Genomic DNA, 112144 nt, shown 5'->3' on the forward strand with positions numbered 1-112144 from the left:
GGACTGTTCACGATCATCGTGCTCGGCGAGACCATCGCCGCGGCCACGGTGGCGGTGAAGTCCGGCATCGACGAGCACGACGCCCTGGGCGAGTTGCTGCCGATCGCGGTGGGCGGGCTGCTGATCGTGTTCTCCGCCTGGTGGATCTACTTCGTGGTCCCCATCCACGCCCATCTGCGCACCAGCAGGCAGGCGTTCATCTGGGGATACGGCCACTACCTGGTGTTCGCCTCGGCGGCGGCGATCGGCGCCGGCCTGGAGGTGGCGGTGGAACAGGCGGTCGGCAAGGCGCACATCTCCACGCTCTCGGCGTCCGCCGCCGTGACCCTGCCCTCGGCGCTGTACCTGATCGCGGTGTGGGCGCTGCACGCGCGGCACTTCAAGGTGGGCATCGCCCAGCAACTGGTGCTGCCGACCGCCGCGCTGCTGGTGATCTGCTGCACCTTCGTCGGCGGCATGGCGGTGCTCGCGGCGGGCCTCGTGCTGGCGGTGGCGGTGTCGACCGGGGTGGTGCTGACGGCACGCGCGGGTGAGCGGCGGACACTGGCGGCATGACAGTTGACGCGTTGACGGACGTCGCCGGGGTGCGGGTGGGCCATGCGACCCGCGCCGGCGGCGGGTGGCTCACGGGGACGACGGTGGTGCTCGCGCCGGAGGGCGGGGCCGTCGCCGCCGTGGACGTGCGCGGCGGTGGTCCCGGCACCAAGGAGACCGACGCGCTCGACCCGCGCAACCTGGTGCGGAAGGTCGAGGCGGTGGTGCTGACCGGCGGCAGCGCCTACGGGCTCGACGCCGCGTCCGGCGTGATGGCCTGGCTGGAGGAGCGGGGACGCGGGGTACGGGTCGGTCCGGACCCGGCGCACGTGGTGCCGGTGGTGCCGGCAGCCTGCGTCTTCGACCTGGGGCGCGGTGGCGACTTCCGGGCCAGGCCGGACGCGGCCACCGGGCGGGCGGCCGTCGAGGCGGCCCACGCGAGCGCGCCGGGTGCGCCGGTGGCGGAGGGAGGTGTCGGGGCCGGTACGGGCGCCGTGGTCGGGCTGCTGAAGGGCGGGGTCGGCACCGCCAGCACCGTGCTGGACTCGGGGATCACGGTGGCCGCGCTGGTGGTGGCCAACGCGGCCGGGTCGGCGCTGGATCCGGAGACGGGGGTGCTGTACGGGGAGTTGTTCCGCGGAGGGCGCGTGGCGTATCCGGCGGCGGACGTGCACGCGGCGGCGCGACGGCGTCTCGCACAGGTCGCCGCGAGGAACGCTCCGCCTCCGCTCAACACGACGCTCGCCGTGGTCGCCACGGACGCCGGGCTGTCCAAGGCGCAGGCGCAGAAGCTGGCCGGCACGGCGCACGACGGCATCGCCCGTGCCGTACGTCCGGTGCATCTGCTCAACGACGGGGACACGGTGTTCGCCCTGGCCACCGGGGAGCGGGCGTTGGACGCCGGGCAGCCGCTCGCGCTGAACGAGGTGCTGGCGGCGGGCGCGGACGCGGTGACCCGGGCGATCGTGCGCGCGGTACGGGCGGCCGGGCCCGTGGACGGACCGGGCGGGGCGTGGCCTTCGTACACGGAGTTGTTCGGTGAGCCGGAGGAGGGCGCCCCCGGGGCGTCGTAGCGGACGCGGCGCCCGGCGGGGGCGGGACGGGTGCGCGGGCGGGGGACGGAGCCCGTCCGCGGGGCAGGTGTCCGATGTGGGCAACTGTCGGGCATGGCAGGACGATTGTCGCGGTTCTGTCACTGAACGGCCTTTCCGGCGGTTGGCGGGAACCCCGCCCGGGGTCGCCCCGCTCTTCAGGGCTGAAGCGGATACGCACATCACCTGAACCTGGAGCAGCCCGTGACAACGCCGGACATATCAGCGCGTCGCGCCCTGGTGGCCTGTGCCGCCCTGGTGGTCGGTTCCCTGGCCCTCACCGCCTGCGGCGGCAGCGCCAACGCCGACGACAAGAGCGGCGGCGGAGACAGGGGCTCGGTCAAGACCTCCGTGGCGAAGCTCGTGATCTCCGCGAAGGACGGGTCGACCGGCGCGTCGATCAACGCGACCGGCGTGAAGGTCAGCAAGGGCAAGCTGACGGACGTGAGGATGACGGTGGCGGGCACCGGCACGGCCGTACCGGGCTCGGTGTCCGCGGACGGCACGAGCTGGAAGCCGAAGGAGCAGCTCGAGCGGGGCACGAAGTACCGGATCACCGCGACCGCCGAGGACGCGGACGGCCTGCCGGCCGCCGCCGACTCGACCTTCACCACCGTCTCCACGGCCAACAGCTTCATCGGCACGTACACCCCGGACGGGGGCAGCACGGTCGGCGTGGGCATGCCGGTGTCGTTCACGTTCGACAAGGAGATCGGCGACAAGAAGGCCGTGCAGTCGCACATCTCGGTCACCTCCAGCAGCGGGCAGGAGGTGGTCGGGCACTGGTTCGGCTCGCAGCGCCTCGACTTCCGGCCCGAGGAGTACTGGAAGGCCGGCTCCAAGGTCACGCTGAAGATCGACCTGGACGGCGTGGAGGGCGCGAACGGCGTCTTCGGCGTACAGAAGAAGACCGTCACCTTCACCGTGGGCCGTTCGCAGGTCTCCACGGTCGACGTCAACACGCAGACCATGACGGTCGTGCGCGACGGCGCGACGGTCAAGTCGATCCCGATCTCGGCGGGCAGCGCCGCGAACCCGACGTACAACGGGCGGATGGTGATCTCCGAGAAGTCCGAGCAGACCCGCATGGACGGCTCGACGGTCGGGTTCGGCGGCGAGTACGACATCCCGGACGTGCCGCACGCCATGCGGCTGAGCAACTCCGGCACCTTCATCCACGGCAACTACTGGTACGCGCAGGGCAACCCGCCGTTCGGCCGGCAGGGCACCAGCCACGGCTGCGTGGGACTGCGCGACGCCCGCGGCGGCCAGGGCGACACGCCCGGCAAGTGGTTCTTCGACAACTCGCTGATCGGGGACGTCGTGGTGGTCCAGAACTCCCCGGACAAGACGATCGCGCCCGACAACGGCCTCAACGGCTGGAACATGGCGTGGAGCGAGTGGACCGCCGGAAGCGCCGTCTGACAGGCTTGCGAGCAGCGGTTTTTGACGTACCGTCGGGTCGCGCGGGAACTCCTCGCGCGGCCGGCGCGTTTTTCGTTCGTACGTTTTCTCGGTTCCCGGACACGACGTCCGGCCGAGGGGCTACGGTATGCACCCACTAGGTGACATGCAGCAACGCCGGGAGAAACCTTGAGCGTTCCGTACGAGACGACAGCGTACGAACCACCCGAGTCGCCCGAGTCTCCGGAGGAGCACCTCATGCGACTGCTCGGCCGTGCCCTGAACTCGTTCGAACTGCCCGACGAGACCATACGCCGACTGGACTGCGCGCTGGCGCACGACGGTTCCCTGCACTCCGCGCACCACAGTGCGGGCCTGCACCGCGAGACGTACCGGCACACGTGGCTGCTCGCCGACGGCTCGGCGCTCACGCTCTGGGAGCTGGTCCACAACACCGCTCCGGGCGGCGAGGCGCAGCACGAGGTGTACGTCGACGAGGAGGAGCTGCGCGCCGCCACGGCCCGGCTGGCGCTGCCGCCGGACACACCGGAGTTCGAGCTGCCGGTGCCGGTACCGGTGCAGTTGTCGCCGATCCCCGCCCCGCGCCACGTCTACGCGCAGGGGGGTTCCGCGGACCACGCCCGCCGGCTGCTGCGCCGCGCGGAGAACGCGGACCGGCCCGGCGCGGAGACCGCCGCCCTGCTGGCCACGGCGACCGCGCACCAGATCACGCAGGCCTTCGGCGGCCCCGGCCGTTCGTGCCGCGCCGGGATCGGCTTCTCGCTGTACGAGCACGCCTTCCTGCTGCGCGACGGCGCCGAAATCTCCCTGTGGGAGGTCGAGCACACGGCCACGCCCGACGGACGGCACATGTGCGAGGTGTACGAGAGCGAGGACGCGGCCCGCGGGGCCATGGAGCGGCGGGCGACGCAGGTCTCCTGAGCCGTCGCGCAGCCACCGGCCCCGCGCGGGCCCGCCCGCGCGGCCGCGTCCCGTCCTCACGTCCCGCGTTCCCGCCTCCCGCTCACCGTCGCCGTCAGGCCGGCGTGGGCTCCTTCTCCCGCTCCGCCGCGGCCGTCTCCGGCTCGGCGGCGCCTTCCAGGTGCTGGGCCGGGCGCCGGGGCAGCGCGAACATCAGCAGGAAGATGAGGCCCAGCACCGCGGCGACCCAGCCCAGCGCGTTCTGGAACCCCTCGGCGTAGGCGGCGCCGAGGCCGGCCCCGGCCACGTGGTCGTCCACCACACCGAAGAAGACCACCGACACCAGGCCGAGACCGAGCGCGTTGCCCATCTGCTGCACGGTGTTGATGAGCCCGGAGGCCGCACCGGCGTGCTCACGCGGCACCTGGGACAGCACCGCGTCCGTCAGCGGGGCGACGATCAGGCCCATGCCCACGCCCATGACGGCGAGGGGCGGGACCATCTGCCAGGGCGTGATGGCGAGGCCGTACCGCTCGGCCTCCCAGATGTAGAGCAGCACCCCGGCCGCCATCACCAGCGCGCCCGCCTGGAGCACCTTGCGCCCGAAGCGCGGGACCAGCTTCTGCACCGAGATGCCCGCCGCCGTCGACACCGCGAGGGAGAACGGCACGCCCGTCAGGCCGGCCCGCAGCGGGGTCCACCCCAGGCCCTCCTGCATGTAGAGCGTCCACACCAGGAAGAAGACGCCGAGTCCGACGCCGAAGACCGTCTGGACGGCGATGCCCGCCGCGAAGCTCTTCACCTTGAACAGCGACAGTTCGACCAGCGGGGACCCGTCCCGAGCGCTCTTGCGCCGCTCGTACGCCACCAGCAGCGCGAGGACCACGAGCGCGCCGCCCATCGAGACGTGGCCCCACAGCGGCCAGCCCAGCTCGCGGCCCCGGGTGAGGGGGTAGATCAGCATCAGCAGGCCGAGGGTGACCAGCGCGACGCCCACCAGGTCCAGCTTGAGGGCGCGCGGGGCCTTGGACTCGGTGATGAAGCGGCTGCCGAGGATCAGTCCGGCGATGCCCACCGGCAGGTTGATGAGGAAGATGGGGCGCCATTCCAGCCCGAAGAGGTTCCACTCGGTGAGCAGGGCGCCCAGCAGCGGGCCGGAGACGGCTCCCAGGCCGACGATCGCGCCGAACAGCCCGAACACCTTGCCGCGTTCGTGTGCCGGGAAGGTCGCGTGCACGATCGACAGCACCTGCGGCACCATCAGCGCGGCCATGGCGCCCTGGAGGACGCGGGAGGCGACCAGCATCTCCGGGTTCACGGCGAATCCGCACAGCGCGGACGCGACCGTGAACCCGCCGATGCCCACGAGGAACAGCCGCTTGCGGCCGTGGATGTCGCCGAGCCGCCCGCCGGTGATCAGGCCGGCGGCGAAGGCGAGGGCGTACCCGGCGGTGATCCACTGGATCTGGCTGAAGGAGGCGCCCTCGTCCCGCCGGATCGACGGGACCGCGATGTTGACGATCGTGACGTCGACGAGGTCCATGAACGCCGCCGTCATCACGATGGCGAGGGCGAACCAGCGCCGGCGGTCACCGCCCTCGTCGGGGGCGGGCCGGGCCGTGGGCGTGTCCGGGGTGTGCGTGAAGGTCATACGAGCACACTAGGAACCCAGTAGGACAGATCATGTCCTAGATCTGCGGCATCCTCGACCCATGACGACGGACACCCCGGCCCGGCTCCTGACGCTCCTCTCCCTCCTCCAGACGCCCCGCGAATGGCCCGGCGGCGAGCTCGCCGAGCGGCTCGGCGTCTCCCGTCGCACGGTGCGGCGCGACATCGACCGGCTGCGTGAACTGGGCTACCCCGTGCAGGCGACCATGGGCGCCGACGGCGGGTACCGGCTGGTGTCGGGCAAGGCGATGCCCCCGCTCGTGCTCGACGACGAGGAGGCGGTGGCGATCGCGGTGGGGCTGCGCGCCGGCGCGGGCCACGCGCTGGAGGGCGTGGACGAGGCGTCGGTGCGGGCGCTGGCCAAGCTGGAGCAGGTGCTGCCGTCCCGGCTGCGGCACCGCGTGGCCACCCTCCAGGCCGCGACGACGCCGCTGACCAGCGGGGACGGACCGAGCATCGCTCCCGAGACCCTGACCGTGATGGCCTCGACGGTGGCGGCGCGGGAACGGCTGAGGTTCGCCTACCGCGCCAAGGACGGCGCCGCCTCGCGGCGCCTGACGGAGCCCTACCGGCTGGTCTCCACCGGCCGTCGCTGGTACCTCGTCGCCTACGACCTCGACCGCGAGGACTGGCGGACCTTCCGGGTGGACCGGGTGAGCGAGCCGTACGCGACGGGCGCGCGGTTCGCCCCGCGGGAGCTGCCGACGGGAAGCGCCGCGGAGTACCTGCGCCGCTCGGTGCGGCGGGGCTCCGACTCGTACGAGATCGTGGTCGCCTTCGCCGCGCCGGCGGAGCACGTCGCCGCCCGCCTGCCGAGTTGGTACGGGACGCCGGAGCCGGTGGACGACGGCGCGTCGTGCGTCCTGCGGGCCACCGTGTCGGACGCGGTGGACTGGACGGCGGTACGGCTGGCGATGCTGGGCGTGGAGTTCCGGGTCCAGGAACCGCCGGAACTGGCGCGGACCGCGAGGGAGTTGGCGGACCGGCTGAGCCGGGCGGCGGGGGAGGTCTGAGCGGGCCTCGCACGGGGCGGCCGCGTCGCCGGTGGCGGGCAGCGAGGGCGGCGCGGCCGGGCGGGGCGGCACCTCGTCGGCCCCGACCGGCCCGCAACGTCGTCGGGGGCGCCAACCGGCCCTCATCTCATCTTCGGCGCCAACCGGCCCCCACCTCATCGGCTCATCGGCGTCGAGCCGCGCCGCGCCCGCGAGCCGCCGCGCCTACTCGCCCAGTGCCTCGTCCCAGGCGAACCCCCTCAGCACCCGGAGGTTGTCGAGCGCCAGCTCCAGCGCCTGCGGCGACTCCTCGGCGGACGCGGCCCAGAACTCCACCGCCACGCGGACGGCCGCGCCCGCCGTCGCGGCGGCGAAGCGCAACCGGGGGCCGGGCGGCGGCGGTTCGGCAACGTTGTCGGAGCCCGCGGCGGAATCCGCGGCGCTACCCGCTCGCCGTCCGGAGGCGCCCCGCACCGCCAGGGCGTCCGCGAGTGCCTGCTCGGTCGTGTGGCAGACCTCCGCCCACACCTTCCGCAGGGCCGGGCTGGTCCCGGCCAGGCGGATCAGGGTCCGGGCCCATTCCCAGGAGGCGGCACAGACCCCGGCGCCGGGCGTCAGGGTCTGCCGTACGGCGTGTTCCAGGGCCTGCGGCGGGGACAGCGCGGCCGGGGCCTCGCGCACCGCGTCCACCCAGCGCTCGGCGCCCAGGGAGTAGAGGGGTGCGACGGCCTCCTCCTTCGTGGCGAAGTACCGGTAGAAGGTGCGGGGGGCGACGCCCGCGGCCCGGGCGATGTCCTCGGCGCGGGTGGCCCGGAGACCCTGGTGCACGAAGAGGCCGGCCGCCGCCCGGGCGATGTCCATCCGGGTCTGGGCCTTGCGCCGCTCGGTCAGGGAGATCGGTGGCCGAGCGCGGACGGGAAGGGCACTGCTCACTTCTGCAGGCTATGCCGCTGTGGCAGAATCTGCCATCCGGCGGGCCACCCCGGGGTTCAGGTTCGGGGTGACCCGCCTTCTTCCGCGCGGAGGGAGCCGGGCTGCGGCGCCCGGGGGGAGGGGCACCGAGCCCGGCTCGGGGAAGTCCCGGCGCCGGGGGGATGTGCGTCGGGACATGGTCCTCGGGGGCGGTAGAGAGTCCGCTCGTGCGGCGGGTCCGGCACTCGTGCGGCGGGTCCGGCGGAGGGCCGGGCCCGGATCGGCGGGCCCGGAGTTCTTGTTCCCGGGCCCCCGCCCCTTGAAGCAGCGTTACACAGCCATGTTTGCGCGGGGTTCGGCCACCGGCGTACGCCCCACGTGTCACACCACCACCCCGCCCGTCACATCACGCGCCGGCCGCACGCCCCCGGCGGCGGCCGCGCGCCGGTTCGCGCGGTGCCGACCGTGCGCCGGGGCGCCCGCGACGGCGGTGCGCCGACGGCGGCGCGGTCGTCCTACGCAGCCGCCTCGAAGCCGGTGTCGCGGGCCAGCTTCTTCAGCTCCAGCAGCGCGTGCTTCTCGATCTGCCGGATCCGCTCACGGGTCAGCCCGTGCTCCTTGCCGACCTCGGTCAGCGTGCGCTCGCGGCCGTCCTCGATGCCGTAGCGCATCTTGATGATGGAGGCCGTGCGCGGGTCGAGGCGGCCGATCAGGTCGTCCAGCTCCTCGCTGCGCAGCAGCGTCATCACGGACTGCTCGGGCGACACCGCGGAGGTGTCCTCCAGCAGGTCGCCGAACTGGGTCTCGCCCTCGTCGTCCACCGACATGTTCAGCGAGACCGGGTCGCGGGCCCAGTCGAGCACGTCGGTGACGCGCTCCGGCGTGGAACCGAGCTCGGCGGCGATCTCCGTGGGCTCCGGCTCACGGCCGTGCTCGCGGTTGAACTCGCGCTGCACGCGCCGGATCCGGCCCAGCTCCTCCACCAGGTGGACGGGCAGGCGGATGGTGCGCGACTGGTCGGCTATCGACCGCGTGATGGCCTGACGGATCCACCAGGTCGCGTACGTCGAGAACTTGAAGCCCTTGCGGTAGTCGAACTTCTCGACGGCGCGGACCAGGCCGGCGTTGCCCTCCTGGATCAGGTCGAGCAGCGGCAGACCGCTGCGCGGGTACCGGCGCGCGACCGCGACGACCAGGCGGAGGTTGGAGCGGATGAAGACGTCCTTCGCCCGCTCGCTCTCGTCGATCAGGGCCTGGAGCTCCTCCCGGGTGGCGTCCGCCCCGGTCTCCTCGTAGCCTTCGAGGACCTGCCGCGCGAACACACCCGCCTCGATGATCTGGGACAGCTCGACCTCCTTGGCGGCGTCGAGCAGCGGGGTCCGCGCGATCTCGTCGAGGTACATGCCGACCAGATCGCGGTCGGCGAGCTCGCCGCCGTTGGCGCGGACGCTGGTTGCCCTGTCGGCCGTCTCGCCGGTGGCGGACTTTCGACGGGCGACGGCGCGGGTTGCCATGCGTGCTCCCTTGCGATGAGTGGTTCAGCGGGCGGTCCTGCGGACGTCGGACACCGTGTGGGGTTGTCTGTGGTCTCGGTCTCCCGGAAGGCTCATCCGGGCCCTGGACTCTCTTGAGACTCTCCTCGGGTGCCCTGCATCCGATGGAAACAACGACTGGAATCCGGACAGAATTCCCAACCCGACCCCCGATTTTTCTGATCATGCAGTACCCTGTCCCGCCGCACGGGGTGCACCGCCTCCGTCGTGACCTACGGACGTCCAGGTCAGGCGGGGGATCGAGGACGCCCCCGAGCTCCTCGCGGAGCCCCGCGAACGTCGCGCGGTGAGACGCCCGTCACGTCCGGCACCGCCTCCTTCAGGCCGGGAGAGGCACCCTCTCCCACCCCTGAGGACGACATGCGGCGGCCGGGGGTTGCCACGGATGCCGCACGGCGGTCAGCCGAACTGCACCGACCGCTTGGCCAGCCCCATCCAGAACCCCTCGATCACCGACCTGCCCAGGTCCAGCTCGCCGGCCGCGTCGGCCGCGCCCATCGTCACGAACAGCGGGGCGAAGTGCTCGGTGCGCGGGTGGGCGAGGGCGCCCGCCGGGGACTTGCGGGCGAAGTCGAGCAGCGCGTCCACGTCACCGGCCTCCAGCGCGCGCCGGCCCCAGTCGTCGAACTCGGACGACCAGGCGGGGACGCCGGCCTGGCGCAGGGCGGCCAGGTTGTGGGTGAAGAAGCCGGAGCCGACGATCAGCACGCCCTCGTCGCGCAGGGGCGCCAGCCTGCGGCCGATCTCCATCAGCCGCTGCGGGTCGAGGGTGGGCATGGAGACCTGGAGGACCGGGATGTCGGCGCCCGGGAACATCTCCACGAGGGGGACGTAGGCGCCGTGGTCGAGGCCGCGGTCGGGGACGTCCTGCACGGGCGTGCCGGGAGCGCGCAGCAGCTTGCGCACGGACTCGGCGAGCGCGGGGGCGCCGGGGGCCTCGTAGCGCACCCGGTAGTAGTGCTCGGGGAAGCCCCAGAAGTCGTAGACGAGCGGCACGGTGCGCGTGGCGCCGAGGGCGAGCGGGGCCTCCTCCCAGTGGGCGGAGACGACGAGGATCGCCTTCGGGCGGGGCAGGCCGGCGGCCCAGGCGGCCAGCTCGCCGGGCCAGACCGGGTCGTCGGCGAGGGGCGGGGCGCCGTGGCTCAGGTAGAGGGCGGGCATGCGCTCTCGGACTTCGGCACCGTCGGCGGCCACGGTGACATCGGCGGACATGGCGACTCCCCATCAGGTGGTACGTGATCCGCCAGGTGGTGCCCGGCCTCACCGGACCACCCAGCATTACTTGAACTCTAAAGCTCTCACCGTCGAATGTACGCCGACTTTGTTTAATATTCAAGAAGTGATCTCGTAGAGTGGGTTGCATGACCACGGCACCCATCCCGGCCCCCGCCGACGAGCCCCGCTGGCTCACCGACGAGGAGCAGTTCGTCTGGCGCTCGTACATCGAGGCCGCGACCCTCCTTGAGGACCACCTCGACCGGCAGCTCCAGCGCGACGCCGGCATGCCGCACGTGTACTACGGCCTGCTGGTCAAGCTCGCCGAGTCCCCGAGGCGGCGCCTGCGGATGACGGAACTGGCCAAGTACGCGAAGATCACCCGCTCCCGCCTCTCGCACGCGGTCGCCCGCCTGGAGAAGAACGGCTGGGTCCGCCGCGAGGACTGCCCCTCAGACAAGCGGGGCCAGTTCGCCGTGCTGACCGACGAGGGGTACGAGGTGCTGCGGCAGACGGCGCCGGGGCATGTGCACGCCGTCCGCCAGGCCGTCTTCGACCGGCTCACCCCCGAACAGCAGAAGTCCCTCGGCGAGATCATGCGGATCGTCGCCGAGGGACTTCAGCCCGCCGAGGCGGGCGCGGACCTGCCCTGGCTGCGCTGAGCCGAACGCTCGCGCGGCCGGGGCGGGTCCGCCGGGAGCCGTGCGCACGGGGCGTCCCCTCCCCCCGCGCACGGGCGGTACTCGGAGCCCGAGGGGTATCACCGGGGGTGCGGGCCGGGCCGGACACCGGGGGTGCCGGGCTGACCCGGCCCGTGGACCGGGCCGGGTCAGTGGACGACGACCGGCACCGGCAGTTCGTCCTCGGCCCCGGCGCCGGAGCCGGACCCCGCGACGCTCGCGCCGCCCGGGCGGCCGGCGTTGACGAAGGTCAGGGCGATCAGACCGGCGGCGACCAGGATGCCGACGGCGAACCAGATGGCGCTGGTGTAGCCGTGCACCATGCCCTCGAGCTGCACGAGCTGCTGCTGGGACCGCCCGCCCGCACCGCCGATGTGGTCGGCGACGTACGACGTGGTGGCCGAGGCGGCGATCGTGTTCAGCAGCGCCGTACCGATGGCGCCGCCCACCTGCTGCGAGGTGTTGACCATCGCGGAGGCCACACCGGCGTCCCGCGGCTGCACGCCCTGGGTGGCCAGGGACATGGCCGGCATGAACGCCGTACCCATGCCGAGGCCGAGCAGCAGCATGCCGGGCAGCAGGACGGCCGCGTAGGAGGTGTCGACCTGGAGCTGCGTCAGCAGCAGCATGCCGACGGCGGCGACCAGGAAGCCGGGTCCCATCAGCAGACGGGGCGCGACGCGGGTCATCAGGCGGGCGCCGATCTGGGTGGAGCCGGCGATCATGCCCGCGACCATGGGCAGGAAGGCGAAGCCGGTCTTCACCGGCGAGTAGCCCTTCACGATCTGCAGGTAGTAGGTCAGGAACAGAAACAGGCCGAACATGCCGATGACGGCCAGGCCCAGCGAGAGGTAGATACCACCGCGGCTGCGGTCGGTGACCACGCGCAGCGGCAGCAGCGGGGCCTTGACCCGGCTCTCGACCAGCACGAAGGCGAGCAGCAGCACGGCCGAGGCGACAAACATGCCGATCGTCAGACCGTCGCTCCAGCCGGCCGACTCGGCGCGGGTGAAGCCGTACACGAGCGCGACCAGGCCCAGGGTGGACAGGATCACGCCGGGGACGTCGAGCGGGGAGCGGTTGCGGCTGCCCTCGGGCTCACGGATGACCAGGTACGCGCCGACGGCGGCGACGACCGCGAACGGGACGTTGACGAAGAAGGTCCAGCGCCAGTCCAGGTACTCGGTGAGGAAACCGCCGAGGATCAGACCGACGGCGGCACCGCCACCGGCGATCGCGCCGTAGATGCCGAACGCCTTGGCGCGCTCCTTGGCGTCCGTGAACATCACCGCGAGCAGCGAGAGCGCGGCGGGCGCGAGCAGCGCGCCGAAGGCGCCCTGGAGGGCACGCGAGCCGAACATCATCGCCTCGTTGGTGGCGGCACCGCCGAGCGCGGACGCGGCGGCGAAGCCGGCCAGACCGAGGACGAAGGTCCGCTTGCGACCCCACAGGTCGGCTATCCGGCCGCCGAACAGCAGCAGACCGCCGAAGGCGAGGGCGTAGGCCGTGACGACCCACTGCCGGTTGCCGTCGGAGATGCCGAGGTCCTGCTGCGCGGAGGGCAGCGCGATGTTCACGATGGTCGAGTCGAGGACGACCATGAGCTGGGCGAGCGCGATGAAGACGAGCGCCTTCCAGCGGCCGGCGTCCGGGACGCCGGGAGCCTTGACGGCTGTTTCGGACACGGGGATACCCACTTCGGGACGTGGTGACGGAAAAAAGGCGAGAAAAGGGGCGACGCGGCCACGGCCGTGGCCACGATCGCCGCGGTGCGGACGGACGCGCGTCGCGTGCGTCTTATGAGTCGGTGAGCCTTGTGAGCCCTGTGAGTCCTATGAGTTGGCCAGTGGTGTGCGTGGTACGAGTCGCGGGTCGCGCGTGATCCCGGTGCTAGCCGCAGGAGCGGCGCAGGTCCTCCAGGGTCACGGCGGTCCCCGGCAGGGCGGAGGCGGCGGGAGCCCGCAGCCCGTCCAGGAAGAGCTGAAGATGGCGGTGGACGAACCGGTCGGAGCTCAGGCACCCGGTTCCCGCCGGGGGCCGGCTGAGCTGGGCCACGGCGATCATCAGGTCGCCCACGCCCACGTCGGGACGGAGCTGCCCGGCCGCCACCGCCCGTGCCATGACCTCGGCGACGAGCCCCTCGACCCGGTCGCGCGCGGCCTCCAGGTCGGGGTGGTGCTGGTCGAACGTGCTGGACACCATCGGGCACAGGGCGCTGATCCGCTCCTCGGCGGCGGCGTGCACGAAGCGCTCCAGCGCCTCGAACGCGTCGCCGGTCTCCGCGAGCGCCACCTCGGCGGCCCGTGCCGTGCGGTCCATGACCGAGCAGACGACCTCGCGGACGAGGGCGTCACGGTCGGGGAAGTTGCGGTACACCGTGGCGTTGCCGACACCGGCCCGGCGGGCGACCTCGTCGAACGGCACGTCGGGGCCGTGCTCGACGAACATCTCCCGGGCGGCGGTGACGATCCGCTCCCGGTTGCGCAGGGCGTCGGCGCGGGGCCGGCCCGCCTTGCGCTGCACGGGGGTGGCGGTCTGCACGGCGTACTCCTCGGATGACTGGATGGCCGGTCGGCCGGTGAAGCCGCGATCCGGGGAAGGAGTCCCCGTTTCGCTCGGACACAGGGGTAAACGGGGAGACAGTCCCCGGTTATTTCCCGCATCGGCATCCTTTTCCAGTGAGCTGGGTCACATGCGCGGAGCCGCCCGCCGTACCCCTCGGAACGGACCTCAAGCCCCTGCTCAGGGGGCGTACGGGAACTACCCGCGAGAAACCCACGATCGGTCCGCTCCAGCGCGCGCCCGCACACCCCGCGGCACAGGGTGAGCGCAAGGGCGCAGCCGGTGACCAGCGGCTGCCGTGGTGCGGGGAGGTCTGCATGCAGCCGCTGGCGCAGCCGCCGAGGCGCCGGATACGCCCGCGCCGGCCGGCCGTGCTGGCGACCGTGGCCGTCCTGACCCTCGCGGTCAGCACCTCGGCGGGCTCGCGGCTCGCCCCCGGACCCTCGACGGCGGGCCCCGGCCCGGCCGTCCTCTCCCGCTCCTCCGCGCACGGCCCCTGCATGATCAGCGGCGGCTCCGAGACGCAGATGTCGGAGGGCGTCCCGACCGCGGCCGGGTACACCCGCTCCACCGGCACCGTCCGCGCCCTCAACCTCATGGTCGACTTCTCCGACGCCCCCGGCGAGGGCACGGCGATGGACCGCTACGCCGAGTTCTTCCCGCAGACCCGCGAGTGGTTCCGCACCAGTTCCTACGGCCGCCTCGACTACCGCCCCGAGACACCGGTCCGCGACTGGCTGAGGATGCCCAAGTCCTTCGCCGAGTACGGCATAGAGCGCGGCGCCCCCTTCGACCCCGGCTACCGGGAACTGGTCGAGGACCTGGTGTCGGTGGCCGACGCGAAGGTGGACTTCAAGGCGTACGACCTGCTGAACGTGCTGGTCACCCCGAACGCGGGCCCCTCCGCCCTGGACACGGTCCTGTCCGTGACCTTCGCCGGCAACGCCGAGGCCCCCGTCGCCGACGGAGTCCCGGTGGCCAACGCGTCCTTCGTCTACTCCCGCCAGGACGACGGCTCCGGCACCTACGACAGGACCGGCTACCGCGTCCTGCCCCACGAGAACGGCCACGTCTTCGGCCTGCCCGACCTCTACACCCAGGAGGGCGGGGGCGCGGTCGGCCACTGGGACATCATGAGCGAGGACTGGGGCGCCAACAACGACCTGCTCGGCTGGCACAAGTGGAAACTGGGCTGGCTGGACCCCTCCCAGGTGCACTGCGCGTCGCGGCCGGGCACGACCGAGTACACGCTGACGCCGCTGGCCCGCAAGGGCGGGGACAAGCTGGTCGTCGTACCGCTGGACGGGAAGTCCGGATACGCCGTAGAGCTGCGCACCCGCGAGGGCAACGACGAGGCCGTCTGCCGCGAGGGGGTGCTGATCTACAAGGTCGACGCGGACGTGGACACGGGGATGGGCCCGGTGAAGGTGTACGACTCCCGGGAGGACAGCGGCGGCTGCACCCGCAGCCCCAACGTCCACGCCGAACTCTCGGACGCCTCGTTCCTCCCCGGCGAGACCTTCGAGGACCCGCGCCGGGGCATCACGATCAAGGTGTCGGGGGCGGACCTGAAGGGCGACCACCAGATACGCGTCACCCGCCGGTGAGGGGCGGGCCCCTCCCCGTGGGCGGGGGCCGCATTACGGTAGGCCTGCCGCGACCGCCGTACGGAGAGCCGATGCCTGCCGAGACCATGAACGATGCCGCCGAGGGGGCCGGCGCCGGGGGTGCCGGGGCCCTTGGTGGCGCCAAGGGCCGTCGAGACGTCGGGGACTCAGAGGGTGCCGGGGGCGCTGGAGGTGCCGGTGACGGTGCCGCTGACGGTCGAGGCGGCGAGGGCGCCGGATGCGCTGGGGGCGCCGGGGATGCCGGGGCCGTTCCGTCCGAGGCGGTGGGACCGCTGCTGCGGGGCATCGCCGTACTGAGGCGGCTGACCGAGGCCGACGGCGGCACCCTCAGCCTCAGCGGGCTGGAGAAGGCGACCGGCCTCGCCCGCTCCACGGTCGACCGCGTCACCGCCACCCTCGCCCGGATGGGATACGTCCGCCTGGACGGCCGCGACGTGACCCTCGCCCCCCGCCTGATGGAACTGGGCAACGCCTACCTCGCCGCCCTCCGCCTCCCCGCCCTGCTGTCCCACCGGGCCGACGCCCTCGCCGACGCGCTGGACGAGTCGGTCTCCCTCGCGGTCGGCGACCGGGACGGCATCCGCTTCATCCACCAGGCCACCCGCCGCCGGGCGATGTCCCTGAGCTTCCGCATCGGCGACCTGCTGCCCGCCGAACGCACCGCCCCGGGCCCGCTGTTCGCGGCCGAGTGGACGCCGGACGACTGGTGCCACTGGCGCGCCCGCCGCGCGGCGGACCCGGCGGACCGCGCCTTCCCCTCCGTACCCCCGCGCGAACACACCACCCCGGACACGGACTTCGAGCACCGTACGGAGCGGGCGGCGGCCGACGGCTGGGCGCTGGACGACCAGTTGATCGAACCGGGCCTGGTGGCGGTCTCGGTACCGGTCAGGGACCCCGGCACCGGCCGGGTGGCGTGCGTGGCGAGCGTCGTCAGCCACACCAGCCGTCACACCGCGGAGGACCTGCGGACGGCGCTGCTCCCGCGTCTGCGCTCGGCGGTGGCCGCGATGGAGGACGACCTGCGCGCCGCGCCGCCGCCCGAACCGGGCCCCGCGCCCGCGGGCCTGGCCACCTGGACGGGCGCGTCGAAGCAGGAACTGGGCCGGGAGTTCGTGGAGTCCCTGGCCCGCGGTCTGACCGTACTGACCGCGTTCGGCGAGGGCAGGGCCGCCCTCACCCTCACCGAGGTCGCCAAGGCGACGGGCCTCGCGCGGGCGACGGCACGCCGGGCCCTGATCACGTACGAACACGCGGGCCTGGTGACGCAGGCGCCCGACGGCGCCTTCACCCTCACGCCCCGGGTCCTGTCCCTCGGCTTCCCGCCCCTCTCCCGCCTCTCCCTCCCCCAGATCGCCCAGCCCCACCTGACGGCGCTGGCGGCCCGGGTCAACGAGTCCGCGTCCCTGGCCGTCCTGTCGGACTCGCGGGAGGAGGTCCAGTACACGGCACGGGCGTCCACGAGCCGCGTGATGAGCGCCCACGTCACCGTCGGCGCACGCCTCCCTGCCCGCGCGACGTCCCTGGGCCGTGTCCTCCTGGCGGACTCCGAGGAGGTCCGGGCACGGGGCTACGCCCTGGTCGACGAGGAACTGGAGGCCGGCCTGCGCTCGATCGCCGTCCCGGTACGCGACCGCACGGGCAGGGCGGTGGCGGCCCTCGACGTGGCCATGCACGCGGCCCGCCGCACGACGGAGTCCTGCGTGACGGACATCCTCCCGGAACTCCGCGCGACGGCCACCCACATCGAGGCAGACCTCCGCACGGCGGGCCGCTTCACCCGGGTCCCCTTGACGTGACGGCACCCCGGACCGGCCCACCGCCGCACCACCCACCGCCCGCATCACCACCCGCTACACTGTCGGCGGTGGCGCAGCGCACCACTACCGGCCTTCGTAGCTCAGGGGATAGAGCACCGCTCTCCTAAAGCGGGTGTCGCAGGTTCGAATCCTGCCGGGGGCACAACCAGAAGGGCACCCACGAACTCTCGTGGGTGCCCTTCGGGATTCATGGCCGACAGCGCCCCTCCAGTAGCTCAGGCGGCGTGCGGTGTGAAGGTGACATGCGAGTCGCCTTCGTCGATGGTCAGGTGCAGCGTGCCCTCCAGGGCCTTGGCCAAGCGCCGCAGCAGCGGGAGGGTGGGCACGGTGTCGCCGCCCTCCATCCGGGAGACCTGGGGCTGAGTCATCCCGGCCCGCTCTGCCAGCTCCGCCTGGGACAGGCCGAGCTCCGTCCGACGGTTGTAGACCGCCTGTCCGAGATCGCCGGCCAGCCGCGCGTCGACGTACTCCTGGTCGTACTCCACCGCCTCACCCGCAAGCTGCCGAGCCCGGCGCGTCCTCCACGTGCTGTGATTCATCAGCTCTCCTTGCGCCGCTCGTACGTGTGCTGGGCATGGCCATGCCCAGCCTCGCAGACCTTCTGGGCCTGGTGCGCGCGCTCGACTTCCGCCGCTTCACGCATCCTCGTCTTACGGAAGACCGTCAGCAGCACGATCCGGTGTCCTGGCGCGAGCCAGTACGGGATGCGTACGGCTTCGCCGTCCAACTCGAAGCGGAGCTCACGCAGCTTGCCACCCAGGTGCCGCGAGTACGGCTCACCGAGGGTCGTCGGCTCGTCCAGCAGTCGATCCGTCTTGTCCTCGACCCGCCGGTAGAGGCGGAACGGAAGCAGCTCCAGCCAATCCCGCACCTCGGGTTCGATCTCGATCTCCCACCGCCCCGTCATGCAATCAACGGTATATACCTCCAGATGCATAACGCAAGCCGCCACGCACCTCGGAGCTGCGCTGCCCAGACCGACCGCGCTGCCACCTCAACCCGCCGCGGGTTTCGCAGATTGGATCCTGCCGGGGCGCAGAAAGAAGGGCCAGTTCAGGAGGCCCCCCCCCGATGATCTTCGCCACCGTGAGGGCCGGTCGCTTGGGAACGTAAGCCCGGCTTCCTCCCTCAAGAGGCCGTCGGAATCTCGCTCTCCGGTCATCTAGGTCATGACCTGGCCTATACGGCCCCTAGCGTCCTCCTTGCCCGGCGGAACACGAGCCACGGAAGGAAACCACCATGAGGGAGACCGTGACTGTCAACGAGCTGGCCGCCCACGACCCGGCCCATGAGCCCACCGTCAGCAGCGAGCGCGCCGACCTGCTGGATGCGCTGGCCAAGCACCGGCACTTCCTGCGGTTCACCACCCGCGACCTCACCGACGAGCAGGCCGGGCTCCGGACCACCGCCAGCCAGCTGTGCCTGGGCGGTCTGATCAAGCACGTCACCGCGGTCGAGCGGTCCTGGGTGCAGTTCATCCTGGACGGCCCGTCGGCGATGCCCGACTTCACCGCGCTGACCGAGGCAGACTGGGCCCGGCGCGCCGACGAGTTCCGGATGCTGCCCGGCGAGACGCTGTCCGGCGTGCTCGCCGACTACGCCGAGGTGGCCCGGCGGACCGACGAACTGGTCGCCACACTGCCCGACCTCGACGCCACACAACCTCTGCCGAAGGCCCCGTGGTCCGAGCCGGGCGCCCGCTGGTCGGCCCGCCGGGTACTGATGCACATCGCCACCGAGACCGCCCAGCACGCCGGCCACGCCGACATCATCCGCGAGTCCCTGGACGGCGCCAAGACCATGGGTTAGCCGACGGCGCGCGCATCCGCGGTTCGCCATGCCGGATCTGTGGGTGAACAACACCCGCGGTCTATTCGCCGAGTTCCTGGTCCACCGGGCGGTCGGCTCTCACCGGCCCCGTGTGGAATGGGCGAGCCACGACGTCGAGACCGACGACGGGCTGCGTATCGAGGTCAAGGCCGGCGCCTGCCTGCAGGCCTGGGAGCAGCGCGCGCCGCTCCGACAGCGTCAGCCTGGGTGCGGTTCGCGCGGCGGCCGGGCCGACGGTGTCCCTCGCCGACCTCCATGACCGCATCCGGTCGGCCGACCCCCGCCCCGGTGCCGGCGCGGCCCGTGCTCGCCCGCCGTCTCGGTCGGAGCAGCCGCTCAGCCAACTCCGTTCAGGTCTCGTCCACCCGACCGTTCAGATGGAACAAGAGCCACTCGAGCCAGTCCGCCGTGACTCCGAGCGAGGAGGCCCAGCCGTGCATGGAGCTGACGTAGGTGGCGTATCGGGTCGGCCAGTGGCGTGTGCCGGCCGCCGTCCAACTGGACCACCCGAGGGCGTTCAGTGAGCGAAAGACCCGGTCGTCGAGGATCAAGGCCCGTTCGCATGTGGCATCGCGGTCGTCCACGACCGCCAGCCACTTGGTGAAGAAGGACCGCCCCACCCCCTTGAGGACGAACTTCCGATAGGCCCCGCGCAGGTCGCCTTCCCGGACCGCTTCGCGCGTGGCGCGGAGGACCGTGGGCATGCGCGGATCGGCAAGGGCGGCTTCGCAGTACCGCGGCCCACGTCCGTCGGTGGTGCCCGAGCCCCAGATCAGCACGGCGACGAACAAGTCACGTAGGCCGTCGGGATCGTCGGCGACGCGGTCACGGAGACGGGCCAGGTCACCCCGGTCGACGAGGCGGTCACCGGTCGCGCCCTTCGTGGACCTGACGCCGATGTCGAGAACGTGCGCCGCTCCGTGCGGCTCCAGCCGGGGGCGCCACGTCTTCGGGCGGAAGCGCACAGGCTCCTGTTCGCATGTCCCGTAGCGGGTAACGAGCCTTTGCAGCTGTTCCATCACGCTCCCCCCGGCCTGACGACGGAGTGCCGTGGGCCACAGCCTAGGGGAGAAATGCCGCGAACGTCCCCGACACAGACGCCAGGCGGCGAAGTTCGCTTCGTGCCAGGTCCGTTGCTTTCGAATCTGATCGAATCGTGGGCCGAATCCTCGCGGGGGCAGGGGCGGGCGGATCAGGGTGGGGGTCCGCGGTTCGGGGAGTGGCGGGAGTTGGCCCGCGAGGAGGGGACGCTCCTTGGGCCGCGGGTGCGTAGACGCAGGGCGGCATCGCGCCTGTTGTCGTATCCGTTCTCTGCTCGTCCGAGGAGGATCTGCGAGGACGACTGGGGCACGGACGCCTGCGTCTACCGGCGTTTCCGATGCGGGGAGGGCGGTAGCCCGGGCTGTGCCGGTGCCGGAGGGATTCGGCACCGGCACTCCTGTGCGCACGCCGGGCATCGTGGTCACGCCGGGAGCCAGGCCGGCCACTGGGGCGGGATGTTGGTCGCGGGGCACAGGCCGGAGTCGCCCGGGTAGCCGGCCAGGGTTCCCCGGGTCGCGAAGAGCCACCATGCCGGCCACACCGTCGCCGCGATCACCAGCAGCGTCGGCAGTACGGCGCGCAGGGCCGCCGGTGCGCGACGCGTCAGGATCCGGGCGGTGGCCCGCGCCGCGAGGCCGAGGGCCGCTCCGGCTCCCAGGACCAGGGGGAACAGGAAGGTGAGCTCCAAGCGGCCGCCGGCATCGTCGCCCGCGTCGCAGTACGCGCGGGCCCACGCGGTCAGCGCCCAGGCGGTGCCGCCCATGGCCGTGCCGAACAGGGCGGATGCCGCCCGGGGGAGGCAGGAGCCGGATCGCGGGTTGGTGGTGTCCACGTCAGAGGACGACATGGGCCGCGGTGGCGCGGTTCCGTCCCGGGCCCCGGGCGCCGACCATCCGTACGGTGTGAGGTGTTTTGACCTCATTGTTCGCTGGTAACCCGTTCGGAGCACGCCCCACACGACGAGGTGAGAACCATGGTGCTGCTGGGTCTTCTGCTCATGGCGGGTGCCGCCGCCTTCGCGGGACTGCTGATCGCGTACAACCTGTCGGGTGGGCCCGACTACACGGTGACCCTGCTGGGGAGCCAGCCGTTCACGATCAACACGCTCGGGGCGTTTCTGGGCGGGATCGCCCTGACACTGATCTTCGGGCTGGGCATGTGGCTGCTGGCGGCGGGGACGATGCTGGCGCGTCGCCGCAGCAGGAAGCTCCACCGGCAGCGGGTGGGCGGCACGCCGGCCGCCTCGGAGTACGACGAGGCGGCCGGGGGCGGTGCCGGTACGACGACCGCGGGCGAGGGCGCGGGACGGCGTTCCGCCGGTCACCGGCCGCACTGGTTCCGGGTGCACGGGCACGGCCACTGACCGGCGCCCTCTCCTACGGAGCCGTCCGCTGGAGGACGTAGGCGCTGCGGGAGTCCGGGTCGCCGAAGAAGAAGTAAAGCTCCAGCGCGCCCTCGGCGTCCCGGCGCAGTTCGAAGGTCCAGGTGTACGGCAGGGGGGCCGGTTCGGCCGGTGAGGTGCGCGCGGTCGTCGCCGTGCGGGAGGTGAGGGTGAGCCGGACGTGGCGGCCGCCGTTCCAGCCCGTGCGTTCGTCCGTGAGGTCCCAGCGGCCCGTGCCCGACAGGCGCCAGCCGTCGTCGAAGTCCCACTCCTGGCCGTCCAGGAAGCGGACGTCGGCCTTTCCGTCCGGGTGGAGGACGACGGTCGTGCCGTCGACACAGCGCCATGAGCCCGGCACCTCGGAGCGTCGCATGTCCGAGAGGGCGGGCACGTCGTCGTACATGTGCGGGTCGCAGGCCGTGAGGGTGAGGAGGAGGGCGAGGAGGGCCGCGGCGCGCGCCGGGGGCCTCCTTCGTGCGAGGCCGGGCGCGAGGGTCGTCACGGTGTCCATGCTCCCAGCTTTTTTGAACGTGTTCAATACGCTGCGGGGGCTAGCATCCGTCCATGACGAGCTCACAGAACGCGCAGAACGACGGCATCTCTCCCCTCGACGTCGAGATCGGCGCCCTCCAGGGCGGATCCGCCGGCCTGGACCGGTACGCCGGTCAGGTCGTGCTGGTGGTCAACGTGGCCTCCAAGTGCGGGCTGACCCCTCAGTACGCCGGGCTGGAGCGGCTGCACGAACGGTACGCGGAGCGGGGCTTCACCGTGCTCGGCGTGCCGTGCAACCAGTTCATGGGGCAGGAGCCCGGCAGCGCCGACGAGATCGCCGAGTTCTGCTCCGCGACGTACGGCGTCACCTTCCCGATGACCGAGAAGGTGGACGTCAACGGGGAGGGACGGCATCCCCTGTACGAGCGCCTGACCGGCTTCGCCGACGCCGAGGGGCACAGCGGGGACATCCGCTGGAACTTCGAGAAGTTCCTGATCGGGCGGGACGGGAAGGTCGCGGCCCGGTTCTCGCCGCAGACCGAGCCGGAGGCGACGGAGGTCGTGTCGGCCGTCGAGGAGCACCTCGCCCGCTGACCGGGCCGCCGGCGGTCGCCCCGCCGCGAGGCGTACGGGAACGGACGGAGCCCCCTCGGCAAGGTCGGCGAACTGGCCGAGGGGGCTCCGCCGGCGGCGCCGGTTCGTTCGTGCGGACTGTCGTGGTCGTACGCGCGGCCGTTACTCCTTGACGGAGGCCACGAAGGCGTTCCACGCGTCGGCGGGGAACGCCAGGACCGGGCCCTCGGGGACCTTGGAGTCGCGGACGGCGAGCGCCGCCACGACCGGGGACCTGACCTCGACGCACGCGCCGTTTCCTCCGGAGTAGGAGGACTTGGTCCAAGATTGCGTGGCGCCCTGAAGAATTGCCATGTCTGCTCCGATGGCGAGTTGCGGGTGCTGTCGCCGCAGCGCGGGCCCGATCGGCCCGCGACACGGATTACGCCAATGTCGTGTGATCGTTGGCGTGATCGACGCTACTCGCAGACTCTCCCGTCGGGAGCGGCCGTTCACCCGACCGGATGGCATATTCCAGGTGCGTCTTCCAGTACGGCGTACAAGGGGTGTAGCATCCCGCCGCCATTGGGCCAGACCGTTGCCCGCGTCAGCGCGCGTACGCCTTGGCCACGTCCTCGATGAGCTGCCGCGACTGCTCCACGTTCAGCGCCTGGGCCCGCAGATGCTCGTACATCACCGTGTACTTCTGCACGTCCTGCGCCTTCTCCAGGTACAGGTCGCTGGTGACGCCCTCGATGTAGACGACGCTCGAGTCGGCCGTGTCGGTGAACTCCAGGATGGAGTACTGGCCGTTGATGCCGGGGTGCGCCCCGACGTCGAACGGCAGCACCTGCACGGTGATGTGCGGGAGCAAGGACATCTCGGCGACGTGCTCCAACTGCTCCCGCATCACCTGCCTGCCGCCCACCACGCGGTGCAGCGCCGCCTCGTCGATTACGACCCACAGGCGCAGCGGGTTGTTCTCGGCGGTGACGCGCTCCTGGCGCCGTATCCGGACCTGGACCCGCTTCTCGATGTCCGCGACCGACGTCTCGGGCAACGCGCCCTGGATGAGCGCCTCCGCGTACGGCCGGGTCTGCAACAGGCCGGTGATGATCTGGGGTTCGTAGGTCCGCAGCGACTCGGCGTCGGTCTCCAGGCCGATGTAGACGCTGTACGGGATGTCGCCGAAGGCGTGCCACCAGCCCTGCTGGCGCGAGTCCTTGGCCATCTGCATCAGCGAGTCGACGACCCGCTGGTCCTCGACCTCGTACACGCCGCACAGGTCGCGGACGTCACGCTGGCTGATGCTGCGCCGGCCGTTCTCCAGGCGGCTGATCTTCGACTGCGAGACCAGCAGCCGCTCCGCCACCTCCTCGGCCGTCATGCCCTTGAGCTCGCGGAGCCTGCGCAGCTCCTGGCCCAGCCGGCGCCGCCTGACGGTGGGATTGACATTGGACGCCACGGGACGTGCACCTCCGGCTGCGTGACTCGTACCTGCCACTTTGCGTATCTGCTGTTGAGCAGACTGCCACCAAGGTGCTTTCCACCGCTGGCAAACGGTCGATATGCGCCGCGTACAGGCGAGTTCGGCGATCACGGACATGACCTCGGACCCGGCCCCGGACATGTGGCCGCGCGGGGCGGCGGGACCGTGCCGTTCCCGTCCGGCGTACCGGACCGGTGGCCGGCCCCGCCGCCCCGCGCGGACCTGCGGCTCCCGTTACCGGGTTTCGGGGACTGCTGCGGTGCGGCGGTGCGTCATCACGCGATCTTGCGTAATCGTTTCGGTGGAGCGGTCGAGCTGTGGCGCGCTGGACCTGCGGTGCTGTAGTGCCCGGGTGCGGTGCCGAGCGGGCGGGCTCAGTGGACCACGGCGCGTGCCATGGATCCGTGGCGTGGCTGCGCCGGGACACCGCGGGCCGGTTGCGGGGCGGACCTCGCCCCTGGCCCGGCGCCCTGCCGGCCCGCCGCCGGTCCGCGGCGCGGCTGGGCCGCCGCACCGTTCTGGACGTCCATCACCGCGTGCGCCACCAGACCGCCCATGGGGTCGTGCCTGATGAGGTCCCGCAGGCGGGACCGCGACGAGCGTCCTTCGTTGCCCGGGTACAAGTGCTTGCCGAGACCGACCGCGTGGGCCAGCGCGGCGAGCGCCGCGGTCCGCGGGTCCGGCGGTACACCGGTGCGGATCGCCGAGTCCAGCCGGGCCCTGATCTCCCGGCTGATCGCCGTGTCCGTCGCCTGGTAGCGAGTCGTCGGCAGCACCCCGCACATCTGGCCCTCCACGGCATGCACCATGCCGCAGCGCTCCAGATGCGAGAGGTAGGTCTGGCGCAGCCCCAGGCGGGGCCCGCCGATCCAGTGGACCGCGCGTACCGGGGCGCCACGCCTTCGCAGCAGCTCCAACGCGCAGTCGAGTGTCGGATCTCCAGTCGGCCGTGGGGCCACCACGGCGATACGATCCCCGTCTGGGGCTATCCGTCCGGCCAGCGCCAGCTCCACGAGCTGCGCTCCGGCCAGACCGAGATCGAGCGACTGCGGCTGTGCGGTGGTACCCGTGGTCGGGTCCAGCGCCAGCAGCAGAAGCTCCTCCGGAAGTGTTCTGCGGCTCCTGCCCATCCATGCCTCCCCGCGTGGATGACAGACAGGGTGACCCCTCTCACATTGGTCTGTCGAGGGTGCGTGACCGGTTCGTAGTGGAACCAGTAGGTATGTCGTTCTCGTCTACCGCGTGGGTTCTACCCGTACACAGGACACTGGTACATGGTTCGGTAGCGCACACAGGACGTGCGGCGCATGGAGGAGGCATCGGTGGCGGGCGAGTCCCCCGACAGGTCGAAGCAGCGCGAGTCGTCGGAAGAACCGACGTCGGGGAGCGCGGGTCCGGTTCCCGAAGCCAGGACAGAGGTGAGCGAGGCACGTGATCCGCGGCTGGCCGTCGCGCGGGACGCCTCGAAGCCCTCGGCGTCCGCCCGGTCTTCGCAGGACGCCGGATCCGCGTCGGCGCGCGGGGGGGTGGACACGGCCACCCGCGTGTTCTCCGCCTCTCCGGCCAAGAGCGGGACGGCGGACGTGAAGGAGGCCGAGGAGGCTCCTCGGTCCGAGAAGTCCGAGAAGTCCGAGAAGTCGGGAACGGACGTCGCCGAGGACAAGGCGGCCCCCGAGGGTGACGCCGCTTCACGGGAGTCCGGCGCCGAGAGCGCGTCGGGTACCTCCGGTGAGGGCCGGCTGCGGGAGGCGGTGGCGGCGTGGGTCGCCACCGCGGACGAGCGGGCGGCCGCGAACGCCGGGGCGGATGACGAGGACGAGGACGACGACGCGCCGGAGGACGCCGGGCCCGCGAAGGCCGGCGAGGCCGAGGACGCCGAGGACGCCGCCCAGGGCTCCGAGAACGCCGGGGACTCCGGGGACGCGGACGACGACGCGGGCACGACCGCCGACGACGCCGAGACCGGCACGGACAAGCCCGCCGTCCAGGACGCGAAGGCCCGGGACGCGAAGGCCGACAAGCCCGCCCCCGAGGACGCGAAGGCCGAGGACGGGGACTCCGACGAGCCCGCCGCCGAGGACGCGGACGACGCGTCCGGCGAGGAGGACGAGGAGCGGGCCGACCCCTCCCCCGTCGACCAGCCCACCGCCGTCTTCAAGGCCGTGCGCCCCTCCGCGCCCGCCGTCGACCAGCCGACGACCATGCTGAAGCTGGGCGACACGGCCCCCGAGCGCCCCAAGAAGGACGCCGGGAAGGACGGCAAGGACGCCAGGGGCGGCACCGCCGCCGAGACCGATGCCGAGCGCACCAGCAAGTTCGTCGCCCTGCGGCACCTCGACGACCCGGCGACCCGCAAGCCCCCGCCGCCCGCCGGTGCCGCACGGCCCGGCGCCGAGCCGCCCCGCGTGGTGCCCTCCGGCGTCACCGCCGCCGTGCCGCAGATCGGTCCCGAGCGCACGACGCAGCAGCCGCTGCCGCCGAAGCCGCCGCTGGACCTGCTGGCGGAGCTGACCAACACCCCGCCGCCGCCGGAGACCCCGCTGCGGACGACCGTGCGCCGGGTCAAGATCTGGACGCCGCTGGTCCTCCTGCTGGTGATCGTCGTCGGCATCGTGCAGGCGATGCGTCCGCTGCCCGCGCCCGAGCTGGACCTCACGGCGCAGGAGAGCTTCACCTTCCAGGGCGACAAGCCCCGGATCCCGTGGCCCGACAGCGGCCAGGCCGCGCTCGACGTGCAGGGCATCGGCACGTTCGGCTCGTCCGGCGAGCAGAAGCCCGTGCCGATCGCCAGCGTCGCCAAGGTCATGACCGCGTACGTCGTGCTGCGCGACCGCCCGCTCAAGAGCGGCGCCGAGGGTCCGAAGATCCCGATCGACCAGGCCGCCGAGGACCAGTCGGACGCGGACGGGGAGTCGACCGTCGACGTCTACGCGGGCGACTCGATCTCCCAGCGCGAGGCCCTGGAGGCCGTCCTGATCGCGTCCGCGAACAACGTGGCGCGGCTGCTGGCCCGTTGGGACGCGGGGTCCGAGGAGGCGTTCGTGGCGAAGATGAACGCCGCCGCGAAGGACCTCGGCATGACCAACACGACGTACACCGACCCGTCGGGGCTGAACAACACGACGGTGAGCACGGCCGTGGACCAGGTGAAGCTGGCCAAGGAGGCGATGAAGTCGCCCGCCTTCCGCGAGGTCGCCGCGATGATGTCGTACGACGACTACAGGGGGAAGAACCACCCCAACTGGAACCAGCTCGTCGGCTACAACGACGTCGTCGGCATCAAGACCGGCACCACCACCTCCGCGCTGGGCAACCTCGTCTTCGCGGCGAAGAAGGAGGTCGGCGGCGAGACGCGGACCATCGTCGGTGCCGTGGTGCGCCAGCCGGCGGGCGGCAAGGACAACACCATCCTCGGTGCCGCGCTGCACAGCAGCGACAAGCTGATCCGGGCCGCGCAGGACACGCTGGAGTCGTCGACGATCCTGAAGAAGGGCGCCGTCGTCGGGTACGTCGACGACGGTCTCGGCAACCGCACGCCGGTCGTCGCCACGCAGGACGTGAAGGCCGTCGGCTGGCCGGGCCTGACCGTGAAGCTGACGTTCGAGGCGGACGAGGTGCCGCACACCGCAGCGGCCGGCACCAAGGTGGGCACGCTCACCGTGGGCGACGGCGGGGTCAGCGGCGCGGTGAAGGTGCCCGTCGCCCTCCAGCAGGACCTCGTCGAGCCGGCCCTGACGGACAAGCTGACGCGGATCGGCTGAGTCCGGGCCCGCCCGGAGCACGACACCGACGCCCCCGCGACCCCCGTGGCGAGCACTCGCCGCGGGGGTCGCGGGGGCGTCCTCGCGGGCGAGGCAGCCAGGGCGCGGGGGTGCGTGCTAGCGTCACGAAACGGGGCAGGTCGCCGGGTCGTGGGAGCGCGGCCGTGAGGAGTACGGGCCGGACGCGGCCGAGAGCAGAAGACGGGACACGGGGAGTGCCTTCAGGTGGCCACTGCGGAGCCGACACGCGCCGACGACGCCGATCCGGGACCGGGAGCCGGCCCGCCACGCGTACCCGCCCCCCGCAGGGACGGCGACCGTGACCAGGCCCGTACCGGACGGGAACGGGCCTCGGCCGAGCCGGCACAGGACGAGCACGGCGCACCCGGGCCCGACGAACCCGGGCGCGGCCATCCCGAACACGACGCACCGGAAGTTCCCTCCGCGATGACGGCCGCCCTCCTGACCGTGCGCGAGCGGATGCTGCGCCACCCCGTGCTGTCCGTCACCGCCCTCGCCGGGCTCCTCCACATCGTCTGGTTCTTCACCTTCGCCAACAGCGGCGGGGACCTGGCGGCGCAGGACGCGTGGGCGGAGTTCGTCGGCCGGCACCCGGCCTCGGCGTACAACCTCGCCTGGTACGGCGGCATGCACCCGGTGTCGTACAGCGTGGTGTCGCCGTATCTGATGTCGGTGCTCGGCGTCCGGACGACGATGATGATCGCCGGGACGGTGTCGGCCGGGCTGCTGACCATGATCCTGATTCGCAGCCGTGTCGTGCGCAATCCGCTGTGGGCGTCGCTGGCGGGCCTGTTCGGGCTGCTGTGCAACGCCATCTCGGGCCGGGTGACGTTCGGGCTGGGCACGATGTTCGCGCTGGGCGCGGTCGCCGCGGTGTTCTGCTGGCCGCACCGCTGGCGCCACGAGCGCTGGGCGAAGGCGCTGTGCGCCGCGCCGCTGGCCGCGCTGTCCACGATGGCCTCGCCGGTCTCCGGCCTGTTCGTGGGCCTGGTGGCGGTGGCCCTGTTCCTCCAGAAGCGCCGTCCGGGCGCCTGGGCGCTGGGGCTGGCGCCGGCCGCGGTGGTCGCGCTGTCGGCCTGGCTGTTCCCGTTCTCCGGCACGCAGCCCATGGGGTTCGGCTCGGCGGTCCTGCCGCTGGTCTACGCGGGCCTGGTGTTCGCGTTCGTGCCGCCCGCCTGGACGACGGTGCGGATCACGTCGGCGGTCTACGGGCTGGCCGTACTGCTGGTCTGGGTGATCAGCTCCCAGATCGGCTCCAACATCACGCGGCTGTCGATGCTGTTCGCCGGGGTCGCGCTGGTGGCCGCGCTGCCGTTCACGGTGCCGCGGTCGCGCAAGTGGTACGCGCTGGTGGTCTCGATCGCCGGGTTCGTGGGCTGGATCGGCTTCAAGTCGGCCGACGACATCGTGCACACCACGCCGGCCGCGTCCTGGGCGCGCGAGCTGGCGCCGCTCGTCAACGAGTTGCAGGAGGTCGGCGCGGAGAGGGGCCGGGTGGAGGTCGTACCGGCCCGCTCGCACCGGGAGGCCTCGGCGCTCGCCCCGTACGTGAACCTGGCGCGCGGCTGGAACCGCCAGGCCGACATGGAGCGCAACCCCCTCTTCTACGACGACACGCTCAACTCGGCGAACTACCACGAGTGGCTCCAGCGCTGGGCGGTGCGCTTCGTGGTGCTGCCCAAGGACGAGCCGGACGGTGACGGCGGTGAGCGGGAGCGGGAGCTGGTGCAGCGGGGGCTGCCGTATCTGAAGCAGGTCTGGGGCGATGCGAACTGGCAGCTCTTCGAGGTCACCGACCCCGCCCCGCTGGCCGAGCCGGACGCGGTGGTCGAGCGCGCCGAGCAGGGCGCGTGGACGATCGACGTGCGCAAGGCGGGGCCCGTGCTGGTGCGGATGCCGTACTCGCCGTGGCTGAGCCTCGTCGACGCCGAGGGCAAGAAGCTGAAGCCGCCGCAGGAGACGGAGGCGTCCAAGGAGCGGGCGGAGGGGGAGCCGAAGACGTTCGACAACGTCAACGGCTGTCTGACGGAGACCGAGGAGACCGTCGACGGCGACACGTGGACGGTGCTGGTCGCGCCCGGGGCGGGTACGTACCGGCTGGCCGCGCCGTACGGGTTGCAGCGCGGCACGCCGTGCCCGGACGAGATGCGGGAGGAGCTGGCGGACCGGATCGGGGAGCTGCTCGGGGACGAGCGGATGGCGGAGTCCGGGTAACGGCCGCGGGGTTCACGCCCTCGGGTATCGGGCGAGCCAGCCCGGGGACGAGCCGGCCGGGCCGTGCAGTGCGGGGCCCTGGGTCATCTCCATGGCGAAGTCGTCGGCCAGTTCGAGGATCGTCGGACGGCCCTCCAGTTCGGCCAGCCAGGCCGGCGGGAGGGCCGTCTCGCCGTGCAGGGCGCCGAGCAGTCCGCCCGTCAGCGCGCCGGTCGCCGCGGAGGGCCCGTCGTGGTTGACGGCCAGCCGCAGTCCGTGCCGTACGTCCTCGCCGACGAGGGCGCAGTACACGGCGGCGGCCACGAGTCCCTCGGCCGTTCCCGGGCCGGTCAGTTCGGTCACCCGGGCCGCGGTGGGCAGTCCCTGGCGTACCGCGCCCAGGGCGTGCTGGAGGGCGCTGGACACCGGTTCGTGGCCGGGCCGGGCGGCGAGCAGTCCGAGGGCCCGCTGCACCGCCGGGTCCAGGCTCTCGCCGCGGGCCAGCCCGTGGACGACGACGGCGTACGCGCCCGCCGCCAGGTATCCGGTGGGGTGCCCGTGGGTCTGCGCGGCGCACTCCACGGCGAGCTGGGCGACGAGCTGGGGCTCCCAGCCGACCAGCAGTCCGAACGGCGCCGACCTGGCGGCGGCCTCGGCGCCGCGTTCGCCGGGGTTCTTCGGCGCGTCCGGGGTGCCCATGGTGTCGTCGCCGAGCCCGAGCAGCAGCGCGCGGGTGGGGTCGCGCCGGACGTACAGCCACTCCTCGCGGGCCAGCCAGCCGTCGTCCTCGCGCCGCAGGTCGGGTCCCCAGTCGCGCTGGGTGGCGGCCCAGCGCCGGTACGCGCGGTGCAGATCGGTCGGCGGGTGCCAGGCGCCGGTGTCCCGCCGTACCTGGGCGCGGATCAGCCCGTCGACGGAGAACAGGGTGAGCTGGGTGAGGTGGGTGACGGCGCCGCGGCGTCCGTAGGCGGGGGCGAGGCCGGCGGGGCCCTCGGGGCCGTGCGCCTCGCGGATCGCGTCGAGCGGCAGCGCGTCGACGGGCGCCCCGAAGGCGTCCCCGACCGCGGCGCCGAGGAGCGTTCCGCGCACCCGGCTGCGGAAGTCCTGCTGCTCCGCACGCCCCCACACGGCAACAGCGCCCGTCGAGCCCACCTGACCTCCCGCGGCACCGTGTGTACGTACGACGCGCAGCACTGTAATCGAACGGGGACGGTGGGTTCACGGTGCGCGAGGGGGCGAAAACGTGGCCGCCGGGTCGAAGGGGGACAGGCGTCAGCCGTACCAGGTCACGTTGCACACGTAGACGCATGCGTGACGGGGCGCGGCGAGGAAACTGATGAAGCCACGGCCGCCGAGGATGTCGAACTCGCGCAGACCACCGTCACGGTCGAAAGGCCTGCCCACCCCGAGGGCGTCGGAGCCGAGGACCGCCAGTTCGGAGGCGATGCGCTCCACTTCGGCCACCACCTCTGCCGGCAGACCTCCCGTGATGTACCCGGCGCTCGGGTTGTAGTCCCACGACCAGTCCGTCACAGGCCGGCCTCTGCCTCCGCCGCCTCGCGGATCGCCCGGATCTCCGCGATGGCCCCGGACGGGTCCTGCTCACCGGCGTCGATGATCCGCTCCAGCTCGCGCAGCCGTTCAGCACGGGCCGGATGGCGTTCGATGGCGACGAAGACCGCCCAGGAGTGCACGAAAGCGCGGAGCGGTGCCAGGCTCTGCGTCTGCTGCGCGTGGGTCGTCGCGTCGAAGAGGTGCTGCGTGAGGGCCGGGAGTCTGCTCGGCGCGATACGCGCGACCGCTCTCCTCAGCGCGTCGGGGGTCAGCTCAGGCATCGGGATCAGCGGTCCGTAGGGGCCGTCGCTCTGAGCACTCATGGTGACCTCCGGTGCTGGTACTTCGCTCCTCGTACGGTACCGGCGGTGACGGCGGGAGGCGGCTGGGGTGGCGCAGGCCACGTGATGCGTTTCGGGCAGCACCCTAGGCCGCCCGGTTCGGGTGGGTGCGGCAGTCACGGCAGTGGCCCGGGGCCGGGGAGCGGAAGGCGCGTTCGCAGCCGTCGCAGGTCTGGAGGGGGGCCGGGTGGTGCGGGGCGGGACCGGACGGCCGAGAGGGCGGGGCGGGCAGGAGCGGGGGGAGGTCGGCGGTGAGGCGGCGTTCCAGGAAGGCCGCCGGGTGGCGGATGGGTTCCCGGGGCAGTCCCGCCGTGAGGAGGCGTTCCACGGCGCTCGCGGGGACGCCCCGCTCCAGCCAGACCGTCACCGCCGGGGCGAGGCGGCGCACCTCGCTCTCGGTCAGCAGCAGCCGGGAGTCCTGGACGCGGAGGCGGGCCAACAGACCGGCCGCCGGGGAGCGGCCGGCCCGGGCGGCGGGCGCCTCGGCGACGGGCCCGGCGGCGGCCTGGGCGGCAGGGGCCGGGGCGCCGGGCGCCGGGGCCGTCCTCGCGACGGACGGCGGCGTGGCGGGATCGGCGGCCGGGGCTGCGGGCAGGGCGGCCGGGGCGGCGGCCGTGAGGGCCGCGCGGGGCCTGTTGTAGGAGACCGTCCGGGTCACGACCCGGCCGGATCGAAGACGCTCCTTGGCGCGCGTCAGGTACCCGTGCCGCTCCAGCTCCCGCAGGGCCGCGGCGATGCGGATCTCGCCCTCGGGGAACTTCCCCGCCAGCGTCTTGATGCCGACGGGGGCCCCGGCGGGCAGCGACTGGATGTGCACCGCCAGGCCGATCGCCGTCAGCGACAGGTCGGGGTGCTGGAGCAGGTGGTTGCCGACCACGGTGAAGTGGTCGTGGTGCGGCACGTTGCAGTGCTCGACTCCTCCGGCGGAACGGCCGGACGAGGGGCGCGCGTGCGCGCTAGGGTGCTGCTCAGTCATCGGGAAGACGGCTTTCTTCCTCGGTGATCAGGCCCTCGCACTGGGATGGCAGTCCCGGCGAGGGCCGAACCATGTCTGGGGTTGTCGCCGCCGACGCTGCACCACGAACGCCGCGCCACGCCAGCCGAGTTGGCGATATTCACTCTGGAGAGTGAGCAGCGGGGACGGCAGGGGCGGGTCTGGTTCTTTCCCCGGTTCTTTGGTCCTTGGCGTCGCGCCCCACCGGGTCACACCGGGCCGCGACCCGGTGTCAGCTCGGCCCAGACCGTCTTGGCGTGGGCCGGTGCCTCCCTCACGCCCCAGCGCTCCGCGTACGCCGCCACGATGCGCAGTCCCCGCCCCGTCTCCGCCTCCGCGTCCACCGGGTCGGGGCCCCTCGGGACCCGGTCCCCCCTCGCGTCGGTCACCTCGATACGAAGCGTGCCCGTGTCCCCCAGCCTCAGCGCCAGCCGGAAGTCCCGCCCCGGGACGCGGCCGTGCAGGACGGCGTTCGCCGCCAGCTCCGCCACGACCTGCGCGGCGGCCTCGTACGGCACGCCCCAGTCGGCGAGTTGGCGCTCCGTGAGCAGCCGGGCCAACCGGGCACCTCTGCGCGTCGCGGACAACTGGACTGCGAAACAGGGCTCGACAGAGGTGGTCTCCTGGTCCAATTTCTGGCTCATGTCACCCAGCGTGGCCGACCGCCCCTACGCTGAACAGCAACGACCCCGGTACCGTGCGTGATCGTCCGGATGCCTGCCGTGGTCGTACGGCTGGTACGCCGGGAGGGGAAGACGTGGAGGACGACGAGGCCGCGGCCGTACTCAGGGCGGTCGGCAGGCAGATCAAGATGTGGCGCGAGGCCGCGGGGCTCCGGCAGGCGGAACTCGGCGCCGCGATCGGGTACGGCGAGGAGATGGTCTCGTCGGTCGAACGCGGACGCCGGGTCCCCAAGCCGGACTTCCTGGACAAGGCCGACGAGGTGCTGGGAGCGGGCGGCAAGCTCTCGACCATGAAGGAGGACGTGGAGAAGGCCCGTTACCCGAAGAAGGTACGGGACCTGGCCAAGCTGGAGGACGAGGCGGTCGAGCTTGGTGCCTACGCCAACCATTACGTCCATGGGCTGCTTCAGACCCAGGCGTACGCCCACGCCCTGTACACGATGCGGCGGCCCTCCTACGGCGAGGACGAGATCGAGCGGCATGTCGCCGCGCGCATGGCACGGCAGAGGATCTTCGAGCGAGTTCCCCACCCCGTGCTCACATTCGTCCAGGAGGAAGTCACGCTCCGACGCCCCATCGGGGGTCGGCCAACGCTGCGGCAACAGCTTGAACACCTCCTGCACGTCGGCTCGTTGCGGCACGTCGAAATCCAGGTGATGCCGACGGACCGCGAGGACCACGCGGGCATGGGCGGGCCGATCCGTCTGTTGAAACTCGGTGACGGAAAGACCATCGCGCACGAAGAGGGGCAGACCAGCAACCGGGTCATCAGTGACCCTCGGGAAGCTCAACCTCTCGAAACGCGCTATGGGATCATCCGGGCGCAGGCCCTCCCACCCCGGGAGTCGCTGGCGTTCATCGAGAAGATCCTGGGAGAGGAAACATGACCGCGCTGAAGTGGTTCAAGAGCAGCTACAGCAGCAATGAAGGTCCCGACTGCGTAGAGGTCGCCATAGCCCCCGCCGACGCCACCGTGCACGTCCGTGACTCCAAGGCCCCCGACGACGGCCGGCTCACCTTCACCGGCGCCTCCTGGCAGGACTTCCTCGGGTTCGCCGTGCGGCGTTGACGCATGGGGGCGCGGGGGAAGTACTGCGGCATGACGACCACCACCTCGCGCGCCCCGGCCCTCGCGGGCACCGTGCTGACCGGCATCCTGGCCCTCTACATCACGCTCGTCGCCGTCGGGAACATCACCGACTTCGGCACCAACCAGCAGTTCGTCCGCCATGTCCTCGCGATGGACACCACGTTCAAGGACGAGGACCTGATGTGGCGGGCGATCACCACGGAGTGGGTGCAGGACGCGGCGTACGTCGCGATCATCGTCTGGGAGACGCTGGCCGCGCTCGTGCTGCTGTACGCGACCTGGCTGTGGATACGCCGTTCCCACGCCGCCGCGCGGCGGGCGACCACCTACGGCACGCTGATGCTGATGCTGCTCTTCGGCGCCGGGTTCATCGCGATAGGCGGCGAGTGGTTCGCCATGTGGCAGTCGGAGACCTGGAACGGGCTGGACGCCGCGACGCGGGTGTTCCTGCTCAGCGGCGTCGTGCTGATCGTGGCGCACCTGCCGTGGGAGAGGGCCGGCGCTAGCGGACGACCGTGACCTTCGTGCCCTTCGTGCCGAACGTCCACAGGGCCGCGCCGTCCGGCTTGTGCAGGCGTATGCCGCCGGTCTTCGCGCCCTCGGCGGGCGGCGGGGGCGAGGAGCCGTCCAGGGCGTTGGAGAAGGCGACCGAGACGCCGTCCTCCAGGGCGAAGTACACGATGTGCTCGATCGGGACCCCGTCGGAACCGGTCGTCGAGTCCCGGCGGGCGCCGATCGTGTAGTCGCCGGGGGCGGGGCTGACCGTGCCCGGCCACACCGCGAAGGAGCGGCGCGGGACGTCGCTCGCGTCGACCAGCCAGACCCGCTTCTGGCCGAGGGAGTAGACGATGCGCCGCCCGGCGCCCGAACCGTCCGGGACCGCGGGCGGTTCCGTCTCCCGGGGCTTCGAGGACGCCTCCGCCGTGGCCGACGGCCGCGGCTTCGACACGGCGGCCGTGGGGTGCGGGCCCTGGTCCGCCTTCACACCCAGGACGGTCACGGCCGCCACCGCCGCCACGGTCAGACCGGAGACCCAGGCCCATGAGGGAACTCGGGCAGGCACGGGCACGCATCTCCTCAGCTACGAGATCCCCGACACACCGGGGGTCCGATCATCGTACTGCGAGCGGCCCGTGCCCCGGTCCGGCGGCGGCCGGTCCTCCGGCGGTCAGTCCAGGACCGGCAGCAGCTCCGGAAGGTGCCCGTCCGACGCCTTCGCCGCACGCTGCCGCTCCTCGGGGACCTCGCCGTAGAGCGTGGTGCGGGGCCTGGCCGGACGGCCCGCCGCCTCCGCGACCGCGATCAGGTCCTTGACCGACTTGTACGAGCCGTACGACGAGCCCGCCATGCGCGAGATCGTCTCCTCCATGAGCGTCCCGCCGAGGTCGTTCGCCCCGGAACGGAGCATCTCCGCCGCCCCCTCGGCGCCGAGCTTGACCCAGCTCGTCTGGATGTTGGGGATGTGGGGGTGCAGCAGCAGGCGGGCCATCGCCGTGACCGCCCGGTTGTCCCGCACCGAGGGGCCGGGCCGCGCGATGCCCGCCAGGTAGACGGGCGCGTTGGTGTGGATGAAGGGCAGCGTGACGAACTCCGTGAAACCGCCCGTGCGCTGCTGGATCCCGGCGAGCGTGCGCAGGTGGCCCAGCCAGTGCCGGGGCTGGTCGACATGGCCGTACATCATCGTGGACGAGGAACGGATGCCCAGTTCGTGCGCCGTCTCGATCACCTCGATCCACGTCGCCGCCGGCAGCTTGCCCTTCGTCAGGATCCAGCGGACCTCGTCGTCGAGGATCTCCGCCGCCGTGCCGGGGACGGAGTCGAGGCCCGCCTCCTTGGCCGCGCTCAGCCACTCGCGCACCGACATGCCGGTGCGGGCGGCGCCGTTGACGACCTCCATCGGCGAGAAGGCGTGCACGTGCATGCCGGGGACGCGCTCCTTCACCGCCTTGGCGATGTCGAAGTACGCCGTGCCCGGCAGGTCCGGGTGGATGCCACCCTGCATGCAGACCTCCACCGCGCCCACCTCCCACGCCTGCTGGGCGCGGTCCGCCACCTGGTCCAGGGAGAGCGTGTACGCGTCGGCGTCCGTGCGGCGCTGCGCGAACGCGCAGAAGCGGCAGCCGGTGTAGCAGACGTTCGTGAAGTTGATGTTCCGCGTGACGATGTACGTCACGTCGTCGCCGACCGCCGACTTGCGGACGTCGTCGGCCACCGCGCACAGCGCGTCCAGCGCCGGGCCGTCGGCGTGCAGCAGCGCCAGTGCCTCGTCGTCCGTCAGCCTGGTCGGGTCGTCCGCCGCCGTCGCCAGCGCCTGGCGGACGTCCGTGTCGATGCGCTGCGGTGCCATGCCGGGCACCGCCGCCTCGCGCAGGGCGTCCCAGTCGCCGTACACCTCGTCGAAGTCCTCGCGGCGGTCGGACGTGCGGCCCTCGGTGTCGATCGTGGCGTGCAGGTCGGTGCGGCCGAAGGACGTGAACGCCTCGTCCGGCTCCTGCCACGGGTGCCCCTCGACCACCGCGTCCGGGAGGGCGAGGCCCGTCTCCGGGTCGGCCAGCGCCCGTACGTGCGGCAGCAGGCGCGGGTCCAGCCAGGGCTCGCCGCGCCGGACGAACTCCGGGTACACACAGAGGCGTTCGCGCAGCTCGAAGCCGGCCGCCCGGGACCTGACGGCCAGCTCCTCGATCTGCGGCCACGGCCGCTCGGGGTTGACGTGGTCGATGGTGAGCGGGGACACGCCGCCCCAGTCGTCGATACCGGCCCCGATCAGCCGCTCGTACTCGGCGTCCACCAGGTTGGGCGGCGCCTGGAGGCAGGCCGACGGGCCCATGATGTGCCGGGCGACGGCCACCGTGGCGACCAGTTCGTCCAGTTCCGCGTCCGGCATCCCGCGCATCGCGGTGTCCGGCTTGGCGCGGAAGTTCTGGATGATGAGTTCCTGGATGCCGTGGTGGGCGCGGGAGACCTTGCGCAGCGCGAACAGCGACTCGGCCCGCTCCTCGTACGTCTCGCCGATGCCGATGAGGATGCCCGAGGTGAAGGGGACCGAGGAGCGCCCCGCGTCCTCCAGCACCCGCAGCCGTACGGCCGGTTCCTTGTCCGGGGAGCCGTGGTGCGGGCCGCCCGGCTCGGACCACAGGCGGGTCGCGGTCGTCTCCAGCATCATGCCCATCGAGGGCGCGACCGGCTTCAGGCGCTGGAAGTCCGTCCAGGTCATGACGCCCGGGTTGAGGTGGGGCAGCAGGCCCGTCTCCTCCAGGATGCGGACGGAGACGGCGCGGACGTAGGCGATGGTGTCGTCGTAGCCGTGCGCGTCGAGCCACTCGCGGGCCTCGGGCCAGCGGTCCTCGGGCTTGTCGCCGAGGGTGATGAGCGCTTCCTTGCAGCCGAGGGCCGCGCCCTTGCGCGCGATGTCCAGGACCTCGTCCGGCGACATGAACATCCCGTGCCCGGCCCGGCGCAGTTTGCCCGGCACGGTGACGAAGGTGCAGTAGTGGCACTTGTCCCGGCACAGCCGGGTCAGCGGGACGAACACGCTCTTCGAGTACGTGATGACGCCGGGGCGGCCGGCCTCGGCGAGACCGGCGTCCCGCACCCGGGCGGCGGACGCGGTCAGGGCGTCGAGGTGCTCGCCGCGGGCCTGGAGCAGCACCGCGGCCTCGGAGACGTCGAGGGCGACACCGTCCCGGGCGCGCCTGAGGGCGCGGCGCAGGGAGTTCTCGGTGGGACCGCCGGGGCCGGCGGCACCGGCGCGGTCGTCGGGTCCGGATCCGGAGGTCGCGGAAGTCGTCATCCTTCGAGCATACGAGCGGCATGATCGGCGCGGGGCGCCCCGCCGCCGCGCCACCGGCCGGTTTCCGGCCCTCCATCCGCCGAACCCCTTTCCTTGCACGGCGGTTCACGGCTCAATACGAACGTTGCACGCACCACCACTGCACCACCCACGCCCTGTCATCCACGACACCCTGGGAGCAGCAGCATGTGCGAGGACGACCACGCCGGGATCGGCAGACGCGCGGTGTTCGTGACGGGAGCCGCCGCCGCGCTTACGTTGGCGACCGTGAGCTTCGCCTCGGCAGCAGACGGCCCCGGACCGCGGACGAGAACCGTGCGCGGCACCCTTCCCCCCGGCTCCCCCGACTTCGTGTACGTCCCGGTCGACGTCCCGCCGGGGGTACGGGAGATCAGGGTCTCCTACACCTACGACCGGCCCGCCGTCCCGGCCGGCACCCCGGGCAACGCCCTCGACATCGGCGTCTTCGACGAGCGCGGCACCGAGCTGGGCGGCCGGGGCTTCCGCGGCTGGTCGGGCGGGGCTCGCAGCGAGTTCTTCCTGCGCGCCGACGACGCGACGCCGGGCTACGTCCCGGGGCCGGTACGGGCGGGCACCTGGTACATCGCGCTCGGCCCGTACACGGTCGCGCCGCAGGGGCTGTCGTACGAGCTGACGATCACGCTCACGTACGGGGAGCCGGGCGGGACCGTGCCGCCCGTGTACCCGCCCCGGCGCGCCAAGGGGCGGGGCCGCGCCTGGTACCGGGGCGACTGCCACCTGCACTCCGTCCACTCCGACGGCCGCCGCACCCCGGCCGAGATCGCGGCGCTCGCGCGGGCGGCGGGACTGGACTTCATCAACTCCTCCGAGCACAACACCCACTCCGCGCACGCCCACTGGGCGGACCTGGCCGGGGACGACCTGCTGATCCTGCTGGGCGAGGAGGTCACGACCCGCAACGGGCACGTCGTCGCCCTCGGCACCGACCCCGGCACCTTCGTCGACTGGCGCTACCGGGCCCGCGACAACCGCTTCGGCCGGTTCGCCCGGCAGATCCGCCGCGCCGGGGGCCTGGTCGTCCCCGCCCACCCGCACGCCACCTGCATCGGCTGCAACTGGAAGTTCGGCTTCGGGGAGGCCGACGCCGTCGAGGTGTGGAACGGGCCCTACACACCCGACGACGAGGTGGCGCTGGCCGACTGGGACGGCATGCTGGTCGCCTCCGTGCGCGAGGGACGGGACTGGATCCCGGCCATGGGCAGCAGCGACGCCCACCGGGACCCGGACACCGTCGGGCACCCGCAGACCGTCGTCCTCGCCGACGACCTGACCCGGGAGGCGATCCAGGAGGGCATCCGCGCGGGACGGTCGTACGTCGCCGAGTCCGCGAAGGTGTCGCTCGCCCTCACCGCGTCCGGCGGGCGGGGCGAGCACGCCGGGATCGGCGAGCGGCTCCGCGTGGACGCGGACACCCCGGTCACCGTCCGCCTGGAGGTGTCGGGCGCCCCGCGCTGCACCGTGCGGTTCGTCACCGACCAGGGCGTGCTGTTCACCAGCGCCCCGCTGCCGGTGTCCGGCTCGGGCGTCGTGGAGTGGCGGACGACGGCGTCCTACGCGGCCTACGTACGGGCCGAGTTGCGGCACGAGGCGGCGGCGGGACCGCTGCCGGGCGCGTTGGCGGGCTTCACCAACCCGGTGTTCCTCGGGCGGGGGTAGCGGCGCGCGGTCTCCGGGGGGCCGTCAGGGCGTCCCCGGCGAGGCGGCCGGGACGCCGTCGTCCAGGTCGGCCACCACCGCCGCGTGGTCGGAGGGCCAGACGCCGTCCACCGGGCCCGCGCCCGCCCGCCGTACCGTCCGCACCCGGCCGGCGCCGCCGGGGCCGGGCGGGCCCACGTGGACGTAGTCGATGCGGATGCTCCGCTCGCCGTCGGCGCGGGTGACGTACGGGTTGGCCGTGTCCCAGGTGCCGCCGGGCGCCGCCGGGTCGGCGTGGTCCCAGGCGTCGTACAGGCCCGCGGTGCGCAGCAGCCGGACCTCCCCGGTGTGCGGGCGGGCGTTGAAGTCGCCGGTCACGACGGGCGGGTGGGCGGTGCCGCGCCCGTGCTCGGCGACGAAGCGGGCGAGGGCGGCGGCCTGCTCCCGGCGCACCGTCGCGGCACCGGACGCGGAGGTCAGGTGGGCGGTGAAGAAGGGGACCGGGTGCGCGGGCGCGTCGACGCGGGCGTACAGCGCGAGCCGCCCGTCGTCCAGTTCCGCCGGGACGGGCAGCCGCAGCACGGCCCGCTCCACGACGCGGCGGCGGCTGAGCACGGCCGTCCCGATGCCGACCGAGCCGTCGCCGATCCGCCGCTGCCAGCGTCCGGGCGCGGGCGACGCGGCCCACGTCCAGTGCAGGCCGAGTTCACCGGCCAGCCATCCGGCGAGATTGTCCTCCTCGGTGGCCCACACCTCCTGGAGCCCGACGACGTCGGGGTCGAGGTCCCGCAGCACGGCGAGGATCGCCTTGCGCCGCTCGGCCCAGGGACCGAACCGCCACCACAGGTTCCACGTCACGACCCGCACACCAGCACCGCCCGTCCGCCGTCCCCGTCGACACCCTCTCCCTGAGGCTGTCCGGAGAAGATGGAGGCACACACGACGGGAGCGTGAACGAACGATGTCGTCCTACGCCGAGACCAAGTACCGGGCCGTGACGGCCGTGCAGCGCCGGCTCAACGCGGTCATGCGCCGGCTCCCCGCCCAGACGCTGCTGGAGACCACGGGCCGCGTCTCCGGCCTCCCCCGCCGCACGCCCGTCGGGGGCCGCACGGCCGGGGGCTCCTTCTGGCTGGTGTCGGAGTTCGGCGAACGGGCGCAGTACGTCCGCAACATCCGGGCCGATCCGCGGGTGCGGGTGCGGATCCGGGGCCGCTGGCACACGGGGACCGCCCACCTCCTGCCCGACGACGACCCCCTCGCCCGCCTGCGCCGGCTGCCCCGCTTCAACAGCCTCGCCGTGCGCGCGATGGGGGCCCGGACGGGGCTGCTGACCGTGCGGGTGGACCTGGAGGGACCCGGAGGCAGGTGAGGGACCTGTGATCGGCGTCTCCCACGGCTGACGAGGTCGCCATGAACAAGGCAAACTGGCCTCGTTGCTCAGGATGTCTAGGGGGACGGCATGGACGGTGGACCGCGGGTTCCGGAGCAGCGGCTTGCCGGATACCCGGCGGAGGGCGGGAACCCGGCCGCGCTGCGCTTCGGCGTGCTCGGACCGGTGCGCGCCTGGCGCGGCGACGCGTCGCTGGCCACCGGCTCCCCCCAGCAACGCGCCCTGCTGGCCGCCCTGTTGCTGCGCGAGGGCCGCACGGCCACCGCGGGCGAGCTGATCGACGCCCTGTGGGGCGAGGACCCGCCGTCCCAGGCGCTGGCGGCGGTACGGACGTACGCGTCCCGGCTGCGGAAGGTGCTGGACCCCGGCGTGCTCGTGAGCGAGTCGGGCGGGTACGCCGTACGGGGGCTCGGGGAGGGCGCCCTCGACCTCGGGGTGGCCCAGGACCTGGCCGCCGAGGCGGAGAAGGCGCGGGGCGCCGGTGACCTGTGCCGGGCCCGGGACGCGCTGCGCCGCGCGCTCGCGCTGTGGGACGGCGAGGCGCTGGCGGGCGTGCCGGGCCCGTACGCGGAGACGCAGCGGGTCCGGCTGGAGGAGTGGCGCCTGCAACTCCTGGAGACGCGGCTGGACATGGACCTGGAGCAGGGCTGCCACGCGGAGGCCGTCTCCGAGCTGACCGCGCTGACCGCCGCGCATCCGCTGCGCGAACGGCTGCGGGAGCTGCTCATGCTCGCCCTGTACCGCAGCGGGCGCCAGGCCGAGGCGCTGGCCGTGTACGCGGACACGCGGCGCCTGCTCGCCGACGAGCTGGGCGTCGACCCGCGGCCCGGACTGCGGGAGCTCCAGCAGCGCATCCTCCAGGCGGACCCGGCCCTCGCGGAACCCTCCGCGCCGGCCGCCGAGTCGGCCGCGGCGCCGGTCCGCCCGGCCCAGCTCCCGGCGACGGTCCCCGACTTCACGGGGCGCGCGTCCTTCGTGCGGGAACTGAGCGAGGTGCTGGGCTCGGCGTCCGGTGCCGAGGGCCGGGTGATGGCCGTCTCCGCCCTCGCGGGCATCGGCGGCGTCGGCAAGACGACCCTCGCGGTGCACGTGGCCCACCAGGCGCGGGCCGCCTTCCCGGACGGACAGCTCTACGTCGACCTCCAGGGCGCGGGGGCGCGGGCGGCGGAGCCGGAGACGGTACTGGGCTCCTTCCTGCGGGCGCTCGGCACGGCCGACTCGGCCATCCCGGACTCCCTGGAGGAGCGCGCGGCCCTGTACCGGTCGGTCCTGGACGGGCGGCGCGTGCTCGTCCTGCTGGACAACGCCCGGGACGCGGCGCAGGTGCGCCCGCTGCTGCCCGGCACGGACGGCTGCGCCGCGCTGGTCACGTCGCGGGTGCGGATGGTGGACCTCGCCGGGGCGCACCTGGTCGACCTGGACGTGATGTCCCCCGAGGAGGCGCTGTCGCTGTTCACCCGGATCGTGGGCGAGGAGCGGGTCGCCTCGGAGCGGGAGGCGGCGCTCGACGTGGTCGGGGCGTGCGGTTTCCTGCCCCTGGCCATCCGCATCGCCGCGTCCCGCCTCGCGGCGCGCCGCACCTGGACGGTGTCCGTCCTCGCCGCGAAGCTGGCGGACGAGCGGCGCAGGCTGGACGAGCTGCAGGCCGGTGACCTGGCGGTCAAGGCCACGTTCGAACTGGGCTACGGCCAGCTCGAACCGGCCCAGGCCCGTGCCTTCCGCCTGCTGGGCCTCGCCGACGGCCCGGACATCTCCCTCGCGGCCGCGGCGGCGGTGCTGGACCTGCCGCCGGAGGACACGGAGGACCTGCTGGAGTCCCTGGTGGACACGTCCCTCCTGGAATCGGCGGCACCCGGCCGCTACCGCTTCCACGACCTGGTCCGCCTCTACGCCCGCGCCTGCGCCGAACGCGACGAACACCCCCCGAGCGAAAGGGGGGCGGCGCTGTCGCGGCTGCTGGACTTCTATCTGGCGACGGCGGCGGGGGTGTACGCGATCGAGAGGCCGGGGGACCGGACCGTGGACCACCTCGAACGCACCGATTTCGCGGGCATGCAGTTCAGCGACGACTCCGCTGCCCTGGACTGGCTGCACTCCGAGGCAGCTTGCCTCCTGGCATGCGTCCGGCAGTCCCTCGGACCGAGCACACTGCGCAGAGCGGTCGACCTCCTACTGGCGTCCAAAGACTTGGCGGAGTCAGGGGCGAGTTCGCTCAGTTACGAGGCGGCTGCGTTCGCCGTGCGGGACGCCACAGCCGTCGCAGGTGACGCACTCGCCGAGGGGCGCGCACGTACGACTCTGGCTCAGGTCCTCAGTCGTGCCGGACGCTTCGACGAGGCCGGTGCGGAAGCCGAACGCGCCATCGAACTCGGCAACCGGACCGGAGACTCGTGGACGAAGGGCAACGCTCATAACGAGCAGGGCATCATCGCCAACTGTCTGAACCAGCGCGACGTCAGCGAAACGCACCTCCGTGAGGCCATCAGGGCGTTCCGGGCCGACGGCAACCGGCCCGGTGAGGCCAGCGCACTCTGCAACCTGTCCCGTGTTCTCGTATCCGTGGGACGCACCACCTCGGGGATCGACCTGGTACGCCAGGGAATCGCCCTCTACGACGAGCTCGGGCTGACCTTCCGACTGGCCAACGCGCGGTACGCACTGGGGATCGCACTCAGTCACGCCTCGCGCCAGAACGAGGCTCTGAGCGAACTGTCCACGGCGCTGAAAACGTTCGTGGAGAACAGACAGCGTCTGTGGGAAGGGGCAACGCACTTCCGTATAGCTCAGGTGCACCTCTCGGCTCACCGGCCGGCTCAAGCAGCACAGCACGCCGAGCAGGCCTTGACGACCGGAAGTATCGGTGGTGACTGGATGCGCGCCAACATCCTCACTCTCCTGGGTCGTTCGCTCAGTAGTCTCGGTCAGACCGACCGCGCGCGTGCGTGCTGGCGCGACGCACTGGCCATCTACGAGGAATCCGGTGCGCCGGAATCGACGGAGTTGCGAGCGCTCCTCAGGCCGATCGAAGCGGCTTGAGCGAACAGCTCGTTCATCGAACGTTTATGGCTGGCTGCCACGATCAGGACATCGATCCGTCGCATCGGGGGGCAGGCGGGTCTGCGGGGCTTCATCTGTAGGGTGAACGACCCCGAGCACCCGTTCGGCGACCTTCGGGGGAGTCGCCGAACGGGTGTTCCCAGCCCAACGTTCCATCCACCGCATGGGGGTTCGCGCCAAATGAGCAACACCACGAGCAACAGCGAAGACGCGAAGAACGACACCATCACGACGCTCGACAGCCACATGCCGGCTCCGCCGAAGGACGGCAGCGTCACCACCCAGGACAGTCACATGCCGGCTCCGCCGAGCGATGACTCCATCACCACGCTCGACAGCCACATGCCGGCCCCGCCCGCCCTGGACCTGGACGGCAAGTAGACCTTCTTCACGCGGGGATCGGCCGCGGCGGCACGGAGGGGAGCCGCCGCGGCCGAGGCATGTCCGCGCCGCCGCAGGACACGGTCGTGGCTCCGCTGGACAACAACATGCCCTGACGGGTCACCCACGTCGACGAGGCCGGGGGGAACCCCGGCCTCGTTCGCGTGCAGCGCCCCGGCCGGATTCGGGTGGGACCAACGCCCCCTCCCCCGCCGGGAATCGGCCAAGCCTTGGCTTGTGTGGGTGGGATCGGTCGAACAACGGGGCCGTTGTCACTAGGGTTTTCCCGTCATGTCGGGGCAAGGTGGTGAGCCCTGGGAGGGGGAGCCGGGGGATGAGTCACCGGGCCATGAAGGGGCTGCTCTCCGCTCTTGGGAAGGAAGCCGCGAAGGACGTCGAGCGGCCGGGTGAGCCGCGGGCCGTGATGCGGGCCTTCTGCCGGGCGATGAGCGTGCGGGCCGGGCGGCCGGTGGAGCTGGTGTTCCGGGCGTTCCCGGCGGACATCCCCGTGTCGGGGCTGCGTCTCGACCTCGGGGACCGCTCCCTCGTCGTCGTCGAGGAACACACCGTCGCGGAGGCGCAGTTGGTGATCCTCGGGCACGAGCTGTGGCACGAGGAGCAGGGCGACCTGGGCCACCACGTCGCCGCCCGGGCCGTCGCCCCGCCGCAGCAGGCACCCGACGCCGTACGGCGGGCCGCGGAGCAGATCCTCGCTGACGCCGAGGTGCCGCACGACGCGCTGCTGGCCGTCGCCGCCCGGGCCGAGTCGCCGGACGACCACGAAGTCGACGCCGAGACCTTCGGGCTGCTGTTCGGCCGCGAGGTACGCACCTGGATGCGCGGCCGGTACGCCGAGGGCCCGGTCACCCCGGCGACGCTCGAGGGGCGCATGAACCTGTCCCTGACCAACCGCGGTGGGCGCCTGCTCTGATGGGCCGGCACCTCCACATCCCGTACGCGCTGCCCACCGCCCTGCTCGCCCTCGCCGTCCTGCTCAAACTGCCGACGTTCCTGCGGGCCTGGCGCAACCCCGAGGTACGCGCGACCACCGTGCTGCTGGCCTGCGCGACCTGCGTGCTCGTCGTCGTCACGCCCGTCAACATCGAGCGCCTCAACGCCTGGACGGGCATCCCCAACTTCGCCTCGCCGGTGGCGTACTCGTTCCTCACCGCGTCCGGCGCGACCGGCCTCACCATGATCACCCGGTGGCGGGAGGCCCCCTCGGAGCGGCGCCGGCGCGGCATCCGCCGGATCCACTGGGCGTACGGCGGCGTCGTGGCCGGGCTGTGGGGGACCTTCCTCCTGGCCCGCGTGCCGGAGCCTCGCGTGTACGACCTGGACACCTACTACGCCGCCACCCCGTGGATGCGGGAGCACATCCTGCTCTACATCGGCGCCCACGCGGTGACCGGCATCGTCGCCACGCGGATGCTGCGGCACTGGTCGCCGACCGTGACCGATCCCTGGGTGAGGTCGGGGGTCGTGCTCCTGCTGACCGGCTTCGCCGCCGGACTGGTCTTCGACGCGGCGAAACTGGCCGCCGTCGGGGCCCGTTGGGCCGGGGCCGACGGGGACGTCCTCAGCACCGAGGTCGCGCCGCCGTTCGCGCTGCTCCAGGCGTCGCTGGTCGCCGTCGGGTTCATCGTCCCGCAGGCCGGGCCCGCGCTGCGCAACGCGGTCCGCGACCAGCGCGAGTACCTGCGGCTGCGCCCGTTGTGGCGGGCGCTGCGCGTGCTCGCCCCGGCGGCGGCGCAGGCACGTCTCGGCTGGTGGGTGCCGCTCGACCTCAGGGTCATGCAGCGCCAGCAGCGCATCCACGACGCGCTGCGGCTGCTGTCCCCGCACTTCCGCCACGACGTGTACGAACGGGCCCTCGCCGCGGCGCGGGCCGAGCACGGCGAGGCGCGGGCCCGCGACCTCGCCGGCGCCGTCGCGCTGCGCGCCGCCATCGACGCCTACGCCGCCGGTGTCCCGGCCCCCGCGACCGAGCGGCAGCCGGGCATCGGCCCCGACATCAGCGACCACATCGGCACCATTTCCCTCGCCCTGTACCGACGGCGTGCCATCGCCGCCCTCGGCCGCCGGGTGACCAGCACAGAAAGCGGCCTCAACGCCCATGCCTGACAACCCCGTCGTCCACCGGCCGCGCGCCGTCGTCATCGGCGCCGGCGCGGCGGGCCTCTTCGCCGCCGCCGCGCTCACCGAGTTCGCGGACGTCACGGTCGTCGAGCGCGACGTCCTGCCCGAGGGGCCCGAGCCGCGCCGGGGCGTGCCGCAGGCCCGGCACGCGCACCTGGTGTGGAGCGGCGGCGTGCGGGCCTTCGGCGCGCTGCTGCCCGGCCTCGTCGACGACGTGGTCTGCCGGGGCGGGCGCCTGGTCCCCATCATGGGCGGGATGGTGTCGCGGGCCCCCAACGAGGTCTGGTTCCGCCGGTTCCTGGCGACCCACCACCGCAATCTGGTCTGCTCGCGCGACCTGCTCGACTCCGTCGTACGCGACCACGTGCTCAAGGACGGGCGGATCACCCTGCGCCAGGGCGCCACCGTCCTCGCCCTCGAAGGCGACGCCCGCCGCGTGACCGGCGTCCGCGTCCGGGACGGCGACGGCACCGGCACCGGCACCGGCACCGGCGAGCACCTGCTGCGCGCCGACCTCGTCGTGGACGCCTCCGGCCGCGGCTCCCGCGCCGCGCACTGGCTGGCCGGCCTCGGCCTGCCCCGCGTCACCGAGCGGGAGGTCGACGCCGGGCTCACCTACGCCACCCGTCTCTACCGTGCCCCCGGCACCACCGCCGACGGCGACTTCCCGCTGATCAACGTCCAGGCCAACCCGGCCAAGGCGCCCGGGCAGGGCGGTGTCATCCTGCCCGTCGAGGGCGGACGGTGGATCGTCACCCTGGGCGGCACCCGAGGCGGCGAGCCCACCGCCGACGCGGACGCCTTCGTGCCCTTCGCGCTCGGCCTCGCCGACCCGCTCATCGGCGAACTGCTGCGGGACGCCGAACCGCTCGGCGGCGTCGCCGTCACCCGCAGCACCGCCAACCGGCGCCGCTACTACGAGAAACTGAGGCGATGGCCCGACGGCTTCACCGTCCTCGGCGACGCCGTCGCCGGCTACAACCCGGTCTACGGGCACGGCCTGACCGTCGCCGCGCAGGGCGCCCTCGCCGTCCGTGACGTGCTGCGCCGCACGGCCCTCACGGCGCCGGGAACGGCCCGCGCGCTCCAGAGGGCCGCGGCCCGCCCGGTCGCGGCCGCCTGGGACCTGGCTGTCGGGCAGGACGCCTTCTACCCGGGCGCCGCGGACGCGCCGCCGACCGCGGTGGAACGCCTCCTCGCCCGCTACGTCGACCGGGCCGTCGCCACCGGCGCCCGCAATCCGCGCGCCATGGGCGCCCTGCTCGACGTGATGAGCATGGAGAGGCCCGCGACCAGGCTCTTCTCCCGCGACATGCTGGTCCCCATGCTGTTCGGGCCGCGGAAACCACACCTGGCCGGACCGCCGATCAGCGAGGCGGAACGCCGGGCGGCCCGCCCCTGAGGACCGTGCCGCGTCAGGTCAGCGGCAGCGGCTCCTGGTCGTCCAGTTCGCAGTGGTCGGGCACCATGCCCGGGGCGTCGAGCGGAAGGCGTACGCGACTGACGCCGCCCGCGGGGACGGTGGCCTCCTGGCTGGCGTCGTCGATGTTCACGTCGCTGCCGTCCTTGAAGAACACGGTCACGGCGAAGGTGTGCTCGACGCCGTTCGGGTTGGTGATCTCGACGGTGGCGTACGGGTCCTCCGGACTCGCGCAGCTCACGAGTTCGACCGTGGCCGGCCGGAGGGCGCTGCCGCCGTTGCCGCCGGTGTCGCCGTACTCGTCGTCGTGGTCGGAGTCGTAGTCGCCGCTGCCGTACCCCGAGCCGCCGCTCGTGCCGTAGTCGTCGTAGTCGTCGTCCTTGGAGACGCCGCCCGACGTGGAGGACGAGCTGTCGTGGTCCTGGCTGCTGCTGCTGCAACCGCCGCCCCCGCCGTCACCGCCGCCGCCGTGCCCGCGGCCCGTCGAGAAGCCGGTCAGGCTGAGGACCACCAGTGCCGAGATCGCCGTGTACCTGAGTGCTCGTCCCCGTGTCGTCATGCCCCCACGCTAGTGATCTCCTGTCACGGGCATGTCACCGTCGCGCCACGGCCGGGCACGCCCGGTGACCGCGAGGGCCCGGGCGGCGTCACGTCGTGCGGGCCGTCCCCGTGCCCTTCTCCGCGTCCAGCGCGTACACGCACCGGTCCTTGCTGCACGCGTAGACGATGCCGTCCCGCACCACCGGGGAGCCGGTGATCTCGCCGCCGGTCGCCAGCTTCCAGCGCAGACGGCCGTCGTCGGCCTTGAGGGTATAGAGCAGGTGGTCGGTCGAGCCGAAGTGGATGCGGCCCTCGGCCACCGCGGGCGCGCCCACGATCTCGCCGCCCGCCTGGAAGCGCCACTTGGGGGTGCCGGTGACGGCGTCCAGCGTGTAGAGGCCCTTGCCGCTGCCGACGTGCACGTGGCCCGCGGCCACCAGCACCGGGTCGGTGGAGGAACGGCCCTCCGTGGCGATGCGCCAGCGGTCGCGGCCGTCGGTGGCGTCGAGGGCGTACACCGTGCCGAGGTAGTCGGCCAGGTACACCCCCCCGCCGGTCACCGCGGGGCCCGGTACGAAGACGGGCGGGGAGAGGAAGACCGCCGGGGCCTCGAAGTGCCAGCGGACACGGCCGGAGGCGACCTCCAGCGCGAGGACGCGGGTGCCGGCCGCGACGTACACGTAGCCGTCGGGCGCCTGGGCGAGGCGGACCGGCACACCGCCGCAGGACGCCGCGTCACCGATCGGGTACGCCCAGCGCTCGTCGCCGGTACGGGCGTCCAGGGCGCGCAGCCGCGCGTCCTGCCAGACGTACACCGTGCCGTCGTGGACCGTCGCGCCCGCCTCCGGGGACTCGAAGTCGGTCTGGCAGCCGGTGATCTCCCACAGCTTCTGGCCGCCCGAGGCCTCCCAGGCCTGGACGCCGCCGCCGCGCGTGGAGGTGACGACGGTGCCGCGGTCGGCCTGGAGCGCGTACACCCAGGCGTCCGTCTGCACGCGCCACAGGTCGGCGCCCTCGCGGGCGTCGAGGGCGAAGAGGGTCGGCCCGTCGGAGGCGTGGATACGGCCGTCCGCGACCGCCATGGACCAGGCCACGTCCCGCGTCTTGAAACGGCGGCGCCCGGTGGCCACGTCCAGGGCGTGCACCTCGAAGGAGGTGACGTAGACCAGGTCCCCGGCGACGGAGGGGGTGCCCCACACGTCGTTGGACATGCGGAAGCGCCAGGGGCGCCAGCCGCTCGCCGCCGCCTCGGGGGGCGTCGCGGGGGCGGCCGGTGCCGGTACGGCAGGGTCGGCACCGCCCACACCGGGGCGCGGGCGCGACCAGGAGGCGGCGAGGGCCGACTCCGGCGGGGGCGCGGCCACGGCGGCGGCCCGCATGTCGGCGACGCGCGGGCCCGGGCCGATCGGCACGGGGGCTCCGGCCAGCCGGACGGGCCCGGTGTCGGGGGCGCCCACGGGCGCGGGCGCCGGGGGCCCGTGCACGGGCGGCGCCGGGACGACGGGGTCGTGCGAGGGCGGGGGCGGCAGCGGGGGCGCCGGTACGGCGGGTCCGGCGCCCCCGGCGGCGCGTCCCCCGGCCGTCGTGGCGGGCAGCGCGGGGCGGCCGTTGCGGCGGCCCTCGATCAGGCCCACCGCCCGCTCGGGCAGCCACGCCGAGGCCGTACCGCTGTCGTCGGACCCGGAGCCGAACAGGTGCGGGGCGAGCTGCGCCTGGAGGTCGGCAGGGTTGGGGCGGGCGGTCGCGTCCATCTGCATGCACGACTCGATCAGCGGGCGCAGCTCGTCCGGGAGGCCCTCCAGGTCGGGGCCCTCGCGCAGCAGCATGAAGACCGTCTCGACCGGGTTGGCGCCGTGGAAGGGCGGGTGTCCGGTGGCCGCGAAGACCAGCATGGAGCCGAGTGAGAACACGTCGCTGGCGCCGGTGACGCTGCGGGAGTCCTTCGCCTGCTCCGGCGACATGTAGGCGGGGGTGCCGACGGCGACGTTCGTCATGGTCAGGCGGGTGTTCGAGACACCGGACGCGATGCCGAAGTCGATCACCCGGGGGCCGTCCTCGACGACGAGGACGTTGGAGGGCTTGAGGTCGCGGTGGACCAGGCCGGCGCCGTGGATGGACTGGAGCGCCTCGGCGACGCCCGCGGCCAGCCAGCGCACCGCCTGGGCCGGCAGCGGCCCGCACTCGTTCACTATCTCCTCGAGGGAGGGCGCGGGGACGTACGCGGTGGCCAGCCACGGCACGGCGGCGCGGGGGTCGGCGTCGACCACGGCCGCCGTGTAGAAGCCGGAGACCGCGCGGGCGGCCTCCACCTCACGCGTGAAACGGACGCGGAAGAGCTGGTCCTCGGCGAGTTCCGTGCGCACCGTCTTGATCGCCACCCGCCGGCCGGACGCCGAGCGCGCGAGATAGACCAGCCCCATGCCGCCGGCCCCGAGCCGGCCCAGCACCTCGAACGGCCCGATCCGCCGCGGATCGTGCTGCGTAAGCTGATCCACCACTTGCCTGCCACCTCCCCGTACGAGCCGCGCCACCCACATATGTACGCGACCGATGTGCAGCGTCTCACCACCGCCCCGCGGCGGCGCCACACACCCCGATTCTTCCTGTCCGAGGCGCTGGTGGCGAACCCTGGGACAATCGGGGTGTCATGCCGCAATACCGGGCGAACACGCACCGGGTGCGGTGCCGCGGCGGCCCTCAGCGCTGCAACAACGCGAACGACGCCCCCTGGCCGTCCGCCACCACGGCCACCCTCCCGTACGACGTCTCGAACGGCGGCACCTGCACGCGGCCGCCGAGCCGGGCCACCGCGCCGAGCGCGGCCTCGCAGTCCTCGACGCGGAAGTGGACCAGGAAGTGCGGCGGCATCTCGGCGGGGAACACGTCGGTGACGGCGGCGCGGCCCACGTCGGGTGCGGCGTCCGGGCCGAAGAGCGCGTGGTGGAACAGCTCGCCGTAGAAGGCGTCGGCGGCGTCGGTGTCGCGGGTGTACAGCTCGGCCCAGGCGAAGGTGCCCGGCTCGTGCCGCCTGCCGAAGCCCGCCGGGGCCGCGGCCCCCTCGTCCCCCGCGCCGGGGACGGCGGGGCCGGCCGGCTCCAGCAGGGCGAAGACCGCGCCCTGGGGATCGGCGGCGAGGGCGGTCGTGCCCAGGTCCTCCACCGGGCGGGGCGGCGTGACGATCTGCCCGCCGGCCTCCTGGATCCGCCGGGCCAGCGCCCCGGCGTCACGGGCGGCGAGGTACACCGTCCACACGGTGGGCATCCGCCCGTCCGTCTTGGGCACCAGCGCGGCGACGGGCTCGCCCTCCAGCCGAGCCCGTACGGCCGCGCCGGGCCCCGTCTCCTCGAAGGTCCATCCGAAGAGCTCCCCGTAGAAGCGCTTGCCCGCCTCGACGTCGGGGAGCTGTGCGTCGACCCAGCGGGGGACGCCTTCTGCGTACGCGGACGCCCTCTGGGCGGATGCACCGTTTTCGGCCATGTCGCCAAAGTAACCGCGTCCCGCGCACCGCGCAGACCAGGCACAGCGGCCTCTTCGCGCCCTCGCACCCCATTTGCAGTCGGCCGAATCGCGCTCCGAACCCCCGTCGGTAAGCTGACGGCATGACAGGACAAGTGCGCACCGTTGACGGCCGCGTGGCCGGTCGACGCGGGCAGGCGACCCGGCAGAAACTGCTCGACTGCCTGGGCGACATGCTGAGCTCCTCGCCCTACCGGGATGTCAAGGTCATCGATGTCGCCCGGAAGGCGGGCACGTCGCCCGCGACCTTCTACCAGTACTTTCCGGACGTCGAGGGAGCCGTCCTGGAGATCGCCGACCAAACGGCCGCGGAGAGCTCCGGGTTGGCCGACCTGGCGGCGGGCCGTTCCTGGGTCGGCAAGGCCGGCTGGCAGACCGCACAGGAACTGGTCGAGGGATTCCTGGACTTCTGGCGGCGCAACGACGCGATCCTGCGGGTCGTCGACCTGGGCGCCGCGGAGGGCGACAAGCGGTTCTACAAGCTCCGGATGAAGATCCTCAACTCGGTGAACACGGCCCTCGCGGACTCCGTCGCCGAACTCCAGGCCAAGGGCAAGGTCGACAAGGACGTGAACCCGGCCGCGATCGCCGGTTCCCTGGTCACCATGCTGTCGGCCGTCGCCTCGCACCAGAAGGGCTTCAGCTCCTGGGGCGTGAAGCAGGCGGAACTCAAGCCGACCCTGGCCTTGTTGATGTATCTGGGCATCACCGGCAAGAAGCCCACGAAGTAACGTTTCGACCGGCCCCGCAGCAGCCTGTCATCCCTGCACGGTCCGCCCTGCCCGTCCCCCCGGACGCCGCTCTCCGCACCGCCGCGGTGCCTCTTCTCCCCCGCCCGTCCGGCCCCCGAGCCGCACGCCCCTCGCCTCCTCCCCGGCGCCGACGCCGCCGCACCGCTTCCCGGTGCCGAGCCGCCCGTCGCGTGATCGCCGGCGACCGGCCGGGCCCGCGGGAACAACCGCCCGCCCGACCGGTGTTCAGGCCGGTGCACGCGTCCGAACCGCCGCACGTCCGCATCCAGTCGAGGAGACCGGAATGGCCCTGAGCCGTGAAGAGCGCGAACAGTTCCTGGCCGAGCCGCACGTCGCCGCCCTCTCGGTGGACGGGGGTGCCGGGCGGGCCCCGCTGACCGTGCCGATCTGGTACCAGTACGAACCCGGCGGCGACGTGTGGGTCCTGACCGGGCTCCACAGCCGCAAGAACGAGCGGATCAAGGCGGCCGGCCGGTTCTCCCTGATGGTCGACCGGCTGGAGCCCACCGTCCGGTACGTGTCGGTGGAGGGCCCCGTCGTGGAGACGGTCCCCGCGACGGTCGAGGCGCTGCGGGAGATGGCCGCCCGCTACCTCCCGGCCGAGAAGGTCGAGGGCTACGTCGACTTCGCCCGGAAGAGCCACGGCGAGCAGATCGTCGTCCGGATGCGGCCCGAGCGCTGGGTGTCCTCCGACCTCGGCTCCGTGTGACCCCGGCGGAACACCCCTCGGCACCGTCCCGCCCGCGTGACAATCGGGGCATGCAAACCGATCTTGACGACCTGCTGAGGTCCGTGCGGGTGTGGGACCCGGCGGTCACCGAACTGCCGTCCTTCGACCCGGCCACCGCGCCCGGCGACCCGCTGCCGCTGTTCACCCGGTGGTTCGCCGAGGCGGTGGCGGCCGGGCAGACCGAGCCGCACACCGTGTCCCTGGCGACGGCCGACGCGGAGGGGTGGCCGGACGTGCGGATCGTGACGCTGCACGGCGCGGACGAGGAGGGCTGGTCCTTCGCCACGCACGCCGACAGCCGCAAGGGCCACCACCTGACCGCCCGCCCGTACGCCGCGCTCGCCTTCTACTGGCCGGTGCTGGGCCGCCAGGTGCGGGTGCGCGGACCGGTCACCGTCGCCCCGGCCGAGCAGGCCCACGCCGATCTGCGCGTCCGCTCGACCGGCGCCCTGGCCGCCGCGCTCACCGGCCATCAGAGCGCGCCGCTCAGCTCCCCGGACGAACTGGCGCGCGCCTCCGCGGCGGCGTGGGAACGGGCCGAGCGCGAACCGGACGCCTCCGTACCGTCCTGGACGCTGTACCGGCTGCGCCCGGAGGAGGTGGAGTTCTTCCAGGGAGACGCCCGCCGCCGCCACGTACGCCTCGCCTACCGCCGCACGGAGGACGACTGGCGCACACAGCTCCTGTGGCCGTGAGGAACGCTCCGCGGTCCGCCTGACGCCGGCCGGGGCCGTGGGACCGGTCCGCACCCGGACGCCGCCCACGGCCGCCTCGCCCCCGGGCCGGTGCGCCCACGCCGCCCCTCGGCGGGGCTCAGGGGGCGGCCGGGAACGCCGGCTCCGGGTCGGTCGCGAGGCGGGCGTGGAGGTGGGCGTCGCGGAAGGTGTCGCGGCGGTCCACCTCGAACATCGCCCCGCGCATCGTCCCCTCGTACACGTACCCGCACCGCTCGGCGACCCGGCAGGAGGCGCCGTGGCCCAGCGCGTGGCCCAGTTCCAGGCGGTGCACGCCGATGTCCTCGAAGGCCCAGCGCGAGGCGAGCAGCAGGGCGCGGGTGGCGACGCCGCGGCCGCGGGCCTCGGGGAGCACCCAGTAGCCGACCCGGGCCACCCGCAGCGGTGAGTTGATCTCGTTGAGGCCGATGTGCCCGAGCGTCGCCCCGCTGTCCTCGTCGGCGATCCGGAACGTCGCCGACCTGCCCTCCCCGGCGTCCCTCGCCCGTGCGCGCAGCGACTCGCGGGCGGCCCGGAGGTCGGTCATCGGCCGCAGCGGCGTGTTCCAGGCCCGGAAGTCGGGGTCCAGGTGACCGCGCAGCCAGGTCGCCACGTCGTCGTCGCTGCCGGCGTCCCAGGCGCTCAGGCGCAGACCGTGTCCGCGCGGTTCGACGACGGAAGGGGCGAGGGTGCGCATACGTGTGTGGGCCATCCGTCCATTCAATCGGACCCGCCCGCCAGGGACTCCGGCAGCCGTGACCGATCCGCAACCGAACCCCATCTTGACCGAGACCCATCAAGCTGGTGCGCGATTACGCTCGCCGCATGGCCGACTCCACAGCGTCCGCTGCACCGCGGTCCGCCCACCCCGCGGACCTCCCCGTGTACGTCGTCGGCGGCGGCCCCGGCGGGCTCGCCGTAGCCCACGCGCTGCGCGAACGGGGGCTGCGGGCCGTCGTCCTGGAACGCGCCGACCGGGTCGGAGCCTCCTGGCGGGAGCACTACGACCGGCTGCGCCTGCACACCACCCGCCGCATGTCGTCCCTGCCCGGACTGGCCCTGCCGCGCCGCTTCGGCCGGTGGGTGGCCCGCGACGACCTGGTGCGCTACCTGGAGAAGTACGCCGAGCACCACCGGCTGGAGATCGTCACCGGCGTCGAGGTCTCCCGCGTCGAGCGCGCACCCGACGGCACCGGCTGGCTGCTGCACGCCTCCGGGGGCCGGGAGCTGAGGGGCGCCGCGGTGGTGGTCGCCACCGGGTACAACCACACCCCGCGCCTCCCGGACTGGCCCGGCCGCGACACGTACACCGGCACGCTCCTGCACGCCCGCGCCTACCGCGACGCGGCCCCCTACGCGGGACGGGACGTCCTCGTCGTCGGCGCCGGCAACACCGGGGCCGAGATCGCCGTGGATCTGGTGGAGGGCGGCGCCGCGCGGGTGCGCCTGTCGGTGCGCACCCCGCCGCACATCGTCCGGCGCTCCACGGCCGGCTGGCCCGCCCAGTACTCCGGCGTCCTGTGCCGGCGCCTCCCGGTCGCCCTGGTCGACCGGCTGGCCCGGCCGCTGGCCCGGATCAGCGTGCCCGACCTGTCGGCCCACGGCCTGCCCCGTCCGGATACCGGCCTCTACAGCCGGGTGCGGCAGGGCGCCCTGCCGGTGCAGGACACCGGTCTGGTCGACGCGGTGCGCTCGGGCCGCGTGGAGGTCGTCGCCGCCGTGACCGGCTTCGAGGACGGCAAGGTCCTCCTGGCCGACGGCACGCGCGTCGCCCCCGATGTGGTGATCGCGGCCACCGGCTACCGGCAGGGACTGGAGGGCCTGGTGGGTGGCCTCGGGGTGCTGGACGACTCGGGCAGGCCGGTCGCGCACGGTCCCCGCACCGCGCCCGGCGCCCCGGGCCTGTACTTCACCGGCTTCACCAACCCGATCAGCGGCATGCTCCGCGAACTCGCCGTCGACGCGGAGCGCATCGCGCGTGCCGTGGCGCGACGGGACGCGGGCCGGGTGTCACGCCTGCCCGGCTGAGCCGCGGGTCAGGATCAGCGCCTCCCCGACGTCCGGGTCGCCGAACAGCGCGAACAGCTCGGGGTCCCGCTCGGTCCCGCCGATCGTCCAGTACGTCTCCAGCCCGCAGTCCCCGTCGACCCGCACCAGGACGGCGTCGCGGCCCTCACCGCCGCGCCCTCCGGGGTGGCGGGTCCAGGCGCCGGTGCCGTCGCACCGGGTGTAGTCGGAGCTCGCGCCGACGCCGGGCTGGGCCGGGACCCGGGTCAGTTCGGCCCGGCCGCCCGGCTCCAGCCGCAGCAGGGCCCCGCCGTCGCCGTGCCAGTCCCCGGTGAGCCGCCCGGTGGAGAGCTTCGGCGGCTCGTACTCGTCGGCCAGCGCGGCCACGCCCGTCCCGGCGGCGGCGAACAGCACGACGCAGGCGCCCGCCGCGCGCAGCCAGACGCCCCGCCCTCCCCACTCCCGCCGGCGCAGCAGGGCGAGGCCCAGCACGGGCAGGATCCCCACCGCCGCGAACCACGGGAGCGTGGCCCCGACCGGCCAGTCCCACAGCAGGTGCCCCACCACGGCCCACCCGGACCCGACCAGTGAGGACGCCACCGCGCGCCGCGCCCACTCGGGGCCGTGCCGGCGGACCGGGCCGAGGTCGGCCAGCACCGCGGCGGGCATGATCTGGACCGTGGCGTGCAGGACGCCGAGGACCGGCAGGACCAGCGGGACGCAGACGATGCCGAGGAAGCCGCCGGTACGGCCGTAGTCGTCCCGCCCCGCCACCGCGCAGTACCACCACGCCAGCCACACCAGCGGGAGCTGCGCCGCGCACAGGGCCGACGCCCGGTTCCACTCGTCGTCCGCGGGGCGGGTGCGCCCGCCCGGGCGTTCCCCGCTCCCCCACCCCATGCGGGGAGCGTACGCCGCTCAGGACACCGCGAGCACCGGAGCGGGCCGCCGCCGGATCACCAGGGCCATGAGCGCCGCGACCGCGCACAGGGCGCCCGAGGCGTACCAGACGACGTCGTAGCTGCCGAAGGTGTCGCGGGCCGCGCCGCCGAGGAAGGCGACGAGGGCGGCGCCGACCTGGTGGGAGGCGAGGACCCAGCCGAAGACGATCGCACTGTCCTCGCCGTACTGCTCGCGGCACAGGGCGAGGGTGGGCGGGACGGTGGCGACCCAGTCGAGGCCGTAGAAGACGATGAAGAAGATCATCGGCGGGTGGACGCTGGGCGCGAGCAGCATGGGGAGGAAGAGGAGCGAGACACCGCGCAGGGCGTAGTAGACGGCGAGCAGGCGGCGGGGTTCGAAGCGGTCGGTGAACCAGCCGGACGCGACCGTGCCGATCACGTCGAACACGCCGATGACGGCGAGCAGCGAGGCCGCGGCGGTCAGCGGCATCCCGTGGTCGTGGGCGGCGGGCACGAAGTGGGTCTGGATCAGGCCGTTGGTGGAGGCGCCGCAGATGGCGAAGGTGCCGGCGAGCAGCCAGAAGGGGCCGGTGCGGACGGCGGAGAAGAGCACCGCGAGGGCACGCCGGGCGGCGCCGGGGACGGGGTCGGGCTTGGGGACGAACTCCTTCGCCCCGTACGGCTTCTGGCCGATGTCGGCGGGGTGGTCGTGCAGGAGCAGCCAGACGAAGGGCACGACGGCGAGGGCGGCGAGGGCGACCGTGACGGCCGCGGGGCGCCAGTCATGGGTCTCCACGATCCAGGACAGCAGCGGCAGGAAGACGAGCTGCCCGGAGGCGGAGGCGGCGGTGAGGACACCGGTGACCAGGCCGCGGCGCTCGGTGAACCAGCGGTTGGTCACCGTGGCGGCGAAGGCCAGCGCCATCGAGCCGGAGCCGAGGCCCACCAGCAGGCCCCAGCACAGGATGAGCTGCCAGGCGGAGTCCATCCACACCGTCAGGCCCGAGCCGAGCGCGATGACGCTCAGGGCCACGGCGACCACCCGCCGGATCCCGAAGCGGTCCATCAGCGCCGCGGCGAAGGGCGCGGTCAGTCCGTAGAGCGCGAGGTTCACGGAGACGGCGGCACCGATCGTGCCGCGGGACCAGCCGAAGTCGCGGTGGAGCGGGTCGATGAGGATGCCGGGCAGGGAGCGGAAGGCGGCGGCGCCGATGATCGTCACGAAGGTGACGGCGGCGACCCACCAGGCACGGTGCACCCGGATGCCGCGGCGCGGCCGGGTGGGCTGGGGCCGCCGCGCGGCCGCTGTGGCGTCGGTTGTCTGGGTCACGTCATCGAGCTTCCGGCCTCCGGCCGGTCCGATCGAGTGGCCCGAAGGACAGTGTTCGCTAGGATCGGGCCATGACGTCCGACCGTCCGTACCGCCCGCACCGCGTCGTCGTCCTGGCCCTCGACGGCGCCCTCCCCTTCGAACTGGGCATCCCCCAGCGGATCTTCGGCCGCGCCCGCGACGAGCGCGGCCGCCCGCTGTACGAGGTCGTCACCTGCTCGGTCCGGCCGCCGGGCCCGGTGCAGACGGACGCCGACTTCGCGATCCTGGTCCAGAACGGCCCCGAGGCGCTGGCCACCGCCGACACGGTCGTCGTCCCGGCCTCGTACGAGCTGGGTCCGGTGTACGAGGAGGGCAGGCTGACCGAGGAGCTGGCCGCGGCCCTGGAACTGGTCCGGCCCGGCACCCGGCTGGTCGCCATCTGCACCGGGGGGTACGTCCTGGCCGCCGCCGGCCGGCTCGACGGCCGCCCGGCGACCACGCACTGGGCCTCCGCCGCGCACTTCCAGCGGCTGTTCCCCCGGGTCCGGGTGGACGCCGACGTGCTGTTCGTGGACGACGGGGACGTGCTCACCTCGGCCGGCGTCGCGGCGGGCATCGACCTGTGCGTGCACATCGTGCGCCGGGACCACGGCACCGCGGTCGCCAACGACGTGGCCCGCCGGACCGTCGTGCCGCCCCACCGCGACGGCGGGCAGGCTCAGTACATCGAGCGGCCGGTGCCCGATCCGCAGCAGTCGTCCACGACCGCGGCCCGCGCCTGGGCGCTCGCCCGCCTCCACGAGCCCATCCGGCTGCGGGACATGGCCGCGCAGGAGGCCATGTCCGTGCGCACGTTCACGCGCCGCTTCCGTGAGGAGGCCGGGGTCAGTCCCGGCCAGTGGCTGACCCAGCAGCGCGTCGAACGGGCCCGGCACCTGCTGGAGTCCACGGACCTGTCCGTCGACCAGGTGGCGCGCGAGGCCGGGTTCGGCACGGCCCAGTCGATGCGGCAGCATCTGCAGGCGGCGCTCGGGGTCACACCGACCGCGTACCGGCGTACGTTCCGCGCGGAGTTGTCCACAGCCTGTGGGGGGTGAGGGCGGCGTCGCGCCGTCCGCCCGTGCGAGCACCGCGCGCCGCCACCCGACTCCGGCGCTCCCGCCCGGCTCCCGTCGCCCCCGGGGGAACCGCCGCCGAATCACGACCCACGCTCGTCGAGGGCTCCGTCACCGAGTCCTCGTCGTCCCCTCGCGGCGAATCGCTGCCTACCAGCCTGAGGAAACGGTCACGATCCGTCAACCGGCGAACGGGGTGGGCCACTTGGCCGCCGATGGCCGGGGACGCGCACGGAAGCACGTCCCGGCGCACCGCCGCACCGGACCCGGGCCGTGTGGGGGCGGGTGCCCCCGCGCTCCCGCTAGACCACCTCGAAGGCCAGCCCCTCGTGGGGGGCCGAGCCGCCGGCACGGGCCGGCGGGGTCCGCACGGGCCCGGCACAGCGGTCCAGTTCGCACCAGATGCGCTTGCCGGCGCCCTCCCGGCTCCAGCCCCAGCGGTCGGCGAGGCCGTCGACGAGGGCGAGGCCCCGGCCGCCCGTCGCGTCGCCGTCCGGGCACCGGGGCACCGGGGCACGGCCGCAGTCGTCGTCCACCTCCAGACGGACGGTGGCCTCCTCGGTCACCGCGCCCGGCAGGACGAGCCGCAGCACGGCCGGACGGCCGGTGTGCACCACGGCGTTGGTCACCAGCTCGGAGACGAGCAGGACCAGGGTCTCGGCCAGTGGTTCGTCGGCCTCTATCCCCGACCCGGCGAGCCGTGAGCGCGCCCACCGACGGGCGCGCCCCACTTCTGCGGGGTCGGGCCGGATCTCCAGCACTTGAAGCACCTGCACCGCTCACACCATCCGAACCGGCGGACACAAAGGCTCGCGCCTCATGAGGGCCACGATCGTAGCCATTTCCTGCATGACCAGAACTACGGCCGGGTCAGGGATCACGGAACGTGAATCCCGCAAGGAACAGCATGGTTGACGTACAGTCACGCCAACAAGCGCTTCGGGCATATTCCAGCGCGAAGGAGTACCCGTGCGGCATACTGTGCGACGCTCGCCGCGAGGAGTCGAACAGGCGGCGGGCGAAGGCCGTTCCGCCCTGCGGGGCACGGCGCACGCGTCCGTTTCCGGAGCCGCCTCGGGGGCGGCTCCGGCGCGTTCGGCGCTCGGGAGCACTCGCATCCCGCCCAAGGTACCGGAGGGCGGCGCCGACTGCGGACCGTGACGGGCCCACCTGCCGTGCCCCGTCCGGTGTCAACGCTCCGTGACGCCCACGGTGCCACGATCCGCGACACGGGGGCGGGCGGGCGGCGGCGCGGACGTCACTCGGGCACGGTGAACCAGCGGGCGAAGGCAGGAACGGCCTCCGCCTCCCCCACCTTTCCGTCCCCGTCGGCGTCGAGGGCGGCGGCGACGGTACGGGCGGTGTCCCCGGGGACGCCGAGCGCGGTGAGCACGCGCGTGGTGTCGGCGACGGTGAGGGCTCCGTCGCCGTCCGCGTCGGCGACGGCCAGGGCCGCGTGCAGGAAGGGCCTGGCGATCTCGGCGAACCGCTCCGGGTTGTCCCGCAGCCGCTTGACCGCCGCGGTGACGAACTCCTCGCGGGTGATGCGCTGGTCGCCGTCCCGGTCCGCGATCCCGGCCATGCCCTGCCAGAGCGCCTCCGCGCCGGCGTACAGGGCCTGGCCCCGGTCCGACCGGGCGGCGACGGAGAACTCGGCGAGCAGCGCCTTGGCCGCCGCGTTGAAGTCCTGCCGGTCGATGTAACCGTTGCCGTCCTGGTCGAAGGTGGCGAACCGCGCCGCGATCCTGCGCTCGTACTCGCTGCTGACCATGTCTTCTCCGGCCGCCTTTACGTCACGTGGTGGGTGCGTCTCGCACGGAGAGTACGACGCCGGGGGCCCGCCCGCAGGGTGAACCCCGAGCCGTCCTCCCTCCGGGCGTCCTAGGCCGAGAGCGGGCGCGGTTCCTCGCCGGTCGCCGAGGCGAGGTCGGGGTGGACGTCGAAGAGCCGGCGGACGCCGAGCGCGCCGAGGACCCGGTTGACGTGCGAGCCGTCGACGGCGCCCTGGGCGGGGAGTATCAGGCGCAGCCGGCCCTGGCAGGAGCGGATGAGCCGCCGGGCGGCGATGAGCACGCCGACCCCGCTGGAGTCGCAGAAGAGGACGTCGGAGAGGTCCAGGACGAGGCTGTGCCGCCCCTCGGCCACCTCGTCGTGCACGCGCTGCCGCAGCACCGGGGAGGTCACCAGGTCCAGCTCGCCCGACACCCGGAGCACGGCCCAGTCGCCCTGCTCGCCGCCGGTCACTGTGAACGCCACCACCATGCCCTTCATTCGTCGTTACGCCGGGATTCAGCCGAAAGCGGAAGGCATCCTTACGCTTCTTGGGCGCGCGCCTGCCCACGGGCCGTCCCCGCAAACGCCCGCCCGGAAACGGGCCTTGATCAAAAAAGGCTTGTTTCAGACGGTTTCGATCCTGTTCGATCGAATTTGGTCGCACGATGGAGGGTAGGCGGTCACCCGGGGGGTCGGGCAAGTGCCCTACCACCTGCGGGCCGCCCAGGGTGCGCATTGCCACAAAAGGGGTGCGCTCGCGGACGTGCGCACTACATTCGAGGAGACGGCGGCCACGCGCCGGCCGCCGGCACGGGACCGGCCCGGCCACCGGGCCCGAGCGAGGGGGTGGAGAAGCCGTATGGCGAAGAAGGACCTGCCGCTGCGCTGGGACCGCACGATGCAGCAGCGGCTCGCCCGGGGGGAGGCCGCCGCCCTCGGCGAGCTCTACGACCGGTTCGCCTCGCTCGTGCACGGCCTCGCCCACCGTGTCCTGGACGACGAGCGGGCCGCCGACCGCGTCACCCGGGACGTGTTCGCGCACGTCTGGGAGCACCCCGACACCTACGACCCCAAACAGGGCCCGCTGCGGAGCTGGGTCGCCACGCTCACCCACCGCCTGGCCGTGCAGCGGCTGCGGGACACGGAGGCGGCCGCCCTCGCGCGCGGCGGCCCCGGCACCACCGAGGAACTGGAGCACAGGGTGCGCCACGCGTCGGTCGCCGCCCGCGCCGACTACATCGTCCAGTCCATGCCGGCCCCGCTGCGGGCCGCCCTGGAGCTGGCCTACTTCCAGCGCCGCGACTACCGGCAGACCGCGGCCGACCTCGGTGTCACGGAGGACGAGGCCCGCCGCCGCCTGCGCCTCGGCCTCCAGCTCCTGGCCACGGCCAACGACACCGGGTCACACGGAGCGCCGCCCTGGTACGGGGGTGCGGCGTGAGCGGGGCGTACGACGAGCACGGGGAGCACGGCGGGGCGGGCGGGCCCGAACCGGCACCGCGCATACCGATGCCGCGTGCCTCCGTCGAGGACGGCGGGCTCGCGCTGCCCGCCGCGCCCCTCGTACTGGAGCACCAGGTGCTGGCCTCCCTCCTCGGCGCCTGGGCGCTGGCCGCCTGCTCCCCGCAGGAGGCCGCGGCCGTCGACGCGCACCTGGGCGAGTGCGGCACCTGCGCCGAGGAGGCGCTGCGGCTGCGCGACGCCGTCGAACTGCTCCAGCGCCCCGAGAGCCTCGACCTCGACCCCGCGCTGCGCACCCGCGTCCTGGACGGCTGCCTGGAGCGCCGCCCGCCGCGCATCCCGGTGCCCGAGTGGGCCGCGCCCTACGACGCGGAGACCGCCCGGCTGGACGCGCTGCTGCAGGACTTCGGGGACGCCGAATGGCACGCCCCAGTACGGCTGCGCTGGTTCGACGGCGACGGCACGGCGAGCCGCCGCACCACCGTCGCGGGAGTGATCGCCCACCTGCTGACGGTCGACGGGCTGGTCGGCGTCCCGCTGGGCCTGCCCGACCCGCTCGGCGAGATCACCGCGCCCGCCCCGGCGCCGGCCAGCCGCACCGAGGCGTACTGGCGCGCCTCGCACTTTCCGCCCACGCGCGCCGTGCGGGCGCCCTGGCGCGAGCAGAGCCACGCCCTCGTGCGGACCGTGGCGTTCACCGGCGGCCCGGGCGGCGAGGGACGGATGCCGGTCTCGTACGGCGACTTCGAGCTGCCGCTGCGCGACGCGATGCTGGACCGGGCCTTCGAGTGCTGGGTGCACGCGGAGGACATCGCCGAGGCGGTGGACTATCCCTACGAGCCGCCCTCGCCGCGTCATCTGAACCGCATGATCGACCTCGCCGCGCGGATGCTGCCGGGTGTGCTGGCCGAACGCCGCCGGGCCCGGCCGGCCCCGCCCGGCGGCCGCCGGCACCTGGTCGCGGCGGGCGAGCCGGGGCGCAGTCTGCGGCTGGAGATCGAGGGCTCGGGCGGCGGCGAGTGGCTGATCCCGCTGGACTCCCCGGCCGCGGTGGGCTCCGCCGAGCGCGAGGTGGCCCATGTCGCCCTGGACGGCGTCGAGTTCTGCCGTCTGGCCGCGGGTCGGGTGCCTCCGGCGGAGGCGGTGGCGGGGCAGGTCGGGGACCGGGAGGCGATCCGGGACGTCCTGTTCGCGGCGGCCAGCCTGAGCCGTATGTAGGGGCGGGTCGCTAGGCGAAGACGACCGTCCGCCGCCCGTTGAGCAGGATCCTGTGCTCGGCATGCCACTTCACGGCCCGCGCCAGCGCCTGGCACTCCACGTCCCGGCCGACCGCGACGAGCTGGTCCGGCGTGACCTCGTGGCCGACCCGCTCGACCTCCTGCTCGATGATCGGCCCCTCGTCGAGGTCGGCCGTCACATAGTGCGCGGTCGCGCCGATCAGCTTCACACCCCGGGCGTGCGCCTGGTGGTACGGCTTGGCGCCCTTGAAGCTCGGCAGGAAGGAGTGGTGGATGTTGATGATCCGGCCGCTGAGCCGCTTGCACAGGTCGTCCGAGAGGACCTGCATGTAGCGGGCCAGCACGACGAGTTCGACGTTCTCCTCGCGCACGATCTCCAGCAGCCGCGCCTCGGCCTCCGCCTTGGTGTCCTTCGTCACGGGGATGTGGTGGAAGGGGATGTCATAGGACCCCACCAGTTCAGCGAAGTCGGTGTGATTGGACACCACCGCCGCGATCTCCACCGGCAGCGCCCCGATCCGGGCGCGGAACAGCAGGTCGTTCAGGCAGTGCCCGAACCTGCTGACCATCAGGACGATGCGCATCTTCGCGTCGGCCCGGTTGATCTGCCAGTCCATGTGGAACGCGTCACCGATCGCGGTGAAACTGGCGCGCAGCTTCTCCACGGTGACCGGCGCCTCGGCCGAGAAGTGGACGCGCATGAAGAACAGTCCCGTGTCGTGGTCGCCGAACTGCCGACTGTCCTCGATGTTGCAGCCGGTCATGAAGAGGTAGCTCGACACGGCGTGCACGATGCCCTGCTTGTCGGGGCAGGACAGGGTCAGGACGTACTGGTCGGCCGGTGCGGCGGCGGGGCTGGACTGCTCGTTCATGCAGGACAGGGTCCCATATCCGCCCCCCGCACCGGCGAGCGTCCCGTCAGGCGGACCGGGTCATGATCCGCAGCACCTCGAGGCTGCGCGGAGCCTCCTCGGGGTCGTCGCCGTCGCTCGTGGCGAGCCTCACGTGCGCGTCCCGCGCCGCCCGCACCGCCTCCGGCCAGTCCGGGTGGTCGAGGTAGACGGCCACCGGCGCGTCCGGTCCCACCTGGTGCATGATCCGCAGCACCCGCAGCACGGCGGTGTCGACGAGGGCCGCCTCCTGGGAGTCCCGGAAGATGGTGCCGACGTACTTCTCGGCGGACCAGTGGTCCAGCCAGGTGTCCTCCACCAGCCGGTACACCGCGTCCGTGACGTCGCCGTAGCCGGGCGTGCCGGCCAGCCAGACGTCCCGCTGGAAGGCGGGCGCGGAGAGCATGTGCAGCGCGGAGCGCACCTGGCTGCGCCAGCGCCACCACGGCATGTCGTTGAGTGGCATGCCGCCCATGGTGGAGGAGCGGCGGCCGCGACGGGAAGTGTTCTCCGAACCTTGCACGGTCATCGATCGTACGTTCCCCTCCGGCCGTTCCCCACCGGCCCCCGCAATTCACCTCAGGGTCACCCCGCGTTGACCGGAGGTCGCTTCCAGGTTATCCGTGTGGCGGAATCGTGCGTGACCATGACCGGCAGGCGACGCACCCGCAGCACCTTCCCCCGCGGCCTCTCCGGCCGCTTCCGGCCCGGCGGCACCCGCGCGCTGGCCACGGGGGCGCTGGCGGCGTGTGCGTCGCTCGTCGCCGGGTGCGGCGTCGTCCCCGGTGTCACGGGGGGCTCCGGGGACGATCCGATCACCGTGATGACGTGGGCGCCGATGGACACGGGCGCGACCAACCGGCCCGGAATGCCCGCCTTCGCGCGCGCCTACGCCCGCTGGATCAATGCCCACGGCGGCCTGAACGGCCGCGAGCTGAAGGTCCTGACCTGCAACGACCACAACGACAGCGTGGCCGCCGCGAAGTGCGCCCGCCGCGCCGTCAACGAGAACGCGGTCGCCGTCGTCGGCTCCTACAGCCAGCACGCCGACTCCTTCTTCCCCGTGCTGGAGGGCGCCGGCATCCCGTACATCGGCGGCTACGGCATCACCAACGCCGAGTTCACCAGTCCCCTGTCCTACCCGGTCAACGGCGGCCAGCCCGCGCTGCTCGCCGGGCTGGGGAGCACCCTCGCGGAGTCCTGCGGACCCGTCACGTTCGTCCGCCCGGACACCATCGCGGGCGACGAGCTCCCGGCACTGCTCGACTCGGGGCTGGTCTCGGGCGGGCACGCGGGGGCGCGCGACCAGCGGGCGGCGGAGGACGCCACCGCGTACGACGACCAGGCCGAGGCGGCGCTGCGGCGGGCGACCGCCGGCCAGGCGGAGCCGGGCTGCGTCGTGCCCGTGCTCGGGGACCGCACCGGCACCTTCATGGACTCGTTCCGGCGGGCCCGCGACGCGTACCCCGAGGTGCGCACGGCCACCGTGCTGGGCAGCGTCGACCAGTCGACGGTGAACGCGTCCGGCGGCGCGTCGGGCCCCTACGAGGGCGCGTACGTCACCGGCTGGTACCCGGAGGTGAGCGATCCGGCCTGGGACGGGATGAAGAAGGTGATCGAGGCGGAGGCGTTCGGCGACAACAGCGTGGACGCCGCGGACGCCGGGGTGCAGACGACCTGGATCGCGTACACCGTGTTCAAGGGTGTCGTCGAGTCGCTCGGCGACGGCGAGGTGAGCGCCGACGCCGTCACCCGCGCCCTGGACGGCGGGCTGGAGGTCGGCACGGGCGGGCTCACGCCGCCGCTGCGGTGGACGTTCCAGGACAAGCTGTCCTCGGTCGGCTTCCCGCGTCTGGTCAACGCCGAGGTCACGCTCCAGGTCGTGCGGCGGGGCCGGCTGGTGTCGGCCCGCGAGGGCGCCGTCGACACCACGCGGACCCTGCGGGCCGCCGACGTCGCCTGAGCCGCCGCGGGCGGGCCTCGGGGCGGGCCTCGCGGCCCGCCCGTGTCCGGTCAGAGCTGGGTGGCCTGGCGCTCGGTCAGACCGTACTGGCGGGCGATGGCGTTCCACAGGGCGGCGGCGGTGGCCTTCTCCTTGCTCGCCGTGCCGCTCGCCCGGTTGCCGGCCTGCGTCTCGCTGGTGCTGCGGGCCTGGCCCTTCTTGCAGCCCTTCTTGCCGGCCGTCTGGTCGGCCCAGGCCGCGTAGTGGTTGTCGGCCGACGCCGAGGCCTGCCACGCCTTGGTGAGCGCCGTGGTCAGCTCGGTGTGGCGGGGCAGCTTGTCCACGGAGAGCTGGGAGAGGCTGGTGACCAGCCCGGTGCGCTGCTTGGCCGCCTCGCGCAGGTCCTTGGCGGCCTGGGGCAGGTTGTCGCAGGACTTCACGTCGGCCACGGCGTTGATCACGGCGGACCGGCTGTCGCCGCTCCGGGCCAGCAGCTTGTCCAGCTCGACGGCCTGCTGCCGGGCCGGGTCGACGGACGGCGACGGCGAGGCCGACGCGGACTCGACGGGGGCCGTGGCGGACACGGGCTGGTTGCCGGCCTTGTCGTCGTCGCCGCCGTCCCCGCCGGCCATCATCGCGCCCGCGCCGACACCGACGACGGCGAGGCCGACGCCGACGGCCGCGAGCAGCGGCAGCCGCGAACCGGTGCGCCCGCCGCGTCCGCCCCGGCGTCCGCCGCCGGCGCCCTGCGGTGCGGCGTAGGCGGGGCCCGGCTCGTCGAAGGCGGGGGCGGGAAGCTGCTGGGTCGAGGAGGCCGGGCCGTCGGGGCCGGGCCCGCTGCGGAAGAGGCTGTCGAACTCGGCGGGCGGCTGCCGGCCGTCGTCGGCGCCGGGAGCACCGCCGTGGGACGGCACGGCCGGGCCCGCGGGGACGGGGGCGATGTACTGCGTGGCCTCGGCGTCGGGGTGGGGCCGCGGGGCCTGTCCGAGGAACTGCGTCGCGTCGGAGGGCGCACCCGCGGCCGGTCTCTCGGGCGGCAGCGCACCCGGGGTCACGGGGGGTATGTACTGCGTCGCCCCCTCGTCGGCGGGAGCGGGGACCGGCGGGAGGTACTGGGTGGCGCCCTCGTCGGCCGGCGGCATCGGGGCGGGGTGCCGCGGGTCCTGCGCGTGCGCGCCCGGCTGAGGGTGCGCGCCGTGCGGGCCCTGCTGGTCGTACGGGCCCGGCTGTCCGTAGTGCGCCTGCTGCCCCGGGGCGCCGGGCTGCCCGTACGCCTGCGGGTGCCCGTCCTGGCCCTGCTGCCCGTACGCCGGCGGCTGCCCGTAGGCCTGGCCGTACCCCTGGTGTCCGTACGACGGCTGCGCGCCGTACGCGGGAGGCTGGGCGTTCTCCGGGGGCAGCGGGCCGGGGCCGGGCTGGGGCGGCGGGCCCGGCTGCGCGGCCGGCGGCAGGCCCGGCTCCCGGCTTCCCCAGGGCTCGGCGCCGGGCGGGGTGGGCCAGCTCTCCCCCTGCGACTGGGTGTACTGCTGCTGCCCGGGCCCCCACGGCTGGTCCCAGGCCTGGGCGCCGGGCGGGGCCGAGGCGGGCGTGGGCCGCGCCGCCTGCGGACCGGCGGGACCGCCCGCCGGGCCCGGCAGCACGGGCTCGCCACCGTCCGAGGGCAGCACGATGCCTTCGTGCGCTTGCCGCGCCGAGGGCTCCTCGCCCTGTCCGCTCTGCGTCACCGGGACTCCTGTGAATGGGGGACCTTCGGAATCGTCGGCTCACGCTACCGGGTCCCCGGAGCCCGCTGCCACGCCGCACGGAAGCGTGACCTTCTTCCCTGTGACAGCGGTAACAAAACCGGGCCCCGGCACGCTGCTTACGTCCCTTTCCGCCTCCCGCACGGTTTTTCACCGCACGTTCACACGCCGGCGGCCCGGCCCTTCACGCGGCGGCGGGCACGTCGAGCCGGGCCCCGAACTCCCGTACCACCGCCTCGTCCCGGTACGGCTCCAGGCGCTGCTGGAAGTCGTCCAGGTACTCCGCGCCCCGGTTGGAGCGCACGGTCTCCAGCAGGTCCACGGCCTTCAGCGCGGTGTGGCAGGCCTGTTCGATCTCGCGCTGCTGCACCTGCGCGGTGGCGAGCAGCACATGGCCGATCGCCCGCCTGCGCGCCCGCGACTCGGGGTGCCCGGCCAGCGACTCCTCGGCGCACCGCGCCGCCGCGCCCGCCTGCCCCAGGTCCCGGTGGCAGTGCGCCAACTCGTCGGCGAGATAGGCGTGGTCGAAGTGGGCGATCCACGCCGGGTCGTCCCCGGAGTCCGCGTCGGCCGCCTCCATCGCCTCGACCGCGCGCCCGGCACTGGCCTGCGCGGCCCGCGCGTCGCCGAGCAGGGCGTGGCCGCGCGCCTCGGCGGCGTGGAACATCGACTCCGCGCGCGGGGAGACCCGCCCGCGCGCGCCCTCCTGGGCCGCGCGCGCCAACTGGGCGATCTCACGCGGGTTCCCGAGCTGCGCGGCCAGGTGGCTCATCGAGGCGGCGAGCACATAGCCGCCGTAGCCGCGGTCGCCGGCCGCCTGGGCGAGCCGCAGCGACTGGATGTAGTACCGCTGGGCCAGGCCCGGTTGGCCGGTGTCGACGGCCATGTACCCGGCCAGTTCGGTCAGCCGGGCGACGGCGGCGAACAAGTCCCGCCCCACCGCCTCCCGGTAGGAGCCCGCGAGCAGCCCGGAGACGACGCTGTTGAGGTAGTGCACGACGACCGGGCGCACGTGCCCGCTGCCGTGCCGGTGGTCCAGGTCCACCAGCGCCTGCGTCATCGCCCGCACCGCCGCCACGTCGGACTGGCCCACCCGCGGCCCGGCCGAGCGCGCGACATGCGGATCGGGGGCGGAGATCAGCCAGTCCCGGCTCGGCTCGACCAGCGCCGAGGCCGCGACGGAGGAGCCGGACAGGAAGTCCCGCCGTCCCACGTCGCTGCGCCACAGCTCGCAGACCTGCTCGACGGCTCCCAGCACCGTCGGCGAGAACTGGAGGCCGACGCCTGACGCGAGGTTCTTGCCGTTGGCCATGCCGATCTCGTCGATCGTGACCGTACGGCCGAGTTTGCGTCCCAGGGCCTCGGCGATGATCGCCGGGGCCCGGCCGCGCGGCTGCTGTCCGCGCAGCCAGCGGGCCACCGACGTCTTGTCGTACCGCAGGTCGAGGCCGTGCTCGACGCCGCACATGTTCACCCGGCGGGCCAGGCCCGCGTTCGAGCAGCCCGCTTCCTGAATCAGCGCCTGCAGCCGTTCGTTCGGCTGTCGGGCGACGAGAGGCCTTGCGGCCATGGCGTACCCCCATGCGGTCTCGATGCTGTCTCGGCGGAACGAAGAGATCCGGCCGTGAAGATCAATGCCCCGTCGATGTGCCGACAATGCCAGGCTTGTGAGGTTTGCCGGGGTTACGGCCGGTGCCGGCCCCAGACGTGGCTACCCAGCTCCGGCCACGGATCCTCCCGCGCGCCCCCGCACGTGCACCCATGCGCCCCGAGCGCTGGGTCGGTGCTCCTCCCCCGCGCGCTCGGGAGCCGTAACCCGCGGTGGGCGCGGGAGTTGAGTTCCACGTGGAAGAGACCATCCCGGGAACCGGAACCCCTCACATCCCCCAGCAGCGCGGAACGTCGCCGCTGGAGGCCGCCGTCCGCTACGCCGAGGAGCGTCACTGGGACGTGTTTCCCGGCACCTGGCTGGAAGCCGTCGACGGGGTGCAGCGCTGTTCCTGCGGTGAGCCGACCTGCGCCGCGCCGGGCGCGCACCCCGCGTGCGAGGACTGGGCGACGCGGGCCACGGGCAGCGCGACCGTCGCCCGCCGGATGTGGCAGCAGCGGCCGACGGCATCGGTACTGCTGCCCACGGGGCGGACGTTCGACGCGATCGAGGTGCCCGAGACGGCGGGGTTCCTCGCGCTCGCCCGCATGGAGCGGATGGAACTGTCGCTCGGGCCGGTGACGCTCGCACCGGACCGGCGGATGCGGTTCTTCGTGCTCCCCGGGGCCGCGGTCAAGGTGCCCGGTCTCGTGCGGCGGCTGGGGTGGTCTCCCCGTTCGCTGGATCTGGCGGCCCTCGGGGAGGGTGCGTACGTCGCGGCTCCGCCCACGCGGTTCGGGACGCGCGGGGCCGTGCAGTGGGTGTGCCGGCCGACGCCCGCCAATCGCTGGTTGCCGGACGTGGAGGAGCTGGTCCCGCCGCTGGCGTACGCGTGCGGACGGGATCGATAGGGCTCCCGCTTCCGGCGCTCGCTCCCCGTAGGGTTCGCGGTGACGAAGGGAGTTGCGGTGAGTACCGGCGCGGCCGGTGTGCGGGGCCCCGGGGGAATGGTGAGGACGGGGGCCGTCCGTCAGCCCTCCCCGAGGCCGTCCAGGAAGGGCTCGATGGCCGCCCGCCACGCCTCCGGCTGGTCGTAGTGGACGAGGTGCCCGGCGTCGGCGACCTCCGCGTACTGGCCGAGCGGCAGGACCCTGACCATCTCCTGGGCCTCCGCGCGGCCCAGCTCGCCGTCGAGGCCGCGGACGACCAGCGTGGGGCAGCGCACCTGGGCCAGCTCCTCCCAGTGGGCGTCGTGCACCCAGGACTCGCGGGAGCGCAGCATCTGCTCGGGGTCGAAGACGGGCCGCCAGCCGTCCGGGGACTCGGCCATCACCTCGGCGTAGAACTCGCCCCGCGCCGGGTTGGGCCGCTCCACCCACGGGTCGTCCTCGCCGAACCACTTGCGGACGTCGGCCAGCGTCGTGAACGGGACCGGCCAGGCGCGGAACCACTCGGCCCACACCTGCTGCGAGGCGGCGCCGAGCGCGGAGGCCCGCATGTCGCAGATGACCAGGCCTCGCACGAGATCGGGGCGTTTGGCAGCAAGCTGCCACGCGGTGAGCGCGCCCATCGCGTGGCCGACGAGGACGGCCGGGGCGAGGCCGAGCTGTTCGAGGGCGGCCTCGACGTCCCCGACGTAGGCCTCACGGGTGTAGTCGGCGTGCGGGGGCTTGTCGCTGCGGCCGTGGCCGCGCTGGTCGAGGGCGACGGCGCGGTGGCGCGCGGAGAGCCGGCGCGCCGTGGGCGCCCAGTGCGAGGCCCGGCCCATCAGCCCGTGCAGCAACAGCACGCCGGGAAGGCCGCCGCTCCCGTCGCCCGGGTCCGCCCCGGCCGGCCCGCCGGTCTTCGGAGGATCCCCGAACTCCCAGGCGGCAAGTCGTACGCCGCCCGTCCCGGTCACGTCGATGCGCCGCGCCATACGTCCTGGCACCCCCAAGTGTCGCGCCCTGTCGTGCCTGCGCCCTGTCGTCCCCGTGTCCGTGCCGCCGTCCGGTGCCCGTCGTGCGGGCCGGCCGTTCCGACGACCGCAGAGTATCGAATGAGTATTCGAAAATGCCGCCTGGCCGGTTAACACCCCACCTTCGAGTGACATGCCTCAGGGATTGATCGCCGCCGCCGGGGGGAGATCTTCAGCGGGAGGCGGACCGCTCGGGGAAAACGGTCCGAGGGGATTGACCCTGAGAGCTCGGGGCTCCGGGTCAGCACAGGGGAGGACAGGCCCCGGCGCCACACGGCGCCGGGGCCCTCTCCGTCTCTCCGGCACGTCCCTCCCCCTCCCCGGCCGGGCCGGCATCGCTGCCGGGCCACCGGCCCCCGCGCCCCCGTCTCATGCGACAGCCTGGCACGCGAAACGCACGGCCGCTGCGATTCGGGCCCACCGATCCCCCGAATCGACGGGATCGGCGGGATCGGTTCGGTGGGACGCCACCCGTGCCTCGCGGGCCCCGCGCTCAGCGCATGACGCTCAGCGCTTGGCGCTCAGCGCTTGGCGACGAACACGTGCGACGCGACGTCGGCGTCCAGCTCGGCCGCCTCGCCGCCGCTGCCGACCAGCACGCCGCCCGCCGACTCCGTCACGCTCACCACCGAGCCGGGCTGCACGCCCGCGCGGCGCAGCGTGTACATGAGCTGCGCGTCCGTCTGGATCGGCTCGCCGATGCGACGCACCACGACCGTCTTGCCGTCGGGACCGGGGCCCAGGTCGGCGAGGGACACCATGCCCTCGTCCAGGAACGGGTCGGCGCCGTCCGTCTCGCCCAACTCCTCCAGGCCCGGGATCGGGTTGCCGTAGGGGGACTCGGTGGGGTGCCGCAGCAGCTCCAGGACCCGGCGCTCGACGGCCTCGCTCATCACGTGCTCCCAGCGGCACGCCTCGGCGTGGACCTGCTCCCACTCCAGGCCGATCACGTCGACGAGCAGACACTCCGCGAGCCGGTGCTTGCGCATCACGCGCGTGGCCAGCCGGCGGCCCTCGTCGGTCAGCTCCAGGTGCCGGTCGGCGGCCACCGACACCAGGCCGTCGCGCTCCATCCGCGCCACCGTCTGGCTGACCGTCGGGCCGCTCTGGTCGAGCCGCTCGGCGATCCGGGCGCGCATGGGGACCACGCCTTCCTCCTCCAGCTCGAGGATGGTGCGGAGATACATCTCCGTGGTGTCGATCAGTCCGGACATACATGCCCCTTGGTGAGATCTGCCGGAGGCTGAGGCCCACCGGCGCGTGCGCTGGCCCTGCATCCAATTCTGACGCATACCACCGACAAGCGTCCCTCGCCGCGGGAAGCGGGGACGTCCGGCGCCGGCGGGCGTGCCGACGCCGCCCTCGCGGCCGTATTGACACCACACTGGTCCAGACCGCACCGTGATCCGCGACGCAGCCACACCGAAGGGGCACCGCATGAGCGACCGCAAGCCGGCCGGCCAGTTCCTCGACGCGGCGATCGAGCTGCTGCGGCGCGTACGCGACGAGGAGGCCGAGGCCATCGAGGCGGCCGGGGTCCTGCTCGCCGACACCGTGCGCGACGGCGGGCGCCTGTTCGCCTTCGGCGCCGGCCACTCCTCCCTCGCCGCGCAGGACGTCGTCTACCGCGCCGGTGGGCTCGCCCTGATGAACCTGCTCGCCATGCCCGGCGTCGTCGGTGTCGACGTCATGCCGGCCACGCTCGGCTCCGCCCTGGAGCGCGTCGACGGCCTCGCCGGCGCCGTCCTGGACTCCTCGCCGCTCCGCGAGGGCGACGCCCTGGTGATCATCTCCCTGTCGGGGCGCAACGCCCTGCCCGTGGAGATGGCGATGAACGCCCGCGCGCTCGGCATCAAGGTCATCGGCGTGACCTCGGTGGCCTACGCGGCCGAGACCACGTCCCGGCACAGCTCCGGCACCTTCCTGAAGGACCACTGCGACCTCGTCGTCGACTCCAAGATCGCCGTGGGGGACGCGGAGCTGACCCTCGACACCGTCCCGGCACCCTTCGCGCCCGCGTCCACGGTCGTCACGTCGGCGCTGATGCAGGCCGTCATGGCGACGGCGGCCGCCACGCTCGCCGAGCGCGGGATCGAGCCCCCGCTGCTGCGCTCCGGCAACGTGGACGGCGGCCCGGAGTGGAACGGACGCGTACTGGAGCAGTACGCCGACCGCATCTTCTACCGCCGCTGACCCCGCGCCCCTACTCCCCGGCCGTCGCCCCCGCCAGGTCCAGCGTCGCCGCGATCCGTACCGCCACGTCCTCGGCGTACACCGCGTCGGGGCGTTCGAAGGCGGAGCGGCCCGCGCCGCGCAGGAAGGTCACGACCCCCAGCGTCCGGCCCCGGCTGCGCAGGACCGCGCACAGGGCGTGCACCGCGTCCGCCGGCCACTGCCGGTCCTCGGCCCAGCGGCGGGCCTGCTCGGGCGGAACCGCGCCGACGCCCGCGCTGGCGCGCACCGAGCCCATCCGGTCCACGCACTGGAAGGCCGGATGCCCCGGCGCGTACCGCACCGGCAGCCCGGCCGCGCCCGAGGGCAGGCTCGGCCCCGGCGCGCCCGAGGGCGTGGTCACCACGCGGACCAGCCGCACCGGCTCCGCCGACGCGGAGTCCGCGACCGCCCCGCCGGCCACCCGGTCGATCAGCGCGTGGTCGGCGAACCCGGCCAGCGCGAAGTCCAGGTGCACGCCCGCCGCCTCCGCCGGGTCCTCGCACTCCGCCGCCGCCCGCGCCGCCCGGTGGAGCTGGTTGGCCCGGAACCGCAGCAGCGCCGCCTCCTGCTCGGCCTGCTTGGTTTCGGTGACGTCCTGGAACAGCCAGCCGACCCCCAGCGGCACCGGCTCCTCCGCCAGCGGGGAGGCCAGCCGCACGAACCCGCTGCGCCAGCACCGGCGCCGCTCGCCCTCGGGGGTGCGCACGCTCACCCAGACCTCGGCGGGCGCGGGCGGCGCGCCCTCCGCCAGGACATGGGTGAGCGCGCTCTCCAGTTCCTCCGCGCCCTGGGAGAGCAGATCGCCCAGCGGCCGCCCGAGCACGGACGTCCGGCCGGTGCCGAGCGCGCGGGCCGCGTGGGCGTTGACCACGGCGGGGCGCAGATCCACGTCGACCAGGACGACGCCCCAGCTCGCGTCCTCCAGCAGGGCCTCGCTCAGCGCGATGGACCGCTCCAGGTCGATCTGCGCGTGCACCTCGCTGAAGGCGCAGTACACCCCCGCCGGCCTGCCGTCGGGGCCGCGCACGGCGGCCGACTGGGTGCGCACCAGCACCCTTCCGCCGTCCTTCGTCAGCAGCGCGAACTCGTTCACCTGCCGCCCCGGCGCCCGCATCGCGGACAGCAGCCGCTCCTCGACCTCGCCCGCGTCCGCGCTGCGCACGGCCCAGCCCGCGAAGCCCTGCCGCCCCACGGCCTCCGCGGCGGTCCAGCCGAGGATGCGCTCCGCCTCGCGGTTCCAGTGGGTGACGACGCCGTCCGCGTCGAAGGCGCACAGCGCGGCGTCCATCCCGTCCAGCAATGCGGCCAGCAGGTCGGCGCCCACCCGCTCGGGCTGCTCCGGCTCGTCCGGCCCCAGCTCGTCGGTGGCTCCACTACGCCGGGAAGCACTCACCTGAACCCCCTGCAGGCCGCGTCCGCCGTACCGTACGCCGGTTCGTCCACTGGCCTTCATTCAACTCGAACGTGATGCAGCACACACCGTGTTCCCGCAAGATTGCGGAAATCGTTGCCCAGCGGAAACCCGGCATACGCCCCTGTCATCAAGGGTCCCGCCGCACCGCCCCGGCCGCCGGCCGCGGAACGACCCGGCCGCTGTTCCCGCCGCCGGCACGTACCGCTCCCGCTCGGTGGACCGCCTCGCCCGCGCCGCACGAGAACGTCCCCTGATGCGCGTTCTCCGTCCGGTGGCCGGCGTCCCTACCCACTCAGTGGGCGTCCTGCTCCGGCAGGCGGTCCCAGAAGTGGCCGACGATCTCCTCGAGGTAGCGCCGGCCGTTCTCGGCGGAGGCGTCCGCACCGCCCCCGCGGCTGAGGGTGGCCGCCATGAGGGTCTGGTACTCCTTGTGCATCGCGCGCAGGGTGTCCTGGAGGTCACGGCGTTCCATCGACAACAGGCGCGCGATGTCGCGGATGTGGGCCTGCCAGCGGGTCGAGACGGCCTCGACCAGCAGCCGGGCGAGTTCCTCCTCGTTGCCGGTGACGGCGATGAAGTCCCTCGGCGGGAGCCTGAGCAGCGCGCCGAGTTTGGCGGCCTGTCTGCGGTCACCGGTCCAGCGACCGGTCTCCTCCATGTGCAGGTAGGCGTCGAGGCTCATGCTCGTGACCCGTGCGACGTCCTCGGCGGCGATCCCCCGCGCGAGCCGGTGCTCCCTCAAGGTGCGCGGCGCGCCCATGAGTTCGGCGGGCGAGCACCACAGCGCGCCGGCGAGGGCGGTCAGTTCGCCCGGGTTGGGCACGGCGGTGCCGCGTTCCCATGCCATGACGTGCTCGGGGGTGATGTAGGTCAGTCCGTAGGAAGCACGCATGCCGTAGGCGACGTGGCCGGGGGCCATCCCGACCCTCCCGCGCAGGATGCGGGCAGCGCGCGCGTTGAAAGGGAGTGATGGATGCACGGAACGACGGTATGCAGTGACCCACCGTGAGCACCATGACCACTGTCGTCTGCATCCCGGTTTCGGCAGGAAGGTCGCCGCCGATTCTGTAGGAAGGCACGGTACTTCTTGCGGCAGCAACTTGCCAATTGTGTAAAGCCCTTGAGTGCGCTGATCAGATTCGTAGAATCCGCCTCGCGGGCTGCCGCGCGCGCCCGCATTCCGGCCGCCGCATCACCCGCTGCCCCGTCATGCCTTCTTCGCACTCGCAAGCTCCTGGAGACACCCGTCATGCAGACGTTCACCCCCGGACCGACCGACCACGCTCCCCCGAGAGCCGGCGGCGCGGTCGACCGTTTCTTCCGCATCACGGAACGCGGTTCGACCTACGGCCGGGAAATACGCGGCGGATTCGCCACGTTCTTCACCATGGCCTACATCCTCGTGCTCAACCCGATCATTCTGGGCAGCACCGAGGACAAGTTCGGTGACAAGCTCGACGCCACCCAGCTCGCCACCGCCACCACGCTGGTCGCCGCCGTGATGACCGTGATCATGGGTGTGGCCGGCAACCTGCCGCTCGCCCTGGCCGCGGGCCTCGGCCTCAACGCCGTCGTCGCCTTCCAGATCGCCCCGCAGATGAGCTGGGACGACGCGATGGGCCTCGTGGTGCTCGAGGGTCTGCTGATCTGCGTCCTGGTACTGACGGGTCTGCGCGAGGCGGTCATGCACGCCATCCCGCAGCCCCTCAAGCAGGCGATCAGCGTCGGTATCGGCATGTTCATCGCCTTCATCGGCTTCGTGGACTCCGGCTTCGTCACGCGCATCCCCGACGCCGCCAACACCACCGTGCCCGTCCAGCTCGGCACCGGCACGCTCAGCGGCTGGCCCATGTTCGTCTTCTGCCTCGGCGTGCTGCTGACGGTCGTCCTCATGGCCCGCAAGGTGCGCGGCGCCATCCTCATCAGCATCGTGGCGATGACGCTGCTCGCCGTCCTCATCAACGAGCTCGCGGACGTCAAGAACTGGGGCCTGACCGCCCCCGAGCTGCCCAGCACCCCCGTCGCCACGCCCGACTTCGGGCTGCTCGGCCAGTTCGACCTGTTCGGCGCGTTCGGTGAGATCGGCGTGCTCACCATCGTGCTGCTGATCTTCACGCTCATCCTGTCCGACTTCTTCGACACGATGGGCACGGTCGTCGGCGTCACGGCCGAGGCCGGGCTGCTCGACGAGCGCGGCAAGGTCCCCGGGCTCGGCCGGGTCCTGTTCATCGACAGCGCGGCCGCCGTCGCGGGCGGTGCCGCCTCGTCCTCGTCCGCCACCACGTACATCGAGTCCGCCGCCGGTGTCGGCGAGGGCGCCCGCACCGGTTTCGCCAACCTCGTCACCGGTGGTCTGTTCGCCGCGGCGCTCTTCTTCACCCCCGTGCTGACCATCGTGCCGATGCAGGCCGCCTCCCCCGCGCTGATCGCCGTGGGCTTCCTCATGATGACGCAGGTCAGGCACATCGACTGGGACCGCTACGAGCTGGCCGTCCCCGCCTTCCTGACCATCGTGGTGATGCCGTTCACCTACTCCATCAGCAACGGCATCGGCGCCGGTTTCATCTCCTACGTGGTCATCAAGGCCTGCCTCGGCAAGGGCCGCGAGGTGCACTGGCTGCTGTGGGGCACCGCCGGGCTCTTCCTGGTGTATTTCGCCATCGATCCGCTGAAGCAGCTTCTCGGCATCTGACGGACCGGTCCGCCGCCTTCGAGGAAAACCCCGAAAAAGCGGTTGCCCCGGAGGGAACCGCTTTTTTAGGGTGGCATCACTTCGGAAAGGAGGTGGTTCGGCAAATGTGTGAATACCGGACGGAAGAGGTGGCTGCGGGCTAGCGGCCCGTCACCACATCCTGTGCGGTGCCGGACCAGCGTGTGCGAGATACACGCAGCCGGCCAATCCATCGCAGTCACCCGACCCGCGAGTCGCCGGTACGTCCGGCCGGCTCCTCCACGGAGGAACCAGACTCGCGGGTCGCCTGCGTTCTCGTGCGCGTATTCCCCGCGGGGAATCAGCCCGCGATGTCGTCGTACCCCTCGACCTCGCGCGGGTCGCGCGGGCCCGGGCCGACGTACCGGGCGGACGGGCGGACCAGGCGGCCGGTGCGCTTCTGCTCCAGGATGTGGGCCGACCAGCCGGCGGTGCGCGCGCAGGTGAACATGGACGTGAACATGTGGGCCGGGACCTCGGCGAAGTCCAGCATGATGGCCGCCCAGAACTCGACGTTGGTGGCCAGCACCCGGTCCGGGCGGCGGTTGTGCAGCTCCGTCAGGGCCGCCTTCTCCAGCGCCTCCGCGACCTCGTAGCGCGGAGCGCCCAGCTCCCGGGCCGTGCGCCGCAGGACGCGGGCGCGGGGGTCCTCGGCGCGGTAGACGCGGTGGCCGAAGCCCATGAGGCGTTCACCGGCGTCCAGGGTCTTCTTGACGTACGCCTCGGCGTCCCCGGTGCGCTCGATCTCCTCGATCATGTGCAGGACGCGGGAGGGGGCGCCGCCGTGCAGCGGGCCGGACATGGCACCCACGGCCCCGGACAGGGACGCGGCCACGTCCGCGCCCGTGGAGGCGATGACGCGGGCGGTGAAGGTGGAGGCGTTCATGCCGTGCTCGGCGGCCGAGGTCCAGTACGCGTCCAGCGCGGCGACGTGCTTGGGGTCGGGCTCGCCGCGCCAGCGGATCATGAAGCGCTCGGTGATGGTGTCCGCCTTGTCGATCTCGCGCTGCGGCACCATGGGCAGGCTCTGGCCGCGCGCGGACTGGGCGACGTAGGACAGGGCCATGACGGCGGCGCGGGCGAGGTCCTCGCGGGCCTGCTCGGGGTCGATGTCCAGCAGGGGCCTCAGACCCCAGGCGGGGGCGAGCATGGCGAGGGCGGACTGCACGTCCACGCGGATGTCGCCGGAGTGGACGGGGATCGGGAACGGCTCGGCGGGCGGCAGGCCGGGGTTGAACGCGCCGTCGACGAGCAGGCCCCACACGTGGCCGAAGGAGACGTGGCCGACCAGGTCCTCGATGTCGACGCCGCGGTAGCGGAGGGCGCCGCCCTCCTTGTCGGGTTCGGCTATCTCCGTCTCGAACGCGACGACTCCCTCTAGCCCGGGTACGAAGTCGGACATCAGGCGGCTCCTCGTGGTCGTGATCTGCGGCGACCCGCGCGGGGGCGTGTGCGGTCGCTCCCCCGGATCCACGGCCGGCTCCCCGGCTCGCGGTCCCTGCGGTCACCCCTGTGATGCCCCGTCCGGCAGGTACTCATCCAACCGGGACGGAACCAGCACGATATCCCCGGGTGTCACCCTTGGGGAGGGGTTGCGGCACTCAGTGCCACTGCGTGACCAAGGACACCCCTGAGGAAGGGCCCGGGCATACGGCAGGATGGCCGATGTGACCGACCGCGATGCCGTCCCCTTCGATCTCGCCTCGATGCGCAAGCAGTACCGGGCCGACGGGCTTGCCGAGTCCGAGCTGGCCGCCACCCCCGTCGAGCAGTTCGCGCGCTGGTTCAGGCAGGCCGCGACGGAGGGCGGCCTGTTCGAGCCGAACGCCATGGTCGTCTCCACGGCGGACGCCGAGGGCCGGCCCAGCTCCCGCACGGTGCTGCTGAAGCACTTCGACGAGCAGGGCTTCGTCTTCTACACCAACTACGAGTCCCGCAAGGCGCGCGAGCTGGACGAGAACCCGCACGTGTCGCTGCTGTTCCCGTGGCACCCGATGGCCCGCCAGGTGATCGTGACGGGCGTCGCGCGGCGCACCGGGCGGGACGAGACCGCCGCGTACTTCCGCACCCGGCCGCACGGCTCCCAGCTCGGCGCGTGGGCCAGCGCCCAGTCCTCGGTGGTGTCCGGCCGGGACGCCCTCGACGCCGCGTACACGGAGCTGGCGGCGCGCTATCCGGAGAGCGAGCCGGTGCCGGTGCCGCCGCACTGGGGCGGCTACCGGGTGGTGCCGCACACGGTGGAGTTCTGGCAGGGCCGGGAGAACCGGCTGCACGACCGGCTGCGCTACGCCGCGTGCGGCGACGGGGGCTGGCGCGTGGAGCGGCTCAGCCCCTGAACCCGGGGGGCGAGCCCGCCGGGGCGGGTCAGCCGAGCGCCCCGTCCAGCAGGTCCGCCCACTGCGCCACGACGCGTTCGCGCCGGGCGGCGTCGTCGGTGAGGAGGTTGGCGAGGCCGAGGCCGCGGGCCATGTCCAGCAGGCCCTGGACGGTCTCGCGGACGCCGGCACGGCTCTCGTCGGCGCCGAGCAGCTCGACGGCGATGCGGTGGGTCTCGCGGCCGACGCGGGCCTCCAGCTCGGTGACCCGGCCGCGGAGCTGCTCCTCGTTGGACGCGGCGACCCACAGGTGGAGGGCCGCGCGGAACAGCGGGCCGGTGTAGAGGTCGACGAGGGCGGCCACGACGGCCCGGCGGCCGCCCTCCGCCGCGCCTTCGGGGAACAGGGCGCGCAGCGCGCCCGAGCGTTCCTCGGCGACGTACTCGACCGCCGCCGTGAACAGGTCCTCGCGGGTCGGGAAGTGGTGCTGGGCGGCGCCGCGGGAGACACCGGCGCGTTCGGCGACGGCGGAGACCGTGGAGCCGGCCCAGCCGTGCTCGGCGAGGCAGGCCACGGCGGCCGCCAGGAGCCGCTGCCGGGTGGCCCGGCTGCGGTCCTGCTTGGGGACTCGTTCGGCACGGTCGGCCGTGCTCACACCACCCATTCCGGATCCCGTCGTTCGAGGAAGGCCGTCATCCCCTCGCGGGCCTGCGGGGAGGAGAACAGCCGGGCCGAGAGCGCGGTCAGGCCGGCCGCCTCCCGGTCGAAGGCCTCCAGCACCCTAGCCGTGAGCAGCCGTTTCGTCTCGGCCAGGCCCTGCGGTGAGGCACGTCGCACACCGTCGAGGACGGGCTCCAGTACGGCGTCCACGTCCTCGCCCGCCGCCGTGACCAGGCCGGTGCGGGCGGCCTCGGCGGCGTCGAAGCGCTCGCCGGTGAGGTAGTGGCGGGCGAGGGCCCGGACGTCGGCGCGGGGCAGGACGGTGAGGGTGACGACGGCGGGCGCGACGCCGATGCGGACCTCGGTGAAGGCGAACGTCGACGCGGTGGACGCCGCGGCGATGTCACAGGCGGCGAGCAGGCCGAGGCCGCCCGCGCGGACGTGCCCGGTGACCCGGGCGATCACCGGTTTGGGCAGCTCCACGATCTGCCGGAGCAGGGCGACCAGCGCCTGCGGGGCGGGCGGGTCCCGCAGGTCGGCGCCGGCGCTGAAGGTGGTGCCGGTGTGGGTGAGCAGGACGGCGCGGACGCCGGTGTCCCGCCCGGCGGCGGCGAGCGCGTCGGACAGCTCGCCGACGAGGGCGGCGGAGAGGGCGTTGCGGTTGCGCGGGGAGTCGAGGGTGAGGGTCTCGACCCCCCGCTCGCGCGTGCGGGCGATCAGGGTCACGGTCGTGCTCGCAGTTCCCGGCGGAGGATCTTGCCGCTGGCCGCCCGGGGGACGGCGTCGGTGAAGGTGACCCGGCGGACGCGTTTGTAGGGGGCGACGCGTTCGGCGACGTACGTCATGACCTCTTCCCCGCTCGGCCCGTCGGCGGGCGAGCGGCGCACCACGTGGGCGTGCGGCACCTCGTTTCCGTCGTCGTCGAGGGCGCCGACCACGGCCGCGTCGGCGATGCCCGGGTGGGTGAGGAGCAGGGCCTCCAGTTCGGCGGGGGCCACCTGGTAGCCCTTGTACTTGATCAGTTCCTTGACCCGGTCGACGACGAAGAGCCAGCCGTCGGCGTCGACGCGGCCGACGTCCCCGGTGTGCAGCCAGCCGTCCTGGTCGATCATGGCGGCGGTGGCGTCGGGGCGGCCCAGGTAGCCCTTCATCACCTGGGGACCGCGGATGAGGATCTCGCCGGTCCCGCCCGGGCCGAGGTCCTTGCCGGGGTCGTCGAGGGCGACGACGCGCATCTCGGTGCCGGCGATCAGCTTGCCGACGGTTCCGGGGGGCGCGTCGGCCATGGCGTCCAGGGGGACGACGTGGGTGCCCGGGGACAGTTCGGTCATGCCGTAGGCCTGGCCGACGGGCGGCAGACCGAGCCGCCGCGAGCAGGCGGCGGCGAGCCGCGCGTCCAAGGGTGCGGCGGCGCTGACGACGTACTTCAGGGACGACAGGTCGTACGCGGCGACCAGGGGATGCTTGGCGAGGGCCAGGACGATCGGCGGGGCGACGTACAGGCCGGTGATGCGGTGGTTCTGGACGGCCGCGAGGAACTGCTCCAGGTCGAAGCGGGGCAGGACGACGACGGTGGCGCCGGCCCGCAGCGGGGCGTTCATCAGGGCGGTGAGGCCGTAGATGTGAAAAAAGGGAAGTACTGCCAGGATGCGGTCGCCGGGCCCGGCGCCGAGGGCCGGCTCGAGCTGGGCGAGGTTGGTGGCGATCTGCCGGTGGGTGAGCATCACGCCCTTGGGGACGCCGGTGGTCCCGGAGGAGTACGGCAGGGCGGCGACGTCCTCGGCGGGGTCGACGGCGACCTCGGGGTCGGGCGCGGCCGAGGCGAGCATGTCGGTGAGGGAGCGGTGGCCGGGCGCGCTGTCGCACACGAAGATCTCCTGGACGCCGCCCGCGAGTCCGGCGGCCCGGCGGGCGGTGTCCAGCAGGGGTGAGACGGTGACGATCCAGCGGGCCCGCGCGTCGCGGAGCTGCCCGGCGAACTCCTCGGCGGTGGCGAGCGGGTGCACGGTGGTGACCGAGGCGCCCGCGCGGGTGGCGGCGTAGAAGGCGATCGGGAAGGCGACGGTGTTGGGGCTGTGCAGGGCGAGGACGTCGCCCTTGCGCAGGCCGGCCTCGGCCAGGGCGGCGGCGACGCGCCGGTGGAACCGGTCCACCTGGTCGTACGTGAGGGTGGTGCCGTCGACGCCGTCGATCAGCGCCGGGATGCCGCCGAACTCGGCGGCCCGGCCGAGCACGGCGTCGTGGATGGGCAGGTCGACGGGCGGAACGTCTGCGTACTCGCTGCGGAACACGGTTCCTCCAGGGCGGGCTGGGGGTGTCTGGCGACCCCTAGTACGACTTGGGCAGGCCCAGGGTCTGGTGGGAGACGTAGTTGAGGATCATCTCCCGGCTCACCGGGGCGATCCGCGCCACACGCGACGCCGTGATCAGCCGGGCGAGCCCGTACTCGCGGGTGAGGCCGTTGCCGCCGAGGGTGTGCACGGCCTGGTCGACGGCCTTCACACAGGCCTCGCCGGCCGCGTACTTCGCCATGTTGGCGGCCTCGCCGGCGCCGATGTCGTCGCCCGCGTCGTACAGGCGGGCCGCCTTCTGCATCATCAGACGGGCCAGTTCGAGGTCGATGTGGGCCTGCGCGAGGGGGTGGGCGATGGCCTGGTGGGCGCCGATGGGGGTCTTCCAGACGGTGCGCTCGCGGGCGTACTCGACGGCGCGGGACAGCGCGTGGCGGCCCATGCCGATCCCGAAGGCGGCGGTCATGACGCGTTCGGGGTTGAGGCCCGCGAAGAGCTGGAGGAGGCCGGCGTCCTCGTCACCGACGAGCGCGTCGGCGGGCAGCCGCACGTCGTCCAGGACCAGCTCGAACTGCTTCTCCTCGGCGTCGAGTTCCATGTCGATGGGCCGCCTCCGGAAGCCCGGCGTGTCGCGCGGGACGATGAACAGGCAGGGCTTGAGCCTGCCGGTGCGGGCGTCCTCGGTCCGGCCGACGACGAGGGTGGCGTCGGCGATGTCGACGCCGGAGACGAACACCTTGCGGCCGGTGAGCACCCAGTCGGTCCCGTCGCGGCGGGCGGTGGTGGTGATGCGGTGGCTGTTGGAACCGGCGTCGGGCTCGGTGATGCCGAAGGCCATCAGGCGGCTGCCGTCGGCCAGGGCGGGGAGCCACTCCCGCTTCTGGGACTCGGTGCCGAAGCGGGAGATGACGGTGCCGCAGATCGCCGGGGAGACGATCATCATGAGCAGGGGGTTGCCGGCGGCGCCCATCTCTTCGAGGACCAGGGAGAGTTCGCTGATGCCGCCGCCCCCTCCTCCGTACGCCTCCGGCAGGTTGACGCCGATGTAGCCGAGCTTGGCGGCGGCCTGCCAGAACTCGCGGTTGTCGGTGCGCGGGTGCTTCCTGGCGAAGGCGGACACCGCTTCGCGGAGGGACTTGTGCGTCTCGGGTTCGAGGAGGGTGGTCATCACTGTGCTCCTTCGGCTGCGGGCTTCGTCGTGGCTTGTCGCGCAGTTCCCCCGCGCCCCTGAGTCGCCTGCACTACTGCCAGGAGAGAACCGACCGTCACCTGCTGCCCGGGAACGACTCGCAGGGCCGTCAGGACTCCGGTGACCGGGGCGGTGATCCGGTGTTCCATCTTCATCGCCTCCAGCCAGAGGAGGGGCCGGCCCGCCTCCACGGCCGTGCCCTCGGTCAGGCCCTCCGCGACGCGGACGACCGTGCCCGGCATGGGGGCGAGGAGGGAGCCGGGGGCGTGCTGGGCGGCGGGGTCGGGGAAGCGGGGCAGGGCGGTGAGGGCGGTGGCGCCCACGTGGACGCGGTCGCCGTAGCGGGCGACCTCGTAGGCGCGCCGGACGCCGTCCGTCTCGAGGACGACGCGGCCGGCGTCGGCGTGGACGACGCGCACGCCGTCGGCGGTGAGGCCGTCGCGGGTGTGGTGGTAGCGGACCTCGTGCTCCTCGCCCGCCATGGCGTACCGCTTGACCTGGGGCTGTGACGGGACGTTGCGCCAGCCGCCGAACCGGGAGCGGCCGTGGGCGTCGGCGAGGGCGGCGGCCAGCGGCGCGAGGGGGTCGGGGGCGGGCTCGGTGAGCGCGGGCAGGTGGCGGTCGTAGAAGCCCGTGTCCATGCGGGCCGAGGTGAACTCCTCGTGCCGCAGGGAGCGGACGAGCAGGTCCCGGTTGGTGGCCGGGCCGTGGATCGCCGCCCGCTCCAGGGCGCCGGCGAGCCGGCGGACGGCCTCCGCACGCGTCGGCGCGTGGGCGACGGCCTTGGCGAGCATCGGGTCGTAGTGGACGCCGATGTCGTCGCCGTCCGTGTAGCCGGTGTCCAGGCGGACGCCGTCCGGGACGGTGAGGCGGTGCAGGCGGCCCGTCTGCGGGGCCCAGTCGTTCGCCGGATCCTCGGCGTACAGGCGGGCCTCGACGGCGTGGCCGCGCGGACGCGGCGGCTCGGGTCCGAGGGCGTGGCCCTCGGCGATCCGGAGCTGGAGGGCGACCAGGTCGATGCCGAACACGGCCTCGGTGACGGGGTGTTCGACCTGGAGGCGGGTGTTCATCTCCAGGAAGTGCGCCCGGCCGTCGGCGACGAGGAACTCGACGGTGCCCGCTCCGGCGTAGTCGACGGCGCGGGCGGCGCGGACGGCCTGCTCGTACAGGTCCCGGGTGAGGGACGCGGTCAGGCCCGGCGCCGGGGCCTCCTCGATCACCTTCTGGTGGCGGCGCTGGAGGGAGCAGTCGCGGGTGCCGAGCGCCCACACCGTGCCGTGGGTGTCGGCGAGGATCTGCACCTCGACGTGGCGGCCGTTCTCCACGTACGGCTCGAGGAAGACCTCGCCGTCGCCGAAGGCGCTCGCCGCCTCCGCGCGGGCGGCCGTCAGCGCGGCGTCGAGGCCGGCCAGGTGCCGTACGACGCGCATGCCCCGTCCGCCGCCGCCCGCCGCCGCCTTCACCAGCACCGGCAGGTCGGCCTCGGTGACCTCGGTGAGGGGCGCGACGCCCATCAGTTCCTTGGCGCGGGTCTTGGACGCCATCGCCTCGACGGCCTCCGGCGGCGGCCCGATCCAGGTCAGGCCCGCGTCGGTGACGGCGCGTGCGAAGCCGGCGTTCTCGGAGAGGAAGCCGTAGCCGGGGTGCACGGCGTCGGCCCCGGCGGCGAGCGCGGCCTTCACGACGAGGTCGCCGCGCAGATAGGTGTCGGCGGACGCCGTCCCGGGCAGCCGTACGGCCGCGTCGGCCACGCGCACGTGCAGGGCCCTCTCGTCGGCGTCCGAGTGCACCGCGACGGTGCGGATGCCCGCCTCGCGGCAGGTGCGGAAGATCCGGCAGGCGATCTCGCCGCGGTTGGCGACGAGGACAGTGCTGATCACGGGGAACCTCACATCCGGAAGACGCCGAAGCCGCCGCGCGCGCCCTCGTAGGGCGCGGTGTGGACGGCCGACAGGCACAGGCCGAGGACGGTGCGGGTGTCGCGCGGGTCGATGACGCCGTCGTCGTAGAGCCGCCCGGACAGGAACATGGGCAGCGACTCGGACTCGATCTGCTGCTCCACCATGGCGCGCAGCGCGGCGTCCGCCTCGTCGTCGTAGGGCCGGCCCTTCGCGGCGGCGGACTGGCGGGCGACGATGGAGAGCACCCCGGCGAGCTGCTGCGGGCCCATGACGGCGGACTTGGCGCTCGGCCAGGCGAACAGGAAGCGGGGGTCGTAGGCCCTGCCGCACATGCCGTAGTGGCCGGCGCCGTAGGAGGCGCCCATGAGGACGGACAGGTGGGGGACGCGGGAGTTGGAGACGGCGTTGATCATCATGGCGCCGTGCTTGATGATGCCGCCCTGCTCGTACTCCCTGCCGACCATGTAGCCGGTGGTGTTGTGCAGGAACAGCAGCGGGATGTCGCGCTGGTTGGCGAGCTGGATGAATTGGGCGGCCTTCTGCGACTCCTCGCTGAACAGGACGCCCCGGGCGTTGGCCAGGATGCCGACCGGGTAGCCGTGCAGGGCGGCCCAGCCGGTGGTGAGGCTGGTCCCGTACAGCGGCTTGAACTCGTCGAAGTCGGAGGCGTCCACGATCCTGGCGATGACCTCGCGGGGGTCGAAGGGCGTCCTGAGGTCGCCGGGGACGATGCCGAGCAGGTCCTCCGGGTCGTACTTGGGCGGCTTTGCGACCGGCGGGTCGGCGTACGCCTTGCGGTGGTTGAGACGGGCGACCACACGGCGGGCCTGGCGCAGCGCGTCCGGTTCGTCGACGGCGAAGTAGTCGGCGAGGCCCGAGGTGCGCGCGTGCATCTCGGCGCCGCCCAGCGACTCGTCGTCGCTCTCCTCACCGGTGGCCATCCTGACCAGGGGCGGACCGCCGAGGAACACCTTCGCGCGTTCCTTGACCATGATGACGTGGTCGGACATGCCGGGGATGTAGGCGCCTCCGGCCGTGGAGTTGCCGAAGACGACGGCGACGGTGGGGATGCCGGCCGCGGACAGCCGGGTGAGGTCGCGGAAGATCGCGCCGCCGGGGACGAAGATCTCCTTCTGCGACGGGAGGTCGGCGCCGCCGGACTCGACCAGGCTGACGCAGGGCAGCCGGTTGGCGAGGGCGATGTCGTTGGCGCGCAGGGCCTTCTTCAGCGACCAGGGGTTGCTGGCGCCGCCGCGCACGGTCGGGTCGTTGGCGGTGATCAGGCACTCCACGCCCTCGACCACGCCGATGCCGGTGACCAGGGAGGCGCCGACGGTGTAGTCGCTGCCCCAGGCGGCGAGCGGGGACAGCTCCAGGAAGGGCGTGTCGGGGTCGAGCAGCAGCTCGATGCGTTCGCGGGCGAGCAGCTTGCCGCGCCCACGGTGCCGTTCGACGTACTTGTCGCCGCCGCCCGCGAGGGCCTTGGCGTGCTCGGCGTCCAGTTCCGCGAGCTTGGCGAGCATGGCCTCGCGGTTGGCCCGGTGGTCGGGGGCGGCCGGGTCGACGGCGGAGGGCAGGACCGTCACAGCAGAACCTCCGGGATGTCCAGGTGGCGGGCGCGCAGCCATTCGCCGAGCGCCTTGGCCTGCGGGTCGAAGCGGGCCTGCGCGGCGACGCCCTCGCCGAGGATGCCTTCGACGACGAAGTTGAGGGCGCGCAGGTTGGGGAGCGTGTGCCGGGTGACCGGGAGGCCGCGGGCCTCGGGGATCAGCTCGCGGAAGCGGTCGGCGGTGAGTTCGTGCGCGAGCCAGCGCCAGGCGTCGCCGGTGCGGGCCCACACGCCGACGTTGGCGTCCCCGCCCTTGTCGCCGCTGCGGGCCCCGGCGACGAGCCCGAGGGGGGCACGGCGGACGGGCCCGGCCGGCAGGGGTTCTGGAAGGGCCGGTTCCGGTACGGCGGCGAGTTCGGCGGTGTCCCCGGCCGGTGGTACGGGGACGCGGCTGCCGTCGGGCAGGACGGCGACGTGTGAGACGGCGGTCTGGGGGACGCGGGCGGCCTCGAAGACGCCGTAGGGGGCACCCTTGCCGGGGGGCGCGAGCACGTGGAAGCCGGGGTAGCTCGCCAGGGCCAGTTCGACGGCGGCGCCGCTCAGCGCCCGCCCGACCCTCTGCCGGTCGGTGTCGCGGACGACGAGCCTGAGCAGGGCGGCGGCCGTCTCCTCGGTCGGCGCGTCGGGCCGGTCGGTGCGGGACAGTTCCCAGCGCACGTCTGCGGCCTCGGCCAGGGCGGGCTCCATCTGGGCGCGCACGAGCGCGGCCTTGGCCTCGACGTCGAGGCCGGTGAGCACGAAGACGACCTCGCCCCGGAAGCCGCCGAGGCGGTTGCGGCCGACCTTGAGCGTGGGCGGCGGTGCCTCGCCGCGCACACCGTCGATCCGCACCCGGTCGGGACCGTCCTGGGCGAGCCGTACGGTGTCCAGCCGGGCGGTGACGTCCGGCCCGGCGTACCGGGCGCCGCCCGTCTCGTACAGGAGCTGGGCCGTCACCGTGCCGACGTCGACGAAGCCGCCGGTGCCGTCGTGCTTGGTGATCACGCAGGAGCCGTCGGCGTGCAGTTCGGCGAGCGGGAAGCCGGGGTGTGCGACGTCGCCGTCCCGGAAGAAGGCGTAGTTGCCGCCGGTCGCCTGTGTCCCGCACTCCAGCACGTGCCCGGCGACGACCGCGCCCGCGAGCCGGTCGTACTCCGTCGGCGCCCAGCCGAAGTGCGCGGCGGCCGGCCCGGTGACCAGGGCCGCGTCGGTGACCCGCCCGGTGACGACCACGTCGGCGCCGGCCCGCAGGCACGCGGCGATGCCGAAGCCGCCGAGGTAGGCGTGCGCGGCCAGGGTTCCCGGGTGGGCGGCGGTGAGGTCGTCGCCCTCGACGTGGGCGACCCGCACAGGGATGCCGAGCCGGCCGGCGAGGGCGCGTACGGCGTCGGCGAGACCGGCGGGGTTGAGACCGCCCGCGTTGGTGACGATCCTGACGCCCCGCTCGTGGGCGAGGCCGAGGCACTCCTCCATCTGGCGCAGGAAGGTGCGGGCGTATCCGGCGTCCGGGTCCTTCAGCCGGTCCCGGCCGAGGATCAGCATGGTCAGCTCGGCGAGGTAGTCCCCGGTGAGGACGTCCAGCGGGCCGCCGGTCAGCATCTCGCGCACGGCGTCGAAGCGGTCGCCGTAGAAGCCGGAGGCGTTGCCGACGCGCAGCGGCCCCGTCACCCCCGGGCCCCCTTGGGCTTCCGTCCCGCTCCCGGCGGCCCGGCGAAGGCCTGGGCGATGTCCAGCCAGCGGTCGGCGTCCGGGCCCTCGGCGGTGAGGGCGAGGTCGGCGCGGTGGGCGCGCTGGGTGACGAGCAGGCAGAAGTCGAGGGCGGGGCCGGTGACGCGCTGCCGGGCGTCCTCGGGGCCGTACGTCCACGGGTCGCCGTCCGGGCCGGTGAGGTCGACGCGGAACGGCTCGGCGGGCGGGGTGAGGCCGTGGGCGGCGTACGCGAAGTCCCGGGCGCGGACGCCCAGGCGGGCCACGTGCCGCAGCCGGCCGGTGGGCGGGCGTACGACGCCGAGCGCGTCGGCGACGTCGAGGCCGTGGGCCCAGGTCTCCATGAGCCGGGCGGTGGCCATGGAGGCGGCGGCCATCGGCGGCCCGTACCAGGGGAAGCGGGCACCGGGGGCCGACTCGCGCAGCGCCGTGGCGAGCGCCGCCCGCCCCTCCCGCCAGGCCGCAAGCAGCTCGGCGGGCGCGAGCCGGGCGCCCTCCTCGGCGCCCTCGTCGACGAAGGTGCCGGGCGCGGCGACGGCCTTCTCCACGAGGGCGCGGAAGGCGTCCTCGTCGGTGACGGCCACGAGGGCGGACCGGTCGGTCCAGGTCAGGTGCGCGATCTGGTGGGCGATCGTCCAGCGCGGGGCGGGCGTGGCGAGCGCCCACTGCTCGGGACTCAGCCCGGCGACCAGGGCGTCGAGCTGCTCGCTCTCCTCGCGCAGGTCGTCGATCACGGGCGTCGGGTCGGACACGGGTCGCTCCCCTCGGGCACGGCGGCGTGCGGCGCGGTGTGGTGAGGAGCATGGCAGGAGGGAAATAAACAAGCAAGCGTGCTTGCATGAATTTCGGAGGCGGGAGAACGGTCTCCCGTCCGGGCCGGATCCCGTTACCGCCCGTCGGCTCCCGGCCCCGGCAGTGGCCGCTTCGCCCCGCGGCCCCGGCCCACCTGGGTGCGCACGGCGCCCATGCTGGCCGCGATGACCAGGGCGATGGCGCCGGCCTGGGGGGCGGACAGGGACTGGTCGAGGATGAGGAAGCCGGCCGTCGCGGCGATGGCGGGCTCCAGGCTCATCAGGATGGCGAAGGTGGGGGCGGGCAGGCGGCGCAGGGCGAGGAGTTCGAGGGTGTAGGGCAGCACGGAGGACAGCAGCGCGACCCCGGCGCCCAGCGCGAGCGTCAGCGGGTCGAGCAGCTTCGCCCCCGACTCGGCGATGCCCAGCGGCAGGAACAGCAGCGCGCCGACCGCCATGGCGAGGGCCAGCCCGTCGGCCTGCGGGAAGCGCCGGCCGGTACGCGCGCTGAACACGATGTACGCCGCCCACATGGCGCCCGCCCCGAGCGCGAACGCGGCACCGGCCGCGTCGAGGCTCTCGAAGCCGCCGCCGCCGAGCAGGAAGACGCCGGCCAGGGCGAGCCCGGCCCACACCAGGTTGACCAGGCGCCGGGAGGCGAAGACGGACAGCGCGAGCGGCCCGAGCACCTCCAGGGTGACGGCGGGGCCGAGGGGGATGCGGTCGACGGCCTGGTAGAACAGCCCGTTCATCCCGGCCATGGCGAGGCCGAAGACGACGACCGTGCCCCAGTCGGCGCGGGAGTGGCCGCGCAGCCGGGGCCGGCAGACGACGAGCAGCACGACGGCGGCGACGGCCAGCCGCAGCGTCACCACGCCGAGCGCCCCGGCCCGCGGCATCAGGCTCACCGCCAGCGCGGCACCGAACTGCACGGACAGGCCCCCCGCGAGGACCAGCCCGACCGGGCCGAGGGAACCCCGGCGGCCGCCCGGCGCGGGAGCGTGGCTGGCGGCCGTCGCCGCCGCGGGGCCCGCCGTGGGGGCGGAGGGGGAAGCGGCGGCCGGGGACGGGGTGCCGGGAGTGCCGGGGGTGGCGCTGGAGGTGCTCACGAGGGCTCCGGGACGGTTTGCGGGTCGATGTCGTTCATCGTGGTGTACGGCACAGTCCAGGGTAGTGGACTGCGTCAGGCGCGTAGCCCTGTCACGCAACTGTCGTCGGCCGGGTGCGCGGCTGTCAACGGACGTCCGCCAGGCGGGCGGGGGCTCGCCGCACGGGGTGGTTCGCCGAGGAGGTAGCGTCCGCGGCGTGAGACGACTCCTCGCCCGCCTCTGGCGCCTGTTGCGCCCGCTGCAGAGCCGCGTCATGTGGCTCGTGAACGCCAAGTTCGTCGTCGGTGTGACCGGCGTCGTCCGCGACGACGAGGGACGCGTCCTGCTGCTGAAGCACCGGATGTGGCCGCCGGGGCGCCAGTGGGGTCTGCCGAGCGGCTTCGCGCACAAGGGCGAGGACTTCCGGCAGACCGTGGTCCGCGAGGTCAAGGAGGAGACCGGCCTCGACGTGGAGGCCGGCCGCCTGGTCATGCTGAACAGCGGTTTCCGCACCCGCCTGGAGGTGGCGTACGAGGCCCGACTGCGGGGCGGCGAGCTGCGTCTCGACCCCTTCGAGATCCTGGAGGCGCGCTGGTGCCGCCCCGACGACCTCCCCGAGGACGTCCAGCCGGTGTGCCGTCCGCTGGTGCGGGGCGGGACGACGCCGTGAAGGACGGTGCCGGGGTCCGGTTCCGGCGCCCGTGAGGGCGCCCGGGGCCGCAGGGCCCGTCACTCCTCGCCCAGCCCCTCGGCCAGCACCTCCGCCAGATGCCGTCCCCGTACCCCCGCGAGCTGTTCGAGCTGGGTGCGGCACGAGAAGCCGTCGGCCAGGACCACCGCCTCCGGTGGCGCCTCGCGCACCGCCGGCAGGAGCCGGCCCTCCGCGCAGGCCACCGAGACCTCGTAGTGGCCGGCCGCGAAGCCGAAGTCGCCCGCGAGGCCGCAGCAGCCGCCGGCCGGCTCGCCGGTGAGGCCGGCGGCGGCGCGCAGACGGCGGTCGGCCGCGTCGCCGAGGACCGCGTGCTGGTGGCAGTGGGTCTGACCGGTGACCGGGCGGTTCACCGCGGGCGGCGTCCAGTCGGGGGCGTGGCGCTCCAGGACCTCGGCGAAGGTCACCACCCGGGCGGCGAGTGCGGCGGCGCGCGGGTCGTCGTGCAGCAGCTCGGGCAGGTCGGTGCGCAGGGCGGCGGCGCAGCTCGGTTCCAGGACGACGACCGGCGCGGACGTCTCCAGCACCGGGGCCATCAGGTCCAGGGTGCGCCGCATCACCGCGCGGGCGCGGTCCAGTTGGCCGGTGGAGACGTACGTCAGGCCGCAGCAGACGCGGCCCCGGCGGGCGGTGAGCAGGGCGGCCGCCGACCTCGTCGCGCCGTCCCCGACGGCCCCCGACCGCAGGGTCGGCGGCAGCGCCACCCGCAGTCCCGCCGCCTCCAGCACCCGTACGGCCGCCCGGCCGACCGACGGCGACAGGTGCTCGGTGAACGTGTCGGGCCACAGGACGACCAGCTCGCCGGAGCCGCCCGGCGCGGCCCGGCCGCGCCGGCGCCACCATCCGCCGAACGTCTCCCGCGCCAGCCGCGGCATCTCCCGTTCGGCCGCGATGCCGCCCAGGCGTTTGGCGACGGCGGCCAACGGCCGTACCGCGGCGAGCCCGTTGACGACCGGCGCCGTCCGGGTGCGCGCCGCCCAGCGCAGCCACACCGGCAGCCACCCCATGACGTAGTGGGCGGCGGGACGGCGGCGCCCGGCGTAGTGGTGGTGCAGGAACTCCGCCTTGTACGTGGCCATGTCGACCCCCACCGGGCAGTCCGAGCGGCAGCCCTTGCAGGACAGGCACAGGTCCAGGGCGTCCCGTACCTCCGCCGACCGCCAGCCGTCGGTCACCAGCTCGCCGGCGAGCATCTCGTGCAGCAGCCGGGCACGCCCGCGCGTGGAGTGCTCCTCCTCGCCGGTCGCCCGGAACGACGGGCACATCACCGACGCGCCCGCCGCCGGTGCCGTACGGCACTTGGCGACGCCCACGCAGCGGCGCACCGCCGCCCGGAAGTCGCCCCCGTCCTCCCGGTAGCCGAACTCGACGTCCACCGGCCCGCGCGGCAGGACGGCGAAGCGCAGGTTCGCGTCCAGCGGCGCCGGACGGACCAGCATGCCCGGGTTGAGGAGGTCGTCCGGGTCCCAGACGCCCTTGGCCCGCTCGAAGAGGGCCACCGTCTCCTCGCCGTACATGCGCGGCAGCAGCTCCGCCCGTGCCTGTCCGTCCCCGTGCTCCCCGGACAGGGAGCCTCCGTGCGCGACGACGAGGCCGGCCAGTTCCTCGGAGAAGCGCCGGAACCGGGCCACGCCCGGCCCGCTCAGCAGGTCGAAGTCGATACGGACGTGGATGCAGCCGTCGCCGAAGTGTCCGTAGGGCGTGCCGCGCAGGCCGTGGGAGGCGAGCAGCGCCCGGAAGTCCCGCAGGTACGCGCCGAGCCGTGCCGGCGGCACCGCGCAGTCCTCCCAGCCGGGCCACGCCTCCGAGCTTCCCCCGGACTCCGTCCGGGAGGTGCCCCCGGGCATCCGCGTCGCCGTGCCGCTCGCGTCCTCCCGGATCCGCCACAGGGCCCGCTGCCCGGCCGGGTCGGTGACCACCAGCGCGTCGACGACGTCCGCCGCCCGGACCACCGCGTCCGCCCGTGCGCGTGCCTCCCGCGGGGACGCTCCGCCCGTCTCCACGAACAGCCAGGCCGCGCCCCGGGGCAGCTCCCGCGCCGACGGCACCAGGTCCACCGCCATGCCCTCCACCGTCAGCGGGCCGAGCGGCAGCAGACCGGCCGCCGCCTCGGCCGCCGCGGTCTCGTCGGCGTAGCCCAGCACCGCGAGCGCCCGGGCCCGGGGCGCCTCGACGAGCCGGACCACGGCCTCGGTCAGCACGCCCAGCGTGCCCTCCGAACCGCAGAAGGAGCGGGCCACGTCCGCGCCCCGCTCCGGCAGCAGCGCGTCCAGCGCGTACCCGGAGATGCGGCGGGGCAGGTCGGGGAAGCCGGTGCGCAGCCGCGCCAGGTCCCCCTCCACCAGCGCCCGCAGGCCCTCGGGCGCACCGGCCCAGTCCCGTCCGGGGCGCAGCCGATCGCCCCGCGCGGTGAGCACGGTCAGCTCGCGCACGTTGTCCGCCGTCGTGCCCCACGCCACCGAGTGGGAGCCGCACGCGTTGTTGCCGATCATCCCGCCGAGCGTGCACCGGCTGTGCGTGGACGGGTCGGGGCCGAAGCGCAGGCCGTGCGGGGCGGCGGCCTCCTGGAGGCGGTCGAGGACCAGTCCGGGCTGGACGACGGCCGTGCGCGCCCCGGGGTCGAGGGACAGCAGCCGGTTCATGTGCCGGGTGAAGTCCAGGACGACGCCCGTGCCGGTCGCCTGCCCCGCGATCGACGTGCCCCCGCCGCGCGGCACGACCGGCACGCCGCGGGTCCGGCACACCTCCAGGACGGCCGCCACGTCGTCGGCGTCCCGCGGGGCCACCACGCCGAGCGGGACACGCCGGTAGTTGGACGCGTCCATGGTCGTCAGCGCCCGCGAGGTGACGTCGAACGCGACCTCGCCCCGGACGGCCGCGCGCAGTGCCTGCTCCAGATCGCTCATGCGTCCAGGATGCATCCGGCCACGGACAGTGACGGCCGCGGCCTCCGGGATGGTAGGTCCGCACAGGTCCGGTGGGCGGAGATCTCGTCTCATCGGACGGACATGTCCGCTTCCGCTTCCGCCGACGGGGTAGCCTCCGGCCGTGGCTGAGATCCAGATTCCTGCTGACATCAAGCCCGCGGACGGTCGATTCGGCGCGGGTCCCTCCAAGGTGCGGGTGGAGGCGCTGGACGCCCTGGCCGCCACCGGTACGTCCCTGCTCGGCACCTCCCACCGCCAGGCTCCCGTCAAGAACCTCGTCGGCAGGGTCCGCGAGGGCATCCGCGAGCTGTTCCGCCTCCCCGACGGGTACGAGGTGATCCTCGGCAACGGCGGCTCCACCGCGTTCTGGGACGTGGCGACGCACGGCCTGATCGAGAACAAGTCGCAGCACCTCAGCTTCGGCGAGTTCTCCTCCAAGTTCGCCAAGGCGGCCAAGCTGGCCCCCTGGCTGGCCGAGCCGACGATCGTCTCCGCCGAACCGGGCACCCACCCCGAGGCGCACGCCGAGGCCGGCGTGGACGTGTACGCGTTCACGCACAACGAGACCTCGACCGGTGTCGCCATGCCCATCGCGCGCGTGGCCGGCGCCGACGAGAACGCCCTCGTGCTGGTCGACGCCACCTCGGGCGCGGGCGGTCTGCCCGTCGACATCGCCGAGACCGACGTCTACTACTTCGCCCCGCAGAAGTCCTTCGCCTCCGACGGCGGCCTGTGGATCGGCGTGTTCTCCCCCGCCGCGATCGAGCGCGCCGAGCGGATCCACGCGTCCGGCCGGCACGTCCCGGAGTTCTTCTCGCTGCCCACGGCGATCGACAACTCCCGCAAGAACCAGACGTACAACACCCCGGCCCTCGCCACGCTGTTCCTCCTGGGCGAGCAGCTCGACTGGATGAACGGCCAGGGCGGCCTGGACTTCGCCGTCCGCCGCACCGCGGCCTCCGCGCGCACGCTGTACGGCTGGGCCGAGGACGTGAAGTTCGCCAACCCGTTCGTCGCCGACCCGGCCAAGCGCTCGCAGGTCATCGGCACGATCGACTTCACCGACGAGGTGGACGCGGCCGCCGTCGCCAAGGTGCTGCGCGCCAACGGCATCGTCGACACCGAGCCGTACCGCAAGCTCGGCCGCAACCAGCTCCGCATCGCCATGTTCCCGGCGATCGACCCGGCCGACGTCGAGGCGCTGACGAAGTGCGTCGACTACGTGATCGAGAAGCTGTAGCGGCACACGACACGTGAGGGGCGCCCGGCCGGCACCGGGCGCCCCTTCTCGCCGTGCGGCTACCGGCCGAGCCGCTGGAAGCGCCGTACCGCGAGCGGCAGGAACACCGCCGTCAGCACGAGCGGCCACACGCCCGCCATCAGCAGCGCGTGCTGCTCGACCCACGAGTCGCCGCCGCCGACCGGCGTGCCGAACAGGTCGCGGGCGGCCGCCGCCGTGGACGAGACCGGGTTCCAGGCCGCCACCCAGCCCAGCCAGTCGGGCATGAGCTGGGGGGCCACGAAGATGCTGGAGATCATCGTCAGCGGGAAGGCCACCGCGAACAGGCCGCCCGCCGCCTCCGGGTCGGGGACCAGCAGCCCGAGCCACACGCCGGTCCAGATCAGCGCGAACCGCAGCCACAGCAGCAGCCCGAACCCGGCCAGGAAGCCCCAGCCGCCGTCCGGCCGCCAGCCCATGGCCGTCGCGGTCAGCATCATGATCGCCAGCTCGGCGCAGGCGACCACGAGGTCGGTGACGCCGCGCCCGGCCACCACGGCGGAGGAGGCCATCGGCATGGAGCGGAACCGGTCGATGACGCCCCGGGTGGAGTCGTGGACGACGACGGTCGCGGTGTTGATGAAGCCGAACGCCATGGTCATCGTGAACATGCCGGGCATCAGGAAGTCCTTGTAGTCCCCGCCGCCGGGCACCGCCATCGCGCTGCCGAAGACATAGCCGTACAGGAGGACGGACAGGATCGGGAAGCCGAGCTGCCAGGCGATGCTGACGGGCTGGCGCCGGTAGTGGGTCAGGCCGCGGCGGACGATGTTGCCGCAGTCGGCCAGCGCCCAGTGGACACGGCCGCGGGCGGCCGGTGCGGTCGGGCCGGCGGCGCTCACGCGACGGCCTCCTTCCACTGCGGGACGTCCGTGCGGTGGCCGGTCAGGCGCAGGAACACGTCGTCCAGGCTCGGCCTGCGCAGCCCGATGTCCTCCACGCCGACGCCCTCGTCCCGGAGGGTGCGCGCGACCTCGGTCAGCGCGGACACCCGGTCGGTGACCGGGGCGTGCACCCGCAGCGCCTCCTCGTCGGCCTCGGGCTCGCCCTCGCAGACCCGGGCGACGGCCTCGACCACCCTCGGCAGCTCGGCCCGCTCGGAGACCACGACCTCGACCCGGTCGCCGCCGACCCGGTTCTTCAGTCCGTCCGGGGTGTCGTCGGCGATGGACCGGCCCCGGTCGACGACGGTGATCCGGGAGGCCAGCCTGTCGGCCTCCTCCAGGTACTGCGTGGTCAGCAGCACGGTCGTGCCGTCCGCCACCAGCGCCCGCACCGCGTCCCAGACCTCGCCGCGGCTGCGCGGGTCGAGGCCCGTGGTGGGCTCGTCCAGGAAGAGCACGGCCGGGGCGAGGATCATCGACGCGGCGAGGTCGAGGCGGCGCCGCATTCCGCCGCTGTACGTCCCCGCCCCCCGGTCGGCGGCGTCGGTCAGGCCGAACCGCTCCAGCAGCTCGACGGCGCGCGCCCGGGCCCGTCGGCCGCCGAGGTGGAACAGGCGTCCGAACATCTCCAGGTTCTGCCGCCCGGTGAGCACCTCGTCCACGGCCGCGTACTGCCCGGTCAGCCCGATCCGGGCCCGCACCTCGCGCGGCCGCCGGGCGACGTCCAGGCCGGCCACCTCGGCCCGGCCGCCGTCCAGCCGGATCAGCGTGGACAGGATGCGCACGGCGGTGGTCTTCCCGGCACCGTTCGGCCCGAGCAGGCCGTGCACCGTTCCCTCACGGACGGTCAGGTCGAAACCGTCGAGGGCGTACGCGTCCCCGTACCGCTTCCGCAGGCCCTCGGCCCGCACCGCATACCCGTCGCTCATGGGGTCCCCCTTTCGCTCCATAACTGAGTACACCGTACTCGATTGCGCGTACAGCGTACTCAGTTTTTCGGGGCGGAATTAAACTGCCCGCATGGCAAGCGGTACGGAGACCAGCGGCAGCGGCGACATCGCCCGCACCCTCGAACTGTTGTGGGACACCGGCCGGCGGCCCAGCCGGGGACCCAAGCCGGGTCTGACGCTGGAGCGGATCGTGGAGGCGGCCGTCGAGGTCGCGGACCGTGAGGGGCTCGGCGCGGTCTCGATGCGCCGGCTCGCCACCGAACTGGGCACCGGCGCCATGTCGCTGTACCGCTACGTCCCCGGCAAGGCGGAGCTGCTCGACCTGATGCTGGACCGCGTCCAGCGCCCGTCCGAGGACCCCGCCGGCCCCGGCGACGGCGACTGGCGCTCGGCCCTCCACGCCCTGGGGCACGCCACCCTCGCCCTCTACCGCCGCCACCCCTGGCTGCTGGAGGTCAACCAGTCCCGCCCGGTCCTCGGCCCGTCCGCGCTGGAGGGCATGGAGAAGGTGCTCGTCCGGATCAAGCCGATGGGCCTGGCCGACCCCGAGCTGCTGTCGGCGATCATCATGATCGACGGGTACGTCGTCGGCGCCGCGCGCACGCAGCTCTACCAGGAACAGGCCGAGCGGACCTCGGGGCTGACGGACGCCCAGTTCTGGGAGGCGCAGCGGCCCGCCCTGGAGCGGGCCATGACCAGCGGGCGCTACCCCGTGCTGGCCGCCCTGTCCGAGGACACGTTCAGCACCGGCTTCGACCACTTCGAGTTCGGGCTCCAGCGCATCCTGGACGGCCTGGAAGTGCTGGTCGCCGCGCGGGGCGGCGCGCGGGACGGGTCAGCGCCGCCGGAAGAGCCTGCGTAGCCCGAACAGGGCGGCGCAGACGACGACCAGGCCCACCGCGCCGACCTTCAGCGGGTCCCGGCCGCCCTCCCGGCCGCCGGAGGCTCCCGCGGTGCCGCCGGTGGAGGACGACGACCCCGGACCCCCGCCTCCCCCCGGCGCGTCCTGCGCCCGCACCGGGCTGCCGGCGCCCTCCATCCCGAGCAGCAGCTTCCTGCCGTCGGCGGTGTAGGTGGCGGACTCGCCCTGGCCCAGCGGCACGCTGATCCGCCCCTTGCGCTGGATCTTCCCGCCGTTCCAGGCGTACCAGATGCCGCCCAGGTAGCCGCGCACGGCGAGGTGTTCGCCGTCCGGGGAGAACGCGGCGTCGGTGGCCCACAGGTCGACCGGGACGGTCGGCCGGAAGACGTTGGTGCCGGAGGCGGACAGCTTCGCGGGGCCCTCGTAGAGGTGCCCGCCGTCCTCGTTCTTGTCGATGAGGTAGACGCGCCCGGTCTTCGGGTGCACGACCATCGACTCGGCGTCCCGCGCGCCGTCCGCGTACTTCACCACGTACTGGGTGGCCTTGACGGTCCGGTCCCTCAGCTCCGCCGGCTCGGGCAGCTCGTAGATCCACACGTAGGGCCAGGTGCCACCGAGGTTGTCGCCGATGTCGCCGACGAAGAGCCGGTTGCCGGGGCCGACGGCGATCGCCTCGACGTCCCGGGGGGTGCCGACGCCGGACAGGGTGATCCGGGCGACCGTCTCACCGGTGGCACCGTCCACGGCGTACAGGTAGGGGCCGGTGTCCTGGTCGTTGTGCGTCCAGTAGACGCCGGGGTGCAGGCGGGAGGCGGCCAGGCCGCTGGACTCGGTGATGCGCGGGTCCTTGATCGTGAAGCCGTCGGACCCGGGGATCCCCTCGTCCCCGTCCGCGAGGGCGGGCGAGGCGAACGCGCCCACGAGAAGGGCCGAGGCGAGGAGGGCGAAGGGTCGGCGCATGGGCCAAGACTGCCATCCCCGGCGGCCGTTCACGCCGGGTGGCCGGTCTCACATCGCGTGGACCAGGCACATCGTCCATGATGAGCGGATGCTCAGGATCATGCCCGTAGGTGACTCGATGACGATCGGGAGCGCGGGCGAGCACACCTGGCGCTACCGGCTGTGGCAGCACCTGTGCGCGACGTACGGCGGCCCCTTCACCCTCGTCGGCCCGCGCGAGGCCCTGCACGACCGCACCACCGACGCGCCCACCTCGCACGGCTACGCCGATCCGGACTTCCCCCGCGGGCACCTGGCCGGCTGGGGCGAGGGCTGGCACCACATGGCCCCGCTGATCGAGGAGGCGGTGCGCGCCCACCGCGCGGACGTGCTGCTGGTCTCCCTCGGCCTGATCGACCTGGGCTTCTACACGAACCCGGAGCAGACCGCGGACAACGTGCGCGCCTTCGTGGCCGGGGCCCGGGCGGCGAACCCGCGCGTGCGCACGGCCGTCATGCCGGTGGTCACGAACATCCGGGTGGAGGCCGACGCGTCCTTCGCCGACCAGGTCCACCGCTTCAACGACCTGCTGGCCAAGACGGTCACCGACCTGGACACACCCCGCTCCCCGCTCCTGCTCGTCCCGCCGCCCGAGGCGTACGACTTCCACACCGACACCTACGACGGCACCCACCCCAACGCCGACGGCGAGCACAGGATCGCGGGCGCGTTCGCCGACGCGCTGTACGAGGACTGGGGACTGGGCGGTCCCTACTCCGCCGCGTAGGCCCCGCGGATCTCCCCGCCCAGCCACGCGGCGCACGCCCCCGCGGCGTCCCGCAGACCGGCCCAGGACTCCTCCTCGCACCCCAGGTGGACGGCGCGGGCGTGGGCCAGGGCCGGCCGGTGCGCGGCCGGCAGCCGGGGCAGCGCCCAGTCGGCCGCCGCGTCCTTCGCGCGGATGTCCCCGGTGACGAGCGTGCTCCAGATCCGGGCGAGGGTGAGCAGCACGTTGCGGGTATCGGTCCCCAGCTCCGCCATCAGCCCCGGCACCCCGGCGGCGATCGCCCGCCGCAGGTCCTCGTGCGGGACCGGGTCGAGCAGCTCGGCGGGCGGCGGGCCGTACAGCGGGGCGTCGGCGCGCAGCGCCATCGTCAGCAGCGGAGCGAGGTCGGGGTCGTCCTCCGGCTCCGGGACGGCGCCGCGCGCGTACTCCTCGCGCAGCCACTCGCCGTACTGGTACTCGCGCCGGGGCGGGTAGCGCCAGGGCCGCACGTCGTCCCGCACGACCACGGTCAGTTCGACGGGCCGACGCCCCTCGCCGCCGGAGACCTCCAGCAGCTCCCGGGTGAGCAGCGCGCGTTGCGCGTGCGTCGTGCGGCGGCGCACGACGACGAGGAGGTCCAGGTCGCTGTGCGGGCGCAGGCCGCCCAGGGTGGCGGAGCCGTGCGCGCAGACACCGAGCACGCCGTCCCCGAGCCGGCGCAGCACCAGCGCCACGAGGTGGTCGGTCCGGTCCCGCTCCCGCATGTGCGCCCTCCCCCGTCCAGGCCGTCCGTACCTACGTTGTACCGCGCCGACCGCTTGCCTGGAGCGCGCTCCAGGCCGTTGGCTTGGGGAGCATGGAGTACACGCAGCTCGGACGCAGGGGTATGACCCCCGGAGGGGTCTTTGCCCGACCGCAGAGTCTGGTGAGCCCCTCGCCGTTACCCTTCGGCGTGTGCGTCACCGCGAGCACGGGGATGCCGGACTTGCTGATCGGCTTGAGCTTGTCGATGGTGTTCCGGGCCGTGACGGAGGAGGCGACGTCCTCACCGTCACCGAGGGCGCCCGGCACGTTGTCGAGGACGAAGATGTCGGCGCCCAGCGTCAGGAGGTCGTCGTGGACGCCCTGCCAGTAGCCGGGCTGGCTGGTGTCCTCGACGGGGAAGACGGTGACGGAGTCCCTCGGGACTGCGCCGTGCAGCCGCTCGCGGAGTTCCCCCTCGGCGCCGTCGTCCGTGAGGCCGAAGACGATGTGGCGGCAGAGGCGCAGCACGGGGAGACCGAGGAATTCGTCGGCTCCGTTCAGGAGGGCGGCGGACATCCCAGCGGCGAAGTTCGTCTTCCCGGCCTAGGGCTCGCCGGCGAGCATGGTGATGTTGCTCGTGAGCAGGTCGCCAATGAGGAACGCCTGCTCGTAAGGAACGTGCTCGATCTCGTGGAGCTTGCGCCCCTTGAAGGTGATGGCTCCCACGGTTTGTCGGGCCCCTTCCTGTGAGGTGCACGAATGCGCCGGTAACCCCCGCCGGACGGCGGGACATGTGCCACCCTTTCTTCGCGGGGGGAACCGGCGCCGGACGGCGCGGTCTCTCATCACAGGTGGCGCCCAGGGCGTGATGCCCGGACTCGGTCTCGTGCGGTCGGGAGCGACGGCGACGACCTGCCGGGCATCCTACGAAGGCCGAGAGGACCCTGCCTTCGGGGCCCCCTCGGTTCCTCTCGCCCTTCGGCTTCGTCAGTCTTCGCTGCGAATCGCTGCCATGTTGCGTACGCGCTGCTTGAAGTCCATCGGGATCAGAACCTGAACCCGTCCGACGGAGTGCTGCCACATGCCGTCATGGCCGTCCACGGACATGGCCTGCGCGGCCGTCATCCCCCGGACCGGCTCTGCGTGGATGACAGCCTTGGCCCCTGCGGCACGGAGCTCCTTGCCCTTCTCGTGCTGGGTCGACAGCTTGCTCCACCGCTCCCGGTAGGTCTCTCCCGTGGGGATCTCCTCCCAGGTGTCCGGTCGTGTGGGCTGGGCGATGAGTTGCTCGCGTCGCGCGTCCAGCCGCTTGTACGTCTCGCGGTACTCCTGCTTGCCCAACTCGCTGGAGTAGAGGCCCGCCTCGCGGTCTTCCCACAGGTCCGACAGGGCACGGTTCACTTCCTCGATGTCGCGCGTGTAGTCCACCCCCGGACGGAAGACCTTCCGGACAATTTCGACGTCCCCTGCTGCGAGGAGAAACGCCTTCTCCACGGCGTCCTCCAGCGTGTGCGCCGCAATGCCCTTGCTTCCAGTCGGGCACGGCTTGTGGGTGGTCCGCGAGGCACAGCGGTAGTAGGGCCAGTTACGGCCGGGGCCGAGATACGCGGGCTCCCCACAGGTGCAGAACGCAACCCGGAGCAGGGGTGAGCCGCCCTTGCGGTTTCCGTTGCGCTGACTGGTGTTCTCGTCCAGCTTCTTGTTGGCCAACTCCCACTCCTCCTGCGTGATCAAGGGCTCCGCGCGCTGAAGAGGCTGGCCATCAGTGTCCCGGACGACTCGGGTCCGCTTCACCTTCTTCCCGTCAACCATCACTTCCTCAGTCACTTCCATCTGCCCCAGGACACAGCGGGAGCGCACGACCTTGGACGTGTTCGCGGCGGTCCAGCGGCTCCCCTTCGGGGTCTTGCCGCTCCGGATCATCTGGGCGTCCAGGGACGTCGGGGTCTTGGACGGGTCCTCGTTGAGCCACTGCGCGATGCTGTTCGCCGACTCACCTTCGATGAGACGGCGAACGATCTCGCGAAGCGTCCCGGCCGTGTCCGTTCCGTAGTCGTCCGGCACCAGCTTCCACCCCTCGCCGGTCTCCTGCTTCTCCTCGCGGTACCCATACGGAGTGCGGCCACCGCGCCAGCGTCCCTCCTTCACCAGGTGGTTGTAGGACGACTTGGCCCGCGCCTTGATGGCTTCGAGCTCCCCCTCCGCGAAGGACGCGATCAGGCTCAGGAGGAGCTTTCCCATCTGCGTGTTCAGGTTGATCCCGTCCTCGACGGTGGCTACCTCCTTGCCGTTCTTCTCACACCACTCCAGGAGGGTGTGCACGTGCAGCACGCGCCGCGAGAGGCGGTCGATCTTCACCGCGCAGAGGATGTCGTACTCATCGGCGCGCGACTCCTCCATCGCGATCCTGTGCTCGATCGCGCTGACCTCCTTGCCGATGGTCGAAGGCAGCCACTTACCGAACTCCGGGCGCTTCCACGGCTCTACCCCGCCGGACACGTCGATGTCCTCGACCCATCCCACGACGACGTGCCCCTCCTGGTCGGCCCATCGCTGGATGGACCGACGCTGACGCTCCGGCGATGTGGTCTCGTCCGACACCCTCGACAGACGAACCACACCCAGAACTCTCGCCATGCTCGTTCTCCCCACTCCCCTGCAGCACGCATCATGCACAAGGGGTGACGGTATGTAGTTCGGATCATGGCGGCAAAATTGATCTTTCGACACCGCCAACGTGTACGGCTGGGGCGAGAACAAGGGCCGCACCGAGGAGATCATCGGCAACTGGTTCGCCCAGGGCGGCGGCCGGCGCGACAAGGTCGTCGTCGCCACCAAGGTGTACGGCAACATGGGCGCCGACGGCGAGGCGTGGCCCAACCACGACAAGCTGTCCGCCGTGAACATCCGGCGGTCCGTCGACGCCAGCCTGAAGCGGCTGCGCACGGACCGCATCGACCTGTACCAGTTCCACCACGTCGACCGCGCCACCGGCTTCGACGAGATCTGGCAGGCGATCGACGTCCTGGTCCAGCAGGGCAAGGTGCTGTACGCCGGGTCCTCGAACTTCCCCGGCTACAAGATCGCCCAGGCCAACGAGACCGCCGCCCGGCGCGGCGGCACCATCGGGCTGGTCAGCGAGCAGTGCCTCTACAACCTGGCCGAGCGCCGCGCCGAGATGGAGGTGATCCCGGCCGCCCGGGAGTACGGCCTCGGCGTCATCCCCTGGTCGCCGCTGTACGGCGGGCTGCTGGGCGGCGTCATCAGGAAGGAGGCGCGGGGCGGGCGCCGGGCCTCGGGGCGGGCGGCCGACGCCCTGGCCGACCCCGCGAAGCGCGCGCGGATCCAGGCCTACGAGGACCTGCTCGACCAGCACGGCGTCGAACCGGGCGAGGCCGCGCTGGCCTGGCTGCTGACCCGGCCCGGCGTGACCGGACCGATCGTCGGCCCGCGCACCGCGGAGCAGCTCGCGTCGGCGCTGCGCGCGGTGGAGCTGGAACTGTCCGGGGAACTGCTGGCCGGGCTGGACGAGATCTTCCCGGGGCCGGGGCCCTCCCCGGAGGCCTTCGCCTGGTGAGGCGCACGGGGCCGTGAACAGGCGGGTGCGGTGGCCGGCGGCCTCGGGCTAACCGAGCGCCGCCGCCACCGCCACCACCACGAGCATCAGCACGAGCACACCGGCCATGATCCGGTTACGGGTCTTCGGGTCCACGCCCCGAGCCTAACCGGACGCGCCGAGCGGGCTGCGGGCGACCGTCTCGTAACGGGGCTGCTCGCCCGGCACCCCGGACCGCGGCAGCCGGCTGCGCACCAGCGCCAGGTCCGTCACCGTCCAGGCGGGGCCGGTGAAGCGGTCCAGCGCCTCGACGTACGGCCGCACGTCGTACGCCTCCCGGCCGCGGGCCAGCGTCAGGTGGGCCTTGTAGCGGCGGTGCTCCCCCATCGGCACGCCCGCCCTGCGCGCCGCCGACTCGGCCCGTCCGGCCAGCACCCGCAGCGCCGGGACGTCCCCGGACACCCCGGTCCACAGGGCCCGCCCGTGCCCGAACTGCCCGCCGCCGCGCAGCGCCAGCCCGAAGGGCCCGGTGCGGTGCGCGGCCCGCTCCAGCCTGGCCGACAGCTCCGGTACGAGGCCGTCGTCGACCTCGCCGTAGAACGCGAGGGTGAGGTGCCACCCCGGCCGCCCGGTCCACCGCAGCCGGTCGGCCCCGGGCAGCCCCCGCAGCACGGCCGTCTCGGCGGCGAGCGCGGCGACGACGTCCTCGGGCGGCAGCACGGCGGCGAACAGTCTCATGCCGCCCAGTCTCCCCCCGGGAGCCGGCGGGCGTCCCCGAGCGACCGGCTCACGCCGCCGGGGCCAGTTCCTCCTGCCGTTCCCTCGGTACGAAGCGGACCTGTGGGTGGCCGCCGTGCCAGCCGACCGAGAGGCGGAGGTTGCCGACGCGGGCCAGCACGAGGCCGATCACGACCGCCGCGGCGGCCGCGACGGCGCCGCCCGCGGCGAGGCCGACCCGGGCGCCGTAGGTGTCCGTGACCCAGCCGACGACCGGGGCGCCGACCGGCGAGCCGCCGAGGAAGACCATCATGTAGAGGGCCATGACACGGCCCCGCATCGCCGGGTCGGTGGACATCTGGATGCTCGTGTTGGCCGTGACGTTGACCGTCATGCTGAAGACGCCGATCGGGACCATCAGCAGGGCGAACAGCCACAGCGACGGAGCCGCCGCCGCGGCGATCTCCAGGACGCCGAAGCCCACCGCCGCCGCGATCAGGACGCGCAGCCGGGACGTGCCGCGCCGGGCGGCGAGCAGGGCGCCGGCCAGGGAGCCGACGGCCATGAGGGTGTTGAAGAGGCTGTACTCGCCGGCGCCCGCGTCGAAGACGTCGCCGGCGAAGGCGGACAGGAACACCGGGAAGTTGAAGCCGAAGGTGCCGATGAAGCCGATCAGCACGATGGTCCAGGTCAGCTCGGGGCGCCCGGCGACGTAGCGCAGGCCCTCGCGGAGCTGGCCCTTGCCGCGCGGGGCGCGCCGGACGGTGTGCAGCTCACGGGTGCGCATCAGCAGCAGGCAGGTCAGGGGCGCCACGAAGGACAGGCCGTTGGCGAGGAACGCCCAGCCGGTGCCCACTCCGGTGATCATGAGGCCGGCGACGGCGGGGCCGACCAGGCGGGCGGACTGGAAGTTGGCCGAGTTCAGGCTGACGGCGTTCTGGAGCTGGTCGCGGCCGACCAGCTCGGAGACGAAGGACTGGCGCGCCGGGTTGTCCATGACGGTGGCCAGGCCCATGGCGAAGGCGGCGACGTAGACGTGCCAGACCTGGACCTGCCCGGTCAGGGTGAGGACGGCGAGGACGAGCGCGGTCAGGGCCATCGCGGACTGGGTGACCAGCAGCGTGGGCCGCTTGCGCAGACGGTCGACGAGGACGCCGCCGTAGAGACCGAAGAGCAGCATCGGCAGGAACTGGAGGGCCGTCGTGATGCCGACGGCGGCGGAGGAGCCGGTGAGGCTGAGCACCAGCCAGTCCTGGGCGATGCGCTGCATCCAGGTGCCGATGTTGGAGACCACCTGTCCCGTGAAGAACAGGCGGTAGTTCCTGACCCGCAGGGAGGCGAACATGGACGTCCTGCGGGGGGCTTCGGGGGCCTTGGAAAGGGTGTCGTCGTGGTCAGGTGCGGGGACGGAAGCTGCTCCGGGTCCCGTACTCAAAAGGTTCGCCTCCTCGCGAATGCTGCCTACAGGTGTGCGAGCTTCTCCAGCACGGGGGCCGCCGCGCGCAGCGTCGCCCACTCGTCCTCGTCGAGGCCCTCGACCAGCGCGGCCAGGAACGCGTTCCGCTTGCGGCGGCTCTCCTCGAGCATCACCACGGCCTGCTCGGTCTGCGTCACGACCTTCTGGCGCCGGTCCTCGGGGTGCGGCTCCAGCCGCACGAGCCCCTTGGCCTCCAGGAGCGCCACGATGCGGGTCATCGAGGGCGGCTGGACGTGTTCCTTGCGGGCGAGCTCGCCCGGGGTCGCGCTGCCGCAGTTGGACAGGGTGCCCAGCACCGACATCTCGGTGGGGCTCAGCGACTCGTCGACCCGCTGGTGCTTGAGCCGACGGGACAGCCGCATCACGGCGGAGCGCAGGGAGTTCACGGCGGCAACATCGTCGCCATGGTTGAGGTCCGGCATGTTCCTTAGCGTAACTCATTAGACTGACGAAAGACCAATGCTCGTCCGCCCGCCTGCCCGTGACTCACGCCACGGAAACCCACGCTTCACCCGAACGAGTGAGCTGTTTCCGGAAACCGGAGCATCACCCGGCCGGCCGGGGCGACCCTCGTGCGCATGGGGACCAGCGTGCTCAGCCTGCGGATGGACGGGGAGCTGCTCGAACGGCTCCGGGACCACGCGGCGAAAAGAGGAATGAGCGTCCAGGACTATGTCGTCCGGACGCTCATTCGGGATGACTTCGACGAGCGGTTCCAGGCCGCCGTCGAGGAGACGGAACGGTTCTACGGGGTGCCGTGACCCCGCGGGATCAGGTCAGACCCAGGGCCGGCATCAGGTAGTAGAAGGCGAAGACCGCCGAGACCGCGTACATCGCGACCGGCACCTCCCGGCCCCGGCCGACCACCAGGCGCAGCACCGTGAAGGTGACGAAGCCCATGCCGATGCCGTTGGTGATCGAGTACGTAAACGGCATCATCAGCATCGTCACGAAGGCCGGGACGGCGACCGTGAAGTCGGACCAGTCGATCTCCGTGATCGAACCGGCCAGGATCAGGAAGCCGACCGCGACGAGCGCCGGGGTGGCCGCCTGCGACGGCACCATCGTGGCGACCGGCGTAAGGAAGAGGGCGAAGGCGAACAGCGCGCCGCTGACGATGTTGGCGAAGCCGGTACGGGCGCCCTCCCCGACTCCGGCCGTGGACTCCACGAAGCAGGTCGTGGCCGAGGCCGAGCTCGCGCCGCCCGCCGCGACCGCGACGCCGTCCACGAACAGGACCTTGTTGATGCCCGGCATCTGGCCCTTCGCGTCGGTCAGCTTGGCCTCGTCGCTGACGGCCATGATCGTGCCCATGGCGTCGAAGAAGCAGGACAGCAGCACCGTGAAGACGAACAGGACGCCGGTCAGGATGCCGACCTTCCCGAACCCGCCGAACAGACTGACCTGGCCGACCAGGCCGAAGTCCGGCGCGGCGACCGGGTTACCGGGCCACTCGGGGGTGGTCAGGCCCCAGGAGGGGACGTCGGCGACGGCGTTGATGACCATGGCGACGAGGGTCATCGCCACGATGGAGATCAGGATGGCGCCGGGGGTCTTGCGGACGATCAGCGCCAGCGTGAGCAGCACGCCGAGGACGAAGACCAGGACCGGCCAGCCGAGCAGGTGACCGCCCGTGCCGAGCTGGAGGGGGACGGTGGTCTGGGCGGCGTCCGGCATCCGGGTCACGAACCCGGAGTCCACGAGGCCGATGAGCATGATGAACAGGCCGATGCCGATCGCGATGGCCTTGCGCAGCCCGAACGGCACGGCGTTCATCACGCGCTCGCGCAGACCGGTGGCGACCAGCAGCATGACGACGAAACCGGCCAGCACCACCATGCCCATGGCGTCCGGCCAGGACATCCGCGGGGCGAGCTGGAGGGCGACGACCGAGTTCACACCGAGACCGGCCGCGAGCGCGATCGGCACGTTGCCGATGACCCCCATCAGCAGCGTGGTGAACGCCGCCGTCAGCGCGGTCGCGGTGACGAGCTGGCCGTTGTCGAGCTGGTGGCCGTACATGTCCTTCGCGCTGCCGAGGATGATCGGGTTCAGCACGATGATGTAGGCCATCGCGAAGAAGGTCGCGAAGCCGCCCCGGATCTCACGGGGCAGCGTGCTGCCCCGCTCGGAGATCTTGAAGTAGCGGTCGAGGGCGTTCTGCGGGGGACGCCGGTCTTCGGGCGATCCCGGGGTCGGGGGGACCTTGGCGGCAGCCGAGGTGGACATGCGAGACCTCATCACCAACAGGTTCCCCCACGGCCTTGTTGGTGTTTTCTACGAATAAATGCGGTCAGAGACAAACGGTTTCAGTATGAACGTATGAGCCGCAGATCGCTATCTCCGCGCGTAGACCGTGGTGGCGCCGCGCCGTCACCGGCCCCCGCGGCCGCCTCGTAAGCTGTACGCATGGCGAAGTGGACACCCACGCACGAGGCGCCGGAGCCCCTGGAGGGCCCCGTGGTCGCCACCATCACCGGCGGCACCCTCCTCTGGTTCGTCCTCTTCCTGGTCCAGCTCCCGTTCTACGGCTGGTTCGACGACCACGGACACGCCTGGTGGGTGTGGACCTGTCTGGCCGGCGCCGGACTCGGCCTGATCGGCATCTGGTACGTCCGCAAGCGCGACGCCGCGATCAAGCGGGACGCCGCGGCCCGCGAGGCGCGTCCCACCGCGTAGTACCTGGGCAGCAGGCGCCTCCCGTCCGCCTCGTACCCAGGTCGGATCTTCGGGCCGTTCGGCGCGTGCCACCGTAAAACCGCACGTACCGTCGAATGCATGACGCATACCGACGCGGGTGCCGCCCTCGATCCCGCGCACCCGGCTCCCCTCTCGTCGCCGGAGACGGGGCTGACCTCCGCCGAGGTCGCCGAACGGGTCGCGCGCGGCCAGGTCAACGACGTACCGGTGCGCAGCAGCCGCTCCCTCGGCGAGATCGTCCGCGCCAACGTGTTCACGCGGTTCAACGCGATCATCGGCGTCCTGTGGGTGATCATGCTGATCGTGGCGCCGATCCAGGACAGCCTGTTCGGTTTCGTGATCCTCGCCAACACCGGCATCGGCATCGTCCAGGAGTGGCGGGCGAAGAAGACCCTCGACTCCCTCGCCGTGATCGGCGAGGTCAGACCGGCCGTGCGCCGTGAGGGCAGGACCGCCGAGATCAGCACCTCGCAGATCGTGCTGGACGACGTCATCGAGATCGGGCCCGGGGACAAGGCCGTGGTCGACGGGGTCTGCGTCGAGGCCGACGGGCTGGAGATCGACGAGTCGCTGCTGACCGGTGAGGCCGACCCGGTCGTGAAGCGGCCCGGGGACCAGGTCATGTCCGGCAGCTTCGTCGTCGCGGGCGGCGGCGCGTTCAGGGCGACCAAGGTGGGCCGCGAGGCCTACGCCGCCCAGCTCGCCGAGGAGGCGTCCCGCTTCACCCTCGTCCAGTCCGAGCTGCGCTCCGGCATCTCCACGATCCTGAAGTACGTCACCTGGATGATGGTGCCGACCGCGATCGGCCTGATCATCAGCCAGCTCGTCACCAAGGACGACGCCTTCAAGGAGTCCGTCGCCCGGACGGTCGGCGGCATCGTGCCCATGGTCCCCGAGGGGCTGGTGCTGCTCACCTCCGTCGCCTTCGCCATCGGCGTGATCCGGCTCGGCCGCAAGCAGTGCCTGGTCCAGGAGCTGCCCGCGATCGAGGGCCTGGCCCGCGTCGACACCGTCTGCCTGGACAAGACCGGCACCCTCACCGAGGGCGGCATGGACGTCACCGAGCTGCGCACCCTGGACGGGGCCGACGAGGGCTACGTCCGCGCGGTGCTCGGCGCCCTCGGCGAGTCCGACCCGCGCCCGAACGCCTCCCTCCAGGCGATCATCGACGCCTATCCGGTGGCCGAGGTCGCCGAGGACTGGCGCTGCACCGAGTCCCTGCCCTTCTCCTCCGCCCGCAAGTACGCCGGCGCCACGTTCGGCGAGGGCGACGGCGCCTCCAGCACCTGGCTGCTGGGCGCACCGGACGTGCTGCTGGCCGAGGAC

The 112144-nt window shown here is 73.2% G+C and carries 103 protein-coding genes, 1 tRNA gene and 1 pseudogene (2 of these 105 cut by a window edge); 44 read left to right on the top strand and 61 right to left on the bottom strand.

What is annotated here, in order from left to right:
• From ACH499_RS18400 to ACH499_RS18415, 4 genes are all read left to right on the top strand, one after another.
• A protein-coding gene (locus tag ACH499_RS18400) for a low temperature requirement protein A (protein ID WP_399016898.1) crosses the window boundary here: on the top strand, nt 1–555 show its final stretch. It extends 690 nt beyond the left edge of the window; the window shows 555 of its 1245 coding nt (coding positions 691–1245); its start codon lies beyond the left edge, outside the window; it ends in the stop codon at nt 553–555.
• Nucleotides 552–1607: a P1 family peptidase gene (locus tag ACH499_RS18405; protein WP_399016900.1), complete on the top strand. Its 1056-nt coding sequence runs from the start codon at nt 552–554 to the stop codon at nt 1605–1607. The genes ACH499_RS18400 and ACH499_RS18405 overlap by 4 nt, the downstream gene beginning before the upstream one ends.
• A 222-nt stretch (nt 1608–1829) precedes the next feature.
• Nucleotides 1830–3050 carry an Ig-like domain-containing protein gene (locus tag ACH499_RS18410; protein ID WP_399016902.1) on the top strand — a complete coding sequence of 407 codons (1221 nt, stop codon included), beginning with the start codon at nt 1830–1832 and terminating at the stop codon, nt 3048–3050.
• A 168-nt stretch (nt 3051–3218) separates the two neighbouring features.
• Nucleotides 3219–3971 (top strand): DUF6227 family protein, encoded by a 753-nt coding sequence (locus ACH499_RS18415; protein WP_399016904.1) that lies wholly within the window; start codon nt 3219–3221, stop codon nt 3969–3971.
• A gap of 94 nt (nt 3972–4065) precedes the next feature.
• Here ACH499_RS18415 and ACH499_RS18420 read toward each other — a convergent pair whose 3' ends face one another.
• A complete protein-coding gene (locus ACH499_RS18420) occupies nt 4066–5601 on the bottom strand; it encodes an MFS transporter (RefSeq protein WP_399016906.1) in 1536 nt (511 codons plus the stop codon).
• 61 nt (nt 5602–5662) lie between these two features.
• On the opposite strand from ACH499_RS18420, the gene ACH499_RS18425 reads away from it, so the two are divergent.
• The gene (locus ACH499_RS18425) at nt 5663–6634 is read left to right on the top strand and encodes a YafY family protein (protein WP_356198680.1); all 972 of its coding nucleotides are present in this window, start codon (nt 5663–5665) and stop codon (nt 6632–6634) included.
• Nucleotides 6635–6838: 204 nt separating this feature from the next.
• On the opposite strand, the gene ACH499_RS18430 is transcribed toward ACH499_RS18425, so the two are convergent.
• From ACH499_RS18430 to ACH499_RS18440, 3 genes are all read right to left on the bottom strand, one after another.
• Nucleotides 6839–7546, bottom strand: a complete 708-nt coding sequence (locus ACH499_RS18430; RefSeq protein WP_399016908.1) for a TetR/AcrR family transcriptional regulator — start codon at nt 7544–7546, stop codon at nt 6839–6841.
• 494 nt (nt 7547–8040) lie between these two features.
• The gene (locus tag ACH499_RS18435; protein WP_365597078.1) at nt 8041–9039 is read right to left on the bottom strand and encodes a sigma-70 family RNA polymerase sigma factor; all 999 of its coding nucleotides are present in this window, start codon (nt 9037–9039) and stop codon (nt 8041–8043) included.
• Nucleotides 9040–9477: 438 nt separating this feature from the next.
• The gene (locus ACH499_RS18440) at nt 9478–10239 is read right to left on the bottom strand and encodes a class III extradiol ring-cleavage dioxygenase (RefSeq protein WP_356198868.1); all 762 of its coding nucleotides are present in this window, start codon (nt 10237–10239) and stop codon (nt 9478–9480) included.
• Between the two features lie 200 nt (nt 10240–10439).
• Here ACH499_RS18440 and ACH499_RS18445 point away from each other — a divergent pair, with 200 nt between their 5' ends.
• Nucleotides 10440–10955 (top strand): MarR family transcriptional regulator, encoded by a 516-nt coding sequence (locus tag ACH499_RS18445; protein ID WP_356198686.1) that lies wholly within the window; start codon nt 10440–10442, stop codon nt 10953–10955.
• 167 nt (nt 10956–11122) lie between these two features.
• On the opposite strand, the gene ACH499_RS18450 is transcribed toward ACH499_RS18445, so the two are convergent.
• Both ACH499_RS18450 and ACH499_RS18455 read right to left on the bottom strand, forming a co-directional pair.
• A complete protein-coding gene (locus ACH499_RS18450; protein WP_356198687.1) occupies nt 11123–12658 on the bottom strand; it encodes an MFS transporter in 1536 nt (511 codons plus the stop codon).
• A 205-nt stretch (nt 12659–12863) separates the two neighbouring features.
• Entirely contained in the window at nt 12864–13514 is a 651-nt protein-coding gene (locus ACH499_RS18455; protein WP_399016911.1) for a TetR/AcrR family transcriptional regulator, read from the bottom strand.
• 338 nt (nt 13515–13852) lie between these two features.
• Here ACH499_RS18455 and ACH499_RS18460 point away from each other — a divergent pair, with 338 nt between their 5' ends.
• From ACH499_RS18460 to ACH499_RS18470, 3 genes are all read left to right on the top strand, one after another.
• The gene (locus ACH499_RS18460) at nt 13853–15142 is read left to right on the top strand and encodes a M6 family metalloprotease domain-containing protein (RefSeq protein WP_399017193.1); all 1290 of its coding nucleotides are present in this window, start codon (nt 13853–13855) and stop codon (nt 15140–15142) included.
• A 284-nt stretch (nt 15143–15426) separates the two neighbouring features.
• Nucleotides 15427–16962, top strand: coding sequence for an IclR family transcriptional regulator C-terminal domain-containing protein (locus ACH499_RS18465; protein ID WP_399016913.1), 1536 nt, complete (start codon nt 15427–15429; stop codon nt 16960–16962).
• Nucleotides 16963–17052: 90 nt separating this feature from the next.
• Nucleotides 17053–17125 (top strand) — tRNA-Arg (locus ACH499_RS18470).
• Nucleotides 17126–17198: 73 nt separating this feature from the next.
• On the opposite strand, the gene ACH499_RS18475 is transcribed toward ACH499_RS18470, so the two are convergent.
• Together ACH499_RS18475 and ACH499_RS18480 are read right to left on the bottom strand one after the other, a co-directional pair.
• A complete protein-coding gene (locus ACH499_RS18475; RefSeq protein WP_399016915.1) occupies nt 17199–17522 on the bottom strand; it encodes a helix-turn-helix domain-containing protein in 324 nt (107 codons plus the stop codon).
• Nucleotides 17522–17890 (bottom strand): type II toxin-antitoxin system RelE/ParE family toxin, encoded by a 369-nt coding sequence (locus ACH499_RS18480; RefSeq protein WP_399016917.1) that lies wholly within the window; start codon nt 17888–17890, stop codon nt 17522–17524. Before ACH499_RS18480 ends, ACH499_RS18475 begins: the two co-directional genes overlap by 1 nt.
• A 332-nt stretch (nt 17891–18222) precedes the next feature.
• Between ACH499_RS18480 and ACH499_RS18485 the strand changes: the two genes are divergently transcribed.
• Complete coding sequence (locus ACH499_RS18485) at nt 18223–18792, top strand: DinB family protein (protein WP_399016919.1); 570 nt, start codon at nt 18223–18225, stop codon at nt 18790–18792.
• Between the two features lie 371 nt (nt 18793–19163).
• Here ACH499_RS18485 and ACH499_RS18490 read toward each other — a convergent pair whose 3' ends face one another.
• Complete coding sequence (locus tag ACH499_RS18490; RefSeq protein WP_399016921.1) at nt 19164–19832, bottom strand: hypothetical protein; 669 nt, start codon at nt 19830–19832, stop codon at nt 19164–19166.
• A 443-nt stretch (nt 19833–20275) separates the two neighbouring features.
• Complete coding sequence (locus ACH499_RS18495) at nt 20276–20701, bottom strand: hypothetical protein (RefSeq protein ID WP_399016923.1); 426 nt, start codon at nt 20699–20701, stop codon at nt 20276–20278.
• Between the two features lie 126 nt (nt 20702–20827).
• On the opposite strand from ACH499_RS18495, the gene ACH499_RS18500 reads away from it, so the two are divergent.
• A complete protein-coding gene (locus ACH499_RS18500) occupies nt 20828–21217 on the top strand; it encodes a hypothetical protein (protein ID WP_356198706.1) in 390 nt (129 codons plus the stop codon).
• A gap of 13 nt (nt 21218–21230) precedes the next feature.
• Here ACH499_RS18500 and ACH499_RS18505 read toward each other — a convergent pair whose 3' ends face one another.
• The gene (locus ACH499_RS18505; RefSeq protein ID WP_399016926.1) at nt 21231–21746 is read right to left on the bottom strand and encodes a hypothetical protein; all 516 of its coding nucleotides are present in this window, start codon (nt 21744–21746) and stop codon (nt 21231–21233) included.
• 53 nt (nt 21747–21799) lie between these two features.
• On the opposite strand from ACH499_RS18505, the gene ACH499_RS18510 reads away from it, so the two are divergent.
• Nucleotides 21800–22321 (top strand): glutathione peroxidase, encoded by a 522-nt coding sequence (locus tag ACH499_RS18510; RefSeq protein ID WP_356198710.1) that lies wholly within the window; start codon nt 21800–21802, stop codon nt 22319–22321.
• Nucleotides 22322–22462: 141 nt separating this feature from the next.
• On the opposite strand, the gene ACH499_RS18515 is transcribed toward ACH499_RS18510, so the two are convergent.
• The 3 genes from ACH499_RS18515 to ACH499_RS18525 form a co-directional block, all read right to left on the bottom strand.
• Nucleotides 22463–22654: a DUF397 domain-containing protein gene (locus ACH499_RS18515; RefSeq protein WP_356198712.1), complete on the bottom strand. Its 192-nt coding sequence runs from the start codon at nt 22652–22654 to the stop codon at nt 22463–22465.
• A gap of 232 nt (nt 22655–22886) precedes the next feature.
• Nucleotides 22887–23744, bottom strand: coding sequence for a helix-turn-helix transcriptional regulator (locus ACH499_RS18520; RefSeq protein ID WP_356198713.1), 858 nt, complete (start codon nt 23742–23744; stop codon nt 22887–22889).
• Nucleotides 23745–24142: 398 nt separating this feature from the next.
• Nucleotides 24143–24898: a GPP34 family phosphoprotein gene (locus ACH499_RS18525; protein ID WP_365597010.1), complete on the bottom strand. Its 756-nt coding sequence runs from the start codon at nt 24896–24898 to the stop codon at nt 24143–24145.
• A gap of 177 nt (nt 24899–25075) precedes the next feature.
• Between ACH499_RS18525 and ACH499_RS18530 the strand changes: the two genes are divergently transcribed.
• On the top strand, nt 25076–27529 hold the full coding sequence (locus tag ACH499_RS18530; RefSeq protein ID WP_399016929.1) for a D-alanyl-D-alanine carboxypeptidase: 2454 nt from the start codon (nt 25076–25078) through the stop codon (nt 27527–27529).
• A gap of 225 nt (nt 27530–27754) precedes the next feature.
• Nucleotides 27755–29764, top strand: a complete 2010-nt coding sequence (locus ACH499_RS18535; protein WP_399016931.1) for an MFS transporter — start codon at nt 27755–27757, stop codon at nt 29762–29764.
• A gap of 12 nt (nt 29765–29776) precedes the next feature.
• Here the strand turns inward: ACH499_RS18535 and ACH499_RS18540 are convergent, their stop codons facing one another.
• The 5 genes from ACH499_RS18540 to ACH499_RS18560 form a co-directional block, all read right to left on the bottom strand.
• Nucleotides 29777–30895 carry an ADP-ribosylglycohydrolase family protein gene (locus tag ACH499_RS18540; RefSeq protein WP_356198718.1) on the bottom strand — a complete coding sequence of 373 codons (1119 nt, stop codon included), beginning with the start codon at nt 30893–30895 and terminating at the stop codon, nt 29777–29779.
• A gap of 120 nt (nt 30896–31015) precedes the next feature.
• Nucleotides 31016–31276 carry a hypothetical protein gene (locus tag ACH499_RS18545; protein ID WP_399016933.1) on the bottom strand — a complete coding sequence of 87 codons (261 nt, stop codon included), beginning with the start codon at nt 31274–31276 and terminating at the stop codon, nt 31016–31018.
• The gene (locus ACH499_RS18550) at nt 31273–31620 is read right to left on the bottom strand and encodes a DUF6247 family protein (protein WP_356198722.1); all 348 of its coding nucleotides are present in this window, start codon (nt 31618–31620) and stop codon (nt 31273–31275) included. Before ACH499_RS18550 ends, ACH499_RS18545 begins: the two co-directional genes overlap by 4 nt.
• A 103-nt stretch (nt 31621–31723) precedes the next feature.
• Complete coding sequence (locus ACH499_RS18555) at nt 31724–32614, bottom strand: helix-turn-helix domain-containing protein (protein WP_399016935.1); 891 nt, start codon at nt 32612–32614, stop codon at nt 31724–31726.
• Nucleotides 32615–32841: 227 nt separating this feature from the next.
• On the bottom strand, nt 32842–33276 hold the full coding sequence (locus tag ACH499_RS18560; RefSeq protein WP_399016937.1) for an ATP-binding protein: 435 nt from the start codon (nt 33274–33276) through the stop codon (nt 32842–32844).
• A 113-nt stretch (nt 33277–33389) separates the two neighbouring features.
• Between ACH499_RS18560 and ACH499_RS18565 the strand changes: the two genes are divergently transcribed.
• The 3 genes from ACH499_RS18565 to ACH499_RS18575 are packed head-to-tail and all read left to right on the top strand — an operon-like array spanning nt 33390 to nt 34924.
• Nucleotides 33390–34202, top strand: a complete 813-nt coding sequence (locus ACH499_RS18565; RefSeq protein ID WP_356198726.1) for a helix-turn-helix transcriptional regulator — start codon at nt 33390–33392, stop codon at nt 34200–34202.
• Entirely contained in the window at nt 34199–34384 is a 186-nt protein-coding gene (locus ACH499_RS18570) for a DUF397 domain-containing protein (RefSeq protein WP_356198728.1), read from the top strand. Before ACH499_RS18565 ends, ACH499_RS18570 begins: the two co-directional genes overlap by 4 nt.
• 30 nt (nt 34385–34414) lie before the next feature.
• Complete coding sequence (locus ACH499_RS18575; protein WP_399016940.1) at nt 34415–34924, top strand: DUF2165 domain-containing protein; 510 nt, start codon at nt 34415–34417, stop codon at nt 34922–34924.
• Here the strand turns inward: ACH499_RS18575 and ACH499_RS18580 are convergent.
• Both ACH499_RS18580 and ACH499_RS18585 read right to left on the bottom strand, forming a co-directional pair.
• A complete protein-coding gene (locus ACH499_RS18580) occupies nt 34908–35468 on the bottom strand; it encodes a hypothetical protein (protein WP_399016942.1) in 561 nt (186 codons plus the stop codon). The two genes, ACH499_RS18575 and ACH499_RS18580, sit on opposite strands and share 17 nt — an antisense overlap.
• Before the next feature lie 105 nt (nt 35469–35573).
• Nucleotides 35574–38195 carry a bifunctional FO biosynthesis protein CofGH gene (locus ACH499_RS18585; RefSeq protein WP_356198732.1) on the bottom strand — a complete coding sequence of 874 codons (2622 nt, stop codon included), beginning with the start codon at nt 38193–38195 and terminating at the stop codon, nt 35574–35576.
• Nucleotides 38196–38381: 186 nt separating this feature from the next.
• Here ACH499_RS18585 and ACH499_RS18590 point away from each other — a divergent pair, with 186 nt between their 5' ends.
• Complete coding sequence (locus ACH499_RS18590) at nt 38382–39893, top strand: CehA/McbA family metallohydrolase (protein ID WP_399016944.1); 1512 nt, start codon at nt 38382–38384, stop codon at nt 39891–39893.
• 24 nt (nt 39894–39917) lie between these two features.
• On the opposite strand, the gene ACH499_RS18595 is transcribed toward ACH499_RS18590, so the two are convergent.
• Entirely contained in the window at nt 39918–40739 is an 822-nt protein-coding gene (locus tag ACH499_RS18595) for an endonuclease/exonuclease/phosphatase family protein (RefSeq protein ID WP_399016946.1), read from the bottom strand.
• Nucleotides 40740–40833: 94 nt separating this feature from the next.
• On the opposite strand from ACH499_RS18595, the gene ACH499_RS18600 reads away from it, so the two are divergent.
• The 6 genes from ACH499_RS18600 to ACH499_RS18625 all read left to right on the top strand — a co-directional run bounded on the left by ACH499_RS18600 (nt 40834) and on the right by ACH499_RS18625 (nt 48244).
• Nucleotides 40834–41244, top strand: coding sequence for a nitroreductase/quinone reductase family protein (locus tag ACH499_RS18600; RefSeq protein ID WP_356198737.1), 411 nt, complete (start codon nt 40834–40836; stop codon nt 41242–41244).
• Between the two features lie 90 nt (nt 41245–41334).
• Nucleotides 41335–44301: an AfsR/SARP family transcriptional regulator gene (locus ACH499_RS18605; protein ID WP_399016949.1), complete on the top strand. Its 2967-nt coding sequence runs from the start codon at nt 41335–41337 to the stop codon at nt 44299–44301.
• A gap of 201 nt (nt 44302–44502) precedes the next feature.
• Nucleotides 44503–44703 (top strand): sigma-like protein, encoded by a 201-nt coding sequence (locus ACH499_RS18610; RefSeq protein WP_356198740.1) that lies wholly within the window; start codon nt 44503–44505, stop codon nt 44701–44703.
• 334 nt (nt 44704–45037) lie between these two features.
• Nucleotides 45038–45634: a toxin gene (locus ACH499_RS18615; protein WP_365596957.1), complete on the top strand. Its 597-nt coding sequence runs from the start codon at nt 45038–45040 to the stop codon at nt 45632–45634.
• Nucleotides 45634–46827: an MAB_1171c family putative transporter gene (locus ACH499_RS18620; protein ID WP_399016951.1), complete on the top strand. Its 1194-nt coding sequence runs from the start codon at nt 45634–45636 to the stop codon at nt 46825–46827. Before ACH499_RS18615 ends, ACH499_RS18620 begins: the two co-directional genes overlap by 1 nt.
• Nucleotides 46820–48244, top strand: a complete 1425-nt coding sequence (locus tag ACH499_RS18625; RefSeq protein ID WP_399016953.1) for an NAD(P)/FAD-dependent oxidoreductase — start codon at nt 46820–46822, stop codon at nt 48242–48244. Before ACH499_RS18620 ends, ACH499_RS18625 begins: the two co-directional genes overlap by 8 nt.
• A gap of 13 nt (nt 48245–48257) precedes the next feature.
• Here ACH499_RS18625 and ACH499_RS18630 read toward each other — a convergent pair whose 3' ends face one another.
• From ACH499_RS18630 to ACH499_RS18640, 3 genes are all read right to left on the bottom strand, one after another.
• Nucleotides 48258–48821: a hypothetical protein gene (locus tag ACH499_RS18630; RefSeq protein WP_399016955.1), complete on the bottom strand. Its 564-nt coding sequence runs from the start codon at nt 48819–48821 to the stop codon at nt 48258–48260.
• An 88-nt stretch (nt 48822–48909) separates the two neighbouring features.
• The gene (locus ACH499_RS18635) at nt 48910–51300 is read right to left on the bottom strand and encodes a PQQ-binding-like beta-propeller repeat protein (RefSeq protein ID WP_399016957.1); all 2391 of its coding nucleotides are present in this window, start codon (nt 51298–51300) and stop codon (nt 48910–48912) included.
• A 199-nt stretch (nt 51301–51499) separates the two neighbouring features.
• The gene (locus ACH499_RS18640; protein ID WP_399016959.1) at nt 51500–52279 is read right to left on the bottom strand and encodes a VOC family protein; all 780 of its coding nucleotides are present in this window, start codon (nt 52277–52279) and stop codon (nt 51500–51502) included.
• A 134-nt stretch (nt 52280–52413) separates the two neighbouring features.
• Between ACH499_RS18640 and ACH499_RS18645 the strand changes: the two genes are divergently transcribed.
• The 3 genes from ACH499_RS18645 (at nt 52414) to ACH499_RS18655 (ending at nt 54495) form a co-directional block, all read left to right on the top strand.
• A complete protein-coding gene (locus tag ACH499_RS18645; RefSeq protein ID WP_356198872.1) occupies nt 52414–53049 on the top strand; it encodes a TetR family transcriptional regulator in 636 nt (211 codons plus the stop codon).
• A 304-nt stretch (nt 53050–53353) separates the two neighbouring features.
• Nucleotides 53354–53779 (top strand): pyridoxamine 5'-phosphate oxidase family protein, encoded by a 426-nt coding sequence (locus ACH499_RS18650; RefSeq protein WP_399016961.1) that lies wholly within the window; start codon nt 53354–53356, stop codon nt 53777–53779.
• A 50-nt stretch (nt 53780–53829) separates the two neighbouring features.
• Nucleotides 53830–54495 carry a pyridoxal 5'-phosphate synthase gene (locus ACH499_RS18655; RefSeq protein ID WP_356198753.1) on the top strand — a complete coding sequence of 222 codons (666 nt, stop codon included), beginning with the start codon at nt 53830–53832 and terminating at the stop codon, nt 54493–54495.
• 118 nt (nt 54496–54613) lie between these two features.
• Here ACH499_RS18655 and ACH499_RS18660 read toward each other — a convergent pair whose 3' ends face one another.
• Nucleotides 54614–55225 (bottom strand): GNAT family N-acetyltransferase, encoded by a 612-nt coding sequence (locus ACH499_RS18660; protein WP_399016963.1) that lies wholly within the window; start codon nt 55223–55225, stop codon nt 54614–54616.
• Nucleotides 55226–55338: 113 nt separating this feature from the next.
• On the opposite strand from ACH499_RS18660, the gene ACH499_RS18665 reads away from it, so the two are divergent.
• Entirely contained in the window at nt 55339–56541 is a 1203-nt protein-coding gene (locus tag ACH499_RS18665; RefSeq protein ID WP_399016965.1) for a flavin-containing monooxygenase, read from the top strand.
• Here ACH499_RS18665 and ACH499_RS18670 read toward each other — a convergent pair.
• Together ACH499_RS18670 and ACH499_RS18675 are read right to left on the bottom strand one after the other, a co-directional pair.
• A complete protein-coding gene (locus tag ACH499_RS18670; RefSeq protein WP_356198759.1) occupies nt 56524–57420 on the bottom strand; it encodes a hypothetical protein in 897 nt (298 codons plus the stop codon). The two genes, ACH499_RS18665 and ACH499_RS18670, sit on opposite strands and share 18 nt — an antisense overlap.
• Before the next feature lie 18 nt (nt 57421–57438).
• Entirely contained in the window at nt 57439–58752 is a 1314-nt protein-coding gene (locus ACH499_RS18675) for an MFS transporter (protein WP_399016968.1), read from the bottom strand.
• A 71-nt stretch (nt 58753–58823) separates the two neighbouring features.
• Here ACH499_RS18675 and ACH499_RS18680 point away from each other — a divergent pair, with 71 nt between their 5' ends.
• Nucleotides 58824–59831, top strand: a complete 1008-nt coding sequence (locus ACH499_RS18680) for a helix-turn-helix domain-containing protein (RefSeq protein WP_356198761.1) — start codon at nt 58824–58826, stop codon at nt 59829–59831.
• A gap of 320 nt (nt 59832–60151) precedes the next feature.
• Here ACH499_RS18680 and ACH499_RS18685 read toward each other — a convergent pair whose 3' ends face one another.
• The 3 genes from ACH499_RS18685 to ACH499_RS18695 form a co-directional block, all read right to left on the bottom strand.
• The gene (locus ACH499_RS18685; protein WP_356198762.1) at nt 60152–60625 is read right to left on the bottom strand and encodes an ATP-binding protein; all 474 of its coding nucleotides are present in this window, start codon (nt 60623–60625) and stop codon (nt 60152–60154) included.
• A gap of 482 nt (nt 60626–61107) precedes the next feature.
• Nucleotides 61108–61620: an EF-hand domain-containing protein gene (locus ACH499_RS18690; protein WP_356198763.1), complete on the bottom strand. Its 513-nt coding sequence runs from the start codon at nt 61618–61620 to the stop codon at nt 61108–61110.
• A gap of 110 nt (nt 61621–61730) precedes the next feature.
• A complete protein-coding gene (locus tag ACH499_RS18695; protein WP_399016971.1) occupies nt 61731–62111 on the bottom strand; it encodes an STAS domain-containing protein in 381 nt (126 codons plus the stop codon).
• A 370-nt stretch (nt 62112–62481) separates the two neighbouring features.
• Between ACH499_RS18695 and ACH499_RS18700 the strand changes: the two genes are divergently transcribed.
• A complete protein-coding gene (locus ACH499_RS18700) occupies nt 62482–63063 on the top strand; it encodes a sigma-70 family RNA polymerase sigma factor (protein WP_399016973.1) in 582 nt (193 codons plus the stop codon).
• Complete coding sequence (locus tag ACH499_RS18705; protein WP_399016974.1) at nt 63060–64301, top strand: zf-HC2 domain-containing protein; 1242 nt, start codon at nt 63060–63062, stop codon at nt 64299–64301. The genes ACH499_RS18700 and ACH499_RS18705 overlap by 4 nt, the downstream gene beginning before the upstream one ends.
• A gap of 10 nt (nt 64302–64311) precedes the next feature.
• On the opposite strand, the gene purU is transcribed toward ACH499_RS18705, so the two are convergent.
• Complete coding sequence (gene purU, locus ACH499_RS18710; protein ID WP_356198770.1) at nt 64312–65193, bottom strand: formyltetrahydrofolate deformylase; 882 nt, start codon at nt 65191–65193, stop codon at nt 64312–64314.
• A 46-nt stretch (nt 65194–65239) separates the two neighbouring features.
• Nucleotides 65240–65740, bottom strand: coding sequence for a hypothetical protein (locus ACH499_RS18715; RefSeq protein WP_356198772.1), 501 nt, complete (start codon nt 65738–65740; stop codon nt 65240–65242).
• Between the two features lie 117 nt (nt 65741–65857).
• Between ACH499_RS18715 and ACH499_RS18720 the strand changes: the two genes are divergently transcribed.
• The gene (locus ACH499_RS18720) at nt 65858–67174 is read left to right on the top strand and encodes an ABC transporter substrate-binding protein (protein ID WP_399016977.1); all 1317 of its coding nucleotides are present in this window, start codon (nt 65858–65860) and stop codon (nt 67172–67174) included.
• A 50-nt stretch (nt 67175–67224) separates the two neighbouring features.
• On the opposite strand, the gene ACH499_RS18725 is transcribed toward ACH499_RS18720, so the two are convergent.
• A complete protein-coding gene (locus ACH499_RS18725; protein ID WP_399016979.1) occupies nt 67225–68877 on the bottom strand; it encodes a hypothetical protein in 1653 nt (550 codons plus the stop codon).
• Nucleotides 68878–69079: 202 nt separating this feature from the next.
• Nucleotides 69080–70465: a transcriptional regulator gene (locus ACH499_RS18730; RefSeq protein WP_356198778.1), complete on the bottom strand. Its 1386-nt coding sequence runs from the start codon at nt 70463–70465 to the stop codon at nt 69080–69082.
• A gap of 275 nt (nt 70466–70740) precedes the next feature.
• Between ACH499_RS18730 and ACH499_RS18735 the strand changes: the two genes are divergently transcribed.
• Complete coding sequence (locus ACH499_RS18735; protein ID WP_399016981.1) at nt 70741–71394, top strand: bifunctional DNA primase/polymerase; 654 nt, start codon at nt 70741–70743, stop codon at nt 71392–71394.
• A gap of 119 nt (nt 71395–71513) precedes the next feature.
• Here the strand turns inward: ACH499_RS18735 and ACH499_RS18740 are convergent, their stop codons facing one another.
• Nucleotides 71514–72401, bottom strand: a complete 888-nt coding sequence (locus ACH499_RS18740; protein WP_356198781.1) for an alpha/beta hydrolase — start codon at nt 72399–72401, stop codon at nt 71514–71516.
• A 560-nt stretch (nt 72402–72961) separates the two neighbouring features.
• On the bottom strand, nt 72962–73654 hold the full coding sequence (locus ACH499_RS18745) for a metal-dependent transcriptional regulator (protein WP_356198783.1): 693 nt from the start codon (nt 73652–73654) through the stop codon (nt 72962–72964).
• Nucleotides 73655–73877: 223 nt separating this feature from the next.
• Here ACH499_RS18745 and ACH499_RS18750 point away from each other — a divergent pair, with 223 nt between their 5' ends.
• Nucleotides 73878–74633 carry an SIS domain-containing protein gene (locus tag ACH499_RS18750; protein WP_356198785.1) on the top strand — a complete coding sequence of 252 codons (756 nt, stop codon included), beginning with the start codon at nt 73878–73880 and terminating at the stop codon, nt 74631–74633.
• Nucleotides 74634–74643: 10 nt separating this feature from the next.
• Here ACH499_RS18750 and ACH499_RS18755 read toward each other — a convergent pair whose 3' ends face one another.
• Both ACH499_RS18755 and ACH499_RS18760 read right to left on the bottom strand, forming a co-directional pair.
• The gene (locus tag ACH499_RS18755) at nt 74644–76107 is read right to left on the bottom strand and encodes a PAS domain-containing protein (RefSeq protein ID WP_399016984.1); all 1464 of its coding nucleotides are present in this window, start codon (nt 76105–76107) and stop codon (nt 74644–74646) included.
• 253 nt (nt 76108–76360) lie between these two features.
• Nucleotides 76361–76987, bottom strand: coding sequence for an XRE family transcriptional regulator (locus ACH499_RS18760; RefSeq protein ID WP_356198788.1), 627 nt, complete (start codon nt 76985–76987; stop codon nt 76361–76363).
• A gap of 330 nt (nt 76988–77317) precedes the next feature.
• On the opposite strand from ACH499_RS18760, the gene ACH499_RS18765 reads away from it, so the two are divergent.
• Nucleotides 77318–78760 carry an NCS2 family permease gene (locus tag ACH499_RS18765; RefSeq protein ID WP_356198790.1) on the top strand — a complete coding sequence of 481 codons (1443 nt, stop codon included), beginning with the start codon at nt 77318–77320 and terminating at the stop codon, nt 78758–78760.
• Nucleotides 78761–79079: 319 nt separating this feature from the next.
• Here the strand turns inward: ACH499_RS18765 and ACH499_RS18770 are convergent, their stop codons facing one another.
• Nucleotides 79080–80180, bottom strand: coding sequence for a citrate synthase 2 (locus tag ACH499_RS18770; protein ID WP_399016987.1), 1101 nt, complete (start codon nt 80178–80180; stop codon nt 79080–79082).
• A 256-nt stretch (nt 80181–80436) separates the two neighbouring features.
• Between ACH499_RS18770 and pdxH the strand changes: the two genes are divergently transcribed.
• Nucleotides 80437–81114, top strand: a complete 678-nt coding sequence (gene pdxH / locus ACH499_RS18775; protein ID WP_399016989.1) for a pyridoxamine 5'-phosphate oxidase — start codon at nt 80437–80439, stop codon at nt 81112–81114.
• A 28-nt stretch (nt 81115–81142) separates the two neighbouring features.
• On the opposite strand, the gene ACH499_RS18780 is transcribed toward pdxH, so the two are convergent.
• From ACH499_RS18780 to ACH499_RS18820, 9 genes are all read right to left on the bottom strand, one after another.
• On the bottom strand, nt 81143–81757 hold the full coding sequence (locus ACH499_RS18780; RefSeq protein ID WP_356198795.1) for a TetR/AcrR family transcriptional regulator: 615 nt from the start codon (nt 81755–81757) through the stop codon (nt 81143–81145).
• Nucleotides 81745–82479 (bottom strand): enoyl-CoA hydratase family protein, encoded by a 735-nt coding sequence (locus ACH499_RS18785; protein ID WP_399016992.1) that lies wholly within the window; start codon nt 82477–82479, stop codon nt 81745–81747. The genes ACH499_RS18780 and ACH499_RS18785 overlap by 13 nt, the downstream gene beginning before the upstream one ends.
• Nucleotides 82476–84044, bottom strand: a complete 1569-nt coding sequence (locus ACH499_RS18790; RefSeq protein ID WP_356198797.1) for a 4-coumarate--CoA ligase family protein — start codon at nt 84042–84044, stop codon at nt 82476–82478. Before ACH499_RS18790 ends, ACH499_RS18785 begins: the two co-directional genes overlap by 4 nt.
• Nucleotides 84045–84081: 37 nt before the next feature.
• The gene (locus ACH499_RS18795; protein WP_399016994.1) at nt 84082–85212 is read right to left on the bottom strand and encodes an acyl-CoA dehydrogenase family protein; all 1131 of its coding nucleotides are present in this window, start codon (nt 85210–85212) and stop codon (nt 84082–84084) included.
• The gene (locus ACH499_RS18800; RefSeq protein ID WP_399016996.1) at nt 85212–87113 is read right to left on the bottom strand and encodes an acetyl/propionyl/methylcrotonyl-CoA carboxylase subunit alpha; all 1902 of its coding nucleotides are present in this window, start codon (nt 87111–87113) and stop codon (nt 85212–85214) included. The genes ACH499_RS18795 and ACH499_RS18800 overlap by 1 nt, the downstream gene beginning before the upstream one ends.
• Nucleotides 87114–87121: 8 nt before the next feature.
• Complete coding sequence (locus tag ACH499_RS18805; RefSeq protein ID WP_399016998.1) at nt 87122–88720, bottom strand: acyl-CoA carboxylase subunit beta; 1599 nt, start codon at nt 88718–88720, stop codon at nt 87122–87124.
• Complete coding sequence (locus ACH499_RS18810; RefSeq protein WP_399017000.1) at nt 88717–90390, bottom strand: acyclic terpene utilization AtuA family protein; 1674 nt, start codon at nt 90388–90390, stop codon at nt 88717–88719. The genes ACH499_RS18805 and ACH499_RS18810 overlap by 4 nt, the downstream gene beginning before the upstream one ends.
• Entirely contained in the window at nt 90387–91181 is a 795-nt protein-coding gene (locus tag ACH499_RS18815) for a TIGR03084 family metal-binding protein (protein WP_399017002.1), read from the bottom strand. The genes ACH499_RS18810 and ACH499_RS18815 overlap by 4 nt, the downstream gene beginning before the upstream one ends.
• Before the next feature lie 134 nt (nt 91182–91315).
• Nucleotides 91316–92329: an EamA family transporter gene (locus ACH499_RS18820; protein WP_399017004.1), complete on the bottom strand. Its 1014-nt coding sequence runs from the start codon at nt 92327–92329 to the stop codon at nt 91316–91318.
• A 196-nt stretch (nt 92330–92525) separates the two neighbouring features.
• Between ACH499_RS18820 and ACH499_RS18825 the strand changes: the two genes are divergently transcribed.
• Nucleotides 92526–92978: an NUDIX domain-containing protein gene (locus ACH499_RS18825; protein WP_356198809.1), complete on the top strand. Its 453-nt coding sequence runs from the start codon at nt 92526–92528 to the stop codon at nt 92976–92978.
• 59 nt (nt 92979–93037) lie between these two features.
• On the opposite strand, the gene ACH499_RS18830 is transcribed toward ACH499_RS18825, so the two are convergent.
• Entirely contained in the window at nt 93038–95923 is a 2886-nt protein-coding gene (locus tag ACH499_RS18830; RefSeq protein ID WP_399017006.1) for an FAD-linked oxidase C-terminal domain-containing protein, read from the bottom strand.
• A 142-nt stretch (nt 95924–96065) separates the two neighbouring features.
• Between ACH499_RS18830 and serC the strand changes: the two genes are divergently transcribed.
• The gene (serC, locus tag ACH499_RS18835) at nt 96066–97184 is read left to right on the top strand and encodes a phosphoserine transaminase (RefSeq protein WP_356198813.1); all 1119 of its coding nucleotides are present in this window, start codon (nt 96066–96068) and stop codon (nt 97182–97184) included.
• Between the two features lie 59 nt (nt 97185–97243).
• Here serC and ACH499_RS18840 read toward each other — a convergent pair whose 3' ends face one another.
• Both ACH499_RS18840 and ACH499_RS18845 read right to left on the bottom strand, forming a co-directional pair.
• Nucleotides 97244–98065, bottom strand: a complete 822-nt coding sequence (locus ACH499_RS18840; protein WP_356198814.1) for an ABC transporter permease — start codon at nt 98063–98065, stop codon at nt 97244–97246.
• The gene (locus ACH499_RS18845; protein ID WP_399017009.1) at nt 98062–99036 is read right to left on the bottom strand and encodes an ATP-binding cassette domain-containing protein; all 975 of its coding nucleotides are present in this window, start codon (nt 99034–99036) and stop codon (nt 98062–98064) included. The genes ACH499_RS18840 and ACH499_RS18845 overlap by 4 nt, the downstream gene beginning before the upstream one ends.
• 91 nt (nt 99037–99127) lie before the next feature.
• On the opposite strand from ACH499_RS18845, the gene ACH499_RS18850 reads away from it, so the two are divergent.
• A complete protein-coding gene (locus tag ACH499_RS18850; RefSeq protein WP_399017011.1) occupies nt 99128–99919 on the top strand; it encodes a TetR/AcrR family transcriptional regulator in 792 nt (263 codons plus the stop codon).
• On the opposite strand, the gene ACH499_RS18855 is transcribed toward ACH499_RS18850, so the two are convergent.
• On the bottom strand, nt 99893–100879 hold the full coding sequence (locus ACH499_RS18855; protein ID WP_399017013.1) for a WD40 repeat domain-containing protein: 987 nt from the start codon (nt 100877–100879) through the stop codon (nt 99893–99895). The genes ACH499_RS18850 and ACH499_RS18855 overlap by 27 nt on opposite strands.
• An 88-nt stretch (nt 100880–100967) precedes the next feature.
• On the opposite strand from ACH499_RS18855, the gene ACH499_RS18860 reads away from it, so the two are divergent.
• The gene (locus tag ACH499_RS18860) at nt 100968–101645 is read left to right on the top strand and encodes a GDSL-type esterase/lipase family protein (protein ID WP_356198822.1); all 678 of its coding nucleotides are present in this window, start codon (nt 100968–100970) and stop codon (nt 101643–101645) included.
• On the opposite strand, the gene ACH499_RS18865 is transcribed toward ACH499_RS18860, so the two are convergent.
• The 4 genes from ACH499_RS18865 to ACH499_RS18880 all read right to left on the bottom strand — a co-directional run bounded on the left by ACH499_RS18865 (nt 101630) and on the right by ACH499_RS18880 (nt 105005).
• Entirely contained in the window at nt 101630–102388 is a 759-nt protein-coding gene (locus ACH499_RS18865; protein ID WP_399017016.1) for an aminoglycoside adenylyltransferase family protein, read from the bottom strand. The two genes, ACH499_RS18860 and ACH499_RS18865, sit on opposite strands and share 16 nt — an antisense overlap.
• 31 nt (nt 102389–102419) lie before the next feature.
• Nucleotides 102420–102944, bottom strand: coding sequence for a hypothetical protein (locus ACH499_RS18870; RefSeq protein ID WP_399017018.1), 525 nt, complete (start codon nt 102942–102944; stop codon nt 102420–102422).
• Nucleotides 102945–102971: 27 nt separating this feature from the next.
• On the bottom strand, nt 102972–103094 hold the full coding sequence (locus ACH499_RS18875) for a hypothetical protein (RefSeq protein WP_356198826.1): 123 nt from the start codon (nt 103092–103094) through the stop codon (nt 102972–102974).
• A gap of 261 nt (nt 103095–103355) precedes the next feature.
• Nucleotides 103356–105005 (bottom strand): recombinase family protein, encoded by a 1650-nt coding sequence (locus tag ACH499_RS18880; protein WP_399017020.1) that lies wholly within the window; start codon nt 105003–105005, stop codon nt 103356–103358.
• 85 nt (nt 105006–105090) lie between these two features.
• Between ACH499_RS18880 and ACH499_RS18885 the strand changes: the two are divergent.
• A pseudogene (locus ACH499_RS18885) lies at nt 105091–105945 on the top strand (aldo/keto reductase); the annotation flags it as partial.
• A 144-nt stretch (nt 105946–106089) separates the two neighbouring features.
• Here the strand turns inward: ACH499_RS18885 and thpR are convergent.
• Genes thpR through ACH499_RS18900 form a run of 3 tightly spaced genes read right to left on the bottom strand, consistent with a single transcriptional unit; the run spans nt 106090 to nt 108540 of the window.
• Nucleotides 106090–106662, bottom strand: coding sequence for an RNA 2',3'-cyclic phosphodiesterase (gene thpR / locus ACH499_RS18890; RefSeq protein ID WP_399017022.1), 573 nt, complete (start codon nt 106660–106662; stop codon nt 106090–106092).
• A gap of 49 nt (nt 106663–106711) precedes the next feature.
• The gene (locus tag ACH499_RS18895) at nt 106712–108076 is read right to left on the bottom strand and encodes an MFS transporter (RefSeq protein ID WP_399017024.1); all 1365 of its coding nucleotides are present in this window, start codon (nt 108074–108076) and stop codon (nt 106712–106714) included.
• Nucleotides 108077–108102: 26 nt separating this feature from the next.
• The gene (locus ACH499_RS18900) at nt 108103–108540 is read right to left on the bottom strand and encodes a MarR family transcriptional regulator (RefSeq protein WP_356198832.1); all 438 of its coding nucleotides are present in this window, start codon (nt 108538–108540) and stop codon (nt 108103–108105) included.
• A gap of 150 nt (nt 108541–108690) precedes the next feature.
• On the opposite strand from ACH499_RS18900, the gene ACH499_RS18905 reads away from it, so the two are divergent.
• Nucleotides 108691–108879 carry a ribbon-helix-helix protein, CopG family gene (locus tag ACH499_RS18905; RefSeq protein WP_356198833.1) on the top strand — a complete coding sequence of 63 codons (189 nt, stop codon included), beginning with the start codon at nt 108691–108693 and terminating at the stop codon, nt 108877–108879.
• A gap of 10 nt (nt 108880–108889) precedes the next feature.
• On the opposite strand, the gene ACH499_RS18910 is transcribed toward ACH499_RS18905, so the two are convergent.
• The gene (locus tag ACH499_RS18910) at nt 108890–110347 is read right to left on the bottom strand and encodes an NCS2 family permease (RefSeq protein WP_356198835.1); all 1458 of its coding nucleotides are present in this window, start codon (nt 110345–110347) and stop codon (nt 108890–108892) included.
• Between the two features lie 180 nt (nt 110348–110527).
• On the opposite strand from ACH499_RS18910, the gene ACH499_RS18915 reads away from it, so the two are divergent.
• Both ACH499_RS18915 and ACH499_RS18920 read left to right on the top strand, forming a co-directional pair.
• On the top strand, nt 110528–110797 hold the full coding sequence (locus ACH499_RS18915; RefSeq protein ID WP_356198836.1) for a DUF2530 domain-containing protein: 270 nt from the start codon (nt 110528–110530) through the stop codon (nt 110795–110797).
• A 99-nt stretch (nt 110798–110896) separates the two neighbouring features.
• Nucleotides 110897–112144: the 5' portion of an HAD-IC family P-type ATPase gene (locus tag ACH499_RS18920; protein ID WP_399017027.1), read on the top strand. 1155 nt of this gene lie beyond the right edge of the window; only the first 1248 of its 2403 coding nucleotides appear in the window; the start codon lies at nt 110897–110899; its stop codon lies off the right edge, out of view.

This window comes from Streptomyces sp. NPDC018947, from assembly GCF_044390505.1.
In the GTDB taxonomy this organism is placed as follows: Bacteria; Actinomycetota; Actinomycetes; order Streptomycetales; family Streptomycetaceae; genus Streptomyces.

What these genes read in the sequence shown, in the direction of transcription:
- pdxH (WP_399016989.1), top strand. Translation starts at nt 80,437, where the DNA reads ATGGCCGATGTGACCGACCGCGATGCCGTCCCCTTCGATCTCGCCTCG.
- ACH499_RS18405 (WP_399016900.1), top strand. Translation starts at nt 552, where the DNA reads ATGACAGTTGACGCGTTGACGGACGTCGCCGGGGTGCGGGTGGGCCAT.
- ACH499_RS18420 (WP_399016906.1), bottom strand. Translation starts at nt 5,601, where the DNA reads ATGACCTTCACGCACACCCCGGACACGCCCACGGCCCGGCCCGCCCCC.
- ACH499_RS18720 (WP_399016977.1), top strand. Translation starts at nt 65,858, where the DNA reads ATGACCGGCAGGCGACGCACCCGCAGCACCTTCCCCCGCGGCCTCTCC.
- ACH499_RS18615 (WP_365596957.1), top strand. Translation starts at nt 45,038, where the DNA reads ATGAGTCACCGGGCCATGAAGGGGCTGCTCTCCGCTCTTGGGAAGGAA.
- ACH499_RS18610 (WP_356198740.1), top strand. Translation starts at nt 44,503, where the DNA reads ATGAGCAACACCACGAGCAACAGCGAAGACGCGAAGAACGACACCATC.
- ACH499_RS18590 (WP_399016944.1), top strand. Translation starts at nt 38,382, where the DNA reads ATGTGCGAGGACGACCACGCCGGGATCGGCAGACGCGCGGTGTTCGTG.
- ACH499_RS18560 (WP_399016937.1), bottom strand. Translation starts at nt 33,276, where the DNA reads ATGAGCCAGAAATTGGACCAGGAGACCACCTCTGTCGAGCCCTGTTTC.
- ACH499_RS18665 (WP_399016965.1), top strand. Translation starts at nt 55,339, where the DNA reads ATGGCCGACTCCACAGCGTCCGCTGCACCGCGGTCCGCCCACCCCGCG.
- ACH499_RS18570 (WP_356198728.1), top strand. Translation starts at nt 34,199, where the DNA reads ATGACCGCGCTGAAGTGGTTCAAGAGCAGCTACAGCAGCAATGAAGGT.
- ACH499_RS18740 (WP_356198781.1), bottom strand. Translation starts at nt 72,401, where the DNA reads ATGGCGCGGCGCATCGACGTGACCGGGACGGGCGGCGTACGACTTGCC.
- purU (WP_356198770.1), bottom strand. Translation starts at nt 65,193, where the DNA reads ATGAACGAGCAGTCCAGCCCCGCCGCCGCACCGGCCGACCAGTACGTC.
- ACH499_RS18690 (WP_356198763.1), bottom strand. Translation starts at nt 61,620, where the DNA reads ATGGTCAGCAGCGAGTACGAGCGCAGGATCGCGGCGCGGTTCGCCACC.
- ACH499_RS18780 (WP_356198795.1), bottom strand. Translation starts at nt 81,757, where the DNA reads ATGGGTGGTGTGAGCACGGCCGACCGTGCCGAACGAGTCCCCAAGCAG.
- ACH499_RS18600 (WP_356198737.1), top strand. Translation starts at nt 40,834, where the DNA reads ATGTCGTCCTACGCCGAGACCAAGTACCGGGCCGTGACGGCCGTGCAG.
- ACH499_RS18865 (WP_399017016.1), bottom strand. Translation starts at nt 102,388, where the DNA reads ATGCGGGAGCGGGACCGGACCGACCACCTCGTGGCGCTGGTGCTGCGC.
- ACH499_RS18845 (WP_399017009.1), bottom strand. Translation starts at nt 99,036, where the DNA reads ATGAGCGACGGGTATGCGGTGCGGGCCGAGGGCCTGCGGAAGCGGTAC.
- ACH499_RS18435 (WP_365597078.1), bottom strand. Translation starts at nt 9,039, where the DNA reads ATGGCAACCCGCGCCGTCGCCCGTCGAAAGTCCGCCACCGGCGAGACG.
- ACH499_RS18900 (WP_356198832.1), bottom strand. Translation starts at nt 108,540, where the DNA reads ATGCCGGACCTCAACCATGGCGACGATGTTGCCGCCGTGAACTCCCTG.
- ACH499_RS18765 (WP_356198790.1), top strand. Translation starts at nt 77,318, where the DNA reads ATGCAGACGTTCACCCCCGGACCGACCGACCACGCTCCCCCGAGAGCC.
- ACH499_RS18510 (WP_356198710.1), top strand. Translation starts at nt 21,800, where the DNA reads ATGACGAGCTCACAGAACGCGCAGAACGACGGCATCTCTCCCCTCGAC.
- ACH499_RS18770 (WP_399016987.1), bottom strand. Translation starts at nt 80,180, where the DNA reads ATGTCCGACTTCGTACCCGGGCTAGAGGGAGTCGTCGCGTTCGAGACG.
- ACH499_RS18700 (WP_399016973.1), top strand. Translation starts at nt 62,482, where the DNA reads ATGGCGAAGAAGGACCTGCCGCTGCGCTGGGACCGCACGATGCAGCAG.
- ACH499_RS18585 (WP_356198732.1), bottom strand. Translation starts at nt 38,195, where the DNA reads ATGACGACTTCCGCGACCTCCGGATCCGGACCCGACGACCGCGCCGGT.
- ACH499_RS18640 (WP_399016959.1), bottom strand. Translation starts at nt 52,279, where the DNA reads ATGGCCGAAAACGGTGCATCCGCCCAGAGGGCGTCCGCGTACGCAGAA.
- ACH499_RS18755 (WP_399016984.1), bottom strand. Translation starts at nt 76,107, where the DNA reads ATGAAGGCCAGTGGACGAACCGGCGTACGGTACGGCGGACGCGGCCTG.
- ACH499_RS18440 (WP_356198868.1), bottom strand. Translation starts at nt 10,239, where the DNA reads ATGCCCGCCCTCTACCTGAGCCACGGCGCCCCGCCCCTCGCCGACGAC.
- ACH499_RS18680 (WP_356198761.1), top strand. Translation starts at nt 58,824, where the DNA reads ATGACGTCCGACCGTCCGTACCGCCCGCACCGCGTCGTCGTCCTGGCC.
- ACH499_RS18670 (WP_356198759.1), bottom strand. Translation starts at nt 57,420, where the DNA reads ATGGGGTGGGGGAGCGGGGAACGCCCGGGCGGGCGCACCCGCCCCGCG.
- thpR (WP_399017022.1), bottom strand. Translation starts at nt 106,662, where the DNA reads ATGAGACTGTTCGCCGCCGTGCTGCCGCCCGAGGACGTCGTCGCCGCG.
- ACH499_RS18760 (WP_356198788.1), bottom strand. Translation starts at nt 76,987, where the DNA reads ATGGCCCCCGGCCACGTCGCCTACGGCATGCGTGCTTCCTACGGACTG.
- ACH499_RS18750 (WP_356198785.1), top strand. Translation starts at nt 73,878, where the DNA reads ATGAGCGACCGCAAGCCGGCCGGCCAGTTCCTCGACGCGGCGATCGAG.
- ACH499_RS18495 (WP_399016923.1), bottom strand. Translation starts at nt 20,701, where the DNA reads ATGTCGTCCTCTGACGTGGACACCACCAACCCGCGATCCGGCTCCTGC.
- ACH499_RS18730 (WP_356198778.1), bottom strand. Translation starts at nt 70,465, where the DNA reads ATGGCCGCAAGGCCTCTCGTCGCCCGACAGCCGAACGAACGGCTGCAG.
- ACH499_RS18655 (WP_356198753.1), top strand. Translation starts at nt 53,830, where the DNA reads ATGCAAACCGATCTTGACGACCTGCTGAGGTCCGTGCGGGTGTGGGAC.
- ACH499_RS18460 (WP_399017193.1), top strand. Translation starts at nt 13,853, where the DNA reads ATGCAGCCGCTGGCGCAGCCGCCGAGGCGCCGGATACGCCCGCGCCGG.
- ACH499_RS18625 (WP_399016953.1), top strand. Translation starts at nt 46,820, where the DNA reads ATGCCTGACAACCCCGTCGTCCACCGGCCGCGCGCCGTCGTCATCGGC.
- ACH499_RS18915 (WP_356198836.1), top strand. Translation starts at nt 110,528, where the DNA reads ATGGCGAAGTGGACACCCACGCACGAGGCGCCGGAGCCCCTGGAGGGC.
- ACH499_RS18695 (WP_399016971.1), bottom strand. Translation starts at nt 62,111, where the DNA reads ATGGTGGTGGCGTTCACAGTGACCGGCGGCGAGCAGGGCGACTGGGCC.
- ACH499_RS18500 (WP_356198706.1), top strand. Translation starts at nt 20,828, where the DNA reads ATGGTGCTGCTGGGTCTTCTGCTCATGGCGGGTGCCGCCGCCTTCGCG.
- ACH499_RS18830 (WP_399017006.1), bottom strand. Translation starts at nt 95,923, where the DNA reads ATGAGCGATCTGGAGCAGGCACTGCGCGCGGCCGTCCGGGGCGAGGTC.
- ACH499_RS18870 (WP_399017018.1), bottom strand. Translation starts at nt 102,944, where the DNA reads ATGTCCGCCGCCCTCCTGAACGGAGCCGACGAATTCCTCGGTCTCCCC.
- ACH499_RS18605 (WP_399016949.1), top strand. Translation starts at nt 41,335, where the DNA reads ATGGACGGTGGACCGCGGGTTCCGGAGCAGCGGCTTGCCGGATACCCG.
- ACH499_RS18795 (WP_399016994.1), bottom strand. Translation starts at nt 85,212, where the DNA reads ATGACCACCCTCCTCGAACCCGAGACGCACAAGTCCCTCCGCGAAGCG.
- ACH499_RS18880 (WP_399017020.1), bottom strand. Translation starts at nt 105,005, where the DNA reads ATGGCGAGAGTTCTGGGTGTGGTTCGTCTGTCGAGGGTGTCGGACGAG.
- ACH499_RS18910 (WP_356198835.1), bottom strand. Translation starts at nt 110,347, where the DNA reads ATGTCCACCTCGGCTGCCGCCAAGGTCCCCCCGACCCCGGGATCGCCC.
- ACH499_RS18620 (WP_399016951.1), top strand. Translation starts at nt 45,634, where the DNA reads ATGGGCCGGCACCTCCACATCCCGTACGCGCTGCCCACCGCCCTGCTC.
- ACH499_RS18480 (WP_399016917.1), bottom strand. Translation starts at nt 17,890, where the DNA reads ATGACGGGGCGGTGGGAGATCGAGATCGAACCCGAGGTGCGGGATTGG.
- ACH499_RS18850 (WP_399017011.1), top strand. Translation starts at nt 99,128, where the DNA reads ATGGCAAGCGGTACGGAGACCAGCGGCAGCGGCGACATCGCCCGCACC.
- ACH499_RS18630 (WP_399016955.1), bottom strand. Translation starts at nt 48,821, where the DNA reads ATGACGACACGGGGACGAGCACTCAGGTACACGGCGATCTCGGCACTG.
- ACH499_RS18650 (WP_399016961.1), top strand. Translation starts at nt 53,354, where the DNA reads ATGGCCCTGAGCCGTGAAGAGCGCGAACAGTTCCTGGCCGAGCCGCAC.
- ACH499_RS18505 (WP_399016926.1), bottom strand. Translation starts at nt 21,746, where the DNA reads ATGGACACCGTGACGACCCTCGCGCCCGGCCTCGCACGAAGGAGGCCC.
- ACH499_RS18575 (WP_399016940.1), top strand. Translation starts at nt 34,415, where the DNA reads ATGACGACCACCACCTCGCGCGCCCCGGCCCTCGCGGGCACCGTGCTG.
- ACH499_RS18550 (WP_356198722.1), bottom strand. Translation starts at nt 31,620, where the DNA reads ATGAGTGCTCAGAGCGACGGCCCCTACGGACCGCTGATCCCGATGCCT.
- ACH499_RS18425 (WP_356198680.1), top strand. Translation starts at nt 5,663, where the DNA reads ATGACGACGGACACCCCGGCCCGGCTCCTGACGCTCCTCTCCCTCCTC.
- ACH499_RS18530 (WP_399016929.1), top strand. Translation starts at nt 25,076, where the DNA reads ATGGAGGAGGCATCGGTGGCGGGCGAGTCCCCCGACAGGTCGAAGCAG.
- ACH499_RS18860 (WP_356198822.1), top strand. Translation starts at nt 100,968, where the DNA reads ATGCTCAGGATCATGCCCGTAGGTGACTCGATGACGATCGGGAGCGCG.
- ACH499_RS18475 (WP_399016915.1), bottom strand. Translation starts at nt 17,522, where the DNA reads ATGAATCACAGCACGTGGAGGACGCGCCGGGCTCGGCAGCTTGCGGGT.
- ACH499_RS18445 (WP_356198686.1), top strand. Translation starts at nt 10,440, where the DNA reads ATGACCACGGCACCCATCCCGGCCCCCGCCGACGAGCCCCGCTGGCTC.
- ACH499_RS18745 (WP_356198783.1), bottom strand. Translation starts at nt 73,654, where the DNA reads ATGTCCGGACTGATCGACACCACGGAGATGTATCTCCGCACCATCCTC.
- ACH499_RS18715 (WP_356198772.1), bottom strand. Translation starts at nt 65,740, where the DNA reads ATGACCGTGCAAGGTTCGGAGAACACTTCCCGTCGCGGCCGCCGCTCC.
- ACH499_RS18660 (WP_399016963.1), bottom strand. Translation starts at nt 55,225, where the DNA reads ATGGCCCACACACGTATGCGCACCCTCGCCCCTTCCGTCGTCGAACCG.
- ACH499_RS18515 (WP_356198712.1), bottom strand. Translation starts at nt 22,654, where the DNA reads ATGGCAATTCTTCAGGGCGCCACGCAATCTTGGACCAAGTCCTCCTAC.
- ACH499_RS18555 (WP_399016935.1), bottom strand. Translation starts at nt 32,614, where the DNA reads ATGACTGAGCAGCACCCTAGCGCGCACGCGCGCCCCTCGTCCGGCCGT.
- ACH499_RS18485 (WP_399016919.1), top strand. Translation starts at nt 18,223, where the DNA reads ATGAGGGAGACCGTGACTGTCAACGAGCTGGCCGCCCACGACCCGGCC.
- ACH499_RS18490 (WP_399016921.1), bottom strand. Translation starts at nt 19,832, where the DNA reads ATGGAACAGCTGCAAAGGCTCGTTACCCGCTACGGGACATGCGAACAG.
- ACH499_RS18525 (WP_365597010.1), bottom strand. Translation starts at nt 24,898, where the DNA reads ATGGGCAGGAGCCGCAGAACACTTCCGGAGGAGCTTCTGCTGCTGGCG.
- ACH499_RS18855 (WP_399017013.1), bottom strand. Translation starts at nt 100,879, where the DNA reads ATGCGCCGACCCTTCGCCCTCCTCGCCTCGGCCCTTCTCGTGGGCGCG.